This is a genomic window from Curtobacterium sp. VKM Ac-2922, from assembly GCF_022815645.1.
Classification (GTDB): Bacteria; Actinomycetota; Actinomycetes; order Actinomycetales; family Microbacteriaceae; genus Curtobacterium.
Window position 1 is genome coordinate 113,447 of the sequence record NZ_JALGRO010000006.1, and the last position, 109,209, is coordinate 222,655.

The 109,209-nt window shown below is 72.0% G+C and carries 106 protein-coding genes (1 of these 106 running past the window's edge); 59 read left to right on the top strand and 47 right to left on the bottom strand.

The features are described from left to right. On the bottom strand, positions 1-5 hold the start of the coding sequence (locus tag MT346_RS08870) for an alpha/beta fold hydrolase (protein WP_243562623.1). It extends 769 nt beyond the left edge of the window; 5 of the gene's 774 nt are visible here — the first part of the coding sequence; it begins with the start codon at positions 3-5; its stop codon lies off the left edge, out of view. Between the two features lie 87 nt (positions 6-92). Between MT346_RS08870 and MT346_RS08875 the strand changes: the two genes are divergently transcribed. The 3 genes from MT346_RS08875 to MT346_RS08885 all read left to right on the top strand — a co-directional run bounded on the left by MT346_RS08875 (position 93) and on the right by MT346_RS08885 (position 2,580). After that, the gene (locus MT346_RS08875) at positions 93-620 is read left to right on the top strand and encodes a hypothetical protein (RefSeq protein ID WP_243562625.1); all 528 of its coding nucleotides are present in this window, start codon (positions 93-95) and stop codon (positions 618-620) included. Between the two features lie 16 nt (positions 621-636). Next, entirely contained in the window at positions 637-1,185 is a 549-nt protein-coding gene (locus tag MT346_RS08880) for a dihydrofolate reductase family protein (protein ID WP_243562627.1), read from the top strand. 96 nt (positions 1,186-1,281) lie between these two features. Further along, positions 1,282-2,580 carry an NAD(P)/FAD-dependent oxidoreductase gene (locus tag MT346_RS08885; protein ID WP_243562628.1) on the top strand — a complete coding sequence of 433 codons (1,299 nt, stop codon included), beginning with the start codon at positions 1,282-1,284 and terminating at the stop codon, positions 2,578-2,580. 215 nt (positions 2,581-2,795) lie between these two features. Here the strand turns inward: MT346_RS08885 and MT346_RS08890 are convergent, their stop codons facing one another. Beyond that, positions 2,796-3,701: an SDR family oxidoreductase gene (locus MT346_RS08890; RefSeq protein ID WP_243562630.1), complete on the bottom strand. Its 906-nt coding sequence runs from the start codon at positions 3,699-3,701 to the stop codon at positions 2,796-2,798. A 101-nt stretch (positions 3,702-3,802) separates the two neighbouring features. On the opposite strand from MT346_RS08890, the gene MT346_RS08895 reads away from it, so the two are divergent. The 3 genes from MT346_RS08895 (at position 3,803) to MT346_RS08905 (ending at position 6,876) form a co-directional block, all read left to right on the top strand. Further along, positions 3,803-4,375, top strand: a complete 573-nt coding sequence (locus tag MT346_RS08895) for a TetR family transcriptional regulator (RefSeq protein WP_243562632.1) — start codon at positions 3,803-3,805, stop codon at positions 4,373-4,375. Positions 4,376-4,409: 34 nt separating this feature from the next. Continuing rightward, positions 4,410-5,621, top strand: a complete 1,212-nt coding sequence (locus MT346_RS08900) for an acyltransferase (protein ID WP_243562634.1) — start codon at positions 4,410-4,412, stop codon at positions 5,619-5,621. A gap of 91 nt (positions 5,622-5,712) precedes the next feature. Beyond that, positions 5,713-6,876: an NAD(P)/FAD-dependent oxidoreductase gene (locus MT346_RS08905; RefSeq protein ID WP_243562636.1), complete on the top strand. Its 1,164-nt coding sequence runs from the start codon at positions 5,713-5,715 to the stop codon at positions 6,874-6,876. Positions 6,877-6,967: 91 nt separating this feature from the next. Here the strand turns inward: MT346_RS08905 and MT346_RS08910 are convergent, their stop codons facing one another. Both MT346_RS08910 and MT346_RS08915 read right to left on the bottom strand, forming a co-directional pair. Further along, positions 6,968-7,822 carry a UbiA family prenyltransferase gene (locus tag MT346_RS08910; RefSeq protein ID WP_243562639.1) on the bottom strand — a complete coding sequence of 285 codons (855 nt, stop codon included), beginning with the start codon at positions 7,820-7,822 and terminating at the stop codon, positions 6,968-6,970. A gap of 34 nt (positions 7,823-7,856) precedes the next feature. Further along, positions 7,857-8,225 carry a VOC family protein gene (locus MT346_RS08915; protein ID WP_243562642.1) on the bottom strand — a complete coding sequence of 123 codons (369 nt, stop codon included), beginning with the start codon at positions 8,223-8,225 and terminating at the stop codon, positions 7,857-7,859. A 62-nt stretch (positions 8,226-8,287) separates the two neighbouring features. On the opposite strand from MT346_RS08915, the gene MT346_RS08920 reads away from it, so the two are divergent. Both MT346_RS08920 and MT346_RS08925 read left to right on the top strand, forming a co-directional pair. Further along, positions 8,288-8,788: a MarR family winged helix-turn-helix transcriptional regulator gene (locus MT346_RS08920; protein ID WP_243562646.1), complete on the top strand. Its 501-nt coding sequence runs from the start codon at positions 8,288-8,290 to the stop codon at positions 8,786-8,788. Positions 8,789-8,797: 9 nt separating this feature from the next. After that, positions 8,798-9,496: a CoA pyrophosphatase gene (locus tag MT346_RS08925; protein WP_374202520.1), complete on the top strand. Its 699-nt coding sequence runs from the start codon at positions 8,798-8,800 to the stop codon at positions 9,494-9,496. Here the strand turns inward: MT346_RS08925 and MT346_RS08930 are convergent. Further along, entirely contained in the window at positions 9,435-10,412 is a 978-nt protein-coding gene (locus MT346_RS08930) for a hypothetical protein (RefSeq protein WP_243562647.1), read from the bottom strand. The genes MT346_RS08925 and MT346_RS08930 overlap by 62 nt on opposite strands. A 66-nt stretch (positions 10,413-10,478) precedes the next feature. On the opposite strand from MT346_RS08930, the gene MT346_RS08935 reads away from it, so the two are divergent. Together MT346_RS08935 and MT346_RS08940 are read left to right on the top strand one after the other, a co-directional pair. Next, the gene (locus tag MT346_RS08935) at positions 10,479-11,027 is read left to right on the top strand and encodes a hypothetical protein (RefSeq protein ID WP_243562650.1); all 549 of its coding nucleotides are present in this window, start codon (positions 10,479-10,481) and stop codon (positions 11,025-11,027) included. A 23-nt stretch (positions 11,028-11,050) separates the two neighbouring features. Beyond that, positions 11,051-11,902 carry a zeta toxin family protein gene (locus MT346_RS08940; protein ID WP_243562653.1) on the top strand — a complete coding sequence of 284 codons (852 nt, stop codon included), beginning with the start codon at positions 11,051-11,053 and terminating at the stop codon, positions 11,900-11,902. Here the strand turns inward: MT346_RS08940 and MT346_RS08945 are convergent. Further along, positions 11,880-12,902: a DMT family transporter gene (locus tag MT346_RS08945; RefSeq protein WP_243562655.1), complete on the bottom strand. Its 1,023-nt coding sequence runs from the start codon at positions 12,900-12,902 to the stop codon at positions 11,880-11,882. The two genes, MT346_RS08940 and MT346_RS08945, sit on opposite strands and share 23 nt — an antisense overlap. 70 nt (positions 12,903-12,972) lie before the next feature. On the opposite strand from MT346_RS08945, the gene MT346_RS08950 reads away from it, so the two are divergent. From MT346_RS08950 to MT346_RS08985, 8 genes are all read left to right on the top strand, one after another. Further along, positions 12,973-13,821, top strand: a complete 849-nt coding sequence (locus tag MT346_RS08950; protein ID WP_243562657.1) for a LysR family transcriptional regulator — start codon at positions 12,973-12,975, stop codon at positions 13,819-13,821. A gap of 63 nt (positions 13,822-13,884) precedes the next feature. Then, positions 13,885-14,322 (top strand): excisionase family DNA-binding protein, encoded by a 438-nt coding sequence (locus tag MT346_RS08955; protein ID WP_243562659.1) that lies wholly within the window; start codon positions 13,885-13,887, stop codon positions 14,320-14,322. A 30-nt stretch (positions 14,323-14,352) separates the two neighbouring features. Beyond that, positions 14,353-14,934, top strand: a complete 582-nt coding sequence (locus MT346_RS08960) for a putative toxin-antitoxin system toxin component, PIN family (protein WP_243562800.1) — start codon at positions 14,353-14,355, stop codon at positions 14,932-14,934. A 34-nt stretch (positions 14,935-14,968) separates the two neighbouring features. Then, the gene (locus tag MT346_RS08965; protein WP_243562660.1) at positions 14,969-15,781 is read left to right on the top strand and encodes a fructosamine kinase family protein; all 813 of its coding nucleotides are present in this window, start codon (positions 14,969-14,971) and stop codon (positions 15,779-15,781) included. 201 nt (positions 15,782-15,982) lie between these two features. Continuing rightward, on the top strand, positions 15,983-18,154 hold the full coding sequence (locus MT346_RS08970; RefSeq protein ID WP_243562661.1) for a glycosyltransferase family 39 protein: 2,172 nt from the start codon (positions 15,983-15,985) through the stop codon (positions 18,152-18,154). 10 nt (positions 18,155-18,164) lie between these two features. Continuing rightward, a complete protein-coding gene (locus tag MT346_RS08975; protein ID WP_243562663.1) occupies positions 18,165-18,887 on the top strand; it encodes a response regulator transcription factor in 723 nt (240 codons plus the stop codon). Then, entirely contained in the window at positions 18,884-20,416 is a 1,533-nt protein-coding gene (locus tag MT346_RS18390; protein ID WP_243562664.1) for a cell wall metabolism sensor histidine kinase WalK, read from the top strand. Before MT346_RS08975 ends, MT346_RS18390 begins: the two co-directional genes overlap by 4 nt. Before the next feature lie 143 nt (positions 20,417-20,559). Then, positions 20,560-21,114: a hypothetical protein gene (locus MT346_RS08985; RefSeq protein WP_243562667.1), complete on the top strand. Its 555-nt coding sequence runs from the start codon at positions 20,560-20,562 to the stop codon at positions 21,112-21,114. Between the two features lie 39 nt (positions 21,115-21,153). Here MT346_RS08985 and MT346_RS18395 read toward each other — a convergent pair whose 3' ends face one another. Continuing rightward, positions 21,154-21,894 (bottom strand): helix-turn-helix transcriptional regulator, encoded by a 741-nt coding sequence (locus tag MT346_RS18395; RefSeq protein ID WP_243562669.1) that lies wholly within the window; start codon positions 21,892-21,894, stop codon positions 21,154-21,156. A gap of 127 nt (positions 21,895-22,021) precedes the next feature. On the opposite strand from MT346_RS18395, the gene MT346_RS08995 reads away from it, so the two are divergent. The 4 genes from MT346_RS08995 to MT346_RS09010 all read left to right on the top strand — a co-directional run bounded on the left by MT346_RS08995 (position 22,022) and on the right by MT346_RS09010 (position 31,767). Further along, positions 22,022-22,642, top strand: a complete 621-nt coding sequence (locus MT346_RS08995; RefSeq protein WP_243562671.1) for a hypothetical protein — start codon at positions 22,022-22,024, stop codon at positions 22,640-22,642. A gap of 75 nt (positions 22,643-22,717) precedes the next feature. Beyond that, positions 22,718-23,983, top strand: coding sequence for a bifunctional glycosyltransferase family 2/GtrA family protein (locus tag MT346_RS09000; RefSeq protein ID WP_243562672.1), 1,266 nt, complete (start codon positions 22,718-22,720; stop codon positions 23,981-23,983). A 390-nt stretch (positions 23,984-24,373) separates the two neighbouring features. Continuing rightward, entirely contained in the window at positions 24,374-29,959 is a 5,586-nt protein-coding gene (locus MT346_RS09005) for a glutamate synthase-related protein (RefSeq protein WP_243562673.1), read from the top strand. Further along, positions 29,956-31,767, top strand: a complete 1,812-nt coding sequence (locus tag MT346_RS09010) for a sulfite reductase subunit alpha (protein ID WP_243562674.1) — start codon at positions 29,956-29,958, stop codon at positions 31,765-31,767. Before MT346_RS09005 ends, MT346_RS09010 begins: the two co-directional genes overlap by 4 nt. A gap of 236 nt (positions 31,768-32,003) precedes the next feature. Here the strand turns inward: MT346_RS09010 and MT346_RS09015 are convergent, their stop codons facing one another. The 7 genes from MT346_RS09015 to MT346_RS09045 form a co-directional block, all read right to left on the bottom strand. Next, positions 32,004-32,402, bottom strand: a complete 399-nt coding sequence (locus tag MT346_RS09015; protein ID WP_243562675.1) for an ATP-dependent DNA ligase — start codon at positions 32,400-32,402, stop codon at positions 32,004-32,006. Between the two features lie 90 nt (positions 32,403-32,492). Continuing rightward, positions 32,493-33,656 carry a hydroxymethylglutaryl-CoA synthase gene (locus MT346_RS09020; RefSeq protein WP_243562676.1) on the bottom strand — a complete coding sequence of 388 codons (1,164 nt, stop codon included), beginning with the start codon at positions 33,654-33,656 and terminating at the stop codon, positions 32,493-32,495. Next, positions 33,653-34,738, bottom strand: coding sequence for a hydroxymethylglutaryl-CoA reductase (locus MT346_RS09025; RefSeq protein WP_243562679.1), 1,086 nt, complete (start codon positions 34,736-34,738; stop codon positions 33,653-33,655). Before MT346_RS09025 ends, MT346_RS09020 begins: the two co-directional genes overlap by 4 nt. Beyond that, positions 34,731-35,813 (bottom strand): phosphomevalonate kinase, encoded by a 1,083-nt coding sequence (locus MT346_RS09030; protein ID WP_243562680.1) that lies wholly within the window; start codon positions 35,811-35,813, stop codon positions 34,731-34,733. Before MT346_RS09030 ends, MT346_RS09025 begins: the two co-directional genes overlap by 8 nt. Then, positions 35,810-36,829: a diphosphomevalonate decarboxylase gene (mvaD, locus tag MT346_RS09035; RefSeq protein WP_243562683.1), complete on the bottom strand. Its 1,020-nt coding sequence runs from the start codon at positions 36,827-36,829 to the stop codon at positions 35,810-35,812. The genes MT346_RS09030 and mvaD overlap by 4 nt, the downstream gene beginning before the upstream one ends. Then, entirely contained in the window at positions 36,829-37,806 is a 978-nt protein-coding gene (gene mvk, locus MT346_RS09040; protein WP_243562686.1) for a mevalonate kinase, read from the bottom strand. The genes mvaD and mvk overlap by 1 nt, the downstream gene beginning before the upstream one ends. Positions 37,807-37,897: 91 nt before the next feature. Beyond that, positions 37,898-39,148: an MFS transporter gene (locus MT346_RS09045; protein ID WP_243562688.1), complete on the bottom strand. Its 1,251-nt coding sequence runs from the start codon at positions 39,146-39,148 to the stop codon at positions 37,898-37,900. Between the two features lie 47 nt (positions 39,149-39,195). On the opposite strand from MT346_RS09045, the gene MT346_RS09050 reads away from it, so the two are divergent. From MT346_RS09050 to MT346_RS09065, 4 genes are all read left to right on the top strand, one after another. Further along, positions 39,196-39,942: an alpha/beta fold hydrolase gene (locus MT346_RS09050; protein ID WP_243562690.1), complete on the top strand. Its 747-nt coding sequence runs from the start codon at positions 39,196-39,198 to the stop codon at positions 39,940-39,942. Between the two features lie 74 nt (positions 39,943-40,016). Continuing rightward, positions 40,017-40,472 carry a MarR family winged helix-turn-helix transcriptional regulator gene (locus MT346_RS09055; RefSeq protein WP_243562692.1) on the top strand — a complete coding sequence of 152 codons (456 nt, stop codon included), beginning with the start codon at positions 40,017-40,019 and terminating at the stop codon, positions 40,470-40,472. A gap of 22 nt (positions 40,473-40,494) precedes the next feature. After that, positions 40,495-40,917: an organic hydroperoxide resistance protein gene (locus MT346_RS09060; protein WP_243562693.1), complete on the top strand. Its 423-nt coding sequence runs from the start codon at positions 40,495-40,497 to the stop codon at positions 40,915-40,917. Between the two features lie 21 nt (positions 40,918-40,938). After that, positions 40,939-41,913, top strand: coding sequence for a zinc-binding dehydrogenase (locus MT346_RS09065; RefSeq protein ID WP_243562801.1), 975 nt, complete (start codon positions 40,939-40,941; stop codon positions 41,911-41,913). A gap of 58 nt (positions 41,914-41,971) precedes the next feature. Here the strand turns inward: MT346_RS09065 and MT346_RS09070 are convergent, their stop codons facing one another. From MT346_RS09070 to MT346_RS09105, 8 genes are all read right to left on the bottom strand, one after another. Continuing rightward, positions 41,972-43,744: a chloride channel protein gene (locus MT346_RS09070; RefSeq protein WP_243562694.1), complete on the bottom strand. Its 1,773-nt coding sequence runs from the start codon at positions 43,742-43,744 to the stop codon at positions 41,972-41,974. A 65-nt stretch (positions 43,745-43,809) separates the two neighbouring features. Then, positions 43,810-44,274 (bottom strand): MarR family winged helix-turn-helix transcriptional regulator, encoded by a 465-nt coding sequence (locus MT346_RS09075; RefSeq protein ID WP_243562695.1) that lies wholly within the window; start codon positions 44,272-44,274, stop codon positions 43,810-43,812. Positions 44,275-44,367: 93 nt separating this feature from the next. Beyond that, positions 44,368-45,825 (bottom strand): sugar porter family MFS transporter, encoded by a 1,458-nt coding sequence (locus MT346_RS09080; protein ID WP_243562696.1) that lies wholly within the window; start codon positions 45,823-45,825, stop codon positions 44,368-44,370. Between the two features lie 144 nt (positions 45,826-45,969). Next, positions 45,970-46,440, bottom strand: a complete 471-nt coding sequence (locus MT346_RS09085; RefSeq protein ID WP_243562697.1) for a hypothetical protein — start codon at positions 46,438-46,440, stop codon at positions 45,970-45,972. A gap of 50 nt (positions 46,441-46,490) precedes the next feature. Then, the gene (locus MT346_RS09090; protein ID WP_243562698.1) at positions 46,491-47,375 is read right to left on the bottom strand and encodes an NmrA family NAD(P)-binding protein; all 885 of its coding nucleotides are present in this window, start codon (positions 47,373-47,375) and stop codon (positions 46,491-46,493) included. Between the two features lie 148 nt (positions 47,376-47,523). Then, positions 47,524-48,504 carry an NAD-dependent epimerase/dehydratase family protein gene (locus MT346_RS09095; RefSeq protein ID WP_243562700.1) on the bottom strand — a complete coding sequence of 327 codons (981 nt, stop codon included), beginning with the start codon at positions 48,502-48,504 and terminating at the stop codon, positions 47,524-47,526. Next, a complete protein-coding gene (locus MT346_RS09100; protein ID WP_243562701.1) occupies positions 48,501-51,209 on the bottom strand; it encodes an alpha/beta fold hydrolase in 2,709 nt (902 codons plus the stop codon). Before MT346_RS09100 ends, MT346_RS09095 begins: the two co-directional genes overlap by 4 nt. After that, entirely contained in the window at positions 51,206-52,279 is a 1,074-nt protein-coding gene (locus tag MT346_RS09105; protein ID WP_243562802.1) for a 3-oxoacyl-ACP synthase III, read from the bottom strand. Before MT346_RS09105 ends, MT346_RS09100 begins: the two co-directional genes overlap by 4 nt. A gap of 178 nt (positions 52,280-52,457) precedes the next feature. On the opposite strand from MT346_RS09105, the gene MT346_RS09110 reads away from it, so the two are divergent. After that, positions 52,458-53,369 (top strand): LysM domain-containing protein, encoded by a 912-nt coding sequence (locus tag MT346_RS09110; protein ID WP_243562703.1) that lies wholly within the window; start codon positions 52,458-52,460, stop codon positions 53,367-53,369. Between the two features lie 84 nt (positions 53,370-53,453). On the opposite strand, the gene pgi is transcribed toward MT346_RS09110, so the two are convergent. From pgi to rimK, 3 genes are all read right to left on the bottom strand, one after another. Continuing rightward, complete coding sequence (gene pgi, locus MT346_RS09115) at positions 53,454-55,172, bottom strand: glucose-6-phosphate isomerase (protein WP_243562705.1); 1,719 nt, start codon at positions 55,170-55,172, stop codon at positions 53,454-53,456. A 143-nt stretch (positions 55,173-55,315) separates the two neighbouring features. Then, the gene (locus MT346_RS09120; RefSeq protein ID WP_243562707.1) at positions 55,316-56,308 is read right to left on the bottom strand and encodes a nitronate monooxygenase; all 993 of its coding nucleotides are present in this window, start codon (positions 56,306-56,308) and stop codon (positions 55,316-55,318) included. Positions 56,309-56,334: 26 nt separating this feature from the next. Then, positions 56,335-57,525, bottom strand: coding sequence for a 30S ribosomal protein S6--L-glutamate ligase (gene rimK, locus MT346_RS09125; RefSeq protein WP_243562709.1), 1,191 nt, complete (start codon positions 57,523-57,525; stop codon positions 56,335-56,337). Between the two features lie 95 nt (positions 57,526-57,620). On the opposite strand from rimK, the gene MT346_RS09130 reads away from it, so the two are divergent. The 5 genes from MT346_RS09130 (at position 57,621) to MT346_RS09150 (ending at position 60,623) form a co-directional block, all read left to right on the top strand. Next, complete coding sequence (locus MT346_RS09130; protein WP_243562710.1) at positions 57,621-58,103, top strand: RimK/LysX family protein; 483 nt, start codon at positions 57,621-57,623, stop codon at positions 58,101-58,103. Between the two features lie 88 nt (positions 58,104-58,191). After that, a complete protein-coding gene (locus MT346_RS09135; RefSeq protein WP_243562712.1) occupies positions 58,192-58,740 on the top strand; it encodes an RNA polymerase sigma factor in 549 nt (182 codons plus the stop codon). After that, complete coding sequence (locus MT346_RS09140; RefSeq protein WP_243562713.1) at positions 58,730-59,545, top strand: hypothetical protein; 816 nt, start codon at positions 58,730-58,732, stop codon at positions 59,543-59,545. Before MT346_RS09135 ends, MT346_RS09140 begins: the two co-directional genes overlap by 11 nt. Positions 59,546-59,717: 172 nt before the next feature. Further along, positions 59,718-60,065 (top strand): YciI family protein, encoded by a 348-nt coding sequence (locus tag MT346_RS09145; RefSeq protein ID WP_243562715.1) that lies wholly within the window; start codon positions 59,718-59,720, stop codon positions 60,063-60,065. 123 nt (positions 60,066-60,188) lie between these two features. After that, positions 60,189-60,623, top strand: coding sequence for a phage holin family protein (locus MT346_RS09150; protein WP_243562717.1), 435 nt, complete (start codon positions 60,189-60,191; stop codon positions 60,621-60,623). 72 nt (positions 60,624-60,695) lie between these two features. Here MT346_RS09150 and MT346_RS09155 read toward each other — a convergent pair whose 3' ends face one another. Together MT346_RS09155 and MT346_RS09160 are read right to left on the bottom strand one after the other, a co-directional pair. After that, a complete protein-coding gene (locus tag MT346_RS09155; protein WP_243562719.1) occupies positions 60,696-61,052 on the bottom strand; it encodes a hypothetical protein in 357 nt (118 codons plus the stop codon). 125 nt (positions 61,053-61,177) lie between these two features. After that, positions 61,178-62,017 (bottom strand): alpha/beta fold hydrolase, encoded by an 840-nt coding sequence (locus MT346_RS09160; protein WP_243562721.1) that lies wholly within the window; start codon positions 62,015-62,017, stop codon positions 61,178-61,180. A 157-nt stretch (positions 62,018-62,174) separates the two neighbouring features. Between MT346_RS09160 and MT346_RS09165 the strand changes: the two genes are divergently transcribed. From MT346_RS09165 to MT346_RS09190, 6 genes are all read left to right on the top strand, one after another. After that, complete coding sequence (locus MT346_RS09165) at positions 62,175-63,767, top strand: APC family permease (protein WP_243562722.1); 1,593 nt, start codon at positions 62,175-62,177, stop codon at positions 63,765-63,767. A gap of 72 nt (positions 63,768-63,839) precedes the next feature. Further along, positions 63,840-64,676, top strand: a complete 837-nt coding sequence (locus MT346_RS09170) for an urea amidolyase associated protein UAAP1 (RefSeq protein WP_243562723.1) — start codon at positions 63,840-63,842, stop codon at positions 64,674-64,676. A 3-nt stretch (positions 64,677-64,679) separates the two neighbouring features. Continuing rightward, a complete protein-coding gene (locus MT346_RS09175; protein WP_243562724.1) occupies positions 64,680-65,372 on the top strand; it encodes an urea amidolyase associated protein UAAP2 in 693 nt (230 codons plus the stop codon). Beyond that, positions 65,369-69,076, top strand: coding sequence for an urea carboxylase (gene uca, locus MT346_RS09180; protein ID WP_243562725.1), 3,708 nt, complete (start codon positions 65,369-65,371; stop codon positions 69,074-69,076). Before MT346_RS09175 ends, uca begins: the two co-directional genes overlap by 4 nt. Next, positions 69,073-70,785, top strand: coding sequence for an allophanate hydrolase (gene atzF, locus MT346_RS09185; RefSeq protein WP_243562727.1), 1,713 nt, complete (start codon positions 69,073-69,075; stop codon positions 70,783-70,785). The genes uca and atzF overlap by 4 nt, the downstream gene beginning before the upstream one ends. 52 nt (positions 70,786-70,837) lie before the next feature. Then, a complete protein-coding gene (locus tag MT346_RS09190) occupies positions 70,838-71,530 on the top strand; it encodes a TetR/AcrR family transcriptional regulator (RefSeq protein ID WP_243562729.1) in 693 nt (230 codons plus the stop codon). A gap of 43 nt (positions 71,531-71,573) precedes the next feature. Here the strand turns inward: MT346_RS09190 and MT346_RS09195 are convergent, their stop codons facing one another. Then, positions 71,574-71,801, bottom strand: coding sequence for a helix-turn-helix transcriptional regulator (locus MT346_RS09195; protein ID WP_243562731.1), 228 nt, complete (start codon positions 71,799-71,801; stop codon positions 71,574-71,576). After that, a complete protein-coding gene (locus MT346_RS09200) occupies positions 71,801-72,412 on the bottom strand; it encodes a hypothetical protein (RefSeq protein WP_243562732.1) in 612 nt (203 codons plus the stop codon). Before MT346_RS09200 ends, MT346_RS09195 begins: the two co-directional genes overlap by 1 nt. A gap of 132 nt (positions 72,413-72,544) precedes the next feature. On the opposite strand from MT346_RS09200, the gene MT346_RS09205 reads away from it, so the two are divergent. Further along, positions 72,545-73,198, top strand: coding sequence for a VOC family protein (locus MT346_RS09205; RefSeq protein WP_243562734.1), 654 nt, complete (start codon positions 72,545-72,547; stop codon positions 73,196-73,198). A gap of 9 nt (positions 73,199-73,207) precedes the next feature. Here MT346_RS09205 and MT346_RS09210 read toward each other — a convergent pair whose 3' ends face one another. The 3 genes from MT346_RS09210 to MT346_RS18400 form a co-directional block, all read right to left on the bottom strand. Next, positions 73,208-73,696, bottom strand: coding sequence for a hypothetical protein (locus MT346_RS09210; RefSeq protein WP_243562736.1), 489 nt, complete (start codon positions 73,694-73,696; stop codon positions 73,208-73,210). A 71-nt stretch (positions 73,697-73,767) separates the two neighbouring features. Next, the gene (locus MT346_RS09215) at positions 73,768-74,403 is read right to left on the bottom strand and encodes an MBL fold metallo-hydrolase (protein WP_243562738.1); all 636 of its coding nucleotides are present in this window, start codon (positions 74,401-74,403) and stop codon (positions 73,768-73,770) included. A 31-nt stretch (positions 74,404-74,434) separates the two neighbouring features. Continuing rightward, on the bottom strand, positions 74,435-75,406 hold the full coding sequence (locus tag MT346_RS18400) for a helix-turn-helix domain-containing protein (protein ID WP_243562739.1): 972 nt from the start codon (positions 75,404-75,406) through the stop codon (positions 74,435-74,437). Positions 75,407-75,580: 174 nt separating this feature from the next. Between MT346_RS18400 and MT346_RS09225 the strand changes: the two genes are divergently transcribed. The 6 genes from MT346_RS09225 to MT346_RS09250 all read left to right on the top strand — a co-directional run bounded on the left by MT346_RS09225 (position 75,581) and on the right by MT346_RS09250 (position 82,541). Continuing rightward, complete coding sequence (locus tag MT346_RS09225) at positions 75,581-77,518, top strand: glycoside hydrolase family 43 protein (protein WP_243562741.1); 1,938 nt, start codon at positions 75,581-75,583, stop codon at positions 77,516-77,518. A gap of 92 nt (positions 77,519-77,610) precedes the next feature. Then, positions 77,611-78,948, top strand: a complete 1,338-nt coding sequence (locus MT346_RS09230) for an NAD(P)/FAD-dependent oxidoreductase (protein WP_243562742.1) — start codon at positions 77,611-77,613, stop codon at positions 78,946-78,948. A gap of 52 nt (positions 78,949-79,000) precedes the next feature. After that, on the top strand, positions 79,001-79,768 hold the full coding sequence (locus MT346_RS09235; protein WP_243562743.1) for a LamB/YcsF family protein: 768 nt from the start codon (positions 79,001-79,003) through the stop codon (positions 79,766-79,768). Next, positions 79,768-80,400, top strand: a complete 633-nt coding sequence (locus tag MT346_RS09240) for an allophanate hydrolase subunit 1 (RefSeq protein WP_243562744.1) — start codon at positions 79,768-79,770, stop codon at positions 80,398-80,400. Before MT346_RS09235 ends, MT346_RS09240 begins: the two co-directional genes overlap by 1 nt. Beyond that, entirely contained in the window at positions 80,397-81,287 is an 891-nt protein-coding gene (locus tag MT346_RS09245; protein WP_243562746.1) for a biotin-dependent carboxyltransferase family protein, read from the top strand. The genes MT346_RS09240 and MT346_RS09245 overlap by 4 nt, the downstream gene beginning before the upstream one ends. A gap of 948 nt (positions 81,288-82,235) precedes the next feature. Continuing rightward, on the top strand, positions 82,236-82,541 hold the full coding sequence (locus MT346_RS09250; protein WP_243562748.1) for a putative quinol monooxygenase: 306 nt from the start codon (positions 82,236-82,238) through the stop codon (positions 82,539-82,541). A 13-nt stretch (positions 82,542-82,554) separates the two neighbouring features. On the opposite strand, the gene MT346_RS09255 is transcribed toward MT346_RS09250, so the two are convergent. The 6 genes from MT346_RS09255 to MT346_RS09280 all read right to left on the bottom strand — a co-directional run bounded on the left by MT346_RS09255 (position 82,555) and on the right by MT346_RS09280 (position 87,874). Then, positions 82,555-83,832, bottom strand: a complete 1,278-nt coding sequence (locus MT346_RS09255; RefSeq protein ID WP_243562750.1) for a type II toxin-antitoxin system HipA family toxin — start codon at positions 83,830-83,832, stop codon at positions 82,555-82,557. Then, entirely contained in the window at positions 83,829-84,401 is a 573-nt protein-coding gene (locus MT346_RS09260; RefSeq protein ID WP_243562751.1) for a helix-turn-helix transcriptional regulator, read from the bottom strand. The genes MT346_RS09255 and MT346_RS09260 overlap by 4 nt, the downstream gene beginning before the upstream one ends. A 162-nt stretch (positions 84,402-84,563) precedes the next feature. Then, positions 84,564-85,016: a hypothetical protein gene (locus MT346_RS09265; RefSeq protein ID WP_243562753.1), complete on the bottom strand. Its 453-nt coding sequence runs from the start codon at positions 85,014-85,016 to the stop codon at positions 84,564-84,566. A gap of 38 nt (positions 85,017-85,054) precedes the next feature. Continuing rightward, on the bottom strand, positions 85,055-86,110 hold the full coding sequence (locus MT346_RS09270; RefSeq protein WP_243562755.1) for a DUF2891 family protein: 1,056 nt from the start codon (positions 86,108-86,110) through the stop codon (positions 85,055-85,057). Continuing rightward, positions 86,097-87,170: a DUF979 domain-containing protein gene (locus MT346_RS09275; RefSeq protein WP_243562756.1), complete on the bottom strand. Its 1,074-nt coding sequence runs from the start codon at positions 87,168-87,170 to the stop codon at positions 86,097-86,099. The genes MT346_RS09270 and MT346_RS09275 overlap by 14 nt, the downstream gene beginning before the upstream one ends. Beyond that, entirely contained in the window at positions 87,167-87,874 is a 708-nt protein-coding gene (locus MT346_RS09280; RefSeq protein ID WP_243562758.1) for a DUF969 domain-containing protein, read from the bottom strand. Before MT346_RS09280 ends, MT346_RS09275 begins: the two co-directional genes overlap by 4 nt. A 119-nt stretch (positions 87,875-87,993) precedes the next feature. Here MT346_RS09280 and MT346_RS09285 point away from each other — a divergent pair, with 119 nt between their 5' ends. Together MT346_RS09285 and MT346_RS09290 are read left to right on the top strand one after the other, a co-directional pair. Then, a complete protein-coding gene (locus MT346_RS09285) occupies positions 87,994-88,638 on the top strand; it encodes a GntR family transcriptional regulator (protein ID WP_243562760.1) in 645 nt (214 codons plus the stop codon). A gap of 171 nt (positions 88,639-88,809) precedes the next feature. Beyond that, the gene (locus tag MT346_RS09290) at positions 88,810-90,135 is read left to right on the top strand and encodes a fibronectin type III domain-containing protein (protein WP_243562761.1); all 1,326 of its coding nucleotides are present in this window, start codon (positions 88,810-88,812) and stop codon (positions 90,133-90,135) included. Positions 90,136-90,220: 85 nt separating this feature from the next. Here MT346_RS09290 and MT346_RS09295 read toward each other — a convergent pair whose 3' ends face one another. Continuing rightward, complete coding sequence (locus tag MT346_RS09295) at positions 90,221-90,796, bottom strand: TetR family transcriptional regulator (protein WP_243562762.1); 576 nt, start codon at positions 90,794-90,796, stop codon at positions 90,221-90,223. Between the two features lie 120 nt (positions 90,797-90,916). Continuing rightward, positions 90,917-91,825: a glycoside hydrolase family 16 protein gene (locus MT346_RS09300; protein WP_243562764.1), complete on the bottom strand. Its 909-nt coding sequence runs from the start codon at positions 91,823-91,825 to the stop codon at positions 90,917-90,919. 620 nt (positions 91,826-92,445) lie between these two features. Between MT346_RS09300 and MT346_RS09305 the strand changes: the two genes are divergently transcribed. From MT346_RS09305 to MT346_RS09315, 3 genes are all read left to right on the top strand, one after another. After that, positions 92,446-93,396, top strand: a complete 951-nt coding sequence (locus tag MT346_RS09305; protein WP_243562766.1) for an NAD-dependent epimerase/dehydratase family protein — start codon at positions 92,446-92,448, stop codon at positions 93,394-93,396. 92 nt (positions 93,397-93,488) lie between these two features. Then, positions 93,489-93,878, top strand: coding sequence for a hypothetical protein (locus tag MT346_RS09310; protein WP_243562768.1), 390 nt, complete (start codon positions 93,489-93,491; stop codon positions 93,876-93,878). A 35-nt stretch (positions 93,879-93,913) separates the two neighbouring features. Continuing rightward, entirely contained in the window at positions 93,914-94,231 is a 318-nt protein-coding gene (locus tag MT346_RS09315) for a hypothetical protein (protein WP_243562769.1), read from the top strand. Between the two features lie 154 nt (positions 94,232-94,385). On the opposite strand, the gene MT346_RS09320 is transcribed toward MT346_RS09315, so the two are convergent. The 5 genes from MT346_RS09320 to MT346_RS09340 form a co-directional block, all read right to left on the bottom strand. Then, entirely contained in the window at positions 94,386-95,459 is a 1,074-nt protein-coding gene (locus MT346_RS09320; RefSeq protein ID WP_243562771.1) for a low specificity L-threonine aldolase, read from the bottom strand. A gap of 48 nt (positions 95,460-95,507) precedes the next feature. Then, the gene (locus MT346_RS09325) at positions 95,508-96,173 is read right to left on the bottom strand and encodes an SDR family oxidoreductase (RefSeq protein ID WP_243562773.1); all 666 of its coding nucleotides are present in this window, start codon (positions 96,171-96,173) and stop codon (positions 95,508-95,510) included. After that, on the bottom strand, positions 96,170-97,636 hold the full coding sequence (locus MT346_RS09330; RefSeq protein ID WP_243562775.1) for a DUF6421 family protein: 1,467 nt from the start codon (positions 97,634-97,636) through the stop codon (positions 96,170-96,172). The genes MT346_RS09325 and MT346_RS09330 overlap by 4 nt, the downstream gene beginning before the upstream one ends. Before the next feature lie 322 nt (positions 97,637-97,958). Further along, complete coding sequence (locus tag MT346_RS09335) at positions 97,959-98,540, bottom strand: hypothetical protein (RefSeq protein WP_243562776.1); 582 nt, start codon at positions 98,538-98,540, stop codon at positions 97,959-97,961. Then, a complete protein-coding gene (locus MT346_RS09340; RefSeq protein ID WP_243562777.1) occupies positions 98,533-99,045 on the bottom strand; it encodes a hypothetical protein in 513 nt (170 codons plus the stop codon). Before MT346_RS09340 ends, MT346_RS09335 begins: the two co-directional genes overlap by 8 nt. Before the next feature lie 242 nt (positions 99,046-99,287). Between MT346_RS09340 and MT346_RS09345 the strand changes: the two genes are divergently transcribed. Then, positions 99,288-100,298, top strand: coding sequence for a hypothetical protein (locus tag MT346_RS09345; RefSeq protein WP_243562778.1), 1,011 nt, complete (start codon positions 99,288-99,290; stop codon positions 100,296-100,298). 155 nt (positions 100,299-100,453) lie between these two features. On the opposite strand, the gene MT346_RS09350 is transcribed toward MT346_RS09345, so the two are convergent. Further along, complete coding sequence (locus tag MT346_RS09350) at positions 100,454-101,506, bottom strand: LacI family DNA-binding transcriptional regulator (protein WP_243562779.1); 1,053 nt, start codon at positions 101,504-101,506, stop codon at positions 100,454-100,456. Positions 101,507-101,701: 195 nt separating this feature from the next. On the opposite strand from MT346_RS09350, the gene MT346_RS09355 reads away from it, so the two are divergent. From MT346_RS09355 to MT346_RS09390, 8 genes are all read left to right on the top strand, one after another. After that, on the top strand, positions 101,702-102,604 hold the full coding sequence (locus MT346_RS09355) for a polysaccharide deacetylase (RefSeq protein WP_243562781.1): 903 nt from the start codon (positions 101,702-101,704) through the stop codon (positions 102,602-102,604). Beyond that, on the top strand, positions 102,604-102,978 hold the full coding sequence (locus MT346_RS09360; protein WP_243562783.1) for a hypothetical protein: 375 nt from the start codon (positions 102,604-102,606) through the stop codon (positions 102,976-102,978). Before MT346_RS09355 ends, MT346_RS09360 begins: the two co-directional genes overlap by 1 nt. Beyond that, entirely contained in the window at positions 102,975-104,006 is a 1,032-nt protein-coding gene (locus MT346_RS09365) for an asparaginase (RefSeq protein ID WP_243562784.1), read from the top strand. Before MT346_RS09360 ends, MT346_RS09365 begins: the two co-directional genes overlap by 4 nt. A 63-nt stretch (positions 104,007-104,069) precedes the next feature. Continuing rightward, the gene (locus MT346_RS09370) at positions 104,070-105,419 is read left to right on the top strand and encodes an MFS transporter (RefSeq protein WP_243562785.1); all 1,350 of its coding nucleotides are present in this window, start codon (positions 104,070-104,072) and stop codon (positions 105,417-105,419) included. Next, positions 105,416-106,213: an SDR family NAD(P)-dependent oxidoreductase gene (locus MT346_RS09375; protein ID WP_243562786.1), complete on the top strand. Its 798-nt coding sequence runs from the start codon at positions 105,416-105,418 to the stop codon at positions 106,211-106,213. Before MT346_RS09370 ends, MT346_RS09375 begins: the two co-directional genes overlap by 4 nt. Then, positions 106,213-106,965 carry an SDR family NAD(P)-dependent oxidoreductase gene (locus tag MT346_RS09380; RefSeq protein WP_243562787.1) on the top strand — a complete coding sequence of 251 codons (753 nt, stop codon included), beginning with the start codon at positions 106,213-106,215 and terminating at the stop codon, positions 106,963-106,965. The genes MT346_RS09375 and MT346_RS09380 overlap by 1 nt, the downstream gene beginning before the upstream one ends. 198 nt (positions 106,966-107,163) lie before the next feature. Beyond that, positions 107,164-108,099, top strand: coding sequence for a hypothetical protein (locus MT346_RS09385; protein ID WP_243562789.1), 936 nt, complete (start codon positions 107,164-107,166; stop codon positions 108,097-108,099). Beyond that, positions 108,096-108,476: a GntR family transcriptional regulator gene (locus tag MT346_RS09390; RefSeq protein WP_243562790.1), complete on the top strand. Its 381-nt coding sequence runs from the start codon at positions 108,096-108,098 to the stop codon at positions 108,474-108,476. The genes MT346_RS09385 and MT346_RS09390 overlap by 4 nt, the downstream gene beginning before the upstream one ends. A 7-nt stretch (positions 108,477-108,483) precedes the next feature. On the opposite strand, the gene MT346_RS09395 is transcribed toward MT346_RS09390, so the two are convergent. Further along, a complete protein-coding gene (locus tag MT346_RS09395) occupies positions 108,484-109,044 on the bottom strand; it encodes a hypothetical protein (RefSeq protein WP_243562792.1) in 561 nt (186 codons plus the stop codon). Positions 109,045-109,209: the final 165 nt, after the last annotated feature.

Here is a 109,209-nt window from a genome sequence, read left to right on the forward strand (position 1 = left end):
CGCACACCTCGAGCGTACGCAGGACGCACTCCCCAGGTGCTGGGCAGCCGCGTCATCGGGTCCTCTTGTGTTCGCGGCGTGGGATGTCGTCCATGAACGATCTCCCCCGCACGGACCCCGCGGTCCGCGACGACGACCAGGCTGCCCGTGCCGACGCGGGCTGGGCCAGCGCTCCGCCTGCCGGACCCGACCAGCAGTACGGCGCACCGAACCCGTTCGCTCCCACGAACCAGTACGGACAGGCCCCTGCCGGCCCCACGAACCAGTACGGACAGGCCCCGGCCGGCCCCACGAACCAGTACGGGCAGGCCCCCGCTGGCCCCACGCCCTGGTACGGCGCCGTGGCGACGACCGTGCCCGCCAAGCCCCGGCCGCCGTGGTTCTGGCCCGTGATCGCGGTCGCCGTGGGCCTGGCGGCACTGCTCGCGGGCGGTGGCGCGGGCTTCGCGATCGGCCACGCGATCGGGGCACACCAGTCGAGCTCGACCACGCAGTTCCCCGGGCAGGGCTCGAACGGGTTCCCCGGCCGGGGCGGCGGCACCGGCACGTTCCCGGGCCAGGGCAGCGGCACGGACTCCGGCATGGGTACGGGCACGAACGGTTCCGGTACGAACGGCTGAGCGCTACCCTCCGACCATGCGCAAGGTGACTACTGGACTGTTCGCGTCGGTCGACGGCGTCGTGCAGGACCCGTACAACTTCCAGTACGACAGCTTCGACGACGAGCTCGGGGCGGCGATGGGCACGTTCATGGGCCGCACGGACACCGTGCTGCTCGGTCGGAACAGCTACGCCGAGTGGTCGGAATGGTGGCCTGCCCACCCCGAGGACCCGTTCGGCCAGTGGATCAACCCGATCGAGAAGCACGTCGCCTCGACGACGCTCGGCCCCGACCTGTCGTGGCAGAACGCCTCGCTGATCCAGGGCGACGTGCACGCGTTCGTGCGCGACCTGAAGCAGCAGGACGGCGGCGAGATCGCGGTGTGCGGCAGCGTCACGCTCGTCCGCAGTCTGCTGTTCGCGGGGCTGCTCGACGAGCTCCAGCTCATGGTGCACCCGGCGATCGCCGGCACCGGGCGCAAGCTGTTCGAGCCGACCGACCCGCCCACGCGCCTGCGGCTGGTCAGCAGCACCGTGACCAGCAAGGGCAACGTCCTGAGCACCTACGGGCCGTTCGCCGACTGACGGCGGTGAGCCGGGCCTCCAGGCCGTGAACCGGGGAGACGCCCAGGCGGCGTACCCTCGGGGGTGCCGTTGACCGCATCACCCACGGAGCTCACCATGCCGCAGGACACCCGCCCGCACGTCGTCATCGTCGGCGGTGGATTCGCCGGCATCGCCGCGATGCGTGAGCTCGCCGACGCACCGGTCCGCATCACGCTCGTCGACCGCCACGTCTACAACATGTTCCAGCCGCTCATGTACCAGGTGGCGACGGGGGGCCTGAACGCGGGTGACGTGACATACTTCCTGCGCAGCCTGCGCGCACGCCAGGACAACGCCGAGTTCCGCCACGGGCTGCTGACGAACATCCGGCCCGACGAGAAGATCGCCGAGATGTCCGACGGCGAGGACCTGCACTACGACCACCTGATCCTGGCCAACGGCGTCAACACGAGCTACTTCGGCACCCCGGGCGCCTACGAGTACGCGTACTCGATGTACTCCCGCTCGCAGGCCCTGCGCATCCGCGACGAGCTGTTCACCCGGCTCGAGGAAGCGGCCGCCAACCAGGGCCCGGACGAGATCCGGATCGTCATCGTCGGCGGCGGCGCGACGGGTGTCGAGATGGCCGGAGCGCTGGCCGAGCTCCGCGACCAGGCTCTCGAGAGCGCGTACCCGGAGATCAGCCGCGGGAACATCACCATCACGCTCGTGCACCGGAGCGGCGAGCTGCTGAAGCCCTTCGCGCCCCGACTCCGGCGGTACGCGGCGAAGGTGCTGCGCAAGCGCGGTGTCGTGCTCCGCCTGAACACGGGCGTGTCCGAGGTGCGTCAGGACGGCGTGATGACGGCCTCGGGCGAGTTCATCCCGGCGTCGCAGGTCATCTGGGCGACCGGTGTGGCCGCGCACAAGGAGGTGTCGAACTGGGGCATGCCGCAGACCCACGGCGGTCGCATCCAGGTGAACGACGACCTGAGCGTGAAGGGCGTCGACGGCATCTGGGCCGCCGGGGACATCGCGGCGCAGGACGACGCGCTCGCCCAGCTCGCGCAGCCGGCGCTGCAGGGCGGCAAGCACATCGCCAAGCAGATCGTCCGCACCATGCACGGCAAGCCCACCGAGCCGCTGAAGTACTTCGACAAGGGCACGATGGCGACGATCGGCACGAACGCGGCGGTCGCACAGCTGCGCGGTGGCATCACGATGGTCGGGCCCGTGGCGTGGGCGGCCTGGGTCGCGGTGCACATCGCGTCGCTGCTCGGCAACGGCAACCGGCTGTCCACGCTGTCGCACTTCTTCGTCCGCTACCTGTGGTTCATGCGGAAGCGCTCGATCCCGATCGTCGGTGACGTCCGGCCGGTGCGGCCGAACGGGGACCGCGAGCCCGAACCCTGGCAGATGCAGAAGGCCGAGTAACGGCCCTGGCTCCTGGCCATGGCCATGGCCCTGGCCCTGGCCGCACGGTGCCGGGTCCGCCATCCGGTGCGAGCTCGTCCGCCCGTGCGAGGCTGGCCGCCCCGTGCGAGGCAACACGCCCGCACCAGGCGACCAGGCGCGCACCAGCGCGACCCCCGCACGACGGGAGGCGCGGGGTGCGGCCGCCACGAGCCTCCTGTCCGGCCGTGGCCGGCCTACGCCGCGCGCGCCCCGGAGTACGCGCCGGCCGCGATGTCCTCGGCGAGCGTGGGTCCGACGGGCTGCCACCCGAGCAGCGAACGCGTCGCCGTGGAGTCGCCCGACATCTCCATGCCGAAGAACTGCCCGATGAAGCCGAAGTGCGCGACGGCGTCGGCCGGGTCGACGGACGTGACCGGCAGCCCGAGTGCAGCGCCGATGGCCTCGGCGATGGCTCGCGTGGGTACCGAGGTCTCGGCCGTGGCGTGCAGGCGGGTGCCTGGCGGCGCCTGCTCGAGCCCGATCCGCACCAGACGTGCCGCATCCGAGCGGTGCACCGCGGACCAGCCGTTCGTGCCCTCGCCGACGTAGGCGGACACCCCGTGCCGCTGTGCTGCGGCGACGATCAGGGCGATGAAGCCGTGGTCACCGGTGCCGTGCACGGTCGGGGCGAACCGTGCGGCGATGGTGCGGACACCCCGCTCGACGAAGTCGAACGCCCGGTTCTCGCTGCCCCCGCGCATCGCGTCAGGTCCCGAGAACGGCGACGGGTCGGTCTCGAGCGCGGGTCGGTCGCCCGCCAGACCGGCGATCCCCGAGGCCACGACGAACGGACGGTCGGTGCCGACCAGGACCTCGCCCAGTGCCTCGACCGCGGCACGCTCCGACGCGTTCGTGGCCGCGGGGTCCGACCAGTCGTGCTTGTTGGCCAGGTGCACCACCGCGTCGGCGTCCGACGCACCGCGTCGCAGGGCGTCGAGGTCGTCGAGGTCGCCGCGCAGGGGTGTGGCGCCGGCGGCCGCGACCGCGCGAGCCGAGGCGTCGGAACGAGCGAGGCCGGTGACCTGGTGACCGGCGGCGACCAGGTCGTCGACGGTGGCGGAGCCGATCCAGCCGGAGGCTCCGGTGACGAACACGTGCATGGGTGGTCCTTCCAGACGCATCGGGTCGTGAGCAATCGATGTCACCCACTGACATCACCGTAGCACCCCATGTCAGCCGCTGTCATCAGTAGACTCTCCGTATGGCTCGATGGCAACCAGGGACCCGCGAACGCCTGATGTCCGTGGCGCTGCAGCTGTTCGCCGAGCGCGGGTTCGAGCAGACCACCGTCGCCGAGATCGCCGCCGCAGCCGAGGTCACCGAGCGCACCTTCTTCCGGCACTTCGCGGACAAGCGCGAGGTCCTGTTCTCCGGACAGGACGACTTCGTCGCGCTGTTCCTCGACCCCATCGCCCAGGCACCGGACGACACGGCACCGTTCGACCTGATCGCCCAGGCACTCGAGGCGACGGGCTCGTTCTTCCCGGACGACCGTCGTGCCTGGTCGCAGATGCGGCAACCGATCATCGAGGGCGAACCGTCCCTGAGGGAACGCGAACTCGGCAAACTGGCCACGCTCACCGTCCGCATCGGCCAGGCGCTGCGCGAGCGTGGCGTGACCGAACCGGCCGCCACCCTGGCCGCTGAGACCGGCGTGACGGTGTTCCACCTGTCGTTCCAGCAGTGGATCGCCCCCGACGAGGACCGCTCCCTGAGCGAGATCGTCCACGAGCGGATGCGGGCCCTGACGGAGTTGTTGCACCCCGGACACTGAGGTCGCTCATGGGGAGCCGGAGCATCCTCGATGGATGTCCACGAGCACGCTGACCCAGCGCCCCGCGGCCCCCGCGGCCACCGCTGCCCCGGCGAAGCCCGCGACCGGGCGACCCGCCGACCGATCCCCACTCGCCAGCCGGGCCACCGCGCTCGACGGCCTGCGTACCGTCGCGATCGTCATCGTGATGCTGTACCACCTGCACGTCGCCGGCTTCGAGGGCGGCTTCATCGGCGTGACGGTCTTCTTCGTGCTCTCCGGCTTCCTGATCACCACGCTGCTGCTCGGCGAGCACCGGCGCACCGGGCGGATCCGGCTCGGGTCGTTCTGGCTGAAGCGGCTGCTCCGGCTCTACCCGGCCTTGCTCGTGATGGTCGTCGTCGGCCTGGCCCTGTGGTCGTGGGTCGGCGACTACAAGGGCGCGTCGTTCGGCCCCGGCGAAGCGGCGTTCATCGCCCTGAGCTACACGGGCAACCTGTTCCGCTCGTTCTGGGACACCACGCAGGGCGTCTTCGCGCACACGTGGAGCCTGTCGATGGAGGAGCAGTTCTACCTGGTCTGGCCGCCGGTCCTGGTGCTGCTCTTCGCGCTCCGGGCTCGTCGCCGTGCACTCATGGCCGGGCTCGCGGTGGTCATCGTCGCCGCCTCGGTCGGGTCGTGGCTGAGCTACCGGACCCCCGGCAGCGGATCGACGCCGGACGTGTACTTCTCGCCCGTGCTCGGCCTGGTGCCGCTCGCGACGGGCTGCCTGCTCGCACTGCTGCTCGACGACGAGCGGGTCCGCGCCTGGGCCAGGGGCCTCGCGGGGCACCTCGGCACGTGGATCGGCATCGTGGTGCTGGCAGCCGTGCAGTTCTGGATCGACGACGACTGGACGCAGCACGCGTGGACCTTCGGCCTGCTGCTGCCCGCCACCGGGGTCGTCTCGGCACTGCTGATCGGCGGGCTGGTCTCGGTGCGCAGCCCGCTGTCGATCGCACTGTCGTGGACGCCGATGGCCTGGTTCGGCCGCCGGGTCTCGTACTCGGCGTACCTCTGGCACCCGCTCGTCATCGCACTGCTGGGCACGGTCGCATCGAGTGCCTTCGGGGCGTTCGACTGGGTGTGGCTGCTCGGTGCGGCGATCCTGGTGGCCGTCGGCGCGGCCTACGCGGTCGAGGTCCCGGTGGAGCAGCTCCGCCGACGGTTCCGGGAGGCCCGGCGCCTGTTGGCAGCGGAGCGTTCCGCCACGCAGACCGTTCGCTGAGGCGCGGGGCGCGACGGGGCGGCCCGGGCCGGTCCGTCGCGCGATCCGGCTCACGACCCCCGCCGGCCCGGCTGCTCCGTAGGCTCAGGGCGTGACCGTTGCGCGGACCGGAGTCCTGGTGGTCGGCGGTGGGCCCGTCGGGCTGTTCCTGGGCGCGCTGCTGGCCCATGCCGGCGTCGACGTGCAGGTCTGGGAGCGCCGAGACGCAGCGCCCACCGGGTCGAGGGCGATCGGCATCCACCCGCCGTCCCTCGACGCCTTCGCCGCGATCGGCGTCGCCGTGCCCGTGCTGGCCGAGGCTGCGCTGGTGCGTCGTGGCATCGCTCGCAGCCGCGGCCGGACACTCGGGACGCTGTCCTTCGACCAGGCCTCGGCGACACATCCCTACGTCGTCACGATCGACCAGCACCGCACCGAGCGGATCCTGCGCGCAGGCCTCGATGCGGCGGCACCCGGAGCGGTCAGCACGGGAACCGCACTCACCGCGTTGCACCGCCACCGGGACCACGTCGACGCGGTCGGCACCGGCCCCGACGGCAGCCCGGTCGCGCTGCGGGCGTCCTTCGTCGTCGGCGCTGACGGTGCCCGCAGCACCGTACGCGACCTGCTCGGCATCGGCACGACCGGGCGTGACTACCCGGACCGCTACGTGATGGGTGACTTCGCCGACCCCGAGCCCGTCGCTGCCCGCCGGGACGCCCTGGTCGACGTGGGACCGGACGGCGTCGTCGAGTCCTTCCCGCTGCCCGACGGACGTCGTCGGTACGTCGCACTCGTCGGTCGACGGACGCCAGCTGCGGACGAGGTCGACGCCGGCGCCCTGGCAGACACCGTCCATCGACGCACGGGGGCGACCCCGGACCCGGCCACGAACTCGATGCTGAGCGGCTTCCGGATCCGCCGACGGCAGGCCGGACGGGTGGGCGTGGGGCGGGTCGTGCTGATCGGGGACGCCGCGCACGAGATCAGCCCGATCGGCGGTCAGGGCATGAACCTCGGCTGGCTCGACGCCGCCGAGCTGGCGCCGCTGCTGGCCGAGGGCGTCCGGACCGGATCGGCCGGTCCGTGGCCCGCGTACGCCGCGCACCGGCAGGCGGTCGCTCGGCGGGCAGCGCGGCAGGCCGAGGCGAACATGCTGCTCGGTGGCCGGGCGGCCGGCCTCGGCATCCTGGGACGCGAGGTGCTGTTGCGGACGGTGCTGGGCCTGCCGTCGTCGGGCGTGCTGGCGCGGCAGTACGCGATGCGCTGGGCGTAGGCGTAGGCGTAGGCGTAGGCGTAGCCGTAGCCGTAGCCGTAGCCGTTGCTGTCGCCGTCGCCGTTGCCGCTGCCGTCCTGAGCCACGCTGCTCAGGCGACGAGCCGCGCCCCGGCCAGTCCGAGCTCGACGACCAGCACGAGCGACGACGCGATCACCAACCGGAACAGCGTGCGCGTCGGTGGCCCGGTCAGCACCAGACGCACGCCGACGACAGCCAGCACGACCACCACCACCGTGCCCACGACGGCGAGGACGACCCCGAGGCCGCGCACCGGGTCACCGCCGGACAGCTGCCCGAACAGGACCAGCCCGGCGGCGACGACCAGTGCCCCGAACGCGACGACCCCGGCGGCGTGCAGGCCGAGTCGGTGCGGGAACCCGCGGACGCCGGTCGCCGCGTCGTCCACCAGGTCCGGCAGCACGTTCGTGCAGTGGATCGCGATGCCGAAGACCGCCCCGGTGCCGATGGCCCATGGCGCCGGCAGCTGCGACGCGGGACCGGCGGAGACGGCGACCACCGGGAGCAGACCGAAGGCGACGACGAACGGCGCCACGGACCAGATCGACCGCTTCAGGCCCGCGTCGTAGGCCCACCCGGCGGCGACCAGCACCAGGTGCGCGACCGCGGCGACCGGCCCGAGGAACAGCGAGAGCACGACCGCGGCCGCCGCTGTGCCGAAGGCCGCGTTGCGGACGGTGCCAGCGGCGATGTGGCCCTGCGCGACGGGCTTGTCGGAGCGGCCGACTGCGCGATCGCGGTCGGCATCGATCCAGTCGTTCGCCAACCCGATCGACAGCTGCCCCGCGACCACGGTCAGCGCCACCAGGACGACCAGCCGGACGGGATGGCCGACCGCGGCGGCGATGACCGCAGCCAGCACGGTGACCGTGACCGTCGGGCCCGGGTGCGACGAGGCGAGGAGCAGTCGCACCGGTGACGTCATGCGCCGAGCCTACGGACCGCGGCCACGGTGGGCGTCAGGCGCGGTCGTGGAGGGTCACGTGGTAGCCGTCCGGGTCGGCGAACGTGAACGTGCGACCGAAGGGTCCGTCGATCGGGTCCGCGACGATGGTGTGTCCGTCGGCGACCAGCGCGTCGTGGATGGCCTGCACGTCGGTGGCGTGCAGCCAGATCGCGGCGCCGAGGCCCGGCTGCGCCTGACCCGCGATGTCGGTGCCGGGGACGACGTCGCGCAGGGCGAAGGCGACGGGGCTGGTCGTGAAGACGACCGCGTGCGGTGGCCCGGCCGGCGAGCGCTCCAGGCCCAGGTAGTGCTCGTAGAAGGCCTGCGAGGCGTCGAGGTCGGTGACCTGCAGCGAGATGAAGTCGGGTCCGGTGACCGGCATGGTGGGCTCCTTCGGTGTGTGTCAGTTGGCTGACACGAGTCAATCTATGTCAGAATGCTGACATGAGTCAAGTGGACGACGGGATCGATCTCGAGACCTCGCTCGGGTACCTGCTGAAGGAAGCCGCCAGTGCCCTGCGCACCGCGATGGAAGGTGCCCTCCGGCCGCTCGGCATGACCATCACGCACTACTCGTGCCTCGAGCTGCTCGCGCAGCGACCGGGGTCGAGCAACTCCGAGCTGGCGCGGGGCACGTTCGTGACCCGGCAGTCGATGAACGTCCTGCTGCAGGCGCTCGAGCGGAACGGCGAGGTCTCCCGTCCCGAAGCCGCGCCGGTCGGCAAGGTGCTACCCACCCGACTGACACCGAAGGGCCGCAGGCTGCTCGGCCAGGCGACCCTGGCGGTCCGCGCGGTCGAGGTCCGCATGCTCGACGGACTCGACGCCGATGCGCTGCAGGCAGCACGCACGACACTGCGGAGCATGGTCCGGTCCCTCCGGGCGACGACGCCGACGACGACCACGACGCCGACGACGACCGCGACGACGCCGGTCGAACCGTAGGCTCGGATGGTGACCGGATCCACCGAGCGGCCTGCAACGGCACACGCCCAGCTGGCCGCCGCCGTCCGCGGGGACCTCCGCCCCCTGGTGTCGGACGTCCCCGCAGCCGAGTCCCCCCGTCAGGCCGCAGTCCTCATGCTGTTCGGCGTGCTCGACGACGTCCCGAGCGACCACCGCGCTGCCGATGCCGCCGTCGCGCAGGACCTCGACGTGCTGCTCCTCGCGCGCGCCACGACGCTCCGAGCGCACCCGGGGCAGGTCGCCTTCCCCGGCGGACGGCTGGACCCGGGCGACGCTGACGCCACGGCGGCAGCGCTCCGCGAGGCGCACGAGGAGACCGGGCTCGACCCGACCGGTGTCGAGGTGCTCGGTGCGATGCCCGCTGTGCCGCTCGCGTTCTCACGGCACCTGGTCACACCCGTGCTCGGCTGGTGGCAGCACCCGTCGCCCGTGCGGGTCGTCGACGAGGGCGAGTCCGCCGCCGTGTTCCGCGCGCCCGTCGCCGATCTGCTCGACCCCACCCACCGGGGCGTCACCGTGCTGCGTCAGGACGGCCGTGAATGGCGCGGGCCGGCGTTCACGATCGACACCGACACCGGCCGACACGTGGTCTGGGGCTTCACGGCGTCACTGCTCGACGCGCTGTTCACCCGGCTGGGGTGGGAGGAACCATGGGACCGCCAGCACGAGGTGCCGCTCCCCGCGTGACGCGCTCGAGGCCCAGCCCGAGCACGCCGAACAGCGCGCCGGCCGCGGCCCAGACGAGCACCGTCACCGCGATCTCCCCCGGGAGCAGTGTCCCCGTCGACCATGCCAGCGAGACGATGGACGGGAACCGTGCGATCGGTGCTCCGAAGTCGATCGCCGGGAACGCCACACCCGTCACGGACGTGACGAACGCAGCCCCGGCAGCGGCGAGCGCGGCGATCGGCACGACCGACACCCGGCGGCCGGTCCAGGCCGCGCCGACCCCGACGAGTACGCCGAGCACCGCGCCGGTGACGACAGCCCAGACCCAGTCGGCGTCGAGGTCCACCTGGGCGAAGCCGGCGCCGATGAAGTCGCCGCTGGCCGGCAGGCCCGAGGCCCACGATGTGTTCCCGCGCCGCAGCCACCACCCGAGCAGTCCCGCAGCAGCGCCGAGCACCGTGGTCGCAGTGACGAGACGCACCACCGCTGCCGTCGGACGCCGGAGCGGGCGAACGGCCCCGACCAGCGACGCTGCAGTCCCGACGACGGCACCGACGGCGGTGACGATCAGCACCACCGTGTTGCCGGTCGCACCGTCGGCGGGCAGACGCAGCAGGAGGTTGGCCGGCACCACCTGGGCGACGAACCCCCAGCAGCAGAACGCGACGAGCGCGAAGACGGTCAGCACGGTGGACCGGAACGGTCCGCGGCGCGCCAGGACCGGTGCGACGAGGGCGGCGAGCACGGTGCCGACGGCCGTCGCGACGAGGACGAGTGCCGGGGCGAGCGCCGCGGCCGCCACGGCGAAGTCGGCGGCGCGGTCGCGGTCGGTGGTCGGGACGACGGCCACGACCGCGATCCAGAGCCCCGCGGCCCAGGCCACCCCCACCTGGAAGCCGGTCAGCGTCCCGCGGCCGATCAGTCGTGTGCGCACGACCCCATCCTGGCGGACCGCCCCGTCCGCAGCGGTACGATCGGCGTCAGCGGGAACGGAGTCAGCATGACGAACCTCGACCCCCGACGCGGAGCCGGGCGCCGGACACGACACGACGTGGAACACCTGGTCGACGCGCTGGCGGCACGGATGGGCGGCGACACCGCGGCCGTGCGGGCAGCGGTGTTGAGCGTGCTGCACTCCCGCGAGCAGCAGCACCTGGCCGAGATGGAACTGCGGCGCGGCATCTTCGACCTCGCCGACCTGGGCGTGTCCGAACGCGACATCGCCCGACTGGCCGGCATCTCGCAACCCGAGGTCTCGCGGCGGCTGACCCGACGCGGGCTGACGGCATCGCGTCCGTCGCCGCGCGAGGTGATCTCGCAGCGTCAGGCCGGCCTGATCGACTCGGACACCATGGTGCGGGAGCTCTCGACGATGGTGATGACCCACCGCATCCCGGCCCGCGACTCCGGCTACGACAGCGCCGCGGCGCAGACCGGCACGGCGAAGGAACTGGCGGCGGCGTTCCAGGACGGGCTGATCAGCGAGGGCGAGTACGAGACCGTGCGCAAGGCGATCGCCGGGCGGCTCGGCCGGACGCACACACGGTGAACACCGAGCCGGACGCACACACGGTGAACACCGAACCGGACGCACTCCGCACGAGCGCCGCCCCGGACGACCGAGCCCTGCGCGACCGCACCGCCGCAGACCTGGCGGCCTTCCTGCAGGCGGCGTGCCTGGACGACCCGTGGACCGAGGACCCCGCCGGCAGCACCCGCCTGCGCTACGCCCCGGACGGCTTCCTGTACACGGCCGAACGGCTGAAGCTGCACGAGACGTTGCTCGCCGCACACACCGCACAGACGCCGGCACCGTCCGACGACGGCACCCTCGCGGTGGTCGTGACCGCCGGGCCTCCCGGCTCGGGCAAGACGACGGCGCTGTCCCGGATGCCCGAGCTCGACGCCTACCGGCACATCGACGCGGACGACTTCAAGGACGCACTGCTCGAACGCGCCTCAGCCGACGGACTGCTCGACGCGTGGACGACGCGAGTGCTGGTCGACGGCGCCCCCGTCCGGCCGAGGGAGCTCGCCGCGTACGTGCACGCCGAGTCCACCGCCGTCGCCGACACCCTGCGCCGCCGGTCCTTGCGCGACGGCGAGAACGTCGTGGTGCACGGCACCCTGTCGAGCGTCGACTACCTGGACGACCTGCTGTCCGAACTCGACGACGCCGGGTACGACCGGCTGCGGATCGTCGACGTCGAGGTGCCGTTCGACGCGGCCCTCGAGCAGGCGACGGCCCGCTGGTGGCAGGTCCGGCGCACCGACGACCCGCTGGGCGGCCGGTTCGTACCGGCCGCGGCCATCCGTCGCTACTACCCGGGCGCCGGGCAGTCGTTGTGCCGGTCGAACGTGTCCGAGCTCGAACGACGGGCCGCCGACCTGGGCTGGGACGTCAGGGTCGAGCGGATCGGCTGACGGCCTGCGGCGTCTCCGGCGCGACCGAGGGCACATCGTCCGGAACACCAGCCGGAGCCGCTGCGGTGTCGGTCGCGACCACAGCCTGATCGACGGCGTCCCGCTCGACGACCCGACGCCGCCGGAGCAGCAGCACCCCGGAGGCCAGCGCGATCCCGACCAGGATCACCACACCGCCCACGGGTTCGTTCCACCGCACCCGCTCCCCCAGCACCAGCACGCCCAGCACCACGCCGACCACGGGCGTCAGGTACGTGACGGTCGAGGCGCGCGCCGCTCCCCAGGCCTGGACGAGTCCCGTGTTCCACATGTAGGCCAGCCCCGTGCCGACGCACCCGAGTCCCAGCATCGCGGCCACGATCCTCCAGTCCAGCTGCATCGGGGCGGTCGCCGTGACCGGCGCGACCAGCAGCATCAGCCCGGCGGCCAGCGTCAGCTGGACGGTGGTCAGGGTGACGGCGTCGTGGCCGCTGCCCGCGACGAACCGCCGCATGTAGGCCAGACCGAAGCCGTAGCAGGCGGTCATGCCGAGCAGCGCGAGCTGTGCCGGCACCGTCGCCAGGACCGACGGGTCACCGATCAGGTCCCACGGGCCGACCAGGACGAGCACGCCCACGATCCCGATCAGCACCCCGGCGAGCTGCCGGCCACGCAGCCGTTCGGCAGGCAGCAGCAGTGGCATCGCCAGCAGCACCATGATCGGGGTGGTCGCGTTGTAGATGCTCGCCAGACCGCTCGGCACGCTCTGCTCCGCCCACGCGACGAGCGAGGACGGCACGGCGTTCAGGAACACCGCCAGCACGAGCAGGTGCCCCCACAGCGCCTTCGAGCGTGGCCAGCGACGACGGGTCGCCAGCAGGATCACCAGCAGGGTCAGCGCGCCGAGCAGGACCCGTCCGAGCGCGACCTGCTGCGGCGACAGGCCCTCGAGCCCGATCTTCATGAAGAGGAAGCTCGAGCCCCAGGTCAGCGCCACCAGGACGAACAGGATGCCGTTCATGCCGCTAGTGTCGAGCCATCGACCGGCATGAGGCAAACGCATCGGCCTCATGCGCCCATGAGGAGTACGCATGTCCGTCACGATCGCACAGCTCCGGGCCCTGGTGACCACCGTCGACAGCGGCTCGTTCACCGCCGCCGCTCGGTCGCTCGGCGTCGGTCAGTCGGCCGTCTCGCACGCCGTCGCGGGGCTCGAGCGCGAGCTCGGCGGTCCCGTCCTGCAGCGCGGCACCGCCGCCGTCCCGACCCCGCTCGGCGACCGCCTGCTCGGTCACGCCCGCACCGCGATCGCCTCGGTCGACGCCCTGGAGGCCGTGGTCCGGCCCGGTACGGCGCGCGGCACCGTGCGTCTCGCCGCCGTCCCGACCGTGTGCCAGGGTCTGCTGCCGCGGCTGCGCGAGGTGTGGGCGGTGACCCTGCCCGACGTCGACGTGCAGGTCTACGAGGGCGACGACGACGAGATGCCCGACTGGCTCGAAGCCGGCACCGTGGACGCCGCCGTGCTCGTCGACCCCGCGACGATGCCGCCCGGCGGCGTGGTCGTCGCCACCGACGAGATGGCCGCCGTCGTGCGCCGAGACCACCCGCTCGCCGACGCCGCACCCCTGACACTCGACGACCTGCACGAGGACGGGCTGGTCGCCGGCGGTGGCGGGTGCGAGTACCAGATCCAGCGCATGCACGAGATCGCGGGGCAGCCGTTCCGGTACGCCCACCGGGTGCGGGAGATGAGCACGATGTTCGGCATGATCCAGCGGGGCGAGGGGGTGTCGATCGTGCCGACGCTCGGTCGGGTGATGCTGCCCGACGACCTGGTGATGGTGCCGACCGAGCCCCGGCTCGTGCGGACGCTGGTGCTGAGCGGGCCGTCCTCGCGGCCGTGGCACCCGCTGGCGAGGGCGCTCGTCGACGCGGTGTGAGGGGTTGCACTCACAAGTGCAACTGGCGTACCGTCGAGCCCAGCACACGAGAGCGGAGGCGCGATGGAGACTGTGACGACCGAGCGTCGGCGGATTGCCGTGGACCAGGCGGTGCAGTCGTCTGCACAGGAGTTCGTGACGGCGTCGACCTCGCGACACATCGCCTCGATGCACGCCGTGTTCGACGATGACCGGACCGTGCAGCTGCCGAGCGCGCTCGTCGACGTCGTCACACAGGCCATCGAGGCACTGAGCACGGGCGCTGCGGTCACCGCGATGGCCTTGCCGCGCGAACTCTCGACCACTGTTGCGGCCGACCTGCTCGGTGTCTCACGGCCGACACTGATGAAGATGATCGGTCGTGGGGAGATCTCCGCACACAAGGTCGGGTCGCACCACCGACTCGTCCGCGACGATGTCTTCGCGCTCCGTCGTGATCGCCAGATCGCACGGGCTGCCGCGACGCACGAGCTCTTGGTCGCCGGCGAGGCCTTCGACTGACCGGGGCGCGGACGGTACGCTCGATATGTGATGCATCAGCGTGTGTTCGTGGACGCGAACGTGCTGTGCAGCCGGACCCTCCGCGACTGGACCTGCCTGCTCCGAGCACGGGTCGACGGGCTCTTCCAGCTCCACACGACTGAAGACGTCCTCGCCGAGGTCCTGCACACGCTGCGTCGGCTCCACCCCGAACGCCCGGGTGGTGCGGTGACACGGCTGCGTGCAGCCGTCCTCGCGTCGATCGACGAACTGGTCGACGACTTCGACGCGACCGTGCCGTACGCGGGCAACGACCCCGATGACCGACACGTCCACGCGGCCGCCGTCGCCTGTCGCGCAGACGTCCTGCGCACACAGGACCGCGGCCTCGCTGCTGCCCCGCAGTCCCACTACCTGGTGTCCGGGTGCGACGCGTTCTTCACCCGCATCGACGACATGGCTCCAGCCGCCGTTCGAGACGTGTGCCTGCAGCAGGTCGAGTACTGGGCAACGCGGACATCGCATCCGGCCGAGGCGCTGGTGGCAGCGCTCCATGACGCCGGATGCCCGGTGTTCGCGAACCGCGTCCGCGCGCACCTCGCGGCGATCGGGAACGACGACCACCGGTGCTGACCCGGCGTGCAGGGGTCCTCGGCAGGATGGGGTGATGGCCGAGACCTACGTGAAGACCTTCACCGACCCGAACGAGGCAGCTGCCGAAGCCGCCGGCCTGGAGTGGCTCGCCGAGGCCGAACCGGACGGTGGCACCCGCATCGCCCGGGTGCTCGGACGACCGCGGCCGACCGTGCTCGAGCTGGAGTTCGTCTCCGACACCGCGCCGTCGACGGCCCAGGCGGAGCGCTTCGGCCGGTCCCTGGCGCACACCCACGCCGCCGGAGCCGCGCACTGGGGAGCCCCGTCGCCCGGGTTCCCGGCGGTCGGGTCGATGCGCGTCGGGCGGTCGCGGACGCCCTTCGTGCCCGCGGTCGACGCACCCGACACGTGGGGCGAGTTCTTCGCGGAGTACCGGATCCGCGACTTCGTGCAGCGCATCGTCGACGCGGGCGGGTACGACGGCTCCGAGGCCGCGGTGTTCGAACGTGTCGCCGACCGACTGGAGGACGGCACGCTCGGCTCCCCGCAGCCCGCACTGGTCGGTGACGGCCCCGCGCGGCTGCACGGCGACCTGTGGGCGGGGAACGTGCTGTGGCCGCGCGATGCGTCCGAGCCGACCGGGGCGGTGCTGATCGACGCGACACCGCACGGTGGGCACGCCGAGACGGACCTGGCACTGCTGGCGCTGTTCGGACTGCCCCGGCTCGAGACCGTGCTGGCGGCGTACGACGCCGAGTCCCGGCTGGCGGCGGGGTGGCAGGAGCGCGTCGAGCTGCACCAGCTGGCGCCGCTGCTGCTGCACGTGCTGCTGTTCGGCGGGTCGTACACGGACGCGGCACTCCGGGCAGCGCGCCGGTACGCCTGACGGTCGCACGGTGCGAGGTTCGCTGGGCTCGCGCCGTGCGCGGTTGATCCCCGGTGCGAGGTTGATCGCCTGGTGCGAGGGAACAACCGCGCACCAGGCGGCCAAGGTCGCACGAGACGGGTCGGGACCGCGCGCAGCTCCTTACCCGGCGCACAGGTGACGCATGGGGCCGTTCGGGGAACACCCCGGAGGCTCACTGCCATGACCACGTACCCGATCCCCGTGACCGACCGTCGCGACCGTGCGCACCCGGGAGCGCCCACGCGTCGCCGAGCTGTCCCCCGGCTCTTCCTCGGCGAGCGCACCGACGCCCGCTGGCTCCGCCCGGCGTTCTGGCTGCTGCTCGTCGTCACCGCCGTCGTGTACTGCTGGGACCTCAGCATGTCCGGGTACGCGAACAGCTTCTACGCCGCCGCCGTGCAGGCCGGCACGAAGTCGTGGGAGGCGTTCTTCTTCGGCTCGCTCGACTCGTCGAACTTCATCACGGTGGACAAGCCGCCCGCGTCGCTGTGGGTGATGGTGCTGTCCGCCCGGCTGTTCGGCTTCTCGAGCACCAGCCTGCTGCTGCCCCAGGCGCTGATGGCCGTCGGATCGGTCGCGCTGGTGTGGGGCACGGTCCGCCGCACCCTGGCCCGGCTCGGGTCGACGACCGCGAACGTCGGCGCCCTGCTCGCCGGGTTCGTCGTCGCAGCGACCCCGGCAGCGGCGCTGATGTTCCGCTTCGACAACCCGGACGCCCTGCTGGTCCTGCTGATGACCGCCGGCGCGTACTGCACGGTGCGGGCCCTCCCCCGCGGCAGCTGGCGGTGGATCGCCCTGGCCGGTGTCGCGCTCGGGTTCGCGTTCCTGACGAAGATGCTGCAGGGGCTGCTCGTCCTGCCGGCGTTCGGCCTGGTGTACCTCGTCGCCGCCCGCACCACCGTGCCGAAGCGCATCGTCGGGCTGCTGATCGCTGCCGGGTCGCTCGTCGTCGCAGCCGGCTGGTGGGTCGTCGCCGTGTGGCTGTGGCCCGCCGACGCCCGCCCGTACATCGGCGGTTCGACGAACAACACCGTGCTCGACCTGGTGTTCGGCTACAACGGCCTGGGCCGGATCTTCGGCGGCTCGGGCAACGGCGGCGGGGGCGGCGGCACGACCGGCGGCACCGCGGGTTCGTCCTTCGGCGGCAGCACCGGACTGAACCGCCTGTTCTCGTCCGAGATGGGCCTGGAGATCTCGTGGCTGCTGCCCGCGGCGTTGATCGCGCTCGTGCTCGGCCTGGTCGTCGTCGGACGTCGTCACGTGGCCGATCCGGCACGCGCGGGTCTGGTGCTGTGGGGCGGTTGGCTGCTGGTCACCGGGCTGGTGTTCTCGTACATGTCCGGCACGATCCACCCGTACTACACGGTCGCGCTCGTCCCGGCGATCGCCGGCCTGGTCGGCACCGGCGGCGCCCTGCTCTGGCGGGCCCGCACCCGGATGACCGGTCGCCTCGGTCTGGCCGCCATGGTGGGCAGCACGGCCTTCTGGGGCTGGTGCCTGCTCAACGAGAACCCGACGTGGCTGCCGTGGTTGCGCTGGGTGATGCTCGCCGGTGGCCTGCTGTCCGCCCTCGCGATCATCGTGGGGAGCATCCCGTCGCTCCGCAAGCTCGTGACCGTCGGCGTGCTGGCCGGAACGCTGTTCGGACTCACCGGCACCACCGCCTACGCGTTCGCCACCACCACGGTGGCGCACTCCGGCTCGATCCCGAGCGTCGGTCCGTCGGGGTCCTCCGGTGGCGGGATGGGCGGCGGCATGCCGGGAGGCTCGGGTGGCCCCGGCGGATCGGCCGCCGGCACCGAGAACGACGGCTCCGACAGCGGCACCCAGCAGGGTCCCGGCGGCACGCCGCCGGACGGTAGGACCCCGCCCAGCGGGACCTCCGGCGAGATGCCGGGTGGCACCGACGGCGAGGCGCCCGGCACCGGGACCTCCGGGACGGAGTCGGGGACGGGCCTCCCGTCCGGTGGTGGCGACCAGGCGACCGACGGTGGCGGCATGGGCGCTGGCAGCGCGACGACCTCGGCCGCGCTGACCAAGCTGCTCGCGCAGACCGACACGACCTGGGCCGCCGCGGTGGACGGATCGCAGTCCGCCGCGCAGCTGGAGCTCGACAGCAACACCCCGGTGATGGCGATCGGTGGCTGGTCGAGCGACCCGACCCCGACGCTGGCCGAGTTCAAGGCGTACGTGGCCGAGGACAAGATCGCGTACTACATCGCCTCGGGCAACGGCGGCGGGATGGGTGGCGGGTCCTCCACGGCGTCGGCGATCAAGGAGTGGGTGGCCGCGAACTACTCGTCGACGACCGTCGGCGGCCAGACCGTCTACGACCTGACCGTCGCGAAGTAGGCTCGGCGCGATGTCCGACCAGCCGCTCCAGCGCACCGACGGCTCGCCCGTCCGTGCCCTCGTCGTCGACGACGAGCACGCGCTCGCCGACGCCGTCCGCCAGGCGTTCGAGGCGGACGGCTGGTCGGTGCGTGCCGTGCACCGCGGTCGGGACGTGCTGTTCGCGGCGCGCGAGTTCCAGCCCGACGTCATCGTGCTCGACGTGATGCTGCCGGACCTGGACGGGTTCCAGGTGCTGGAGCGGCTGCGGGATGCCCGGGACGACGTCCGGGTGCTGTTCCTGACCGCCCGGGACTCGTCCGAGGACCGGTTGGCCGGCCTGACCCGGGGCGGCGACGACTACCTGACCAAGCCGTTCGGGGTCGCCGAGCTGCTGGTCCGGGCGCGGATCCTGGCCCGGACCTCGGCCCGCGTGGCGGCGACCGCATCCGTGGGGATCACCGTCGGCGACCTGGTGCTCGACGAGGACGCGCGGACGGTCACCCGGGGCGGCGAGGCCATCGAGCTGACCCCGACCGAGTTCGAGCTGCTGCGCCACCTGGCGCGGAACGCGAACCGGGTGCTGTCGCGGGAGCACCTGCTGGCGAACGTCTGGGGCATGGACTTCGGGTCGTCGTCCAACCTGGTGGACATGTACGTGTCGTACCTGCGGCGCAAGGTCGACGCGGGACGCTCGCCGCTCGTGCACACCGTCCGGGGCGCCGGGTACGTGCTGCGGCCGGCGACGCCGTGAGGGACCGCTCGGCGCGCGTGCCGTCGCTGCGGTGGCGGATCGTCGGGGCGGTGGCGCTGCTGCTGGTCCTGACGAACGTCGTGGTCGGGATCGTGACGGTGGTGGCCTACCGGGGGTACCTGGTCGGGCGGTTGGACGCCGAGCTCGCGACCGCTGCGAGCCGGACGATGGGGCCGGGTGACGGGCAGCCGCCGCCGGGGTCCGGGTCCTCGTCCGGGTCGGGGTCGTCGTCGGGCTCGGGGTCGTCGTCGGGCTCGGGGTCGTCGTCGGACCGTCCGGATCCGGGCAACGCGTTCATCGGTGCGCCCGGGCAGTCTGCCGACACCGTCGTGGCGATCTTCCGCGGCAGCAGCACCGTGCTCGCCGGGTACACCGACGCGAAGGGACAGCAGCACGGCCTGAGCGCGGCGCAGGAGCGGACCCTGGCGACCGTCGCCACCGACGGCGAGCCGGTCACGGTGACGCTCGGGTCGCTCGGGACCTACCGCGCCGAGGCCGTCGGTTCGGACGGCGACGTGTTCGTCACCGCCCTGCCCCTCGGTGACCTGCGGGCCTCGATCGTGCGGCTCGTGGTCGTCATCGGGAGCGTCACGCTCGTCGGGCTGCTCGTCGCCGTGTGGGCGGGCGCGATGCTCGTGCGGCGGTCGCTCCGTCCCCTGGAGCACGTCGCGGCGGTGGCGTCGAGCGTGACCTCGCTCGACCTCGAGCGCGGCGACACCGACATCACCGTGCGCGTCGCCACGGCCGACCTCAGCAGCAACCGCGAGGTCGGCGCCGTCGGGACGGCCCTGAACCGGCTGCTCGGGCACGTCGGCCGCGCGCTCACCGTCCGTCGCGACGCCGAGTCGGGCATGCGCACCTTCGTCGCCGATGCCTCGCACGAACTCCGGACGCCGATCGCCACCGTGCGCGCCTACGCCGAGCTGTCGTCGAGCACGAGCGACCTCGACGCCGTCCACCGCAACGTCGACCGCATCGGGCACGAGGCCGTCCGGATGGGCGCCCTGGTCGAGGAACTGCTGCTGCTGGCCCGGCTGGACTCGGCAGCGCTCGCCGCCGGTCCGGCACCCGCCGCGACGGACCCGGTCGACCTGACGTCCGTGGTCGTCGAAGCGACGATGGACGCTCGCGCCACCGCTCCGGACCACCGGTGGGAGCTGCAGGTCGACGACGAGCCGGTCGTGGTGCCGGGCGACGCGGCGCAGCTGCGGCGGGTCGTGACGAACCTGCTCGCGAACGCCCGGACGCACACACCACCCGAGACCACCGTGGTCGTGTCCCTGCGGCGCACCACGGCCTCCGGTGCGGTGTTCGTCGTGACCAACGACGGACCGGTGATCCCGGACGTCGCCCTGCCGACGCTGTTCGACCGGTTCACCCGGGGCGAGGCGTCGCGATCCCGCGAGCACGGCACCAGCGGGCTCGGGCTGGCGATCGTCCGCGCGGTCGTCGAGTCGCACGGTGGGACCGTCCGGGTGTCGTCCGAGCCCGGGCGCACGGCGTTCACGGTGTCCCTGCCCGCGTCCTGACCGGCGCGGGGACGGGGCGGCAGGGTGCCACTCGGCGGGTGGGAACGGGCGGCGAACCGGGAGGTCCGGCCCGGGTTTCAGACGATCGTCCAACGTCCGGGCCGATCGCGTGCGTCCGGCCCCCAGCGCTCGCAGGATGGGTCATGTCCGAGCACGACGGCCACACCGGCCACCACTGCAGAGATGGGATCAAGATCATGAACTCGTTCAAGACCAAGACCGTGAAGACACTCGCCGGCACCGCACTCGGCGGCGCGATGATCGCCGGAGCGCTCGTCGCAGCCCCGGCGCAGGCCGCTGAGCCCGCACCGACCGCGTCCGCCTCGAGCAGCGTCGGCGGCAGCGGGAACGTCAACGTCAACCTCGACCCGGTCGCGATCGTCAACGCGATCAAGGACGCCGTGAACGACCAGAGCGACCGGGGCGGCGCCGTGCAGGCTGCGCTCGACGTCGGCTACTGGAACGCCGGCAACCCGGACCGCCTGACGGTCGCCGTGGTGAACAAGAACCAGGACATCACGGTCGAGGGTGACGTCGCGGACGCCCAGTCGATCGACATCAAGGGCGGCAACTACGTCATCTACTGGTTCAAGGGCCCCGGCAAGATCACCAACAACGGTGACGGCGGCTGGCTGAACTGGGGCGCGTTCGGCAACATCGTCCGGACCGACAACGTCATCAGCGTCAACGGCGGCTGACCACACCGCACGACCGACACCCCCTGGGGCCCGCGGGTCTCAGGGGGTGTCGCCGTGTCGACCGGACCGTGAGCGGAGCCAGCCCCGGACGAAGGCGACGGAGACGAGTGCCGTCCGGTTCGGCGCACCGCACGCGCGCATGAGCCGCCCGAGGTGCCAGGCGACGGCCTGCCGGCTGTAGGCGGTCTCCTTCGCGATCGCGTCGTTCGACAAGCCCTGCGCGGCGAGCGCCAGCATCTGCTCCTCGGTCTCGTCGAGTCCGGGCACGGCTGCCACGAGCTCGACGTCCGTGTCGGTGTCGTCGATGCCCGGCGTCCGCCGTCGCTGCTGCGCCCAGGCCTCGAACCAGCACGTCCCGAGTTCGTGTGCGACGAGCGAGGCACGCCCCATCGCGAGCATCGCGCGTCCCGGGTGCTCCTGCGTGGCGGTCCGCATCACCAGCGTGAAGACGCGCAGCGCCGGCACGGCCCCACGCAACGCGACGGCGACGTCGACCCGCGGATCGGTCGCCCGGTCGGCGGCGAGGGCGCGGAGTGCCGACAGGGCCTCGGAGTCGACCGGTGTGCCGTGTTCGACGGCGTGCAGCGCAGCGGGCAGGACCACGGGGACGATCTCGGCGTAGCGCTCACGCAGCCAGTCGTGACCTGCGGGCCGGATGCCGTCGAGCGGCGGTGCCAGGAGCATTCGGGCGAACTCGTCCGAGCGGTCGTCGAGGCCGAGACCCAGTCGTTCGCCGGGCAGCAGCGTCGATGAACGATGGACGTCGTCCGGTCCGGCCACGGTGCCCCCTCGTCAGCACCCGTCGTCCTGTCCGACGAGTGTCGCGCTTCGCAGTGTACCGATCGGTCCACCCGGCCGTCCGCGACGCGGGTGAACACGAGGGGAAGTCGTCTGCCAGGCTCGGGGTGTGCCGTACGAACGCGAACCCTGGGTCCAGCAGCTGCGCAGCGGGGCGTTCCCCCGCCTGGGGAAGGCCGCGGTGGGCACGTCGCTGCTCGGGGTTGCCGGGCTGGTCGGGGGGATCCTGCTGCTCCCGCGGTTCGCACCCCTGCCGTGGTTCTGCGTCGTCCTGGCGCTCGGGCTCGCCGTCGGCGGGTGGGTCCTGCGCCGTGCGGATCGTGCCGCCGTCGCCCGTGCCCGCGCGTGGACCGAGCAGCCGAGCCTGTTCGTGCCGGTGAGCCGGGCCTACCGGGGTGAACTGCCGACGTTCGGGGTGCCCGTCGAGCGCGGCGACCAACCGCGCCTGTGGACGGCCGACGCGATCGGGCTGCACGCGTGGGACGGTGCACGCGCCGACCCCGTGGCCGAGATCACGTGGGAGCAGATCGACGACTTCGAGCCGGAGGAGCGGAAGACCTTCACCGGCCAGAGCGCCTGGGCGCTGGGGATCCGAGGAGCCGGCGGCGCCCGGCTCGGGCTCTCCTGCCGGCGGGCACTCGGCTCGCCGGTCGGGGCGAGTGCCACTCGGACCGACATCCTGATGCGGGTGCTGCGGTCCGAGGCCGGCCGGCGCCGACAGGGGTCCTGACCACCGAGGACGTTCTTACCGCCACCACAGGGGCGTGCTCCGGTCCGCATGGCCGCGCTGCCGAGCATCAGCAGCATGACGGAGACGAACCCCACCCTCGACATCGACATCGTCGTCCCCTGCTACAACGAACAGGACACGCTGGCGGCACACGTCCGGCGACTGCACACGTTCTGCCGGGCGACGTTCCCACAGCGCTGGCGCATCACGATCGCCGACAACGCCTCGACGGACGACACCGCGCGCATCGCCGACGACCTCGCCGCGATGCTCCCCGAGGTGCACGCCGTCCACCTGCCCGAGAAGGGCCGCGGCCGAGCGCTGAAGGCCGTGTGGGGTGCGTCCCCGGCCCGGGTGCTCGTCTACGTGGACGAGGACCTGTCGACGGACCTCGCCGCGCTGGAGCCCCTCGTCGCCCCGCTGCTGTCCGGGCACTCGGACCTGGCGATCGGCACGCGCCTGGCCGGCTCGTCGCGGGTGGTCCGCGGCGGCAAGCGGGAGTTCATCTCGCGCTCGTACAACCTGCTGCTGCGGACCACGATGGGGGTGTCGTTCTCCGACGCACAGTGCGGCTTCAAGGCGATCACCCGGCAGGCGGCGGAGCACGTCCTGCCGCTGTGCGAGGACGACGCGTGGTTCTTCGACACCGAGATGCTCGTGCTGGCGGAGCACGCGGGGCTGCGCGTGCACGAGGTCCCCGTGGACTGGATCGACGACGTGAACTCCTCGGTCGACATCGCCTCGACCGCCACCGAGGACCTGCGCGGGATGTGGCGGGTGTCCCGTGGACTGGCGACCGGCCGGATCCCGGTCGCCCCGGTGTACCAGGCGATCGGCCGCCAGCCGTTCACGACGCCACACATTGGGATCCTCGGGCAGGTCCTGCGGTTCGGCGCGATCGGCATCGCGTCCACCATCGCCTTCGCGGTGCTGTACGCGCTGTTCCGCCCCGCCATCGGCGCACAGACGGCAGACTTCCTCGCGCTGCTCGTCACCGCGGTCGGGAACACCGCGCTGAACCGTCGCTTCACCTTCGGGGTCCGCGGTCGGGCGGGAGCAGGCATGCACCAGGTGCAGGGCCTGGTGGTGTTCGGCATTGCGTGGGCCATCACGTCGGGAGCGCTGGTCGTGTTGCACGCCACCACGCCGGGCGCCTCGCACGGTGCGGAGATCGCCGTGCTCACCGGCGCGAACCTGCTCGCGACGCTCGTGCGGTTCGTGTTGTTCAAGGCGTGGGTGTTCCGGGCTCGTCGTCGGCCGGAGCTCATCCGCCCCGGCACGACCCCCGCCGCCGAGGCGACGACCGAGGTGCTGCCCGTGCACGACGACGCTGCGCAGTGACCGTTCGCACGTGCGCGTGAGCACGGTGCGAGCTTCGCGGCCCGTGCGAGGTCGACGGCCCCGTGCGCGGAAACACCCTCGCACCGGGCCGCGAACGGCGCACGGCCGACGAACCGAGCACCGTGCGCAACCACCCCGGCACCGCCCCAGCAACACCCCGACGGCACCCCGTCCCGACCCCCGACACGACCGGCGCCGGTCCGTCTCGCGAACTGCGGAGCACGGACCGGCGCCGCGGTGTTGCGGCGGCGGTATACCAACCCGTAGCATCGCCTCACCGCACCACCACCCCACAGGGCCCGACTGTCACCACCGGTCCGCCCGCGGCGAGCGCTCCACCGTTGCAGCCTCCGTCGTCCGCTGCCGGCACACGCTCCACTGGACACGCTCGTGAACCCCTCCCCCTTCGGTCTCTACGACCCTGCCCGCGAATCCTCCGACTGCGGGGTCGGCTTCATCACGCGCCTGGACGGCACCGCGAGCCACGACGTCATCGTCAAGGGCGACGAGGCGCTGTGCTCGATCCCGCACCGCGGCGGCAAGTCGGCCGAGGGCGTCGGTGACGGCGCGGGGGTCAGCATCGACCTGTCGGTGGCGTTCTTCAGCGCCCTGACCGGCGAGACCCTGCGCGCGGGCCACTTCGGCGTCGCGAACTGCTTCGTGCCGAGCACGGACCAGGCGAGCACGGACCAGGCGAGCACCGACCGTGCAACCGCGATCCAGACGGTCACCGAAGCCATCACCGATCAGGGCTTCGAGGTCCTGCTCGTCCGCGACGTCCCGGTCGACCACACCGTCGCGCGCCCCGAGGCCGAGCAGTACCAGCTGCCGATCGTGCAGTGGGTCTTCCGCGCTCCCCAGGACTGGACCCGCGCCCAGGTCGACGCCGCCGCCAACCGTGCTCTGCTGGCGGTGGAGTCGGTCGCGTACGCCCAGGCCGCCGCCGAGCACGCCGAGCACGCCGCCCTGTACCCGCTGTCGCTCAGCGCCCGCACGCAGGTCCTCAAGGGACGGCTGAACTCCGGCGAGGTCATCGGGTACTTCACCGACCTCGGTGACCCGCGGCACGCGATCCGCACGCTCTACTTCCACACGCGCTTCTCGACGAACACCGAGCCGCACCCGACGATGGCGCAGCCGTTCCGCCTGATGGCCCACAACGGCGAGCTCAACACCGACCGGAAGAACCGGCTGTCGGACGAGGCGCTCGCGCAGGCCCGCACCCGCAGCATCGTGCGCCCGCCCGGGCAGTCCGACTCCAGCCGCCTCGACCAGACCCTGCAGAGCCGCGTGTTCGACGACGAGCTCGAGATCGTCGAGGCCGTGGTCTCCCTGATGCCGCCGGCGTGGGAGAACGACCACACCCTGTCGGACGACGTCCGCGCGATGCTGGAGTACTTCTCGCTGTACGAGGAGAAGAACGACGGTCCCGCTGCCGTCATCTTCAGCGACGGCGACGTGGTGGGCGCCCGGCTCGACCGCCTGGGGCTGCGTCCGCTGCGCACCGTGCAGACGGACGAGTACCTGATGGTGTCGTCCGAGGCCGGCCAGGTCACGTTCGCGGACGACCAGGTCGTGCACCGCGGCCGCATCGAGGCAGGCGGCATGCTGGTCGTCGACCACCGCACGGGCACGCTCATGCGCACCGACGACGTGCTGGCGATGCTCGCCGCCCGTCGCGACTACGGCGCGCTGCTCGACGCCGCGCGCGTGCACCTGGACGACCTGCCCGCGCCCGACTACGACCGCACGACGAACACGCTCGGCTACGACGGCGACCTGTCGCTGCAGGGCCGCTACGTGGCGTACTCGCTGAACCAGGAGAGCTTCCGGTTCATGCTCGACCCGATGCTGCGGAACGGCTCGGAGCGGATCTCGGCGATGGGCTACGGCAACGCCATCAACGCGCTCAGCGACACCGAGGGCGGCATGGCGAAGTACTTCTCGCAGCGGTTCGCCCAGGTGACGAACCCGCCGCTGGACTCCATCCGCGAGGCCGACGGCATGAGCATGCGGGTCGCGCTCGGCGCCAAGCCGGACGGCACGGGGTCCACCACCCGCCAGCTCGTCGTCGACTCCCCGATCCTGGGGCACCTGGACATGGTCCGGCTGCGCGACCAGACGATCGTGCCGCTGGAACGCTTCGACATGCTCTACGTCCCGGTGCTCGGTGACGAGCAGGCCAACGCCGACGCGATGCGCGCCGCCGTGACCGCGCTCAGCGACGCCGTCGAACGTCTCGCCCGGACCACCGGCGGCATCGCGGTGCTGTCCGACCGCGAGGTGTCGTCGACGCACGCGGCACTGCCGGTGATCCTGGCCGTCGCCGCGGTCAACCAGCGCCTGATCCAGACCGGTCTGCGCCTACGGGTGTCGGTCGTCGCCGAGAGCGGTCAGCTGCCGTCCTCGCACCACGTCGCGACGGCGCTCGGCTTCGGCGCCGCGGCCGTCTACAGCCTGTCCGCGCGACTGCGCGCCGAAGAGCAGTACCCGGCCGCCGCCGCACCGGCGGGCGAGCTGACCGAGACCGACGCGGCGCTCAAGCGCTTCCGCAAGGCAGCCGAGAAGGCCCTCGCGAAGACGATGGGCCGGGTCGGCCTGTGCACTGCCGAGAGCTACATCGGCGGCGAGTTCTTCGAGCCGAACTACCTCGACACCCGCGACGACCTGTTCGCGACGGTGTTCCCGCACATGGACGCCCCGGTCGGCGGCGTCGGCTTCGCCCGCATCGCGCAGGCGGCGACGGAGTGGCACGAGCGGGCGCGGAGCGTGCAGAACGACGCCCAGGTCCCGCTGCTCGGCCTGTTCAAGGAGCGCTCGGACGGCGCCGGGCACTCGTTCGGTGTCGCGAGCGTCCGCGGGTTCGGCGGGATGACCGAGGAGCGTCCGACCTTCGAGCGCTCCGGCGACCCGGAGGCGCTGCGGCTGCTCACGCTCGGGCAGCTCGACGACGCGTTCGGCATCACCGACGCCGCGTACCGGAACACCGGCTACGACCGGCTCAGCGACGCCGAGATCGACGACTTCCGCATCACCCCGGGCTACCGGACGTTCCTGCAGACCACGCACGACGAGCGGTCCCGCCGTCCGAGTGCGCTCCGCGACGTGCTCGCCCTGCCCGCAGACGTCACGGGCATCGACGAGCCCGCGGACTTCGCCCGCGAGCTCGGCCGGTTCTCGCTGACCGGCAACACCAGCGTGACGGTGCGGGGGCTGCTCGGCTCGCGCCCGGCGGGCCACCCTGACGACGCACGGACGGGAGGCCCGGCTCGCTTCCGCCTGCAGCTCACGTCCACGGGGACGCTGGGTCTCGAGCGCCACCGGGCGCTGGCGGACGGGCTCGCCCTGCTGCACCCCGGCCAGGTGGACGTCGACAGCGTCGACTCCGACCAGGTGACGCTCCGCGCCACGGGCGCGGCCGCCGACCTGCTCGCACTGCTGCAGAGCGCGCCGGCGAGCGTCGACCTCGACCAGGTCCAGCCGGCGCACCAGATCACCCGGACCCTGGCGTCCGGTGCGATGAGCCACGGCGCGCTCGTCGCCACCGCGCACGAGGCCGTCGCGCACGGCACGAACATGGTCGGCGGCATGTCGAACAGCGGCGAGGGCGGCGAGCACCACTCGCGGTACGGCACGATCCGCGGCTCGCGCATCAAGCAGTTCGCCTCGGGCCGGTTCGGCATCTGGGCGGGCTACCTCGCCGACCCGATGCTGCAGGAGCTCGAGATCAAGATCGGCCAGGGTGCGAAGCCCGGCGAGGGCGGTCAGCTGCCCGCGCCGAAGGTCACGGTCGACATCGCCGCTGCCCGCGGTGGCACGCCCGGCGTCGAGCTCATCTCGCCGCCCCCGCACCACGACACGTACTCGATCGAGGACCTGGCGCAGCTCATCCACGACTGCAAGGCCGCCCGGGTCCGGGTGATCGTCAAGCTGGTGTCGTCCGAGGGCATCGGCACCATCGCGGTCGGTGTGGCGAAGGCCGGCGCCGACGTCATCAACGTCGCCGGCAACACCGGCGGCACCGGGGCCGCGGCCGTCACGAGCCTGAAGTACGCGGGGCGGTCGGCCGAGATCGGGGTGGCCGAGGTGCACCAGGCCCTGGTGGCGAACGGCCTGCGGCAGAAGGTCACCCTGCGCTGCTCGGGCGCGCACCAGACCGGGTCGGACGTCGTCACGAGCGCGCTGCTCGGCGGCGACTCGTTCGAGTTCGGCACGACCGCGCTGATGATGCTCGGCTGCGTGATGGCGAAGAACTGCAACGTGAAGTGCCCGGCGGGCCTGACCACGAACGCCGAGGCGTTCGAGGGCGACCCCCGTGCGCTCGCGCAGTACCTGCTGAACATCGCGCACGACGTCCGGCAGATCCTGGCCCGGCTGGGGCTGCGGTCCCTGCGCGAGGCACGGGGCCGCACGGACCTGCTGCAGCTGCTCGACCACCCGGCGAGCGTGGGACGGCTCGACGTCCGGAACCTGCTCGCGCAGGTGCCCGAGAAGGTCGTGGTGGACCCGGAGTACCTCGAGAAGGACTACGCCACCGACGACGCCCTGATCGAGCAGGTCCGTGCGGCGCTGCTGGTACGGCACGAGCACAGCGTGACGATCGACGGCGTGCTGCTCGGCAACGCGGACAAGTCCGTCGGGGGCCAGCTCGGCATCGACCTCGAGCGGGTCCTGAACCACGAGCTCGGGGCCGCGGCCCTGGCCGACGCCCCCGCAGTGTCGACCGACGACCGCGGACGTCGGCGGCTCGTCGACGGTGCCGTGACGATCCGCACGAGCGGGTCCGCTGGGCAGTCCTACGGCGTCTTCACCAACGACGGCGTGACGCTCGAGCACACCGGCACCGCGAACGACGGCGTCGGCAAGAGCCAGAGCGGCGGCCGCATCGTCGTCCGCGCACCCGGTGGCGGCAGCACCGAGCGCGGCGGCAACGTCCTGGTCGGCAACTTCGCGCTGTTCGGCGCGACGGGCGGCCGCACGTTCGTGCAGGGCGAGGCCGGCGACCGGTTCGCCGTCCGGAACTCCGGCGCCACGGCGGTCGTCGAGGGCATCGGCGACTTCGGCTGCGAGTACATGACCGGCGGTGCGGTGTTCAACCTGGGCGGCTTCGGCAAGGGCCTCGGCAACGGCATGTCCGGCGGCTTCCTGTACCAGTACGACCCGAGCGGCCAGGTCACCGACCGCGCCAGCACCGACTCGCTGCTGGTCTTCCCGGTCACCGACACCACCCTCGGTGCCTTCCACGAGGACGCGGCCCGGCTGCTCCTCGCGTGGCACCTCGAGGCGACCGGTTCACCCCTGGCCGAGCAGCTGCTGGCCGACTGGGCGACGACCCGCACGCACGTCTACGTCGGCATGCCCCGGGCGCTCCTGCTCACCCAGGACGCCGAGGCGATCACGGCGGCGAGCACACGCACCGAGCTGCTCGACGAGCTGGCGACCTCGACCGCGACGGACAAGCTCCGGGCGTTCAAGCTCGACTACCGCGACCGCCGCACCGTGCTGGGCGGCCGGGCCCCGGCACTCGGCAACCAGGGCGGGGACATGTTCTCGCTGCTGTCGTCGTACACGGTGCTCGGCGTCGCTCAGGACCTGGCGCTCGAGCGGGTACCCGGTGCGACGGACCCGGCCGACCCGCGCGTGGCCGAGGCCGTCAAGAACCTGGTGCTCACCGAGGACTTCTTCGTCAAGCAGCGCGTGGTGAAGTACCTGCGCGGCACCCTCGAGCGGTTCAGCGACGACGAGCTGGCGACCCTGATCGCCGTCAAGCGACTCGACGACCACAAGCGTGCGCTCACGCAGCGGAACAACCGCAGCATGGACGCGCCCGGCACCACCGGCTGGATCATGCACCAGAACGCGAAGAACGACGGGCGCCTGCGCGCGGCCCGGTTCGACGAGCTGCTGGCGACCGCGGCCCTCGAGGACATCGCCCGGCGTGCCCCGCAGCCGCCGGTCGAGGCGGTGACCGCATGAGCGTCCTGCCCCCGACCGGGTCGCTGATCCCGGTCGACGCTCCGTTCTCCGCAGCGCAGGAGTCCTGGCTCGCCGGGTTCATCGCGGGCATCGCCGCCGCCGGCACGAAGACCGCCGCGCCCGCGCCGACCACGACGATCGACGTGCTGTTCGGCACCCAGACCGGCACCGCCGAGTCCCTGGCCGACCAGCTCGTCGCCGGGGCGGTCGCACGCGGTCTGGGCGGCCGCGCCACCGCGCTCGACGACGTCTCCCCCGACCAGCTGGAGACGATGTCGCACGTGCTCGTCGTCACCTCGACGTACGGCGAGGGCGAGATGCCCGACAACGCCGGCCTGTTCTGGGACGCGATCCAGGCCAGCACGGTGCCGCGGCTCGAGGGCCTGCAGTACGCGGTGCTCGGTCTCGGCGACACCAGCTACGACGAGTTCTGCCAGGCCGGCAAGCTCCTCGACACCCGCTTCGAGCAGCTCGGCGCCACGCGGGTGCACGAACGGGTCGACTGCGACGTCGACTTCGAGGACCCGGCCGCGCTCTGGACGGCCGCGGTGCTCGACCGCATCGCCGCGGAGACCGGCGCGACCGCACCAGCCGGCGCGACCGCACCGGCCGGTGATGGCGCCCCCGGCGGCACCGCGACCACGCGAGCGACCGCAGCCGGCGGGGCGGGGACGACCCGGGCCTCCCGTCCGGGTTCGGAGTGGACCAAGCGCAACCCGTACCCGGCGCGACTGGTCGAGAACCGGCTGCTCTCCGACCCGCGCAGCGCGAAGGAGATCCGGCACTACGAGTTCGACCTGGGCGACAGCGGCATCACCTACGCCGCCGGGGACGCCCTGGCCGTGGTGCCGCGGAACGACGACGCACTGGTCGGCGAACTCCTGACGCACCTCGGCGCGACCGGCGACGAGGTGTTCGACGGCCGGACGGTCCGCGACCTGCTGCGTGACGACCGCGAGGTCCGCACGCCGTCGAAGGACCTGATCGCCGACCTGGTGCAGCGTGCGCCGTCGAGCGAGCTGGCCGCCGTCGTCGCGCACGGCGACAAGCACGAGCTCGACCGGTGGCTGTGGGGGCGGGACGTCCTGGACCTGCTGCGCGACGCCGGGCCGAACGCACCGGGACTCGACGCGCTGCTGCCGTTCCTGCGTCCGCTGCAGGCCCGGCAGTACTCGATCTCGTCCAGCCCGCTCGCGCACCCTGGCCGCGTGCACCTGACCATCGCGTCGGTGCGGTACGGCGACGTCGCCCGGCGGCACTCCGGCGTCGCCTCAACGCACCTGGCTGACCGGGTGGCGGTCGGCGACCAGGTGGGCGTGTACCTGCAGCCGAACGCCGCGTTCAGCGTCCCCGCGGACGACGACGCCCCGCTGGTGATGGTCGGTCCGGGCACGGGCATCGCCCCGTTCCGCGGGTTCCTGCACGAGCGCGCGGCACGTGGCGCGACCGGGCGCAACTGGCTGTTCTTCGGCGACCAGCACCGCGACACCGACTTCGTCTACCGCGACGAGCTCACGGCGCTGCAGGAGTCCGGCGTGCTGTCGCGACTGGACCTGGCGTTCTCACGCGACCAGGCCGAGAAGGTCTACGTGCAGACGCGGATGCGCGAGCAGTCCCGCGAGCTCTACGCGTGGCTGGAGGACGGTGCGACGTTCACCGTGTGCGGCGACGCGTCGCGGATGGCGAAGGACGTCGAGGCGACCCTGCTGCAGGTGATCGCCGAGCAGCGCGGCAACGGGGACGACGACGCGGCGGAGTACCTGGCCGACCTGCGCCGCGCGAAACGGTACGTGCGCGACGTCTACTGACGACGGCGGCGGCCAGCGAACGAGTGGGGTGGTCGCCGCCCCACCGTGTGGAACCCGAATCCTCGGGCGGGGCGGCGACCTGACCACTCGAGTCCGTGAGAATCCCCTGATCCGGGATTCCCGTGTCCGTGCGGCGCCCTGAGCCGGGAACGGAGCCGTACTTCGGAGTGGTCCTCACGAATGTACGCGATGTGCGTCGATGATGACCACCCGTTGACGCGGGATGGATCGCAGTGCTAAGCGTCGTGGTGCCGGGCGTCGTCGCCCTCGTGCAGGTCGTCGGTGCTGCCCGGCGCCACGGCCCGCGACCACGGGGAGTCCTCGCCCACGCTCGTGTCCGACGGTTCGGCGGTCAGCACCAGGCCCGATCCGGACGCTGCCGAGGCGTAGAGCTCCTCGAGCCAGGACCGGTTGATCGACGGCGTGCGGCTGCCGGCGAACTTGAAGTGCAGGCTGACGTCCGGGTGCAGCCAGATGGTCGACCGGCCGTCGCCGTGCAGGGCGTCGTCCTTCCACGAGAACACGAACCGGTGGTCGCGGCGCAGCATGTTCACGATCACGATCTGCAGGTGCGTGAGCGCACGGTCGTCGATGTGCAGGTCGAGCGGTCGTCCGGCGTAGATGAGCTGACCCATGGGTCTGTCTACTCCCTCAGGACGGACGCGGGCGGGGCCGCGTCCGCGTCCGCATCTGACTGGAGGCCCGACCTGCGTCCGTCCCGCGCGTCACGCCTGGTGCGCGGTCGCCTCGTAGTGCCGGGCGCCGCCCAGCACACCGGAGAACCGGAACGGGGCCGCCGTCACGCGCGGACGCTCGGTGTCCTCGCTCGTCGCCGCACCCGCGGCGTGCAGCGCGCGGTACTCGGCCACGGACAGCCGCACCCGGGCGTCGAGGTCGGCACGCACCGCGCCGACACGACGGTGCCGCTGGTACTCCGGCCGGACGACCCCGGTGACCAGCTCACCGACGCTGCCCGAGCCGTAGCTGAACATGCCGATCCGCTTGCCGGCCAGGTCGTCGTCCAGGTCGAGCACCGCGGCGAGCGCGATCCAGAGCGAGGCCGTGTACGTGTTGCCGAACTGCCGGTTGTAGGTGAAGCCCGTGCGCAGCTCGGACTCGTCGAACTCCGCGCCGACGTGCTGCGTGAGCTTCCGGTGGGCCTTGAGCGCCATCTTCGTGAAGGGCTGGTGGTGCACGAAGCGGTCGATCGTGTCGAACGCCGGGCCGCCCTGCGACGCCAGGTCGTCCCACGCGCCGATGAACGCGTCGACGTACGCGCTGACCGACAGCCGGCCGTCGACCAGTGCGGTGGAGCGGTCGTTCGGCCGCCAGAAGTCGTCGACGTCCGCCGTGAACAGTCCGGCGACGGGCTCGATCTCGATCAGGTCGGGGTCGGCGCTCACCAGGATGGCCACCGCGCCGGCGCCCTGCGTGGGCTCGGCCGCGGTGTCCACGTCGTACCGGGCGACGTCGGCCGCGATGACGAGCACCCGCTCGCGGGGGTCGCGCGCGACGATGCCGAGTGCGAGCTGCAGTGCCGCGGTGCCGCCGTAGCAGGCCTGCTTCAGCTCGACCGTGCGGACGTTCTGCGGCAGGCCGAGCAGCCCGTGGACGAACACACCGGCGGCCTTGGACTGGTCGATGCCGGACTCGGTCGCGAACAGGATCGTGCGGATCCCCTGGGCCCCGTGGCGGTCGATGACCTGCTTGGCCGCGGCGGCGCCCATCGTGACGATGTCCTCGTCCGGCGCGGGCACGCTGAACGCGTCCTGTCCGATGCCGATGTGGTACTTCGCGGGGTCGACCCCGAGCTGCACCGCCAGGTCGTCGAGCTCGAGCACGTGGTGCCCGGTCGCGATCGCGATGTCGTGGATGCCGATGGTGGTCATGCTGTGTCGCCGTCCTTCTTCCCGCCGCGTTCCATCGCGACGTGTGCCGCCATGAGTTCGCCGGGGTTCGTCTGCGCGGCGAGCAGGGAGAGCTCACCGCAGAGCACCGTCGCCGCGCAGAGTCCTGCGAGTCGACGGGCGTTCTGTCCGGGTTCACGCTCCTGTCGGCAGCCCAGGCGCGTCAGTGCGTCTTCGACCACGGGCAGGTCGTTGCCCTTGCCGTTGCCGACCGTCCCCACGATCAGGTGTGGGAGCGAGCACGAGAAGTACAGGTCGTCACCGCGGGCCTCGGCGAACGTGATGCCCTGGGAGCCCTCGACGATGTTCGCTGCGTCCTGCCCGGTCGCCAGGTAGAAGCCCAGCAGCATGTTGGCGTAGTGCGCGTTCGCGGAGCGCAGGGCCCCCGCGATGGTCGACCCGACCAGGTTCTTGGCGGTGTTCAGGTCGACGATGCGCTGGGTCGAGGACTTCAGGAACCGCTCGACGACCGCCCCGGGCAGGACGATCTCGGCGATGGTGTTCCGGCCGCGCCCGCGGATCCCGTTGACCGCCGTGGCCTTCTTGTCGGAGCAGAAGTTGCCCGAGATCGACACGTAGGACAGCTCGGGGTGCCAGCCCAGGATCGTCGGCAGCAGCGTGTCCGCAGCCTGCGTGACCATGTTGTGGCCCGAGGCGTCGCCCGTGGTGAACGCGAACCGCAGGAACAGCAGGTCCCCGACGATCTCCGGGTGCACCTCGATGAGCTTCGCGAAGCGGCTCTGTCCCACGACGACCGCTTCGAGCTCGGCCTGGCGTGCCAGGATCTGCCCGGCGGCGATGTGGGCTGCGGCGGCGCTGTCGGCACGGACCACGACCGAACGGGTCATGCGCTCGTCGACGACGGTCGCGACGATGCCTCCCTCGACCATGCGGGAGATCCGGGCGCCGCGGCCGACGGACGGCCACAGCGGCGACTCGTACGTCGCCAGCGGTACGGCGTGCTCGCCCTGCACCGCGTTGCCGCTGACCCGAAGCGGACCGACCCAGCGTGTGGGGATGGGCGTCTGGGTGATCGTCTTGTCGACGGTCGTCGTGTCAGTCATCGAGCGGCCCTTCCGGGGGTTGGACGGCGACCGAGAGGTGCCGGATGTCGTGCGCCTCCCACTCGCGGAAGATGCCGGCCGGGTCGAGGTCGGCCGGCACGAGGGCGATGCCGCAGTCGCCGCCGCCGGCGCCGGACGGCTTGGCCGCCCCGCCGGAGCGCTCGACGACGTCGCACAGGGTGGTCAGGCGGTCGGTCTCGATCCGCGAGCCGACGGAGTCGCCGAGTCGCTGCATGAGCACGCGGGCACGGCGGAGCGCGTCGAGCGTCTGCTCGGCGTCGCCGGTCTGCAAACCCGTGGTCAGGTCGTCGACACAGGCACGGCTGTCGTCGAGGAACGTCCCGTACCCGCCGTTGCGGTTCCGACGCACGGCACCGACCAGCTTGGTGGTCGACGCCGGCGAACCGGTCCACCCGACCAGCAGCCGCAGGTCGGTCGGCGCGGGCAGGCGCTCGACGTCGAAGCCGGTCCAGACATCGGTGTCGTGCAGGACCTCCGACACCGGGCGGTCGCCGAGTTCACGGACGAGTCGTTCGCGGTCCGGGGCGCTGTAGCGCAGCCAGCCGCCGAACGTACTCGCCGCCAGGTCACCGCCGGACGCCCGGGGGTCGACCCGCACGGTGGCCAGCAGGGCGACCTGGAAGCGCTGCCGCTGCGTCAGGCCGAGCCCGTAGAAGCGGTCGAGGGCGCCGACGGTGGCGACCGTGACGGCCGCCGATGACCCCAGGCCGAACTTCCGGCCGCTGGCGTCGTCGAGCTGGCTCGCGATCCGCAGGTCGTGGAAGCGCGGCTCGATCCCCAGCTCGGCGCGGAGTTTCTCGACCAGGTCGATGGTCGCCATGACGTAGTCGTACGGGTGACGCTCGCGGTCGAGCGCCAGGCCGTCCACGGCGCGGGTCCAGGTCAGCGGCAGGTGGCCGTACTCCTCCGAGTGCACGCTGCCGGCACCGTGACCCTCGGAGACGCGGGCCGTGATGGCGCGGTCGAGGGCGATGAGCACCGACGGCTGGCCGGGTTCGACGACGGCGTACTCCCCGGCGACGAACAGCTTGCCGTGGGCGCGGAACTCGATCACTCGGCGGACTCCTTCGGGACGGGGGGCTGATGCTCCTCCGTTCCTTCGGAGCCGACCAGACGGGCGGCAGGCCCGGTGCCGGACTCGATGACGGCGCCCAGGTCGGCGAGCGCTGCGGCGACCGTGGCCCGGTCGGACGGCTGCACGAGCACGACCACGTTGGGGCCGGCATCGGCGGTGGCGTAGGCCTCGGTGCCCCCGGCACGCAGGGCGGCGACCGCGTCGAACACGGCGACACTGCGGGCGTTGAGGTAGCGGATCGGCGGGAACGCGCCCTCGATCGTGGCGTGCATGCGCAGGGCGTTGCTCTCGGTCAGCTCGCCGATCCGGGTGAAGTCGCCCGCGGCGCACGCGGCCAGCATGTCGCCGACGGTCTCGGTGGTCGACGACACCCAGGCCGGGTAGAACGGCGAGGTCGCGATCGTGCGGCGCATGGCCTCGCGCGAGCCGATCGCCTTGGGGCCGTCGTCGATCGTCACCACGACCATGGCCATCGGCGGCGCCGGGATGGTCTCGGCGTACGAGCCCTGGTCGTCGCCCGCGTGCCACACCGACACCCCGCCGGGGATCGACCGCGTGGCCGACCCCGAACCGCGGCGTGCCAGGCGGCTCAGGTCGCGCTGGGACAGGTCGAGGCCGTACGCGGCCGACGCGGCGGTGGCCAGCGCCGCGAACCCGGACGCGCTCGATGCCAGCCCCGCACCGGTCGGCACCGTGTTCGTCGAGTCGACGTGGGCGCGGGCGTCGGAGCCCGCCAGCTGCCGGACCAGGTCGAGGAAGGCGGTGACGCGGGTGAGCGCACCGTCGTCGACGACGCGACCGTTCAGGGTGAACGTGTCCCGCGCCTCCTGGCCGTCGGTGAGCGAGCCGTCTGCGAGCGTGACCGACGTGGTGGTCGGGAAGACGTCGAGGCCCATCGAGACGCTGCCCGTCGCGGGCAGGGCGAGGTCGGCGTCCGCCTTGCCCCAGTACTTGACGAGGGCGATGTTGGGGTGCGCGACGGCGGTGGCGGTCATCAGGCGCGGTCTCCGATCCGAGTGGTCCAGGTGGCGGCGGCGCCGGCGTCACCGAGTGCGGTGGCGATCCGGTCGGCGTGGTCGCCGTCGGTGGCGAGGGCGAGCAGGCATCCGCCGCGTCCGCCACCGGTGAGCTTCGCGCCGAGGGCCCCGGCGTTCCGGGCGGCACCGACCAGGCGGTCGAGGTCCGGACTCGACACGTCAAGCGTCCTGAGCAGCCCGTGTGCGGCGTCCATCGTGGCACCGAGCGCCTGGGCGTCGCCATCCACGAGCGTCCCCCGGGCCTGCCGCGCCAGGTCGCCGATGTCGGCCAGCACGGCACCGACGGCCCGCGGGTCGCGGGTGTGGTGCTCGCGGACGGCGGCCACGGCCTGACGGGTGTGGCCGGGGACGCCGGTGTCGGCGACGACGAAGACGAACTCGCCGGTCAGCGCGACGGGCTCGATGCTGCCGCCCTCGAACCAGACGGGCACGTCGGACACGACACCGCGGGCGTCGAGCCCCGACGGCCGGCCGTGGGCGATCCGCTCGCACTCCTGGATGAGCTCGTGGTGCGTCTCCGCATCCAGGCACACCCCGAAGGCGTCGGCGACGGCGGCGGTGACGGCAGCGGCGACCGCGGCGCTCGACCCCATGCCGCGGGCGGTCGGCACGGCGCTGTCGACCCGGACGTGCACGTGCTGGTCCTCGACACCGAGGTACCGCAACGTGGCCGTGACGGCGGTGACCGTCGGCATCACGGCCGCGGGCGCCAGGTCGAGCGGACCGGTGTGCACGGCCGAGGTCAGTCCGTGACCGGAGCGCTCGGGCGTGGGCGTGACCGTCGCCGTGACCCGGACGTCGTTCACCGGCAGCACGAGTGCGGGTTCGCCGTACACCACGGCGTGCTCGCCGATCAGGATCGTCTTGCCGTGGGACGACGACGATCCGACTCGGGGGGTCGCTGTTCGTGCTTCGGCTGGGTGGTTGCTGGTCATCAGTGGTCAGACCAGCCTAACCGGCTCGCTGCGGGACCGCTCAGCCGTGCCGGTTCCGGCTGTCCGCCATCACGCCCGACGCTGCCGCCGGTCAGGCTCGACGTGCTCGCCGACGGTCGGCCCTGGCGATCACGAGCGCGACGGCCAGCGCCCCGACGACCAGGGCTGCGCCACCGATCCAGACCGCGGTGCCGACCCCGAGCGCCGCGCCGAGGAGCGCCAGCGTCACACCGTTGCCCGTCCGCAGCCCGCTGCCGAACATGTTGTAGACGCCGACGACCCGTCCGCGCTGCTCGACCGGCGCGCGCAGCTGCACGACCGCCTGCCCGATGGACGTGCTCGCCATGTTCGCGACACCGCCCACGAACAGCACGACGACCGCCACCGCGAAGCTGCCGGTCAGGGCCACCGCCGCCGTGGTCGCGCCGAACAGCACGGTCGTCACGACGACCACGCGGGTGTTCGGCTTCAGGGCGCCGGTGGCCTCGAGCAGGAAGCCGCCGAGCACGCCGCCCGCGCCGTTGGCGAAGAGGAGCACCCCGTAGCCGAGCCCGACGCTGCCGGCTCCGAGGGCATCCGCGAACGACGGGATCGACACCTGCAGCGATCCGCCGACGCACAGCGCCACCAGGCCCGCCAGCACGATCATCGCGACGAGCACCCGGTCCGAGCCGACGTCGCGGAGGGTCCGGAACCCGTCGACGACGGTCAGCCGCGCACGGTGCACGTACCCACTGCGCGTGTGACCCGTGTACGGCGTCCGGAGCATCAGCAGCGTCATCGGCAGGTAGAACACCACGTTAGCGAAGACGCCCCAGGTCGGCCCGAGCCCGAGCAGCAGCACCGAACCGACGACCGGGCCCGCCAGGATCCCGAGGCTGCGGAAGGTCGCGTTCATGCGCACGGCGCCGGGCAGGTCGGCGGGTTCGGCGAAGTCGTGCAGGAGCAGCTGTTCGGCCGGCGCCCAGAGTGCACCCGCGCACCCGTGCAACACGAGCAGCACGCACGCCTGCCAGACCTGCAGCGACCCGGTCAGGAACAGCACGCCCCAGCAGACCGACACCAGCATGAACGTGCCCTGCGCGATCTGGATCAGGCGGCGGCAGTCGTACTTCTCGGCGAGCCCGCCGAACCACACCGACAGCAGCAGGAACGGCAACCAGTGGCTGATGACCTCGAAGCCGACCAGGGCCGGCGAGTGGAACTCCTGCCACAGCACCCAGTAGGTGATGACGTGCTCGATGTTGTCGCCCATCATCGCCAGGCCGGCGGTGAACAGGTACGGGCGCGAGTACCGGTCGCGGAGCGCGGCGAACCGACGCGGCGCAGCGGCAGAGGTCATTCCGGCACGGTACCGGTCCGCGACCCCCCGCTCCTAGGCTGGGGGGCGTGTTCTCGCACGGAGTGTCCGACGTCGACGGCCGTCCGGTGGCCTGGCGTCACCGTCCGGGACCGGGCGCTCCGGTGCTGCTGCTGCACGGCGGGCTGGCGGACGGACGCACCTTCGACCCGATGGCGACGCACCTGTCGCCGGAACTGGAGCTGTGGACGTTCGACCGCCGCGGGCACGGCCGCACCCCGGACTCCCCCGCGCCGTTCTCGTACACCGACATGCTCGCCGAGACCGTGACGGTCCTCGGGCGCGCCGTCGACGCACCCGTGCACCTGGTCGGCCACAGTGACGGTGCCGACCTGGCCCTGCTGCTGGCGGTCACCCACCCGGAGCTCGTGCTGTCGGTGTCGGCGTTCTCGGCGAACCTCGACCCGTCCGGGTACCGGGCCGGCTCGGTGACGGTCGACCAGATGGTGGCGGCGGTCGGGTCGTCGCGGGCCGAGGTGTCCCCCGACGCGCCGGAGCACCTGCCCGTGGTCGTGGCGAAGGTCCTGCACCTCTGGGCCACCGAGCCGACCATGACCGCGGACGACGTCGGACGGATCACGTGCCCGGTGGTCGTCGCGGCGGGCTCGGACGACGTCGTCCTGCCGGAGCACACCGCGGCGATCGCGGCGTCGGTCCCCGGAGCGCAGCTGTCGATCATCCCGGAGACGTCGCACATGGCGATCACCGAGGACCCCGCTGCCTGCGCCTCCCTGGTGACCGCCTGCATCGCACGCGCGGACCGCACCACGGGATAGCACCAGCCCGTGCACCGGCTGGGAAACACGTCAACAAGGTTGTGCACAACTTGGTTGCGTGCAACACTCAAGGCATGCCGGTGACCGACGAGATGGTGTGCTTCTCCCTCTACGCGGCGACCCGTGCCACCACCCAGGCGTACCGCACGATGCTCGAACCCTGGGGCCTGACGTACCCGCAGTACCTGGTCCTGGTGACCCTGTGGGTCGAGGGCGACCAGACCGTGACCAGCCTCGGCGAACACCTGCAGCTCGACTCGGGCACGCTGTCACCCCTGCTCCGCCGCATGGAGCAGGCCGACCTGGTGCAGCGCGAACGTCGCAGCACCGACGAGCGCGTCGTCACCGTGACCACCGGCGAGCGAGGGCGCGCACTGCGTGCCGAACTCGCCGACATCCCCGGTCGGATCGCCGCCGGCACCGGGCTGCCCGACGCCACCGCGGCCTCCGACCTCATCCGCACCCTGCAACGCCTCACCGAGACGATGCACGCCGCCGCCCACCCGGCAGCGGCCGGCGCGGACCACTGACCTCACGAAGGAAAGGAACCACATGGACGTCCTCTACACCGCAGAGGCCCTCGCCACCGGCGAAGGCCGCAACGGCCACGTGACCACCAGCGACGGCACGGTCGACTTCGACCTCGCCATCCCCAAGGAGATGGGCGGCTCCGGCAACGGCGCCAACCCCGAGCAGCTGTTCGCCGCCGGCTACAGCGCCTGCTTCCACTCCGCGCTGCAGGGCGTCGCCCGCGCGCAGAAGGTCAAGATCACCGACTCCTCCGTCGGCGGCCGCGTGCAGATCGGCCCGAACGGCGACGGTGGCTACCAGCTCGCCGTCATGCTCGAGGTCGTCATCCCCGGCATGGACCACGACCAGGCACAGGCCCTGGCGGACGCGGCACACCAGGTGTGCCCGTACTCGAACGCGACGCGCGGCAACATCGACGTCACGATCACCGTCTCGGAGGACTAGTCCATGAGCACCCCCACCACCATGCGCGCCGTCGTCCACCCGGAGTTCGGCGAGCCCGCCGACGTCCTGACCGTCGAGCAGCGCCCCGTCCCCACGCCCGGCCCCGGCCAGGTGCTGGTCCGCACGGTCCTGTCGCCGATCCACAACCACGACCTGTGGACGATCCGCGGCACCTACGGCTTCAAGCCCGAGCTGCCCGCCGCCAGCGGCACCGAGGCACTCGGCGTCGTCGAGGCCCTGGGTGACGGCGTCGACCGCCTGCAGGTCGGCCAGCGCGTCGCCGGTGGCACGTTCGGCGTCTGGGCCGAGTACTACGTCGCCGACGCCGCGGGCCTGGTCCCGGTGCCCGACGCGATGCCCGACGAAGCCGCGTCGCAGCTCGTGTCGATGCCGTTCAGCGCCATCAGCTTGCTGCACTCGCTCGACCTGCACGAGGGCGACTGGATCATCCAGAACGCCGCCAACGGCGCGGTCGGCCGCATGGTCGCGCAGCTCGGCAAGGCCCGCGGCATCAACGTCGTCGGGCTCGTCCGTCGCGCCGAGGGTGTCGAGGAACTGCGCGCCCAGGGCATCGAGCGCATCGTCGCCACCGACGCCCCCGACTGGCAGGACCAGGTCACCGCGATCACCGGTGGCGCCCCGATCATCGCGGGCGTCGAGTCCGTCGGTGGCAAGGCCGCCGGCGACATCGCCTCGGTGATGGGCGAGAACGGCACGCTCGTCGTGTTCGGCGCGATGGCGTCGCCGACGCTCGAGATCCCGTCCGGCAAGGTCATCTTCGGCCAGCTGACCGTCAAGGGCTTCTGGGGCGCCGTGGTCAGCCGCACGATGTCCGCTGAGCTCAAGGGCCAGCTGTTCGGTGAGCTCATCACCCGCGTGCTCGACGGCTCGCTGACGCTCCCCGTGTCGGAGACCTTCGTCTTCGAGGACGCTCGCGACGCCGCTCGCGCCAGCGACACCGCCGGCCGTGTCGGCAAGGTGCTCCTGCGCCCGTAGCGCGACCAGGAGACGGACGGAAGGCCCGGTGCCAGCTGGCACCGGGCCTCCTGTCCGTCTAGGTCGTGACCGGCACCAGGGCGCGCAGCGCGTCGGCCGGTCCGAGCCAGCCGACCGGCCTGCCGGTCGCGTCGACCACGGGCAGGCCGCCGGTCTCGGTGGCCCCCACCACCTCGGTGACGACGTCCTGCACCACCGTGGTCGCCGGGACCGCCCACACGTCGGCCACCACCTCGGTGGCCGGGCGCCGGGCGAAGTCCTGGTCGCCGAGGACCGCGTCGCCGATCGACCGCGCCGACACGACGCCCGCGAACCCGCCGTCGGCATCCACCAGCACGACCGGGTCGCCGTCGTGGTCCTCGAGCACCTCGAGCGCCTGCGCCGCCGTCGCCGTGGACGGCAGCACCGGGCCGAGCGGCCGTGCCGCTGCACCTGCTGTGGCTCCGGTCCGCGACGGCGCAGGCGCGGCAGAATCCGTCAGGTCGACCCCGCGCCGGCTGAGCTTGAGCGTGTAGATGGTGTCCCGCGACAGGACCTTCGACACGGCCGTCGCGATGACGACCGCGACGACGATCGGCAGCAGCAGCGCGGTGGCACCGGTCAGCTCGAACAGCATGATCCCCGCGGTGATCGGCGCCCGGGTCGACCCGGCGAACACCGCGGCCATGCCGACCACGGCGAAGGCACCGACCTGGCCGCGCATCGCCGGGTCGATCGCCGCGGCGACCTCACCGAAGCCCGCCCCGGTCATGGCACCGACGAACAGCGACGGCGCGAACACCCCGCCGGAGCCGCCGATGCCGAGCGTCAGCGACGTCGCGAGCACCTTCCCCACGACCAGCACCGCCAGGAACCCGATCGCGTACTGCCCCGCGACGCCCCGTTCGAGCACGGGGTAGCCGACGCCGTACAGCTGCGGCAGGACGAGCAGCAGCGCGCCGAGCACCACGCCGCCGACGACGGGACGCAGCCACTCCGGACCGCGTGTCGCCGTCCACAACAGGTCGCACGCGTCCTCGACCAGGTACAGCACCCGGGTGAAGCCGATGCCGATCATGCCGGCCACCAGCCCGAGCAGCGCGAACAGCAGGTACTCCGGCGGCGTGACGCCTCCGATGGACGGCAGGTGCAGGAACGCCGTGTCGCCGAACGCCGCACGCCCGATGAGCGCCGCCGTCACGCTCGCGATCGCCACTGCGCCGAAGGACGTGGGCGTGAAGTCGCGGAGCAGGAGTTCGAGCGCGAAGAACACCCCGGCGACGGGTGCGTTGAACGTCGCGGAGATGCCGCCGGCCGCACCGCACGCCACCAGCGTGCGCAGCCGGACCTCGGGCATCCGCATCCACCGGCCGATCGTCGATCCGAGCGCGGAACCGATCTGGATGATGGGGCCCTCGCGCCCGACCGATCCCCCGGCGCCGATGCAGATCGCACTCGCCAGGGCCTTCACCACGGCGACGCTCCCCCGGATACGGCCGCCGTTCCGCGCGATCGCGAACATCACCTCGGGGACGCCGTGGCCCCGCGCCTCACGGGCGAAGCGCTGGATGAGTGGCCCGTACAGCAGCCCACCGACCGCGGGTGCGAGCACGACGAACCCGGCACCGAGCCACGGCACCCACGGGTTCGCGGGGTGTCCGGTCACGGCGGAGTAGTCGGCGTGTCCGCTGAACAGCCAGGTCGCGTGCTCGATCAGCCAGCGGAACGCGACGGCGGCGAGCCCCGCCCCGGCGCCGATCACCAGGGCGGGCAGGGCGAGCCGCACGGCGGCACCGCCGAACCGGGTGCTCGCGATGTGCAGGTGCCGATGGGTTGCGGTGCGCGTGGACACGGTCCTCCAGAGTCGGTTGCATGAACACAATGATTGTACTCATGCAACCGATGCTGTCGGTGTGGTCAGCCCCCGAACGCCGAGATCTCCTCGGGCAGCGGCTCGTTCATGGCGCGCCGCAGGGCAGCCATGCCCACGACCACGGCGGCACGCTCGTCGGTGGGGACGCGTGCCAGCACGGTCGCGAGTTCCCGACGCCGCCGGACGGTGACCTCGTCGACCAGCGCCCGACCCCGCTCGGTGGCCGCTATGAGGACTTCGCGACGGCTCTCCTCGCCGGGACGCCGCTCCACCCAGCCACCGGACACCAGCCGGTCGACGTTGCGGGTGAGCGTCGAGGGCCCGACGGCCAGGCGTTCGGCCAGGTCGCCGGACCGCGTCGGGCCGAGGGTCGACACCAGGACGATGAGGCGGAACTGCGGCACGGTGACGTCCTCGAGCGCGGGTGCCAACGACCGCGCCACGACGCCGAGCAGGCCGCGTGACGCGGCGAGCAGCTCGTCGGTGCCGTCGGGTGCAGAGTCTTCCATGACTCCATCCTGTCGGACGCGCCCCCGCCCGGTGCCAGGGGCAACGGACAAGGGCGCGTCAGGGGGTCGGGATCCGGCCGGCGGCCACCGGCGTCAGGCGCGGCGCCCGTGCTTGTCGACCGTGAAGATGTTGCCCGTGGTGACGCCTTCCTCGACCTGTTCGAGCGTGCGACCGCGGCTCTCGGGCACGAACTTCCAGATGAAGAACAGGGCCAGCAGTCCGACGATGCCGAACCCGAAGAACGTGCCGGTGATGCCCGTCGCGGCGACGATCGTGGGGAAGTACAGCCCCAGGAAGGCGTTCGCGATCCACAGGCAGAACACCGCGATGCCCATGCCGAGCGCACGGATCTGCGTCGGGAAGATCTCGGACAGCACGACCCAGACCGCGATGTTCAGGAACGTCTGCATCGACCCGACGAACGCGACGACCAGGAACAGGATCACCCACGGACGTGCCGCGTTGCCCTCGGGCAGCGCGACCGAGGCGATGCCGATCAGGAAGTGGCAGATCGTCGTCAGGGTGAACCCGATGATGAGCGTCGTGCGGCGGTTGATCCGCTCCATGTTGGCGATGGCGATCACGCCACCGATGACCGCGATGACACCGGGCGCGATGTTGGCGATGAGCGCCGCCGAGGCCTGGAACCCGGACTCGATCAGCACGGTCTGGCCGTAGTACATGATCGAGTTGATGCCGGTCAGCTGCTGTGCGACCCCCAGTCCCGCGCCGATGAGCACGATCCGGATGAGCCACTTGTTGCCCAGCAGGACCCGCCAGCCGCGCTCGCGCTGCACCGTGGCCTCGAACGCGGTGGTGCGCTTGATGTCGTCGAGCTCGGCGACGGCACGCTCGTCCGTCCGGATCTGCCGGAGGATCGCGAGCGCCTCGTCGTTGCGGCCCTTCGACGCCAGCCAGCGCGGCGACTCCGGCACCCGGAGCATGCCGACGAACAGGGCGACGGCGGGCAGGGCACACACGGCGAGCATGATGCGCCAGACGCCGTTGCCCTCGCCCCACAGGTTGCCGATGACGGCGTTGACCAGGAACGCGGCGAGCTGACCGATGACGATCATCAGTTCGTTGCGGCCGGACAGCGACCCGCGGATCTCGTAGGGCGCCAGTTCGGCCAGGAACACGGGCACCACCGTCGATGCACCGCCCACCGCCAGCCCGAGCAGCACGCGGCCGACGACGATCACGGCGAACGTCGGCGAGAAGACGCAGATGAGCGTGCCCACGAAGAACGTCACGGCGAGCGCGATGATCGTCCTGCGGCGACCCCACCCATCGGCGATGCGGCCACCGAGCATGGCGCCGATCGCCGCACCGAACAGCAGCGAGCTGGTGACGACCCCCTCGGTCAGGTTGGTCAGGCCGAGCTCCTGCTTCATCGGCAGGAGTGCGCCGTTGATCACCCCGGTGTCGTACCCGAAGAGCAGACCGCCGAAGGTGGCCACCAGCGCGAGGACGCCCAGGCGGCGGCGGTGGGCTCCCGTGCCGAGCGGCGGCAGTGCGGCACTCGTCGTTGCCGGCTTGATGTCGACCATGTGCGGTGACTCCTTCGTCCGTGATCACGCGTCGGTGCGTGCTGCCGATGGTAGTCGGAAACTTTGTCCTGTCAATCGGTCATGGTCATCGCAGGCGTGATGGAGCGATCCACGAAAGCCCTGATCATCCAGGGGTCGATCCGGTCAGTCCCCGTCGGCCTGCTCGCCGAGCACATCGCCCAGCCGCGTCATGTCGGCGCCGTGGTCGGTGTACCGCCGGACGGTGCGCCGCGCTGCCGTGCTGGCGGCGCCGCTCAGGTTCGCGTTCCGCCGCGCGGCGTCGGCGACCCGTCCCGCGTGACTCGCGGTGGAGAGCACGACGTTCGCCAGCGCTCGTCCGGCACCCGGATCGGGGACCCCTGCGACGGACCACGCGGCACGGACCTGCTCGTCCGGGCTGACGCCGCGGCGGGTGCCCATCCGGTGCCAGTCGGAGGCCATGGCGCCCTCGGTCCGGTCGGCGGCGCGTGCGGACTCGTCGACACGGCTGTGGTCCTGGGGCGCCGATGCGGCTGCGTCGGCGCGGTCGCGGGCGGCGGAGTCGTCACCGCCGGCAGCGGCGATGCGGGCGGCGTGGGCGGCGGCCGCCGCGGCGAGGATCTCGGACCTGTCCATGGGTCGACCGTACCGCTCGCGTCCGACGCCACCGCGCGCCTCCTGGCGGCTCAGCTGGCCAGGTGGGCGGTCAGGACGTCCTCGACGCTCGTCCACGCGTGCGGCCCGTAGCGGTCGTTCTGCACGTGGTGCAGCTCGGCCTCGCCGCTGAACATGCTGACGAAGTACTGCATCCCCTGCCACGCGGGGAAGGGCTCGTCCGTGGGCTTCGACAGGCGCCGGCCCACCCGTGCCATGGCGGAGAGGGTGCCCGCGGTACCGGCCCACTGCAGGCGGAAGGGCGTCCCCGTCAGTCGGGACATCGTCTCGGCGATGCTGCGCGAGGTGACCCGGTCCCCGGCGACCTCGACGACCCTGGGGGCATCGGCATCCAGGGCGACCTGCGCCGTCAGCCACGCCACGTCGTCCTTCGTCGTGAAGTCGAGCACCTGGTCCGCCGACGACCAGAACAGCACGCGCTGGCGGTCGAACAGGATCAGCGGCGCCTGCCCGGTCAGCATGTCCGCGAACGCCCCGTTGAGCACCGACGTCGCCCGGAGCGGCGCAGCGTCGACGTCGGCGGCGAACTCGCGGCGCAGCTCGAAGTTGCGGTTCGACCCGGGCGTGATCGAGCGGTAGTCGGCGGCGTAGTCGGACGGGACGAACCGGGGCACCCCCGCGTCGACCGCGGCGGCCAGCAGGGCCCGTTGCGCATCGACGATCACCGGGCGGGTCCCACTGACCGCGGAGACGACGACGTCGGCCCCCTGGACCGCTCGCCGCAGCGCCGCCGGGTCGTCGTAGGCGGCGGTGACGGACTCGACCCGGTCGTCGACCGAGGGGCTGCTCCCCCGGCTCAGCGCGCGGAGGTGGACGTCGTCGTGGTCGAGCAGGGCGTGGACGATGCGGCTCCCGAGGTCTCCGGTGGCGCCGGCGACGAGGACGGTGGTGGTCATGTCCTCGACACTACGGACGCCCGGCCCGCGGGGGTTCAGCGCGCGGCTGTTCCCACACCGCTCGCCACGAGAAGCGGGATCGCGCATGGTGGGTCGGAAGGAACGACCACCAACTCGCGGTTCGACCTGCTCTGCACGGATCGGCCGCTTACCCGTGGGCAGCGGCCAGGCGGCGCAGACCCTCGTCGATCGACACCGACGGCGCCCACCCCAGGTCCTGCCGGGTCCGGCGCTGGTCGAACCAGTGCGACGTGGACAGCTGCTCGGCCAGGAACCGTGTCATCGGCGGCTCGTCCGCTCCGGGTCGCACCCGCCAGACGGCCTCGACGAGCGACCCGGCAGCGCGCGCGACCCCGGCCGGCACGTGCCACCGCGGCGACGGCACGCCCGATGCCCGGCAGATGCCGTCGAGCAGGTCGGCGACGGGCCGCGGCTCGCCGTTCGTGACGACGTAGGCGTTGCCGTGCACGCCGTCCGAGGCGGCCCGTGCCAGCGCGGCGACCATGGCCGAGGCGGCGTTGTCGACGTAGCAGGAGTCGATCAGCGCGGCGCCGGAGTCGAGCAGCGGCAGGCGACCACGTCGGGCCCGGTCGACGATCCGACCGACCAGCTGCGTGTCGCCAGGCCCCCACACCAGGTGCGGCCGGACGGCGACGACGGCGAACCCCGGGGCGTCGGCGGCCAGTGCGAGCAGCTCGGCCTCGGCCTTGGTACGGGCGTAGTCCCCGCGGGCGTGTGCCGGATCGGCCGGTGTGGCCGCGGCACCCGCGATCGAGGAGCCGGTGTGGGCGACCGACGGCGAGGACACGAACGCGACGCGCTCGACCCCGGCGGCACGGGCGGCGGCGAGCAGGGTGCGCGTGCCGTCGACGTTCACCCGGACGAAGTCGGCGGGATCGCCCGCGAGCGAGACCTTCGCGGCGAGGTGCACGACCGCCTGCACCCCCTCGACGGCCCGGGCGACCGCGGCGGCGTCCGTCATCGTCCCCAGCACGTCGGTCACGCCCGCGACGCCGGACGGACGCCGCTGGAACGTCCGGACGTCGTGCCCGGCGTCGCGAACCGCCGCAGCAACGGCCCGTCCGAGGAACCCACTGGCACCTGTGACCAGCACGCGCTGTCCGATCACGGGCGGGTCATCCGGCCGCCACCCAGCACGCTCGACGCCCAGCGGGACAGGCGTGCACGGTCGACCTTGGAGTTGTGGCGGATGTCGGTCGGCAGCACCGGGACGACCAGCACGGCGGCGACGGGCACTCCGGCAGCCGCACGGACGGCGGCAGCGAGTGCAGCGGGTGCGAGCGCCGGACGGCGGACGGGTGGCACGGCCTCGACGACCGCGACGACCTGCTGCGTGCCGGCGGGACCGATCCCGGCGACACCGACGCGGCCGACCGCGGCGACCTGCTCGATGCGTTGCTCGGGCCCGACCGGCGTGACGACACCCGCGGGTGTGGTGACGACGTGCTGCAGGCGGCCCTCGACCCAGAGCTGGCCCGAGGCGTCCAGGTGCCCGACGTCGCCCGTGCGGTGCGCGCGGGGGTCGTCGAGACCCCGACGCGACGCCCGGTTCGTGCGCCACAGCCGGTCGTAGCGGTCGCGCACGTGCGGTGCGGCGACGACGATCTCGCCCGTGACTCCTGGCTCGGTGGTCAGCTCGTCCGACGGCACTCCCGACGCGGACAACGGCGCGATGCGGACGTCGACCCCGCGCGCGGGCCGTCCCACGCAGACCCCGCCGACGCGCGACACCGCGGACGCAGCAGCCTGCACGGCGTCCAGGTCGACGTCGGTCATCAGCAGGCCCTCGGTCATGCCGTACGGCGTGTGGGCGGAGGCGTTCGGCATGAGCTCGGTCGCGGCGGCCAGCAGCGTCGCGGACACCGGTGCCCCCGCGGACAGGAACAGGCGGACCCGCGACAGCGCGGCACGGTCGGCGTCGGTCAGCGCGTCAGCTGTCGCCACGACGTTCGCCAGTGCCGCCGGCGACAGGAACACCACGGTGGCATCGGCTGCCGCGACCGACGCGGCGACCGCGCGGGCCGTCAGCGTACGCGGTGCGGTGACGTCCATGTCCGGTGCGACCGAGCGGGCGCCGAGCGCGGGACCGAGCAGCGCGAACGGGGCGAACCCGGCGACGAGTCCGGTGCCGACGCCGACGTCGTACTGGCCGGCCAAGACGTCGCGGACGGCACCGAGCTGGCCGTGCGTGTAGACGACCCCCTTGGCCGGTCCGGTCGATCCGCTCGTGAACAGGACGGCGGCCGGGGTGCTCGACGCCGGCGCATCGGGCAGCGCGGTTCCGGCCGCCAGGCGACGCGCACCACGACGGGCGACGGACGCGAGCGTGTGCTCGACCCGCAGGGCGGCACGCACGGGTGCGGGCAGCGCGAGGGTCGCGATGCGTCGCCCCGGCCAGCCGAGCGCACGGGCTGCGGCCAGGCCGGGCAGCGCCCCGATGACCCAGTCCGGCCGAGCGCCCTTGACGGCGCGCGTGAGTCCGCGCAGGCCGAGCCCGGCGTCCGCCACGACGACGGTCGCGCCGATCCGGATGCTGGCGTACAGCGCAGCGGTCAGGTCGGCGCCGGGCGTCACCAGCAGCGAGACCCGGTCCCCCGGGCCGACGCCGACGTCCAGGAGCCCGGCAGCGACCTCGTCGATCCGTCGGGCCAGCAGGCGCCAGCTGATCGTGCGGGTGCCGCCCGGGGCGGCCATCTCGACCAGCGCCGGCTCGTCCGAGTCCCGCAGGTCCTCGAGCGCGGCCCAGAGCGGGCGGCTCGCGTCGGCGGGTGCTGATCCGGCAGCCGGGAGGCCCGGCTCGACTCTGGCAGGCACGTGGCCGTCCGGCAGGCGGTCGCCCAGCCAGTCGAGGACCGTGCCGGCGACGTCGGCGTCCTCGGGCAGCAGGTGGCCGGCGCCCTCGAAGCGGTGGACGTCGGCGTGCGGCAGCCGCGCGGCCAGGTCGTCCAGGTAGCGCTCGAGGAACACGGGGTCGCGCGGACCCCACAGCAGCAGCGCGGGGACGTCGAGCCGGGCGACCCCGGCCGAGATCCGGTCGAGCTCGGGAGCGCTGGCATGGGCGGCATCGACGGGGATGTCCGCGACGAACCCGCCGATCCCCCCACGACGCGCCGCCCCGCGGTACGGCGCGCGGAAGCCGCCAGCCACGGCCCGGTCGAGCTTCGGGTGCGCGATGGCCAGCGTCGTCTCGAGGAACGCCGGCGTGACCACCGTCGCGCGGCCGAGCAGCTGGGGTCGGAGCGCGAGCCGGAGCGGCGCCGGGATCGGTGCGTCGGACGGCTGGTGCACGGCGGTGTTGCACGTCGCGACGCCCACCACCAGGTCGGGGTGGTCGACGGCCCAGCCGAGCGACACGACACCGCCCCAGTCGTGCCCGAGGGTGACGACGGCTCCGGTGAGCCCGAGTTCGTCGGTCAGGGCGCCCAGGTCGGCGACGCGCTGGGGCAGCCCCCGGGCGACCCCGGTGCGCTCCGAGAAGCCCATGTCGAGCTGGTCGACGGCGATCACGCGCCAGGCGGGCCCACCGGCCGCTGCCACCGCGAGCGAGGTGCGGAGCACCGACCGCCACAGGTACGACCAGGTCGGGTTGCCGTGCACGCACAGCAGCGTGCCGACCGGTTCCACGCCGATCGCGGCCAGGGAGCCGGCCGTGTCGAGGAGGTGCCAGGTGCGCGCGGCGTGATCCGCGCCTCCTGGCTGTTCGCCTGCCGGCACCGTGACCAGGCGCGACCATGCCGGGTCGAGTCCGGGCAGCGAGGACGGCAGCGTGGCCGGAGCGGTGCTCGCGGCGACGCGGGGCAGCCCAGAGGTCACCAGCGGAGTTCCATCATCGCCGTGTTGATGCCGGAGCCCACGCCGCCCAGGAACACGCGGTCGCCGGGACGGATGCGGCCGGCGGCGGCCTCGTCGGCCAGGGTGATCGGGATCGACGCGGGGCCGACGTTGCCGAAGCGCTCGTACGTCGTGGGGACCTTGTCGCGCGGCACACCGATGGCCTCGACGAAGGCGTTCGTGTGCACGTCGGAGACCTGGTGCAGGACGTAGCGGTCCATGTCGGCCCAGTCGAAGTGCGAGCGCGCTTCGTTCCAGGCGGCGACCACCAGTTCCATGCCGCCCTTCAGCAGCATCTTGGCGTCGGTGAACATGCCGTCCACGCTGCCGACGCACAGGTCGTACCACTGGGTCGCCGCGCGGGTGACGCCGCCGACGATCCGGTGTCCGCCCGGGTGCATGTCCGCCGGGCCGAGCACGGCCGCGGCAGCGCCGGAGCCGAGCGTCAGGCTGGCGAACTCGCTCATGAAGTCCTTGCGGTTGCGGCCGCCCTGGTTCAGCCGCTCGATGGTGTTGAGCTGCACCTGGTCGGCGTCCTCGCCGTCGACGACGAGCGCGTACTTGATCTGCCCGGAGTCGATCATGCCCGCGGCCACGCTCATCGCGTTGACGAAGCCCAGGCAGGCGTTCGCGATGTCGAAGTTGATCGCGGACGACGGCAGGCCCAGGCCGTGGTGCAGGCGCACGGCCACCGAGGGCTCGAGGTGCGGACGCGTGACGGACGTGTTGATGAGCAGGCCGACGTCCTCGGGGCGGATGCCGGCTTCGGCCATCGCGCGGCGCCCGGCATCGATGGCGGCGTCCTGGAAGGACTGCCCCTCGCCCCAGTTGCGACGCTCCTTCACCCCGGCCACGCGTTCGAGCAGCCCCATCGGCAGGCGCAGGCGACGGAGCACACCGCGGAGCTTCTCCTCGATGTCCGCAGAGGTCGTCACACGCTCAGCCACGGTGGTCGCGACCGAGAGCAGGGCGACGTTGTCGTGCTTGGCCGTCGCGTTGCCCGGGCGCTCGGTTTCGCTGCTCGTCGCCTGGTCGACCGGCCGTTCCGTCATGATCGTCACCGATACATACTTCCGCATCCGGGCTGGATGCGCGATCCGGATGCGCTGTGCGACGCTCCACGACGGCGCTCGAGCGGGCGTCCCGCGTCCGCGTGGGCCGTTGGACACAGTCCGATCACGCCGCTCCAGCCGCGAGGATCCGTCCGTTACGCTGCCGATCCGAGGGGGCATGACCGTGCACAGAGGACTCGCGATCGGACTGGTCGTCGTGGCAGCAGTGGGGCTGTCGGGGTGTTCGTTGCTCCGCGGCGACTCGGGTGGGCTGCCCGCGCCGTCGCGCTCGGCCTCGGCCACGCCGACAGCGTCCCCGTCGGCCCCGGCGACGTCGGATGCCGACAGCGAGGCGGAACGGCTGCGCGAGTCCGCCTCACCGCGGCCGCCCACCGCCGCACCCTCGCAGGCGTCGATGCCCGCACCGACGATCTCGACGATCCCGGACGGCACCGTGCTGGCCGAGGCGGACGTCACCTCGCCGAAGGGCAGCGTGCACTTCCACTACCGCGTCGTCGCTGCCGGGGACTCGTACGCGATCGAGTACTCCGGGTTCACCTCGACCCTGCCGGTCCCCGTCGGCGTGATGCTCATCGACAAGGCGCCCGCGGTCGGGGACGGCATCACCGCGCACGGCGTCGGCGACCACCAGCTCGGCGGCCCGACCACCACGCCCGCGCCCACCGCGTCGACCCCGCTGACCGGCTCGTCGTACGACCCGTCGTGGCTCGGCACGATCGTGACGTACTCCGACGCATCGAGCGACCCGTCGATCCCGGTCGAGATCGGCCCGGGCAAGGTGCTGTCGGTCAACAGCGTGCGGTGGTCCGTACCGGCACGCACGACGAACGTGCACCCGGTCGACGGTGGCGCCCGGTCCGGGGCGAACGGGACGGTGTCCGCGACGACCGCCTCGGGTGCACCGGCGTCCTACGTGATCGCGCCCGACGACCTGATCGCGAACGTCGCCGACCGCTTCGGGATCTCCGTCGAAGCACTGATCTGGCTCGACCCGGACCTGCGGGTGTACGGCGACCAGCAGTGGCTCTACGAGGGCACGACGATCAACCTGGACCCGGTCCGGCGCTGACGCGCAGCCCCGACCGGCGCTGACCGGCGCTGACACGCGGCACCGACCGGCGCTGACGATCGTCAGCGCCGGTCGGTGCAGGTGCTACTTCCGCAGCTCGAGGTACTTCGCGATGAGCGCCCTGGTGGACGAGTCCTGCGTCTCGAGCACCGACTGGTCGCCGTCGACCGCGGGGGCGATCTGCAGCGCCAGCTGCTTGCCGAGCTCGACGCCCCACTGGTCGAACGAGTCGATGCCCCAGATGGTGCCCTCGGTGAACACGATGTGCTCGTACAGCGCGATGAGCTGCCCCACGACGCTCGGCGTGAGCTCGGGCGCCAGGATCGACGTCGACGGCTTGTTGCCCGTGAAGGTGCGGGCCGCGACGATCGCGTCGTCCGTGGTGCCCTCGGCGCGGACCTCGTCGGCGGTCTTGCCGAACGCCAGCGCCTTGGTCTGCGCGAAGAAGTTCGCCAGGAACAGGTTGTGGACGTCCTGCCCGGGCTCGACCGCCCCGCCGTCGCCGGTCTCGTCCTTGAGCGGACGGGCCGGGTTGGCGACCGTGATGAAGTCGGCGGGGATCAGGCGCGTGCCCTGGTGGATGAGCTGGTAGAACGCGTGCTGGCCGTTCGTGCCGGGCTCGCCCCAGAAGACCTCGCCGGTGTCCGTCGTGACGGGTGAGCCGTCCCAGCGGACGCGCTTGCCGTTCGACTCCATGGTGAGCTGCTGCAGGTACGCAGCGAAGCGGTGCAGGTACTGCGTGTACGGCAGGACCGCGTGGCTCTGGGCCCCCAGGAAGTTCGAGTACCAGACGTTGAGCAGGCCCATCAGCACGGGGACGTTCTGCGCGAGCGGGGTGGTGCGCATGTGCTCGTCGATGGTGTGGAACCCGGCCAGGAACTGCTTCCAGTTGTCCGGGCCGATCGCGATGACGACGCTCGTGCCGATCGCGGAGTCGACCGAGTAGCGGCCGCCCACCCAGTCCCAGAACCCGAAGGCGTTCTCGGGGTCGATGCCGAACGCGGCGACCTTGTCGAGCGCGGTCGAGACGGCGACGAAGTGCTTGGCGACGGCGTCGTTCTTGGCGTCGTCCGTGGCGTCGGTGAGCGACAGCCCCTCCCACAGCCACTGGCGCGCCAGCCGGGCGTTCGTCAGGGTCTCGAGCGTGCCGAAGGTCTTCGACGCGACGATGAACAGCGTGGTCTCGGGGTCGAGGTCGACGGTCTTCTCGTAGATGTCCGACGGGTCGATGTTCGACACGAACCGGGCCTCGATGCCGGCCTGCACGTACGGCTTCAGTGCTTCGTAGACCATGACCGGGCCGAGGTCCGAGCCACCGATGCCGATGTTGACGACGGTCTCGATGCGCTTGCCGGTGACGCCGGTCCACGCGCCCGAGCGGACCTTGTCCGCGAAGGCGTAGACCTTGTCGAGCGTGGCGTGCACGTCGGCGTCGACGTCCTGCCCGTCCACGACGAAGCCCTTCGCCGGTACGAGGTCGCCCTCGGCCGGACGACGCAGCGCGGTGTGCAGCACGGCGCGGTCCTCGGTGGCGTTGATGTGCTCGCCCGAGATCATCGCCTGGTAGCGCTCGGCGACACCGGCGTCCTGGGCGAGCTGCAGCAGCGCGTCGAGGATCTCCTTCGTGACCAGGCCCTTCGACAGGTCGACGGTCAGGTCACCGGCCTGGAAGGTGTACTGCTCGGCGCGGCCCGGGTCGCTGTCGAACCATCCGCGCAGGTCTGGGGAGAAGCCGTCGGCGATGCCGGCGAGGGTCTTCCACGCTTCGGTCGATGTGGGGTCGACGGGTGCGGTTTCGGTCACTTCGGTCCTCCTGAACGCTGAGTGCGACTGGTCCGCGGACCTCCGCAACGCTGCGACGCGGGCCGCATCCGAGCGTAGTGCTGTTCCGGTCAGCGCGTTGCCGGGCAGCAGCCTGGAGGCGCGGCGCACGTGACCGGCACAGGTCACGTCAGCAGGGCCTCCAGGACGTCCGCCAGGGGTGCGTCTGCCGCAGCCCGCCAGGAGCGGCCGGCCCACAGGTGGAGCGACTGCGCGTCGCCCGCCGCCGCGGCCGCGGTCCGGATCGGCCGGGTCAGGTGGTGCAGCGCCGGGTAGCCGAGCGGTGCGTCCTCGTGTTCGCGCACGAAGCGGTTCACGAGCGCGCGCGCCGGGCGCCCCGTGAAGGCGCGGGTCAGCGCGGTCCGGTCGAACACGGGATCGACCAGCGCATCCCGGTGGGTCTGTCCGGTGCCGGCCTCGTGCGTGCGGAGCACCAGCGTGCCCACCATGGCCGCGTCGGCACCCGCCATCCGGACGGCCTCGACGTCGGCGGCGCTGCCGATGCCCCCGGCGGCGATGACGGGCAGCTCGACCGCGTGCCGGATGGCCCGGACCAGGTCGGGCAGTGGCTCCCAGACAGGTGCGGACGCCGGATCGAGCACGGCGGAGTGTCCGCCGGCGGCCTCGCCCTGCACGACCAGCACGTCCACGCCGCGTTCGGCTGCCGCGAGCGCCTCGGCCCGGTTCGTGACCGACTGCATCGTGATCGTCTCGCGCTTCCGGAACTCCCACACCAGGTCGGCGTCGGGCAGCCCGAACGTGAACGACACGACCGGCACCGGGTCGTCCAGCAGCAGCGCGACCTTGTCGGTCCAGGCGTCGTCGTCCTCGCGCTGGTCGGGCAGCCCCTCGACGCCGAGCGACGCCCGGTACCGCTCGTAGTCGGCGGGGTCGATCGGCACCGGGTTCGGGGCGAACAGGTTCACGCCGAAGCGGTCCGTCCCCGTCCGGACCTCGGCGATCTGCGCGGCGAGGTCGTCCGGCGTGCGGTAGCCCGCCGCCAGCTGGGCGAAGTGGCCCGCGCGGGCGGCGGCCACGACGAGCGCGGGGGTGCTCGGTCCACCCGCCATCGGGGCGACGTGGACGGGACTGCGGAGCGGCTCGGGGAGGTCGGTCACCCCTCGATCCTGCACCGGCGCAGGTCTCACTGCTCCGGCAGGTGCTCCTTCGGCAGCTTCCTGAGCTTGGCGCGGCGCTTGCGACGCTCGGGGATCATCGAGCGCATCTCCTCGAGCTTGCCGAAGCACAGCAGGCGGTCCCCTGGTTCGAGCGCGACACCGCTGCGCGGGTTCGGGATGACGCTCGACCCGCGGTGCAACGTGAGCACGGTGATGTCCCGGTCCCAGAGCCCGGACTCCTTGATGGTCTTGCCCACCAGGTCGGCGTTCGTGTGCACCAGGAGCTCGGCGACGCCGTAGCCCGTCGACACCGACAGGCGCTGCCGGACGTCGATCTCGGGGAAGGCGACCTGGTTGGCGATGAAGTCGATGATCGCACCGGCGATGTCGAGGCCCGTCGCGCGCTCGATGCCCTCGAGGCCCGGTGACGAGTTGACCTCCATCACGAGCGGACCGTCGTTGCCCTCGAGCATGTCCACCCCGGCCACGCGCAGCCCCATGATCTGCGCCGACCGCACCGCTGCCTCTTCGTACTCGGGCGTGAGCGTCACGGCTTCGACGGTGCCGCCGCGGTGCACGTTCGACCGGAACTCGTCGCCCGAGGCGCTGCGGCGCATCGCGGCCACCACCCGGTCGCCGACGACGAGCGCGCGGATGTCCTTGCCGCGGCTCTCGGAGATGAAGCTCTGGATGAGCACGTTCTGCTTGGTGGAGTGCAGGGTCTCGACGATGGACTCGGCGACCTTGGCCTCGGGCGCCAGGATCACGCCGATGCCCTGCGTGCCCTCGAGCAGCTTGATGACGACCGGCGCTCCACCGACCCGCTCGATCGCCCCGCGGACGTCCGCCCGGCCCGCGACGAAGGTGGTGGCGGGCATGCCGATGTCGTGCCGCGACAGGATCTGGTTCGCGCGGAGCTTGTCGCGGGAGTTCGTGATGCCGTTGGCGGTGTTGGGCGTGTACACGTCCATCTGCTCGAACTGCCGCACCACCGCGGTGCCGTAGTACGTGATCGAGTTGCCGATGCGCGGCAGGATCGCGTCGTAGTCCGAGATGAGCTTGCCGCGGTACTGCAGGTCCGGCGCATCGCCCGTCAGGTCGATGGCGAAGCGCAGCGTGTTGAGGACCTTCACCTCGTGGCCACGGTCGAGCGCGGCGGCACGGAGCCGCTCGGTCGAGTACGCCTGCGGGGCACGCGACAGGATGGCGAGTTTCATCGGGGAGGCTCCGCTGATCGAGGGCTGGCGACGGCGACGCTCCATGCTGGCAGACGGACGGCGCACCACGCGCGCCGTCCTGCCAGGATGGGCACATGTCCGACGATCCGAAGCGCCCCGCGCGCACCCCGATCGTCGCCGGGTGGCGGGAGTGGGCCGGACTGCCCGACCTCGGCATCCCGTGGATCAAGGTCAAGCTCGACACCGGTGCGCGGACCTCGGCGCTGCACGCGTTCGACCTCGAGGAGCTGCCCGGCGACCGGGTGCGGTTCTCGGTGCACCCCTGGCAGGAGTCCGACGCCGACCCGACGACGGTCGAGTGCGGCGTGCACGACCGCCGGGTGGTCCGCAGCTCGTCGGGCCACACACAGGAACGCATCGTCGTGCTGACGGCCATCGAACTCGCCGGCCGGACCGTGCAGGCCGAGGTGACACTGAGCAACCGCGACCAGATGGGCTTCCGGATGCTCATCGGCCGCGAGGCGCTGCGCCAGGGGTTCGTCGTGGACCCGGCCCGGTCGTTCCAGGCCGGCCGCGCGCCGAAGGAGATCCGACGCCGCAACCGGGGTCGGATCTGACCGCTCGACGACACGCGGTGGTCACGGATCGGTCACGACGTGTCAGGACCGGTGCTTCCTCGACACTTCTGGGGTGAGAGGGGGCACCGTGGAACCGACCGACACCGATGCCGACGCCGACGCCGCACTCACGCGGCGCATGGCATCCGGCGACACCGGGGCGTTGGCTGACGCCTTCGACCGCTTCGCACCGACGCTCACCCGCTACGCGTGGGCACTGGCTGGCAGCAAGCAGGACGTCGAGGAGCTCGTCCAGGACTCGTTCCTGACGCTCTGGCAGAAGGCCGCCGACATCGACCTGCCGACCGGCACGCTGCTGCCGTGGCTGCTGGTCGTCTGCCGCAACCACGCCCGCAACCAGGCCCGACGCACCGCGAAGAACGCCGGCGACGAGCTCCCCGCCGAACTCGCAGCACCCACCGACGCCGACGAGGCCCGCGAACGACTCCGCTGGGTCCGCGACGAGATCGCAGCACTGCCGGAGACCGACCGCCGGATCTGCGAACTCTGCCTGCTCGAAGGGCACTCCTACTCCGAAGCCGCCACGATGCTCGGCCTGAGCGTCGGCGCGGTCACCCAGCGCGTCTCACGCTCCCGCGCGCGACTGAAGAAGGCGGTGACGCACGATGAACACTGAACCTCCCACCGGAGACGACCTGCAACAGATGCTCGTCTCGATGAAGCGCGAAGTCCTGACGCGTGCCGACCAGCAGCGCCCCGCCCCCAGGCGCCGTGCACGTCGCGCCGGACTCGTCATCGGCGTCATCGCGGTCCTGGGCATCGGCGCCACCAGCGGTGGCGTCGCGCTCGGCATGATCCCGCAGCCCTTCGCCGCAGCACCCGCACCGACCCCGGAGTCGACCACCGTCGAACCGTCGGAGACACCGAGCGAGTCGTCGGCCCCGGTCGTCGAGCAGCCGACCAGCACCCCCACGCCGACACCGACCCGCAGGCCCTTCTCGGCGAACGACCCGACCACCTGGACGATCAGCTTCGACGAGGTCGGCCCGGTCGCGCTCGGAGGGGCGGTTGCCAGCGAACTCGACGACCTCGAGCCGGCGTTCACGGTGGATCCGAACTCCCTGTGCCCGAACCCCGACGTGTACTTCTACGACAACGGCGCGCAGCAGTCCCTCATCGTCTCCGCGGTCGACGGGAAGGTGTTCGGGATCACCGTGGGCGGGAACGAGCAACCCGGACAACCCCTCGGGACCGGGCCCACCACAGCCCAGGGGCTGGGCGTCGGCAGCACGCTCCCGCAGCTCCAGGCCGCGTACCCGGACCTGGAACGCATGCCCACCACGCTGGCGTACGGCCTGCCGGAGTGGACGGTCTCCGACGGCAGCCGCCACATCACCTTCGTGCTGTCGAGCGAGGACGGCCCCGTGAAGACGGTCTGGGTGAGCACCAACCCGAACCCGCCGTACGAGTACTGCGGCTGAGATCCACGCGCTCGCGTGAACTGACCGGCTGTGGGGGGCGGCCAGTGCACACGGGTGCGTCGGGACGCCAGGCGCGGTGCTGGCCCGCACCGCGCCTGGCGTCCGGTGGGTCTGGACACCACCACACGGCGCGAGCAGGATGGGCCGAACCGACTCAGGGAGATGGTGCCTCGTGCAGTTCCTCGTCAACGTCATCGACACCGGCCAGGCCGCCGCCGCCGGCCGGACCGACTCGGCGACCGCGGCCGAGCACGACGCGGTCGACGCCCTCAACCAGCGGCTGCAGGCCGAGGGTCGCATCCTGTTCGCCGGCGGGCTGACCGCTCCCGGTGACGCCGTCGTGATCGATGCGCGGGGCGACTCCGCCGCGGTCAGCGAGGGATCGTTGTTCGGCGACGACCAGTACGTCGCGGGGTTCTGGGTGCTCGACCTGCCCGACGTCGCAACGGCACGCCGCATCGCGGGCGAGGCCTCGGTGGCCTGCAACCGCACGATCGAGCTGCGCGCGCTGCAGGGCTGAACCTGCGAAGTGGCCGGGCACGTCGCGGCAGCGCGTGACGATCATCGATCCAGGTGCGTCCCGTTGGTGGGCGCACCGCTCGTGCCCGCGAGCACACTGCTCGCGCCCCCGACAGGAGTGACCATGACGAACACCGACCACGACGACCAGGCGACCGGCAGGTCCTCGTTCCGCGACACCATGACCGCCGGGCTGGTGCAGAAGGCCCTGGAGCCCGTGCTGCGCGCCGTCCGCGACGAGGTGGCGTCAGCGCGACGCGAGGTCAGCGAGCGCGCCAGCGGCGCCAAGAACGGCCTGGTGCTCACGGGTGTCGCCGCGGCCTTCGCGCTCACGACGCTCATCGCCCTGGCTGGCTTCGTCGTCGCGCTGCTGGCCCTGGCCCTGCCCGTGTGGGCGGCGGCGGGCATCACGTTCGCTGGCTTCGCGGTCATCACCGCGATCCTGCTGGCCGTCGGCATCCGCGGCATCCGTCGGGGCATCCCGCCGGTACCGAAGGACACCATGCGCTCGGCCCGCGACCGGGTCACGCACCGGGACGGCGAGCGCACCGGGAGCTGACGCAGCAGATGGTCGGCTCGCGCGGAGCGTGGTCGGCTGACGCAGGGCGTGGTCGGCTCGCGTGGAGCGTCCTCAGCGAGCGGTGGCGCCGAACAGAGCGCTGAGGAACCCGAAGCGTCCGCGCGGTCGGATCGTCTGCACGGTGCGGGTGGGTGCCGGGAACGCGACGTCGTGCAGGTTGTTGCGCTTCGAGCCGTCCCAGTTCGCGAACAGGTAGGCGCTGCCGAGCACCGACAGGCTGCGGACGGGCGCCCGGCGCCAGTCGCCGGCGCGGACGAAGTACCCGGAGTGGCCGGAGTGGATGTTCCGGATCACGGTGTCGACGTCGATGACGCCCGTCTCGGTGATGACGGCGGTGATGCCCGTGCGGTCTCGGGCGACGTACTCGATGATGTGTTCGGGCATGCTGCGTTCACGGTCGGGTGCCATGTCCGGACGCCTGGTGGTGGGGCCTGGCGGGGGACTCTGCCGGAACCGTCGTTGCTTCCTCGATCAGGATACGACGACGACGTGGATCCAGCACCAGGATGGCCAGAGAGAGCAGTGCGCCCTGTTCACCGACCGCTCAGCGCGCCCCGCACCAGGTCGGCGACCAGAGCGGGCCGTTCGAGTCCGGGCAGGTGGGCCACGCCGGGCAGCACCCGCCCCGGGCCCTGGCCGAGCCGACGGGCGGTCTCCTCGTAGAAGGGCAGGTCGGCCGGGATGTCCAGGTCGCCCCAGGTCGTCAGGACCGGCACCGTGACCTCGCCCAGGCGTGTCCACGCGCCGACACCCGCCGCCCCGGCACTGTCGGCCGCGGCGACGTCGAGGATGCGCTGGTTCATCGCGACGAACAGCTCGCGCGCCGGGCCGCTGACACGACCTTCGGGCGCCGTGGGGCCGTCGAGCCACAGGTGCGCCAGGGCGGCGATGCGGTCCTCGGTCGGCGCACCGTCGTCCTCCGCGACCTCGAGCAGGGGCTCGGTGGCCGCGTCGAGCACCCAGTCGAAGGGGGTGTCCTCGTCGGTCATCCCGGATGCGCCCGCGCCGATGAGCACGGCGCCGGAGACCCGCTCGGGGTGCAGCAGTGCCGTGTCGAGCGCGAGTCCGCCGCCCATCGAGTTGCCGACCAGCAGCGCTTGCTGCACGCCCAGGTCGTCGAGCACCACGAGCAGGTCGTCGACGTGGGTGAACGACGCCGGGTCGGCCGCTGCCGGGGTGTCCCCGTAGCCGCGCCGGTCGTACGCGACCAGGTCGAGACCGTCGTCGGCGAGTTCGGCTGCGACGGAGTCCCACGCGCGCCGGTCGGCGACGCCCGCGTGCAGGAAGACCACGGCGCGGTCGCCGCCGTGGTGTCGGGTGACGGCGATCGGGGTGCCGTCGGGGGCCGTGATGCTGCGCTGCTCCGCGTCCATGACACCGAACCTAGCCCGCCGCCGACTCGCAGTGTTCACACGATCGTGCGCTCTGTCACGAGCACGAAACAGCCGGGCAACGGGGGCGACACAGCACCGCAGCACACTGGTCGCACTACCTGTCGCCCGACAGGTACTCCGCGAAAGGTCTGCAGCCATGCGCTCCTCCGAAGCTCCGCTCCACGCACCGCGCGCCACCGTCTCCCCCACCACGCAGGACCTCGCCCGCATCGGCTACGAGCAGGAGCTGCACCGCGGCGTCGGGTCGTTCTCGTCGTTCGCCGCCGGGTTCTCGTTCGTGTCCATCCTGACCACGGTGTTCCAGCTCTTCGGCCTGGGCTTCGGACTGGGCGGTGCCGCCTTCTTCTGGGCCTGGCCGCTCGTCTTCGGCGGCCAACTGCTCGTCGCGCTGAACTTCGCCCAGTTGGCAGCCCGCTGGCCGATCTCGGGCGCGATCTTCCAGTGGTCGAGCCGTCTGGCCGGTGCGCGCTTCGGCTGGTTCACCGGCTGGACGATGATCATCGGGCAGATCCTGACGGTCGCGGTCGCCGCGATCGCCGTCCAGGCCGTGCTCCCCGCCATCTGGAGCGGGTTCCAGGTCGTCGGCGGTCCGGGCGCCGACCCCTCGTTGGCGTCGTCGACGGGTGCCGCCAACGCGGTGGTCCTCGGCCTGGTGATGCTCGTCGTCACGACCCTGGTGAACATCACGAGCGTGCGGCTCATGGCGCGGGTGACGAGCTTCGGCGTGCTCATCGAGATCATCGGCGTCGTGGTGCTCATCGCCGCGCTGTTCCTGCTGCCGCACCGCACCCCGGCGGTGCTCTTCACGACCACGGGGTCGACGAGCACCGAGCCGTACGTGTGGGCGTTCCTGGCGTCGTCACTGATGGCGGCGTACGTGATGGTCGGGTTCGACTCGGCTGGCGAGCTGGCCGAGGAGACGCACAACCCCCGCCGCACCACCCCGAAGACGATCGTCCGCGCGCTGACGGTGTCCGGTCTCGGCGGCGGACTGCTCATCATCGGGGCACTCGTCGCGGCCCCGAGCCTGACCGACGGCAAGCTCGCCACCCAGGGACTGGCGTGGGTCATCACCTCGACGCTCGGCGACGTGTTCGGCCGCCTGCTGCTGTGCACCGTCGCCGTCGCCGTCTTCGCGTGCACCCTGGCGGTGCAGACCGCGGGTGCCCGGATGGTCTACTCGATGGCGCGCGAGAAGGCCCTGCCGTTCCACCGCACCCTGGCGAAGGTCTCGCCGCGCACCGGGACCCCGATCGCGGCGTCGATCGTCGTCGGGGTCGGTGCCGGGCTCGCCCTGGCGGTGAACATCGGGCAGTCGGCGATCTTCACGGCGCTGTCCAGCCTGTGCATCGCGATGCTCTACCTGGCCTACCTCGGCGTGACCGGACCCCTGCTGGTGCAGCGCATCCGGCTGCGGCGCGAGGGCTTCCCGGCCGGGGTGGACGAGGACGGCAAGCCGCTCTTCACGCTCGGCCGGTGGGGCATCCCGCTCAACGCGCTGGCCGTGGCGTTCCAGATCGGCATGGCGGTCAACCTGATCTGGCCCCGTCCCGAGATCTACGACCTGACGGGCCACTCGTGGTGGCTGCAGTACAGCGCACTGCTGTTCATCGGCGGAGTCCTGCTGGTCGGCTGGGCGTGGTCGGCGTGGCGGCACCGCGCGCAGGGTCCGATCACCCTGGCCGACGTCCCCACGACCGCCGCGACACCCGTGACCGCGGACGCCTGAACGCGCGGACACGACACCGCAGTCACCACCACCACCAGCACCAGCACCAGCACCAGCACGGAGGAACCACCCATGCGTGACCTGCACCAGACCGACAGTGTCCTCGCCTCGCGGGACGACGCCCGCGCCCAGGCCGGAATCCGGTCCGAGCACATGCCGTACCTGCCGGCATCGACGTCCCCGTACACCCCGGACGCCGTCGATCCCGCGCAGCTCGTCTGGGCCGAGACCGTCGCCCCGGGCGGGTACACGCACAAGGTCCTGGCTCGGGGTTCCCGGCTGCGGTTCGACGACCCCACGGGCGACGCCTGCGCGAGCATCGTCGTGTACAACGCGCTCGAGCCGTGCGAGCGCCTGAACGTCGCCGACACACAGAAGATCCCGTGGCAGGCCTACCTGGGCGCCGGATCCCCGCTGCTGAGCGGCGACGGCCGGGTGCTCGCGAGCATCGTCGAGGACACCTCCGGGCGCCACGACGCGTTCTGCGGGACCTCGACCGACGCCTGGAACACCGCCAAGTACGGCGACGCCGCACCCGAGGGGCCGTCACCGAGCGGTCGGTCCCTGCTGGCGAAGGCGGCGGCGAAGCACGGCCTGACCAAGCGCGACCTGCCGCCGAGCGTGTCGTTCTTCCAGGGCGTGCGGGTCGAGCCCGACGGCGCACTCGAGCCCGTCGGGTCGGCCGGCCCGGGGCACCACGTCACCCTGGTCGCCGAGCTGCCGCTGCTGGTGCTGGTCGCGAACGTCGCGCACCCGCTGGACCCCCGCACCGACTACGTGGTCGGTCCGTTGCGCGTGCACGCCTGGCGCGGGGAGCCGACGAGCCCCGCGGACGACCGCTTCGGCGCCACACCGGAGCTGACGCGCGCCTACCTGAACACGATCGACCACGCGGAAGCACGAGGCTGAACGATGTCCGACACCCTGACCTCCACCGTCCCCGTCGGCGCCGTCCACGCGCCCGACGTCGCCCTGGACTGGAGCGAGTCGCTGGTCCCCGGCACCGTCGTGCGCGACGACCGGGTCGCGCCGCTCGCCCCGTGGTCGACGGTCGTCCGCGCCGGGCAGGTCCTGACGATCGTCGACGTCGGCGGCAACCAGAGCGCCGACTGCCTGGTGTACGACGCCGTCGACCCCGACGAGCGGTACAGCGTGCCCGACACCCTCGTCGCGCAGGGGAACGCGTACGTCCGGACCGGCACCGTGCTGATGTCGAACGAGGGCCGCCCGCTGATGACCGTCGTCGGCAACGAGATCGACCGGCAGGACACGATCGGCGGGGCGTGCTCGAAGGAGTCGAACACGCTGCGGTACGGCCACCACACGGCGTACCAGCACGGCTGCCGCGAGAACTTCATCGCCGAGGCCGCGCGCCACGGACTGGGCGTGCGGGACCTGGTGTCGAACCTGAACTGGTTCATGAACGTGCCGGTCGAGGCGGACGGCGCGCTCGGGATCGTCGACGGCATGAGCGCCCCCGGCAAGCGCGTGGCCGTCCGGGCCGAACGGGACGTGCTGGTGATCGTGTCGAACTGCCCGCAGATGAACAACCCCTGCAACGACTTCTCCTGCACGCCCCTGCGCATGATCGTGGTCCAGCCGTGACCGCCGCGCCCGACCGCACCGGGAGCCCCGCCGTGCCGCTCGACCTGGACACCGTGCTCGTCGCCAACCGCGGGGAGATCGCCCGTCGCGTGATCCGCTCCGCCAGGGCGATGGGCATGCGCACCGTCGCCGTGTTCTCCGACGCCGACCGTGCCGCCCCGCACGTGCGCGAGGCCGACGTCGCCGTCCGCCTGGGACCGGCCCCCGCTCGCGAGTCCTACCTGCGCATCGACGCTGTCGTGCAGGCGGCGCTCGACACCGGCGCCGGCCTGGTCCACCCCGGCTACGGGTTCCTGTCCGAGAACACCGACTTCGCGAGCGCCTGCGAGGCCGCCGGTATCCGCTTCGTCGGACCGACGGCCGAGCAGATCGTCGCGTTCGGCGCGAAGCACACCGCCCGCGAGCTCGCCGCCGCCGCCGGGGTCCCGATGCTGGCCGGCACCGGGCTGCTGGCCTCGGCCGACGACGCGGTCGCCGCGGCGGAGCGGATCGGTCTGCCCGTCATGCTCAAGGCCACGGGCGGTGGCGGCGGCATCGGCATGCAGGCCTGCGCGACCCTGGACGAGGTGCGCGAGGCCTACGCCAGCGTCGAGCGCACCGCGGCTGCCGCCTTCGGCGCCGCCGGCATCTTCCTCGAGCGCCTGGTCCGACCGGCCCGGCACGTCGAGGTCCAGCTGTTCGGCGACGGCCAGGGCCGGGTCGCCGTGATCGGTGACCGCGACTGCTCGCTCCAGCGCCGCAACCAGAAGGTCATCGAAGAGGCCCCGGCGCCGGCACTGCCGGAGCACGTCCGGGAGGCCCTGCACAGTTCCGCACGTCGGCTCGCGGCGAGCATCGGGTACCGCAGCGCCGGCACGGTCGAGTTCGTCTACGACCCGGTGCGCGAAGAGGCGTCGTTCCTCGAGGTGAACACCCGGCTGCAGGTGGAACACCCCGTCACCGAGCAGGTCTACGGCGTCGACCTGGTGGCGCTGATGCTGCGACTGGCCCGCGACGGCGCGTCCGGCATCGACCCGGACGTGTTCGCGCGCACCTGGACCCCGACCGGCCACGCCGTCGAGGCCCGCGTCTACGCCGAGGACCCGGCCAAGGGCTCGCTGCCGTCGAGCGGTCTGGTGACGCAGGCCGTGTTCCCCGCGACCACGACCGACGACGGTGCCCCGACCGGCATCCGCGTGGACGGCTGGGTCGAGACCGGCTCCGAGGTGTCCGCGTTCTACGACCCGATGCTCGCCAAGGTGATTGCCACCGGGGAGACCCGCGACGACGCCCTCGACCTGCTGCGTGCGGGGCTGACCGGCACCCGGATCGACGGCATCGTCACGAACACCGGACTGCTGCGCGCCCTGACCGACGACCTGGAACTCCGGACGGCGACGCACTCGACGTCGACGCTCGACGAGACCGCCGACCCGGACCCGCGCATCGACGTGGTCGCACCCGGCACGATGACGACCGTGCAGGACCTGCCCGGCCGCCTGGGCCACTGGCAGGTCGGTGTTCCGCCGAGCGGCCCGTTCGACGCGGCGTCCTTCGCCGAGGCGAACCGCGCGGTCGGCAACCCCGAAGGCGCTCCGGCGCTCGAGGTCACCGCGACCGGACCCACGCTGCGGTTCTCGGCCCCGGCCCTGGTCGCCGTGACCGGAGCGGCGGCCCCGGTCACCGTCGACGACGAGCCCGTGCCGCTGTGGGAGCCCGTCGAGGTGCAGGCCGGACAGACCCTGACGATCGGCACCGCCGCAGGCCCCGGACTCCGGACGTACCTGGCGGTGCGCGGCGGCATCGACGTGCCGACCTACCTCGGCTCCGCGGCCACGTTCACGCTCGGCGGCTTCGGTGGCCATGCGGGCCGTGCTCTGCTGGCCGGCGACGTCCTGCGCCCGGGCTCCCCCGACGCCGACGTCCCGCACCCCGCGTTCCCCGCCGGCGCCCGGCTCGGCCTGGTCGGCGGGCCCACGCCGGACGACCGTCGCACGGCGCTGACCAGCACGTGGGAGATCGCCGTCACCGAGGGCCCGCACGCGGCACCGGACTTCTTCACGCGAGCCGACCTCGACGTGTTCTACGCCACCGACTACGGCGTGCACCACAACTCCGCCCGCACCGGGGTCCGGCTGATCGGACCCCGGCCGGGCTGGGCGCGCACCGACGGCGGCGAGGCCGGCCTGCACCCCTCGAACATCCACGACACCCCGTACGCGGTCGGGGCGATCGACTTCACCGGCGACACCCCGATCATCCTCGGACCGGACGGACCGTCCCTGGGCGGGTTCGTCTGCCCCGCCGTGGTGGCCAGCGGTGACCTGTGGAAGGTGGGCCAGTTGCGCCCGGGTGACACGGTGCGGTTCGTGCCGGTCCGCGAAGCCGACGCTGCCGCGCTCGACGCACAACGGGCCTCCAGGACGGTGCCGCGCACCGGAGCCGACGGACGCACCGGCGGGGACGGGGACGACGGCGTGCTCGCACGCCTGGACGCCACCGAGTCCCGGCCGAGCGTGGCGTACCGGCGGGACGGCGACGACAACGTCCTGGTGGAGTACGGCGACATGACGCTCGACATCGCGCTGCGGATGCGCGTGCACGCGCTCATGACGACGCTGCAGGCCGAGGCACCGGAGGGCATCCTCGACATCACGCCGGGCATCCGCTCGCTGCAGGTGCACACCGATGCCAGCGTGACGAAGGCGAGCACCATGGCCGGCCTGCTGCGTGAGCTCGAGGACGAGATCCCACCGACCGACCAGCTCGTCGTGCCCTCGCGGACGGTCAAGCTGCCGCTGTCCTGGGACGACCCGGCGACCCGGCTGGCGATCGAGCGCTACATGAACGGTGTCCGGAACGACGCTCCGTGGACCCCCTGGAACATCGAGTTCATCCGGCGGATCAACGGGCTCGACTCGGTGGACGACGTGTTCCGCACGGTGTTCGACGCGAGCTACCTGGTGCTCGGTCTGGGCGACGTCTACCTCGGCGCACCGGTCGCCACGCCCCTCGACCCGCGGCACCGACTCGTGACCACGAAGTACAACCCGGCCCGCACCTGGACGGCCGAGAACTCGGTCGGCATCGGCGGCGCGTACCTGTGCATCTACGGCATGGAGGGCCCCGGCGGCTACCAGTTCGTCGGCCGCACCGTGCAGATCTGGAACCGGTTCCGCCGCGGCGGCCTGTTCCAGCAGGACCCGTGGGCGCTGCGGTTCTTCGACCGGATCGAGTGGTACCCGGTCGGCGCGGACGAGCTGCTCGAGCTGCGCGCCGAGACGGACGCGGGGCGCGGGGAGTTCGAGACGGTCGACGGCGAGTTCTCGATCGCGTCGTACAACCGGTTCCTCAGCGACAACGCGACCTCGATCGACGCGTTCCGTGCGCAGCAGGCGCGGGCGTTCGATCAGGAGAAGGACCGCTGGCGTGCCTCGGGCGAGTTCGACGTGCGCGACGAGCCGGCGCCCGTGGTGGCCGACGCCGTGACGGTGCCCGAGGGCTCGACCGCGGTGGTCGCACCGTTCACCTCGACCGTGTGGCAGGTCGACGTCCGGCCGGGTGACCGGGTCGACGCCGGGCAGAAGCTGCTGGCGGTCGAGGCGATGAAGATGGAGTCGATGGTGCACGCTCCCGTCGGCGGGCAGGTGCTCGAGGTGTACATCACGCCGGGCGAGCAGGTGGCACCGGGGCAGGTCCTCGCCGCGATCGGAGGAGGAGCATGAGCACCAGCACCAGCACCAGGACCGGCATCACGGCCGCCGCCCGCGTGCACGACGCGTACGACCGGATCCAGGCCGTCGACCGGCCCGAGGTCTGGATCAGCCTGCGCGACCGGTCCGACGTGCTGGCCGAGGCGACGGCGATCGACCCGTCGCTCCCCCTGGCCGGTCTGCTGGTCGCGGTCAAGGACAACATCGACGTCGCGGGACTCCCCACGACTGCTGCGTCGCGGTCGTTCGCGTACGAACCGACGGCCGACGCCACCGCCGTCGCCCGACTGCGGGCCGCCGGAGCCGTGGTGGTCGGCAAGACCAACCTCGACCAGTTCGCCACCGGCCTGGTCGGCACCCGGTCGCCCTTCGGGGCCGTCCGGAACGCCTGGGACCCCAGACGCATCTCCGGCGGCTCGTCGAGCGGCTCGGCGACCGCGGTCGCGCTCGGGATCGTCGACCTGGCGCTCGGCACCGACACCGCCGGGTCCGGTCGGGTGCCGGCAGCGCTCGGCAACCTGGTCGGGGTGAAGCCCACGAAGGGCCTGGTCCCGAACACCGGCGTCGTGCCGGCCTGCCGGTCGCAGGACTGCGTCACGGTGTTCGCCCGGTCGCTCGACCTGGCCCGGACCGCGACCGAGCTGATGACCGGCCCCGACGGCGTCGACCCGCTCGCCCGCGAGGACACCGCGCACGCCGCCCTGCCCACCACGCCGCGGATCGCCGTGCCGCTGCCGTCGCAGCTCGAGGGGCTTGCCCCGGGCTGGGCCGAGGCGTTCGCGGCGGCCGTCGACCGGTTCCGTGTGCTCGGCCACCAGGTCGTCGAGGTCGACATCGCACCGCTCCTGGACGCCGCAGCGCTGCTGTACGACGGCGCGTTCGTCGCCGAGCGGTACGCCGCCGTCGGCGCACACATCGACGCGCACCGGGACCTGATCGGGGACGACCTCGACCCGTCCGTGGCGACGATCGTGCTCGGTGGTGCGACACCCACCGCCGCCGAGCTGTTCGCCGACCAGGAACGCCTCGACCGGCTCGGGGCTGCCGGCCGCGCAGTGCTGGCCGGCACGACCGCGCTGCTCACCCCCACCACCACCTGGCACCCGACGCTGGCCGAGGTCGCCGCCGACCCGATCGGGGCGAACAGCCGGATGGGGCGCTACACGAACTTCGCGAACCTGCTCGACATGGCCTCGCTCGCCGTGCCGGCCGGGTTCGTCGACGGCCTGCCGTTCGGCGTGATGCTGACCGGGCCTGCGTTCACCGACCGACGGCTCGCGGCGCTCGCCCGCGCCTTCACCGCGCCGACGGTCGACCTGCTGGTCGTCGGCGCACACCTGCGGGGCCAGCCGCTGAACGGCCAGCTGGTCGCGGCCGGCGGGTCGTTCGTCATGGAGGCCCACACCGCGTCCGACTACCGGCTGTACGCCCTGGACACGGTGCCGCCCAAGCCGGGGCTGGTCCGGGCGGGCCCGGTCACGCCCGGTGACGGCCGGAGTCCGGCGTCAGGTTCGGGTTCGATCGTCGGAGAGGTCTGGCGGCTGCCCGCCGCCGGGTTCGCCACGTTCGTCGCCGCGCTGCCCGCACCGATGGCGATCGGCACCGTCGCACTCGACGACGGCACCGACGTCACCGGGTTCCTGGTCGAGCCGTGGGCCGTCGACGGCGCGCAGGACATCACCCAGCACGGCGGGTGGCGCGCGTACCGGAAGCAGGCATGACGGCGCCGACCCGGGAGCAGGCATGACGGCGCGGGCCTGGGAGGATGGGGGCATGCCCGCCGACGACCGCCCCACCCGTGTCGGCCGTCCCCGGGCTGCCGGCACGACCGACTCGGAGCTGTCGCCGCGGGAGCAGATCCTCGACGCCGCCGCGGCCCTGTTCGTCGAGAACGGGTTGAGCGCCACGTCCACCCGGGCGATCGCGGACCGGGTCGGCATCCGGCAGGCCTCGCTGTACTACCACTTCGCCGGCAAGGACGACATGCTCGTCGAGCTGCTGACCACCTCGGTGCGCCCGAGCCTGGACGTGGTGCGCGGCCTCGAGCAGCGGGTCCCGGACACGGCGAGCGCCGCCGGTGCCCTGGCGGCGCTGGTGCTCATCGACGTCGACACCCTCGTGCGCACGCCACACAACATCGGCACGCTCTACCTGCTGCCCGAGGTGCAGGGCGAGCGGTACGACGGGTTCCGGGTCGAGCGTCGCGAGCTGCAGGACACCTACGGCCGGCTGGGGTCGCTCGCCGCGACGCCCGACGTCACCGCGTCCCTGACCCCGACACAGCTCGGCGGTCTGCTCATCCAGCTCGCCGAGACCGTGATCCAGCTGCGACGCGCCGGCAGCGTCCGCGACACCGACCGGGACGCCATCGTCGCAACCTGCCTGCGGGCCTGCGGGCTCGACACGGCGGCGATCGCCGTCGCACGCCGTGATGCCGAGGCCCTGCTGGCCGCAGCGGTCGTCTGAACCCGACCGCGGCCTCCCGTCCGCCGTCCGCGGGCTGGTGCCGTCAGCGCCGGACGGAGAACACGTCGCCGGGCTGGCAGCCGAGCACCTCGCACAGCCGTGTCAGCGTCGAGAACCGGATCGCCCTGGCGCGGTTGTTCTTCAGCACGGACAGGTTGACGACGGTGACGCCCACCCGGTCCGCCAGCTCGGTCAGGGTCATCCCCCTGGCGGCGAGCAGGTCGTCCAGGTGACAGACGACCGCGTGGCCGTCGTCGGTCTCGGGCGGCATCAGACCAGGCCGGCCTGGTCGCGCACCATCCGCTGCGAGGCGGTCAGCGCGAACCGGAAGCAGATCACGAGCAGCAGCCCGAGGTAGACCGGCACGTACGGCGGGTCCAGGACGGGGTCGGGCAGGCGGCCGTCCCATCCCAGTGCGGACACCACCCAGTTCCAGCCCATCCGGCGGACGAACGCCGGCACGAACCCGGCGACGACCACCGCGACCGCCAGCACGTCCAGGACCTTCGCCGTGGCGGTGTCGAACAGACCGCCCCGTGCGATCCGCCACGCGACGGTGGCGACCAGGCCGATGAGTGCCGCGACGAACACGAGTTCCAGGGCGTCGCCGACGCGGATGTACCCGATCGCGCCGGCCGGCACGTCGGCGGTCCGGACCAGCAGGGCGAGCTGCTCGGTGCGGACGGTCGCTCCGCCCGGGGGTTGCGGCACGGCGCTGGTCGCAGCGACGTGCACCGGGACGGTGACGGTGCCGGTGCGGATCGACTCGGCCAGGTCGGCGACGTACCGCCAGACCAGCAGTCCGATGCCGATCACGCAGGCGGCGACGTACCCCAGGTAGGAGTTCCTGCCACGAGGCGGGTCGTAGACGGGTGTGCTCATCGTTCCCTCTCCTGTCGGTCAGCGGCACCATCGATCATCGGTACCATCGAATGTCGATACAACGATGATCGATATGTAGCCGCGTGTCAAGGGTCTTGATCTCAACCGATGTCGAGGTGATGGGATCGCGGTATGCGCATCACCCAGGTCACGCTCCCCGTCCGCTCCCTCGACACCGTCGCAGCGTGGTGGCGCCCGCTCGGGTTCCCGACGATCCAGGGACCCGACCGCGTGTCCGTCGACGTCGGCCACACGCGGGTCCACCACGAGCCCGACCCCGCACTGATCGGCACGCACCACCTGGCGATGACGATCCCCACCGGCACGTTCGACGCCGCCGTGGCGTGGATCGCCGACCGCGCGCCGGTGCTGTCCCGCGACGGGATCACGGTGTTCGAGGGCCCCGACGGGTGGGACTCCCGCTCCGTCTACTTCGACGGACCCGACGGCCAGGTGCTCGAGTTCATCGAACGTCGCGTGCTGCCAGCCGAGCACGTCGGACCGTTCACCGCGGACAGCGTGGTCGGTGTCAGCGAGGTGGGCGTGGTGGTCGAGGACGTCGTCGCGACCGCACAGCGACTCGCAGACGTCGGCGTCGCTCCCTACGCGGCGCCCCCGACCGCCGGCTTCGGCGCGGTCGGGGACGTCGACGGGCTGCTGGTCCTGGTGGCGCCGGGCCGGCCGTGGCTGCCGACGACCGACCGCATCGCCGCGGACAGCAGCGTCACGATCGACGTCGGTCTGCCGCAGCCCGTCGCGTTCGGGGCTGACAAGGTCCTGCGCTGAACCAGTCCGTCAGCGCTCGGTGTCCTCGGTGATGCGCTCGCCGGTCTCCGGGTCCCACCCGAGGGTCTTCGGCTCGACGCGGCGCGGACGGCGCTCGGCCTTCGGGAACCACCCGCGCGCCGAGGGCAGGTAGCTCAGCACGGCGGCGACGGCCAGCGCGATCGGTTCGAGGACGGCCCAGTCCGGCGGAGTGGTCACCAACCCGATGAGCGTCGACACCAGGCCCAGTCCGGCGATGATCGCCAACCACAGCCGCGCGGTCCCCGAGCCGCGCCACATCCGCAGCGCCAGCCACCCGAAGAACAGCGTCAGAGCCAGGAACAGGACACCACCCACGACGGTGGCGACGAGCAGGCCCGTGTCCTCGGTGCCCAGGCTGACGAGCAGCCGTGGCACACCGACGGCCAGGCGGACGACCGTCTCAACCCACCAGATCGCCGCCGCGATCGTGACGACCGTCGGGCGTGCCGTCGTTGTCGGTGCTGCCTGCGTGCTCATGACTGCACCATGGCACCAGCGGAGGCCCGTTGCCAAGCGACACCGGGCCTCCAGTCCTGGGGACGGCCGCGTCAGAGTGCGATGGTCTCGCCGTCCGCCAGCGTCACCAGCTCGGTCCCCGTGAGCTGCTGCGCGAACTGGGCGAACGAGCCCTTGCCCGCATCGCTGAGCATCAGGTCGTGGATCTGCACCGCGCGGGACGGGTGGACGGCGCGGACGAAGTCGACGAGCTCGCCGAGTTTCGCCCACGGGCCCGACGTGGGGACCAGCAGGGTCTCGACCGCGACCTCGGGGACGAAGTACGCGTCGCCCGGGTGGTACACGGCGCCGTCGACCACGAAGCCGACGTTGCTCATGAGCGGGATGTCCGCGTGGATGACCGCGTGGTCGCCGCCGACGACCTGCACCGAGAAGCCGGCCGCGTCGAACGTGTCGCCCGGGGCGACGGTCGTGACCCGGCCGTCGTGGTCGCCGAGCGCCTGGGTGACGCTCGCCGGTGCCCAGACGCGCAGCTCGGGCTGGGCGTCGAGCGCGGCGGTCAGCACGTCGGCATCCAGGTGGTCCGGGTGGTCGTGGGTGACCAGGACCGCGGTGGTGCCGGCGACCAGGTCCGCGGAGTTCGGCGTGTAGGCGCCCGGGTCGATCACGAGGGTGGTGTCGTCCTTGGTGAGCACGACGGTGGCGTGGGTGTACTTCGTGAGGTCCATGCAGACGATTCTGCGCCTCCGTCCTCGGAACTCAGGACGAGCGGCGCAGGGTGTGCCGTGGGTACTCGCCGAAGCGGCTGGCGTACTCGGCCGAGAACCGCCCCATGTGCGTGAACCCCCAGCGGCGCGCGACCTCGGCCACCGAGGACTCGCCCGGATCGAGCAGCAGCAGGTCCTCCTGCGCCCGGCGCAGCCGCATCTCGCGCAGGTAGGCCATCGGGCTCTGGTCGAGCGTCCGTTGGAACGAGTCCTGCAACCCGCGCACGCTCAGCCCAGCGGCGTCGGCGATCGCCGTGACCGTCACGGCTTCGTGGGCATGCGCCTCGAGGTACTCGATGGCGGTCCGGAGGCGGGCTCCCGCGCGTTGCGCCGGGTCGGCACCGAGCGGCTCGGACTGCAGCGGGTACAGCCGGAGCAGGGCACGGGCGACCTCGCGCTGCGCCTCGTGCCAGGCGAGCGAACCCACTCCGCCGGTGTGCAGCGCGCGCATCGCCCCCGCGACGGCCGTGCGCCACACAGCGATGCTCGTCGGATCCGGGGTGACGCGGTGGTCGAACGCCAGCGGGCCGCCGGCGAGCAGCCCGGACTCCTCGGCCACCTGGCGCACCAGGTCCTGCCCGAGGTGCACGAGCCGCTGGTCCCAGTCCTGGTACTCCATCCGGAAGCGTCGTTCGACGGGGAACAGCGTGGGGACGCCCGGTTCCATCCGGACCTCGTCGCGTCCGACGTCGACCCGGGCGGTCCCACGGTCGAGCCACTGCACGACGACCTCGCCCTCGGTCGCCACGTCGCCGCGCAGGTAGCCGTGCATCTGCGACCGACGGACGCTGAGCTGGTCGTCCCCGACCGCCACGTACTTGTACCAGTACTGCTGGTCGAGGGCAGACGAGTACCAGGTCCGGCCGGCGTACATGCCGGCGAGTGACGTGATCGCCGAGTCCGTGTCCTGCCCGGAGACGGCGACCAGCGCCGTCGTCGGGGGTCGGGAGGTCGTCTCGTTCACCCCTCCACCATCCTCGGCAACCCGGGATCCCGCGACGGGTCCGCGTTTCGTGGATCGACTCCGCCGCGCGTCAGACGGGGGTCCAGTTGCCGCACCACCTTGCATCCACCTGAGGACCGTCGCAGGATGTTGACGTTGCCAACGGGGGCAGCACGAGCCGAGGAGGCCGGATCGATGGGGATTCGACGAACACGACGATGGACGATCGCCGCGGGGGCGGTCGCAGCAGCACTGCTGGTCGCCGGACTGGGTACCGCACCGGTACACGCTGCCGACACCGGGACCTTCCACCCGGGCCAGCAGTGGAACGACGACAACGGAGCGCCCGTCCAGGGGCACGGCGGCCAGGTCGTCACCGCCCAGGACAGCGCCGGCAGGACGATCTACTACTGGTACGGCGAGGACCGTGTGAACGGGTACGCGAACACGCGCGGCGTGCACGTGTACTCGTCGTACGACCTGACGAGCTGGAGGGACCAGGGCCTGGCGCTCCGGACGATGACCAGCCGGGCGGACTTCGACGACCCGTACTTCTCGACGCTCTACGGCGGGTACGACAGCACCCGGCAGGACGCGGTGTACCGGGACCTCGGGGTGACCGCTCCGAGCGCCACCCGCCCGGGAGCGATCCTGGAGCGCCCCAAGGTGATCCACAACGCGGCGACCGGGCAGTGGGTGATGTGGGTGCACGCCGACGGACCGACCGCGGACTCCGATGCGCAGTACGCCAAGGCCACCGCCGGCGTCGCCGTGTCGGACTCCCCGACGGGGCCGTTCCGGTACATCGACTCGTACCGGCTCGACCGTGTGTCCGCCGACGACCCGACGAACCAGAAGCCGGACTCCCCCGGCATGGCCCGGGACATGAACCTGTTCGTCGACGACGACGGGACGGCCTACATCGTCTACGCGTCCGAAGAGAACCTGACCCTGTACATCTCGAAGCTCGACGCGGACTACACGGGCTTGGCGACCGATCCGACGAAGGCCGTCGAGGGCGTCGACTTCCGACGACCACAGCCCTGGATCGGTGGCCAGCGCGAGGCACCGGCGCTCACCAAGGTGGACGGCACCTACTACCTGGTGACCTCGGGCGCGACCGGGTGGGCACCGAACGCCGCCGCCTACGCCACCGCGACCGACCCGATGGGGACCTGGACCGCGCACGGCAACCCGGCGACCGGCGCCGGCGCCGACACCACGTGCAACTCGCAGAGCACCTCGTTGCTGAACCTCGGAGACGGCCGCGTCGTGTACATCGGCGACCGCTGGAACAACGCCGAGGACCTGCGGACCGCGCCGTCGATCTGGCTGCCCGTGACGTTCGGCGAGGGCGGCGCCATGTCGTTCTCGTGCGACACCACGTCGTGGTCGCTCGACGACCTGCGGCCGTCGCCGATCTGGACGGTGACGACGACGATCCCCGGACAGGCCACCCTCGGCGACACCCGGGCACTACCGACGAAGGTCACCGTGCGCGAGGACGGTCGGCAGCGCTCCCACCGCGTCCGCTGGGCGGCGGACGCCCTGTCGACGCCGGGCGAGCGGGTCGTGACGGGCACGCTGGACGACGGCCGGACCTTCACCCGCACCGTGACGGTGATGCCGAAGCGGCTGGCGTACTTCGTCGACGCCGGTGGCCAGGGCACGAGCGACCTGGCGGCCGACCTGCGGTTCGCGAAGCAGCGCGGTGACCGGATCATCAACACCGTGCCGGACCAGCGCTTCGGCGTCGACCCGGGCAGCCGCGCGCACTGGGGGTACTTCGGCACCACCGGCGGCACCTCGGGCACGAGCGGCGGCACCGTGACCAGCACCGTCCGCTGGCAGGCCGACAAGACCGACCTGGAGTACGCGCTCGGTGGCCTGTCGAAGGGGAAGTACCGCGTCGACATGGGCTTCTGGGACCCGTGGACGAAGAGCGCGCCGGGTCGTGCCGCCGCCGTGGCCGTCGACGGCACGACGGTCGCGACCGCCCAACCGATCGACGGGACGTACCGCACCCTTTCCACGTCGACGAAGGTCGGTTCCGACGGTCTCGTCGACCTGCGCATCTCGCCCGCGACCGGGTACGGGATCCAGGTGAGCTGGATCATGGTCTCCCGGGCCTGAGCCGCGACCGTCTGGAGGCCCGGTGTCGGTCCGGCGGACCGGTGCCGGGCCTCCAGGCGGTCACCGTCAGTGCGGTCGTGTTGACTGCGGCCATGGAACGGTTCGACACCATCGTGGTCGGCGCCGGCATCGCCGGGCTCACCACCGCACGGCTGCTGACGGCAGCCGGTCAGCACGCCGTCGTGCTCGAGGCCCGCGACCGCGTCGGGGGCCGCGTGTGGACGGACCGGTCGGACGGCCGGGTCACGGACCTGGGCGCGTCGTGGATCCACGGCGTCGACGGCAGTCCGGTCGCGGCCGCGGCGCACGCGTTCGGCATGCCGACGGTCGAGTTCACCGTCGGCGGGTACCAGGCCGACAGCCGACCGATCGCCTACGCGGGACCGGACGGCCAGCTGCTCGACCCCGAGGCGACTCGGCGCTTCGTCGAGGACGTGCGTGCCGTCGACGCCGCACTCGCGCCGGTGATCGCAGCCTCGGCGCCGGACGCCACCTACCGCGACGTGACCGAGGCCGCGCTGGCCCAGCAGCACTGGTCGGCGGACCGCGTCGAGCGGGTCCGCGAGCACCTGGCCCACCGCAGCGAGGAGCAGTACGGGGTCACGATCGCGGGGCTCGCCGCGCACGGGCTGGACGACGACGCGATCGACGGCGACGAGGTCGTGTTCCCCCAGGGCTACGACGCGCTCGCGACGCACCTGGCCGAGGGGCTCGACGTGCGGCTCGGGTCCGTGGTCCAGCGGGTGGTGTGGTCGGCGTCCGGCAACGTCGTGTCGGTCGGGGAGACGACGTTCGCGGCCGACGCCGTCGTCGTGACGGTCCCCGTCGGAGTGCTGCAGTCCGACGCCTTCGTCATCGAGCCGGACCTGCCCGCTGCCCACCGGGCCGCACTCGGCCGCCTCCGGATGAACGCCTTCGAGAAGGTGGTGCTGCGCTTCCCGACGCGGTTCTGGGCCCCGGCGGACGGCTCCGACGTCTACGGCATCCGACAGCTCGGGCCCGAAGGGCGCTGGTGGCACTCCTGGTACGACCTGACCCGGCTCGACGGCGAGCCCACGCTGCTGACCTTCGCGGCCGGACCCGCGGCGCACGGCATCCGCGGGTGGAGCGTCGAGCAGGTGACCGCGTCGGTGCTCGAGCAACTGCGGCGGCTGTACGGCGACGTCCCCGAACCCACGAGCGTGCACGTCACGGCGTGGCAGGACGACCCGTTCGCGCGCGGGTCGTACGCGTACATGACCCCCGGCTCGCGGACGAGCGACCACGACGACCTGGCCGTCCCGGTCGGCGGCGTGCTGCACCTGGCCGGTGAGGCGACCTGGACCGAGGACCCGGCGACCGTCACCGCGGCGATGTGCTCCGGCGAGCGCGCTGCCGGTGCTGTGCTCGGTCGCCCGGTTGCACTGGAGTTCCCGGAACTGTCTCGGTAGATTGGAGCCGCCTCGGTGGATTGTTGAACAACCTCGGCGACAGGGAGCCCTCGTGACGACGATCGACCTCAACAGCGACCTCGGCGAGGGGTACGGCGCCTGGCCGATGGGCGACGACACCGCGATGCTCGACGTGGTCTCGAGCGCGAACATCGCGTGCGGGGCGCACGCCGGCGACCCCGTGATCATGCTCGCGACCGCGCGGGCAGCCGCCGCCCGTGGCGTTGCCGTCGGTGCACACGTCGCCTACCGCGACCTGGCGGGCTTCGGACGACGCCCGGTCCACGTCACGCCCGACGAGTTGCACGCCGACGTCGTCCACCAGCTCGGCGCGATGACCGCGGCGGCACACGTCGCCGGCACGGCCGTCACGTACGTCAAGCCGCACGGCGCGCTCTACAACACGGCGTGCGCCGACCCCGTGCAGGCGGACGCGGTGGTGCGTGCGGTTGCCGACGTCGACCCGACCCTCGCGATCCTGGCCCTGCCCGACTCCGAGCTGCTGCGCGCGGCCGATCGCCGGGGGCTGCGTGCCGTCGCTGAGTCCTTCGCCGACCGCGCCTACGAACCCGACGGCTCGCTCGTGTCGCGGAGCACCCCGGGGGCGGTGCTGCACGACCCGGACCAGGTCGCTGTGCGGGTGCTCCGGATGGTGACCGAGGGCGTCGCCACCGCGATCGACGGCTCCGAGATCCGGGTGCGGGCCGACTCGGTGTGCGTGCACGGGGACTCCCCGTCGGCGGTCGCGATGGCGCGGGCGATCCGGACGCTGCTGACCGCGCAGGGCGTGGAGATCGCGCCCTTCGCGCCCACGCTGTGATGCTCGATCTGCGTCCCGCCGGTGGTTCGGCGCTGCTCGCCACGTTCGATTCCTTGGCGGCGGTCATCGCGTTCCGGGCCGGGCTGTCCGCGTCCGGTCTGCCGGGCGTGACCGAGGTGGTGTCCGGCGCCCGGACCCTGCTGTTCCGCTTCGACCCGACGGTCACCGATGCCGGTCGTGTGCGCGCGGCACTCGCGGCACTCGTGGCGGTCGAGCCCGCGGTCGACGCCGTGGACGACGCCGAGGCCGAGCCCGTCGTGGTCCCGGTGACGTACGACGGCGAGGACCTCGACGACGTCGCCCGGCTTGCCGGCCTGTCCACCACCGAGCTCGTCGCCTGGCACACCGGGCAGGTCTGGACGAGCGCGTTCTGCGGGTTCGCCCCGGGCTTCAGCTACCTGACCGGCACGTCGCCGTCGCTCGACCTGCCCCGCCGTGCGAGCGCGCGCACGGCCGTGCCGAGCGGCGCCGTGGCACTGGCGGGCGAGTTCAGCGCCGTGTACCCGCGCACGTCGCCCGGCGGCTGGCAGCTCATCGGGCGCACCGATGCGCCGATGTGGTCGCTCGACCGCGACCCGCCGGCGCTCGCGCCCTCCGGCACTCGCGTGCGGTTCGTGGCGGTCGACCGGTGACCCGGCTGACGGTCCTGCACGTCGGGTACGGCGCCGCGACGCAGGACCGCGGCCGGCCCGGGTTCAGCGACATGGGCCTCGGGTCGGCCGGCGCCGCCGACCGGGGGTCCGCAGCGCTGGCCAACCGTATGGTCGGCAACCGGCCCGACGCGGCCGTCCTGGAGGCCCTGCTCGGCTCCGTCTCGCTGCGGTCCGACGCGCACGTGGTCGCCACGGTCACCGGCGCACCCTGCCCCGTCGACGTCGAGCATCTCGACGGCACGATCCGGGGTGCCGCGGCGTACGAGGTGCTGCTACTCGGTCCCGGCGACGTCCTGCACATCGGGGTGCCGGCGACCGGGCTGCGCGCGTACGTCGCCGTCCGGGGCGGGTTCGCCGTCGAGCCCGTCCTGGGCAGCCGCTCGTGGGACTCGCTGGCACGACTCGGGCCGGCGCCGCTGTCGGTCGGGGACGTCCTGCCGATCGGATCCGCAGCGGAGGCCGGATCGTGGCCGGTCGTCGACGCCGTCGCTCCACCACGCGAGCCGATGCCCGGCGAGCCGGTCGTGCTCGACGTGGTGCCCGGGCCGCGCGACGACTGGTTCACCCCCGCGTGGCGCTCGACCCTGACCGAGCAGGAGTACGCCGTCAGCGCCGACAGCGACCGGGTCGGCGTCCGGACCACCGCCGCGGTCCCCCTCGTCCGCGCCGTCACGCACGAGCTGCCGAGCGAGGGGGTCGAGACCGGGTCGTTGCAGGTGCCGCCCGAGGGGCACCCCGTGCTGTTCCTGGCGGACCACCCGGTGACCGGGGGCTACCCGGTCGTGGCGGTCCTGACGCCCGGGTCCGTCGACCGGGCAGCGCAGCTGCGCCCGGGTGACGTGGTGCGCTTCCGCATCGCGCGGTGACGGCGGTGGGATGTCGGCGAGCAAACCGGCTCATGACGACGCGCACACGACGCCGATCTCCGCCCTGCTCCCCGGGACTGATTGCTCAGGCGCGGTCGCTGGCCGGGGACACCCCCTGCAGACGGATCGGTCAGAATGAGTCAAGGACTCAGGTGGAAGGGGCGGCAGTCATCGGTGATGGTTGTGCGGATAGTTGGCCGCGCTCACTCTCGGGGGGATGCATGGTGAGATGCGCGTGTTCGATGATGCACGCTGCCCGCGCCGACACCGACCCCGACTGCTCGTGGCCGACCGACATCGGCGCGGGATCGACAGCCCACCGCTGATGAGGATCCTTCTGGCAGTAGCGAGTGTCTTCGTGGTCCTCCTGGTCGCCGGATGCACGGGCGAAGCGGCAACAGATGTCCTCCCGCTCCCACCATCCACCGTGGACCTCTCCGGGCAGCGACTCGACCTTCGGCTCCATCGTGCATCCGACGCGCTGCCCTCGAACCTGGGCCCTGCGTTCTCTGCGAAGGAGGATGGCGTCGGTCGGTACTCACTGACGTGGCTTGACACGCCGTATGCGTCCTGCGGAAGAGCCTCGGCGGTCACGTACCTGCCATCGGCACACACCATCACGATCGCGTTGATCCGGGGTGTTCGGTCGCAACGGAACTGCCCCCTTGCGGCGAAGCGGTTCACCGCTGCGGTGGACCTGTCGAAGGTGGCATCCGGCAAGACGGTTCTGATGGCGAGTTCGAAGTCGAGGTGACGATCGTTGCGGAGGACGTCGCACACCACCCGTCGGGGGAGATGTGGCCGGTCCGTCGGCCGGGCAGCGCAGTTGCGCCCGAGTGACCCGGTGCGCTTCCGCATCGTGCGGTGAGGAACAACTCGGGCGCGCTCCGAGTTGGCTCGGAGTGCGCGACCGGATCGGGCTGCGCTTCACGACGGAAAGGTGTTCTCATGTCGATGACGGTGTTCCTCGAGGTCCGACTGCGTGACGACCTGCCGGCCGAGACGATCGAGTCCGCGATCCGCGAGACCCTGGCGCAGACCGCGGCGTTCGACGGCAACGAGTCGCTCGAGGTGCTGGTCGACGATGCCGACGCAACCCGCGTCGTCGTGCTCGAACGGTGGACGACCACGGCCGCCCACGATGCCTACGTCGCGTGGCGTGCCACGCCCGAGGGCAAGGCCGAGGCACTCGCCGCGATCCTGGCTGAGCCGCCCGTCACCAGGACGTTCGACCGGAGCATCACGCTCTCGTAGCGCCAGGCGGCCTTCAGGACTGCAAGGCCCATTCGAGCTGTGGTGTGACGAACGCCACTCGGAGCAGTTCGCGTTGCGCGGTTGCGATACCGAGAGCGGCCGCGACCGACTCCCAGTTGACCACGGACGCCGCGACGCGCGCGATGATCGAGCGGGCCTCGGCGTCGCGCAGACGGAACGCTCCGGCGATGTCGACGAGGTGTTGTAGGTGGCGATCCGCCGGGTCGTCGCCAGCGTTGATCTGACGCGAGTCGATGACGCCTCGATGGCGGCTGGGGTTCACATCGAACAGCGGTGAGAGGTTCCAGCCACGGTCGGTGTGGATGAACCCGTGGTTGCGCCAGTGATCGTCGACGTTGTTGACGAGCACGGTCAACGCGATGCGTCCGAACATCTCTCTGAGATCTGCGGCCGGCGTGACGCTCCATTGATCGATCACGTCGGCGAAGTCCTCGTAGGTCTCGCGCGCACCGTCGTCGTGTGCTCCGAGTCCGAACGCCGTCCGGGCGGACATGTACCCGAAGCGCTCCCCTGCTGCCCCTCGATCGAAGCGTTCCGAGACCAGCACGGCGCGCCCGGCGTCGGCGCTCGCCAACGTCCATCGCGGCGTGGACAGACCAGCGTCCGCGGCGAGCGCCAGCGCGACGGCTTCCCAGCGCTCGACGTCGACGTTCCCGTCCTTCGAGTGTGGGAGCTTCGCGATCGCGAGGCTGCCGGAGTCCGTCCGGACGTTCGCCTTCGGTCGCGCTCCCCCAGGCGATGTCGCCACGTCGTTGAGGTACGCGATGTCATCATCGGTCGCCTGTTCGAGCTCGTACCGTCGCGCTGCTTCGACGATCCGGTCGAGATCGTGGAAGTTCGCGACGCCTGCTTCACTCGACAGCCAGGTCTCACCGACGCGGAGTCGGAGGGCACCCATCCGCGTGTGGTCAGCAACACCGAGCAGGTAGTCGAACTCACCCAAGCGCGCAGGCAACGCTGAGTCGACACGTCGCCGGCGTGCATGGTCTGCGCGGATGAGCTTCTGGCCCCAGTCGTCGGGGGCCGCGTCACTGAACGCACCGGGCAGCGTCGAGTTCTCGGCGACGTAGATGCGCCGCTGGCCGAGCGGGAGATCTGGTGAGATCTGCCAGCCGTCGCGCACCCACGCAGCGTCGTACTCGAACGACGACGAGGCGAGGTTCCGCCCGCCCATGAACGACGGTCGCAGGACTCCGACGCGACGAGTGCCGGTGCCGGTGCCGGTGCCGGTGCCGGTGCCCACCCAGACCTCGACCTCGCCCGGAGTCACAGGGTCTTCCCGAGGCGGAGCATGTCGTCGATCCGAGCTCGAGCTGCTTCGTTGTTGTACGGATCGATCCCGGCAACAGCAGCGTCCGCGATGCCGAGAGCGCCCAGCACAGCGAAGAGGGAATCGATGCGTCCACCTTCGCCCGCCTCGATCGCGCGGAGCGTCTGACGGGAGACTGCTGCCCGATCAGCGAGCTCAGCGGCGGACATGCCGTTGATCGCCCTCCAGCGTCGGACGTTCTCGCCGAGCGCCGCCAGCTGTCGCCGTCGCCGGGCGGATGTGCGTTGAACCACAGGGGCCTCCTGATACGAAATCATACCAGGACGGATCACTTCTGACATGAATTCATGCACATCTGACGGTGACTCTCTCCTGCGTTCGGATGGACGGCCCGGCCCGACGACGTGATCCGGCATGATCGAGCCGTGGACTGCTTGCCCCCAACCTCGCGCGCGCTCCGCCGTCGACTCCGCGACGCGCACTGCCCCGAATGCCGACATGCGTGGGCAGAGCACCCTGGCGCAGCCGGCGAGGTGTTCTGCAGCGAGTGCGAGTTCGAGCGCGAGCATGAGGCTGCACTCCGGGACCAACCACTCTGCGCACGCGGTGTTCCTGCCGAGATCCTGCGAGGGTCGACTGCCGCCGAGCTCGAGCGCACGGCACCGTTCGTGCGGAAAGTCAGCCTCTGGGTGCTCGCCGCGCTCGGCCGGATGCCCTGACGCGCCTGACCATCAGCTCGCCGGGCGGACGTTCCCGTCGGCGTCGAGGGGGTCGGCGGCGCCCGGCACGATCAGGCGCCACAGGCCGGGTCGCTCCGCCGTCAGGTACAGCCGGTAGCGGCCGGGCTCGGCGAGCACGTCGTCCAGGTACTCGACGGGCTTCCCGCTCGACGTGCACTGGTCCGACGGCGAGAACAGTTCGAGCGACCGGGACGGCGCCGTCCCCTTGACCACCTCGGTGACGGTGGCCTCGAGCAGGCGGTAGTCGCCCTCGACGTCGACGGTCCGGTCGGTCGCGCGGACATGGGCATCCACGACCAGCGGAGCCGCGTCCATGCGGTCCTGCGCGGTGTCGAGCTGGATGCCGTCTCTGCACGAGACCGTGCCGGCGAAGCTGCACCCGCTCAGCGTGAGGACCAGCAGCGTCACTGCTGCTGCGACGGCTCCGACTCTCCCCCTCGGCATGCGCTCATCCTGCACGACGGGCGCGACGGGCGCCAGGGTCAGCGGGCGGCGTGCTCGCGGGCCTCCATCGCGTCCCAGGCGAAGCTCGCCAGCCAGTGTGTCGACCAGTACTCCTCGCCGACGCTCGCCTGCAGCCCCGACGCCAGCAGCCGATCGGCCGCATCGCCGAGCAGGTCCGCCAGCGCGGTGTCGTCCGGATCGGCAGCACGCAGGACGTCCGCGATCCGACGGGCGGCTCCGGCACGCGACTGGTCGAGCCCGAACAGGTGCACCTGCTGCGGGTCGTGCTCGTCGCGGACCACGGTCGGGGTCAGGACCGCGTCGCCGGCACGGACCTCGGCGAAGAACGCCCGGGCCCACGGCGCGAACTCGGCCGCGGGCAGGACCGCCCGCATCAGGTCGGCCTCGGCGAACCCGGCGGACAGGAAGTCGTGCCCGCTGCGCTCCCAGGCGAAGGGCCAGCCAGCGTCGTCGCCGAACCAGTCACGCGCGGCCTGGGACACCGTCGCGACGAGCTCGTCGCGACCCAGAGCGCGTGCCGCATCGAGCACGAGCAGCAGCCCGAACGCGGAGTTGCTGTGCACGCCGTGCCGGACGGGGTGTGCTGCGCCGGCAACCCAGCGCGTGACCAGGTCGTCGAGCACGTCGACGACCGGAGCGAACCCCGGCGCCAGTGATCGGACGGCGGGGACGTCGGAGGCCTGGACCTCGGCGGCCAGCTTCATCAGCCAGGCCCAGCCGTAGGGCCGTTCGTAGTGGGGCGTCTCGCGCAGGTACGCGGCCTCGGTCGCCAGGTGTTCCGCGCGCAGGTGGTCCTGCAGCACCGCGGTGATCTGGTCCTGTGGACCGGCGGGCAGGCCGAACGCGACCAGACGGGCGGCCAACCAGTGCATGTGCACCGAGGAGTGCCAGTCGTACGAGGTCGCGAAGGCCGGGTGGAGCTCGACCGGCAGTGCCCGGTCGTCGGGCCCCGACGTGGTGTGGTGCGCGGCGTACGGGTACTCGCGGGTGGTGTTCTGCAGGGCGACGGCTGCGAACTGCTCGGCCCAGGCAGCGCGGTCGAGGTCGATCCGGGCGCGATCAGAATGCGACAAGGTACATGACTCCCATGTTGACGACGAGCAGGATGGCGGCGGTGGGGATCTGCGCCTTGATCGGGCCGTACTTGTCCCGCATCTCGAGCAGCGCCGCCGGCACCAGGTTGAAGTTGGCGGCCATCGGTGTGACCAGCGTGCCGCAGAACCCGGCGAGCATGCCGATCGCGAAGATCGCCGCGGGGTTGCCGTCGAAGCCCTGCACGAGCACCGGCCAGCCGATCGCGGCGGTCATGATCGGGAACGCCGCGAACGCGTTGCCCATGATCACCGTGAACAGCGCCATGCCCAGGCAGTAGACGACGACCGCGGCGAGCAGCGACCCGCTCGGCAGGATCGACTTGATGATGGTTCCGACCGCGTCGCCGACCCCGGCCTGGGTGAACACGATGCCGAGCGTCGAGAGCATCTGCGGCAGCAGCGCGGCCCAGCCGATCGCCTGCAGCAGGCGGCCGCCCTCGCGCACCGGGGTCGCGAGCGACGGTGGCCGCAGGACGAACACCGCGACGACGACGGCGAGCACCGATCCGATGCCGAGCCCGGTCAGCGTGGCACTGCCCTCGGCGAGCAGGGGCTTGCCGCCGAACGACACGAGTGGGCCGAGGGTCGCGACCAACACGGCCACGACCGGCACGACCAGCGCCGGGACGAACAGCCGGTTGCCGAAGCGCAGAGCGGAGGCCGCGCGTTCGTCCGGCGTCGTGGTGGCGAGCACGCTCCTGCTGCTGCCGTCGGCCCTCGGGGTGACGCCGGTCGGTTCGGCAGGTCCGGTCTCGGCGCCGGTGCCGGCACCGGGGATGCTCGCCACCCGGGTCCGGCTGGTCGTGCCGGTGAAGCCGAGTCCCGCCAGCGCGACCATCACCAGCACGGCGACACCGAGTGCCCACGCCGGCGCGGTCTTCGCGGCGACGAACGTGCCGTAGAAGAACGACAGACCGAGGATGCCCCAGAACGCGGCGTTGCCCAGGCGCTTGGCATGCGTGCTGTCGGTGACGATCAGGACCGCGACGGCGATGAAGAACGCGCCGATGAGCCAGTAGAGCCATTCGCTGGTGATCATGCCGCGACCCCCGCCTGGGCCGTCGCGCCGCGCGCGTCCGCAGCCATCCGGTCGAGCTTGCGGTCGAACAGCAGCAGGCGGGTGCCGTGCACGAGCAGCGCCGCGATGCCCGTCGGGATGGCCCAGAGCGCCAGGTCGATGGGTTCGAGTGCCAGGTCGTAGGTGGCGTCGACGAACGTCGTGATGAGCAGGATCGAGCCGACGGCGACGAAGACGTCCTCGCCGAAGAACACCCCGACGGTGTCCGACGACGCCGAGTACCCCTTGATCTTCTCGCGCATCGTCTCGTCCACCCGGCCGTACTTCTTGATGGCAGCGCCTTCGGCCATCGGGTACACGAGCGGTCGCACGGTCTGGGCCGGCCCGCCGATGCTGGTGAGCCCGACCGCCGCGGTGACCTGCCGGATGACCAGGTACCCCGCCAGCAGCCGGCCGGTCGTGAGCCGGTCGAGCTTGGCGATGAGCCGCTTGGCCTGGTCCTGCAACCCGTAGCGCTCGACGAGCCCGATGACCGGCAGCACGAGCGCGAAGGTGGTGACGGAACGGCTCGACGCGAAGCCGTTGCCGAACGCGTCGAGGATGCCGACGGGCCCGATGCCGCCGATGGCCGCGGTGACGATGCCGGCAACCGTGACGACGAGCAGCGCGTTGACCCGCAGTGCGAACCCGACGATGACGACGGCAACCCCGATGAGCACGAACATGCGGGACAGTCTGGACCGCATTGTTCAACAATCACAAGCACATCGCGTGATCTGTAACACGCCGGTCACACGCGACGCCGGGTGATGGGACGCCCACCACTCCGTGCCAGGATCGCCCCATGACCCGAACCGTCAGCGGCGCAGCGTCGACGGCCGACCGGCTGCGCGCGATGATCGCCGCGGGCGACTTCTCCCCCGGCGCACAGCTCTCCGAGGAGCGCCTCAGCGAGCAGCTCGGCGTCTCACGGAACACCCTGCGCGAGGCATTCCGCCTGCTCGCCCGCGACCGGCTGGTCGAGCACGTCTTCAACCGTGGGGTCTTCGTCCGCCGCCTCACCGCCGAGGACGTCACCGACCTGTACGCCGCTCGCCAGGTGCTCGAGGGCGCCGCGGTCCGCGCCATCGCCCCCGACTCCGCCGCGATGCGGGACGTCGCCGCAGCCGTCGATGACGCGCGGGTCGCCGCCGCAGCGGGCGACTGGCAGGCGGTCGGCACGGCGGACATCAGGTTCCACGCCGCGCTCGTCCGGGCCCTGCCGAGCGAACGGCTCTGGGGGCTCATGGACGGGCTGCTCGCCGAGATGCGGCTGGCCTTCCTGACGACCGACGACCCCGCCGCCTTCCACGCCGGCTTCGTCGACCGCAACCAGGCGATCGTCGCCGCACTGCGCGCCGGCGACCCGGAAGCCGCGTCGACCCTGCTGACCGACTACCTGGACGACGCTGCGCGCACGCTCCGATCCGCGGCGGCAGCCGCCGACTGACGGACGGGAGGCCCGTGGCGGCACCGCCACGGGCCTCCCGTCCGCACCGCCACGGCAACCATGCGGTGCGGGGAACCGCACATCGCACGTCCAGCCGTTCCCGAGCGGGAACAGCGGGTGCCAGCATGAGCCGTCCGCCGCATCTGCGCCCCGGACAGAGGGGATCCCATCGTGAAGAAACTCGTGATCGTCGCCGTCGCTGCGGCGGCACTCGTCCTCGGAGCAGCCGCACCAGCGGCTGCCGCTCCTGTCCGGTCCGCCCCGGCCACCCCGATCCGCGTCACCGTCCGTGGGGAGGACGACACCGCGACCGTGCACTGGCGTGCGGCACGTCAGGGCGCGCCGGTCGCGGGGTGGACCGTCGCCGTCAAGCCGGTCGAGCAGCGGCCGGGTCACGGCGTCGTGACCCTGCCCGTGAACGCGCGGTCGCACTGCTTCGAGTCGTTGACACCGGGGACGACCTACACGTTCTCGGTCCGCGCCACGAACAAGCGCGGCAGCAGCCCGGCGGCCTCGGTGCGGTACACGGTGCCGAAGGTCGCTGCACCGACCGTCTCCGCGCTGTTCGGACTCGACACCGCGGGCAACGTCGTCCGCTTCGCCACCGACGGCAGCACGGCGAGCACCGTCGTCGCACCGAACGGTGACGGCTACACCGCCGACCAGCAGGGCGACGTCTTCGTGCCTGCCGCTGACGGCACCACCATCGTCGAGTACCCGCACGACGGCTCCGCGTCCCACTCGGTCGCGACCGGACTGCACGCCTCGCCGGACCTGCGCACCGACGACGCGGGCGACCTGTTCTGGGCGGACTCCGTCTCCGGCGCAGTGAACCGACTGCCCGTCGGCAGCAGCACCCCGGCCGCCGTGCCGGGACTCGGCACACCCGGCTCGCTGTGGGCCGTCTCCTCGACCGGCATCGTGGCGACCTTCCGCCACGCGTCGTCGGGTGACGTGCTGACCGTGCGCACCGCAGCGGGAGCCGTCACGACCCGCACGCTGACCGGTTCGGGACCGTTCCCCTCGGGTCGTGCGGACGCCATGTCCGTCGAGGCCGACGGTGACGTCTACATCCACTCGTGGACGGTCGGCGCCAGTGGCTACAACACGTGGTACCTGCTGCCCGTGGGGAGCTCGACCTCGACGAAGCTGTCGGACCGCACGGCGTTCGAGATCGGCGCGGTGAGCAAGGACGGCTTCGTGCTGGTCGAGTCGAAGCAGTGGTGCGCGGCCCCGGCCGAGTACCCGACCCCGTGCGCCATCGACCGGTCGTTCTCCGACGAGCTCGTCCGATCCGGCACCACGACGACGAAGTACCCGGTGACGGGCATCACCGCCGTCGACCGCTCGCCGGTGTTCGGCGTGACCGACGACGCCGGCGACCTGTTCGGCGACATCCCCGCCGGTCCGACGCCGGGTCTCTGGCGCCTGCCGGCCGGTGGTGGAGCCGCACAGCAGCTGTCCGCCGACCAGTTCACCCGCCTCGTCGCAGCCTGACACGACGCAGCACCGAGAACGCCCCGCCGTCATCCGACGGCGGGGCGTTCCTCGTCCCCCGAGCAGTCGGGCGGGACGACGTCGGTCAGTGCCCGAGCAGCGCAGCGACCGCGTCGACGACGACCTGGCGTCGCCGCGGTGCTGTCACGGACTGCACCAGGGGCGCGTACTCGGACGTGGTCGAGCTCCAGAAGGCGGCCAGGTGCACGACCAGCCCGAGCAGGACGGCGGGTCGGTGGGACCGTGGGAGGACCCCGGCGCGCTGGGCGTGCTCGATCGCGGCGGTCAGCTCTGTGGCGCGCTCGACGATCGCCGGCAGTGGGTGCTGATCGGCACGCTCGAGCCGGTGCCACGTCAGCAGGCGCGGCATCCACGGACGATCGACCGCGGCGTCGTGCAGGTTCCCGGCCCACTCCGGCAGGTGCTCGGCGTCGAACGGGACCGCAGCGAGCAGGTCGTCGACGGTCTGGGTGACCAGGGCGTCGAACAGTCCTTCCTTGCTACCGAAGTAGTGGAAGGCCTGCGCCTTGTTGCTCGAGGCGGCGGCACCGATGCGTTCGATGCGCGCCGACGCCAGGCCGACGGCGGCGAACTCGTCGCGTGCCGCGAGCAGCAGTCGGGCGCGCATCGCGTCGGCGGCGGGCGGCGTGAAGGTGGCCATGGCCACCACGGTACCGAGCGGGCGGGGCAGGCGGCAGCAGGCGCGGTGGCCGGGCCGCAGACGGAAGGCCCGCTGCCAGCTGGCATCGGGCCTCCCGTCCGTCTCCGGTTCAGACCACGATCACTCGGTGGTCGCGACCCAGTCGATCTGCAGGTTGCCGGAGGCACCCCAGTTGCCGGTCTGGAACATGAAACGGTGCGGCGTGGTGGGCACGTCGTGCGTCACGGTCTGCAGGACCTTGCCGTCGACGCTGTACGTCACCGACTGACCGGGGATCCACTGGACCGTGTAGGTGTGCCAGTCGCGCCACGAGACCCCGCTGGGGATCTGGGTGCGGTTCGCCTCTTGACCCGGGGTCATCGAGTGCTGGAACGCGGAGGGGCTTGCCTCGAAGTTGCCCTCCGGGAAGTCGATCTCGCCGTCGGACCAGACGTTCGACGTCGGCCACAGCATGAACGCCGCGCCGTTGCCGTCGCCACCGTCCGCACGAGCGCGGACGGAGAAGGTCCCACCGACGTGGTCCCAGGCGCCGGCCGAGGTACCGAAGGTGCCGGCAGCGCCGTCACCACCGAGCGCGACGTTCATGACGCCGTTCGCCACGGAGACGGTCTTGCTCGGCGCGTAGATGCCCGACGTGCCGTCCGGGTAGGGCTGCCACGCCTGCTTGTACAGCGACGCGACCTTGCCGAGCAGGGCCGGCGTGTTGAAGTCCTCGACGAACGACGCGTCCGGCGCGGTCGCAGCGGAGTCCTGCTGCGCGGCGGGGGCGGCCTCGGCCGTCACGTCGTCGGTCGGGGTGGGCTCCGGCGTCGTGTCCTCGACCGGTGCCGACTCTTCGGTCGGCGCAGGCGTGGGGTCCTCGGTCGGGGTCGGCGTCGGGTCCTCGGTGGGGGTCGGCGACGGCGCGGGGCGGGAGTGGTGGGAGCCACCGTCCCAGCCCCACCAGGAGCAGGCCTGTGCGGCGGTGGGGGCCCCGATCAGCATCAGGCTCGCGGTGGCCACCGCGATCATCTTGGCGCGGCGGTTCATCGGGCGTTCCGTTCGGTGGGGGTCGTGGGGGTCTTCAGGCGCATGGGCGTGCGCGTGCTTCGAGTGGAGATGTCGGGCTCCTCTAGGGGCTCGGGCGCGGGAAGCGGCGGGATGGGATGCGTCCGGACGGCAGGATGCCGAAGGTGGTTCGGTGACGCGTCCCCCAGACATGATGCATCATCTGTGCCTCGTTCGGGGGACACTGCACAAATCGGTGCCTGAACATCCAGGGTCCACACCGTGGACTCGTCGGCTCGCGAGCCGACCGGACGGTGCAGTCCGCGCACGCCTGGGAACCCGCCAGCGCCCCGGGTCGTACCGTCGCTGGTGCTCCTCCGCGGTCCCGAGCCGCGGATGCCCGACCCCGGTACCGGGCGGACATCGTCTGACGAGAGCGTCGCACCCGACGGCGTCGTAGCGCGCGGGCGTCCCCCCGGGCCCGAACCCGCCGTGGACACCCTCGCACCTCTGCGCGCGGGCGCTGGCGGCGGCGGGGGTCTGCGCGCATCGCACCCTCTCAGCCCCATCGCGCCCCCGTGGCACGGGCGCGATGTCCACGCCGGGGTGCGACCCAGGCACCCCGGAGCGCCCCTGCCCGCGCGAGCGGGTTGACTGGTCCCATGGCAGACGTGCTGATCCTCGGTGGCACCGGTTGGCTCGGTCGACACATCGCCGCACAGTCCCTGGCGGACGGCGATGACGTCACCTGCCTGGCGCGAGGCACGTCCGGCGCCGTGCCCCACGGAGCACGGCTCGTGCGCGCAGACCGACGCGATCCCGACGCGTACGACCCGGTCCGCCGCCCGTGGGACCGCGTCGTCGAGGTCGCGTCCGACCCGGGCCTGGTGGCCGGAGCGCTCGACGCGCTCGCCGACCACGCCGGGCACTGGACGCTCGTCTCGACGGTCTCCGTCTCCGCGGACGACGACCGACCCGGCGCCGACGAGTCCGCTCCCCTGGTCGAGCCGACGGACCTGTCGCAGTACGCCGACGCCAAGGTCGCCGCCGAACGTGCGACGGCCGAGCGACTCGGCGACCGGCTGCTGATCGCCCGACCCGGGTTGATCGTCGGCCCCGGCGACCCGAGCGACCGGTTCGGGTACTGGCCAGCTCGGCTGAGCCAGCCCGGCCCGGTGCTGATCCCGACGCCGACGGACCGGTTCGTGCAGACGGTCGACGTCCGCGACCTGGCCGCGTGGATCGCCCGCACCGATGCCACCGGCCCGGTGAACGTCGTCGGCGATGCCGTCCCGATGGACGCCTTCTTCCGCGAGGCCGTCGCGGTGGCCGGCTTCGCAGGCGAGCTCCTCCCGCTCGAGGACGAGGCCCTGCTTGAACACGACGTCCGCTACTGGGCCGGTCCCCGATCGCTGCCGCTCTGGCTGCCACGCTCGGCGTCGGGCTTCGCCCGTCGGTCGAACAGCGCGTTCCGGCAGTCGGGCGGGACCACCCGGCCGCTCAGGACGACCCTGCGGGACGTCCTGACGGACGAGCAGGCTCGAGGCGTCACCCGCCCACGACGCTCCGGCCTGACGCTGGCAGAGGAGGCCGCGGTCCTCGCAGCCCGGTGACCGCGGACGGGAGGCCCGGTACCAGCTGGCACCGACCCTCCTGTCCGGCGATGGGTCGCGTCAACGACCCGTGCCGTCCGTAGGCTCGTTGCATGTCCACCAGGTCGAAGCCGTTCGCGCAGTACGCCACGGTGCTGTCGGACGGCCGCACCGCCGTCGAGGTGGCGGTCTTCGATCCGTTCCTCGTCACGGTCGTGCTCGTCGCGTCGAGCAAGCGGGACGCGCTCGATCGAGTCCGGTCACTCGGCGGCCGGAACGTGCACGTCGCGAAGGGCTTCCGGCCCGGCCACCGGACGGTCGACGAGTTCCTGACCCGCGGCGTCGACGGCGTGTTCGCGCCGGAGCCGTTCGACGGCACGTGGCTGCCGCTGCCGGACCTGCCCGCGTTCCTCGACGGCACGAGCCGCCACCTGGCGCGCTACGACCAGACCCGCTTCGACCGCAGGTGGGTACGAGGAACGGGCGAGTCCACCGCGCAGTGACCGCCGCTCCCGCGAGCACGCTCTACGATCACTCCGTGCCCGAACGCATCATGTACGTCCAGCTCAAGACCGGCCACGACCTGGACGCCGGCCCCGCATGGATCACCCGTGTGCGGTTCACGAAGTCGTGGAAGACCGCGATCTTCCACGGACGGACGCTCGCACGCTCGGCTGCCTTCGACGCGAACTTCGTGGACGTCGAGTCCCGGGAACGGTACTGGGTGTCGGGGCCGAAGCGGGACCAGACTGACGCGCGGTACCGCCACGGGGCGCCGATCGTCGAGGACGACGTGCGCGACGAGTACGACGCGTTCCTCGGGGGCGCAGCCCTGCCCGGCCGCGAACACGGCTGACGACGCCGCGCGTGCATCGCACCCCCTGAGCGACATCGCGCCCCGGTGCGACGGGGCGCGATGTCCGCACCGGGGTGCGAAGCGCGCGGACCGGCCGGTGCGCGGGCGCGCCGGCCGGTAGGCGCGCGGGCGGGCCAGCCGACGCCGACGCGCCTCAGGCCGCGTCGAGCTCCCGCGTCAGCGCTGCCACGAAGTCGTCGATGTCCTGCTCCGAGGTGTCGAACGAACACATCCACCGCACCTCGTTCCGGCTGGCGTCCCAGTCGTAGAACCGGAAGTGCTTGCGCAGCCGATCGGCCACGCCGGCGGGCAGCGTCGCGAACACCCCGTTCGCCTGGGTCTGCTGGCTGAATCCGACGCCCTGGATGCTGCCGTCCGCGATCCCCTGCTCGAGGGCCGACCGGAGTCGAGCGGCCATGGCGTTGGCGTGCCCGGCCGAGCGCAGGTACAGGTCGTCGGACAGCAGCGCGATGAGCTGGGCCGACACGAACCGCATCTTCGACGACAGCTGCATGTTCATCTTGCGCAGGTAGTGCAGGCCCTCGGATGCCGACGGGTTCAGCACGATGATCGCTTCGCCGTAGAGCATGCCGTTCTTGGTGCCGCCGAAGCTCAGCACGTCGACACCGGCGTCCGTGGTGAACTCGCGCAGCGGGATCCCGAGGGACGCCGCGGCGTTCGAGATGCGGGCACCGTCCATGTGCAGCTTCATGCCGAGCGGGTGGATGTGGTCGGCGATCGCGCGGACCTCGTCGACCGTGTACGCGGTGCCGAGCTCGGTCGTCTGGGTGATCGACACGACGAGCGGCTGGGGCCGGTGCTCGTCACCCCAACCCCAGGCTTCCTTGTCGATGAGCTCCGGGGTGAGCTTGCCGTCGGGGGCGTCGACGGTCAGCAGCTTGATGCCGGCGACCCGCTCCGGAGCCCCGGCTTCGTCGGTGTGGATGTGCGCGGTCGAGGTGCACACGACGGCACCCCAGCGCGGCAGCATCGACTGCAGACCGACGACGTTCGCGCCCGTGCCGTTGAACACCGGGAAGGCCTCGGCCTGCTCGCCGAAGTGCTGGCGGACGACGTCGTTGAGCCGTGCCGTGTAGACGTCCTCGCCGTAGGCGATCTGGTGTCCGGCGTTGGCGGCGGCGATCGCGTCGAGGATCTCGGGGTGCACCCCGGCGTAGTTGTCCGAGGCGAAGCCCCGCAGGTCCAGGTCGTGCAGTTGCAGGGTCACTTCTTCATCCTAGGTTCGAGGAGTGCGGGAGCTGGGTCGGGACGCTGTTCACGCCGGCTGGAGCGGGATGCGGGCGCCGTTGACGTCGGCCGGGTCGGCATCCCAGAGCCGGACGACCTCGTCGCCCAGACGATCCTCGAGCCCGGCGAGCGCGCCGACGACGAACACCGTCGCGGCAGCGGGCGACCCGGCCTTGCGGAAGCCCTGCGCCACGGCACGGACCCACGCGTCCGACGCGGCCTTGGCGGCGGCGTAGTTCGCGGCACCGGCCGTCGGCGCGTCGACAGCGGTCGAGGACACGAACGCCATCCGGCCGGCGGGCGAGGCCAGCAGGTCGTCGTTGAACACCCGCGTGGTGTTGCGGAGCGTGCGGAAGGCCCGGTCGAAGAAGTCCCAGTCCTCGTCCGACTGGCCGATGAGCCCGCCGCCGCCGCGCCACCCTCCGACCAGGTGGACGAGGCCGTCCACCCGACCGGAGGATGCGCGGACGTCGGAAGCCAGTGCGGTGACCGCGCCGAGGTCGGCGAGGTCGCACGTCCGGGTGGCGACGCCCGGGACGGACGCGGCCAGGGCCTCCAGGGCGTCCGCGCGTGTCCCGACCGCGATCACCGATGCGCCCGCGGCGACCAGTGCGCGCGCCACGGCCTGGCCGCTGGTGCTGGTCGCACCCGCGACCAGCACCAGTCGGCCGGTGAGCGGCCCGGCGTCGCTCACGCGGCCACGTCCGGCACCGCGGTGACGTCCGAGTGCCCCGTGATGCCCGCCGTCGACGCGATGACGGTGGCCATCTTCTTGTTGAGCGCCTCGTAGAACATCGACAGCGGGAACTCGTCGTCCATCACCGCGTCCGTGTAGCCCTTCGGCGGCCCGGCGAGCGTCTCACTGGGCAGCCCGACGGCCCACCGCGAGGCCGGGTGCGGCGTCAGCGTCTGCCGCACCATCTCGTACGCGGCGAGCCAGTGCGCCCCCTTGGGCCGGTCGATCGACCGCCAGTACAGCTCGTTGATCTGGTCACTGAGCGCGATGATGACGTCGGGCATCGCGTCCCAGTCGATCGTCAGGCGGGTGTCGGTCCAGTGCAGCACCCCGTGCTGGTGCATCCACGCGAAGAGCAGCTGACCGCCGAGCCCGTCGTAGTTGCGGACACGGCTGCCGGTGATCGCGAAGCGGAAGATGCGGTCGAACACGACCGCGTACTGCACCAGGCGTGCGTGGTCACGGATCTCGCGCTGCGCCGGGCTGAGCTCGTCGTCCGGCATCGCCGACAGCGTCCGTTCCAGTCGCACCGACTCACGGAACGCCGTCAGGTCGCACCGCAGTTCCTCGAGCGAGTACAGGAAGAACGGCATCCGCTGCTTGATCATGAACGGGTCGAACGGCAGGTCACCGCGCATGTGGGAGCGGTCGTGGATGATGTCCCACATCACGAAGACCCGCTCGGTGAGCTCTTGGTCGTCGAGCATCGCGGCAGCGTCGTCGGGCAGCTCGAGCTTCGTGATCGCCGCAGCCGCACGGACGACCTTGCGGTAGCGGGCGGCCTCGCGGTCCTGGAAGATCGCGCCCCACGTGAACGCGGGGATCTCGCGCATCGCGACCGTCTCGGGGAACAGCACGGCCGAGTTCGTGTCGTAGCCCGGGGTGAAGTCGACGAAGCGCAGTGCGACGAACAGCGCGTTGCCGTAGTCGCCGGACTCGAGCTCGGCGATGAACTCCGGCCAGATGGTCTCGACCAGGACGGCCTCGACCAGGCGGCTCGAGCTGCCGTTCTGCGTCACCATCGGGAACACGACCAGGTGGCCGAGCCCGTCGATGCGGTGCTGCTGCGGCTGGAACGCGTTCAGCGAATCGAGGAAGTCCGGCACTCCGAAGCCCTCGTCACGCCAGCGGGTGAAGTCGCCCTGCAGCGCGTCGAGGTACGCGGCGTCGTGCGGGAAGAACGGGGCCAGTTCGGCGACGGCCGGGAGGATCGTGGCCAGGTGCTCAGCGGCCGTTGCGTGGTGCGCGGGGTCCGGTACCGAGCCGTCGGTCGTCTGCAGCGCACGGAAGGCCTGGACGGCGGCCTTCAGCCGCAGCCACGCCGGGTGCGCGGCGACCTGGCGCACGGTCGGGCGGTCCTCGACGACCTCGGGTTCACCGACGATGGCGTCCTGCGAGTGGGTCTGGACGAACTGCGACATGTCGAACCTCCCGTCGTTGGGGTACCGCGGATGCGGACGGATCGGCACCGGGGCCGACCCTGCCGAAAGCCTATTGAGCAACGCGCGACGCATTCCTCCCACTTTCTGGCGGAAACGTGCGCCGCGGAGCGCTCCACGCAGCGGATCGACCGACCGGCGCAACGTTCCGGTCGTCTGGCTCGAGCGACGGCCCGAGCACCGGTCCGGCCACCCGGTCCGGGCGACGGCAAGGACCTCGCGGTGGGCCGATCACGGACACCTGACCGCAAGACGGACCGGAGGCCCGGCGTCTGGCGGCACCGAGCCTCCGGTCCGTCAGTGGCTACTGTTCACCGGCCGCACTCACGAACAGTGTCGTCCCCGCCGCGGCGGGGAGCGTCATGACCGTACCGGTCGTGGCGGAGGTCGTCTTCGTTCCGAGCGCCACCACTGCTCCGTGGATCCCGCACCAGAGCGTGACAGGAACGGTGGAGGACGACGCCGCGACGCTCGTGGACGGGCCTATCGCCCGTTTCGCGGCGGCGGAGTCCGGCGCGGCGAGCGGGTCATCCGAGGAACGCGGGGCGGTCGCTGTGACGGCATCCGTCCCGTGGCCGTCACTGATTGCGACCCCGCATCGACCCCGTGAGAGCGCGATGGCGAAGCTCGCGCCCTCGGTCTTCCCGGTTGCGACGACATGCGAGCGGACGGCCGCCGGCAACGCAGCGGTGAGCGCGCCGTCCGCCGAGACGACCGGCAGCCGATCGACGGCGGGGTCGATCCGGTACTGCGTCGGGTGCGCGGTCGAGCACCCCGTCAGCACGAGCGCTGCGATCGTCGTGACCCACACCGCGAGCGCACGGCGACCCGCGGTCCCGCGCATCGAGCGCAGCACCGCGGGCCACTGGTGTCCGGATTCAGGCACGGTACGAACGGTACTGGAGCCGCTCGAACTTGTATGCCTTCCCGTTGCCCGACTTGCTGAAGCCGCCACCGGGCACATTGCAGGTCTGGGTCTGCGTCCAGTGGAACGTCGTGACCGAGTAGACGGCATCGGCACGGAGCACCCAGGTCTGCCCGGCGGGGATCGCGACGGAGTACCCCGTCGACGTCGTGTACGTCGACGTGACGTTGAACCCGACGGAACCGCTGACGGTCTCGGCGGAGACGCCGGCGTTCCCCGTGACCGAGTTGCTCACCGCCACTGACTTGGTCAGCGACAACGTCCCCGGACCGACGCCCGACACGCTCCAGTTGGGTCCGGACGGCGACGTCTTCGTCGTGCCCGCGCTTGTGACGTCGCTGAGCTTGGTCACGACCGGACCACAGCCGACGCCGCCTTGGTCAGGGTGGGCGGTGGCCGCCGTGGCCGCCTGCGCTCCGGCGAGCGACATGCTCGCGACCAGCAATCCCGTGGCGAGCAGTGACATCCGTGTTCTCATGGTTCCCCTCGATCCTCCAAGGGAGCGGGAGCGCCCCCATGTGGAGGATCGCCCCACGCGCCCGGCGTGCCAAGCGTCTGGCGGATGACCTGCAACAGCCGACCGGCCACCCACACCCAGCCGGCCGACGGGTCGGGATGACGCCGCGGTTGCGCGGAACCGCACGAAGTGAGCCAGCGGTGCCGATCCCGAGCACGATCGAGGTGTCCTCATTCCCCGAAGGAGCACCGATGCGCGTCTTCCTGTACCTCGCGATGATCGTCGTCGCCACGGCGTCGACGCTCGGCGTCGCGCTGCTGGTCGCGCTGCAGCTCCACGACGCTGCGCGGTGGCTCGTGGTCGCCACCGCGTCGTCGTCACCGTTCCTGGTCATGGGACCGGTCGTGGTCGGGTCACTCGCGGCGTACTGGGACCACCGGTCCTCCACGGACGGCCGCCGGTACCTCGGCTGGTGGTTCCTGGGCGTCGTCCTGGTCGACGTCGTCGCGGCGGTGTTCATCGTGCTCGCGACCATCTCGGCACGGGGCCCGGTGTGGGTGCCGGTGGTCGTCATCGGCGGCGCAGCGGTGCTCCTCGCCGTCGCGCGACCACTCGGCGCAGTGTTCCGCCGGACGGAGCCACCGATCGCCGACCACGGCGACACTGTCCCCGGCGCCGATGCCGTCCGACGGAAGGTCCGCAGGATCACCGTGACGTTCGTCATCGCCGTCGTGGTGTCGACGATCGGGGTCACGCTGCTCGCGATCCTCGGCGGCGACCGGGGCGGCGACCTGCTGCAGGACGTGTTGTCAGCCGGGCAACTGACGTTCACCGCGACAGCAGTCGCGACGGTGTACGCCGCGCTTCCCCTCAACCGGGCGCTCCGGGACACGGGCGGGCGCGACGTCGGTCGACTGCGGCGCTTCGCGAAGGTGGTGTTGCGGGGCAAGGAACTCCCCCTCGACCCTGCCGAGGAGCGAGGCGCTGTGCAGTACGCGCGCCTGGTCCCGCTGGCGATGCGGTTCCAGATGGCGTTCATCGGCCTGCTGTACCTGGCCCTGACGTTCCAGTTCGTCTCGGCGTCACTCCGAGGCATCCTCGGGTGGCTCCCCGACGTCTACCTGGCGTTCCTGGTGCTCGTGGTGGTGTGGCTCGTCCCGGTCACGATCCGCCGGATGCGTCGAGCACGGGCGTACGTCGCGCAGCACGCCGATGCGGCGCTGTGGACGCTGGACGACGGGGCGCCGGCGCAGCCCCACTGACGGACCGGCGCGCACCGCTCAGCGGCAACGCGAAGCGTTGCGCGGGGCGCGCCGACCGAGCCTGCGAGGGAGGGGTGCCAGCTGGCACCGGCCCTCCAGTCCGTCACGGAGCACCGATTGCCGGGCGTCGCGCGGCGCCCGGCCACGGAGCCGGGTCAGCGCGACAGGCTCGCGGTCGACGACCGCACCACCAAGGAAACCGGAAGGGTCTCCCCCAGCAGCGGATCGCCACCGATGGCGGCGAGCAGCCGCTCGACTGCCAACGCGCCCATCATCGCCGTCGGCGAGTGCACGGTCGTCAGGGGCGTGGGCAGCTGGGCGACGACCGGGATGTCGTTGTATCCGACGATCGACAGGTCGTCGGGGACACGCATGCCGCGTTGTCGGGCGGCCCCCATCACGCCGATCGCCGCCGTGTCGTTGACCGCGAAGATCGCCGTGGGCGGGTCGGCCAGCGCGAGCAGGGTGTGCGCGCCGACGACCCCACCCTCGACCTCGAAGTCGCTGTGCACGACGAGCGCCTCGTCGACCACCAGGTCGCGCTGCTGGTGCGCGAGCCGGAAGCCCTCCACCCGTTCCACACCCGTGCTGGCGTGGCGTGGACCCGCGACGACGCCGATACGCCGGTGCCCCAGCGCGAGCAGGTGCTCGGTGGCCGTGCGACCGCCGTCGACGTCGTCGCCGACCACGGCGGGCATCCACGATCCCGGGTGCCGGTTGGTGGCGATGACCGGCACGGGCAGGTCCGTCAGGCGCGCGTTCGGTCCCGACAGGTGCAGGGAGCTCACGATGAGACCGTCGACCTGCCGCGAGAGCAGGAAGTCGACGGCTTCGAGCTGGGCGCCCATCTCGTCCGGAGGCGTCGTGAGCAGCAGCTGGTACCCGGCAGACCGCGCGGCGGACTCCACGGACTGGCAGATGGTCGCGATGACGGTGTCGGCCAGGCGTGGCATCACCACACCGATGGTGTTGGACCGACGCGTCCGCAGTGACGACGCGATCCGGTTGGGCCGGTAGCCGAGCTCGGCCGCGGCGGCGAGCACCCGCTGCGCCGACGCACTCCACCCCCTGGCCGGCTCGGTCTGCCGGAGCACACGCGATGCGGTCGAGATGTGGACGCCGGCGCGGCCGGCGATGGCCTGGAGGCTCGCCTCACCACGACGGCCCGGGTGCCGGTCCCCAGCCGGGTCGGTGTCCGTGGTGCCCATCCACGCAGTCTAGGTGACGGATCGTCGCTCCCTCGGAAACGCGAACGGTTGCGAACAGGCGCGTCACGATCACTTCCGCCTCAGCCGAAACAGGTTCGTTACACAGACATCGGGCGCCTGAAACACACGACTGGCACGCTTCCAGGACATGCAATCGATTGCACCAGTTGCAACAATGACGAGAGACGGTGTCCCATGGTGAAAGAGATCTTCGTGTCGTTCGGCGTCGACATCGACGCCGTCGCGGGGTGGCTCGGTTCCTACGGCGGGGCGGACTCGCCCTCCGACATCCAGCGCGGGATCTTCGCGGGCCGCACCGGTGTGCCGCGGCTGCAGCGGGTGTTCGACCGGGCGGGCATCACGGCGACCTGGTTCATCCCCGGGCACTCGCTCGAGACGTTCCCCGAGCAGTGCAAGGCCCTGTTCGACGCCGGACACGAGATCGGCGCGCACGGCTACAGCCACGAGAACCCCGTCGCGATGACCGAGGCGCAAGAGGACGCCGTGATGGAGCGCTCGGTGGAGCTCATCACGAAGCTCACCGGCACGCAGCCGGCCGGGTACGTCGCGCCGTGGTGGGAGCTGAGCACGTACACGCCGACCCTGTTGCAGAAGTTCGGGTTCAGCTACGACCACAGCCAGCAGCACAAGGACTTCGTGCCGTACTACTCGATCGTCGGCGACTCGTGGACCCCGATCGACTACGCGCAGGACCCCCAGACCTGGATGACGCCGCTCGTGCACGGGCAGGAGATCGATCTGGTCGAGATCGCGGCGAACTGGTACGTCGACGACCTGCCGCCGATGATGTTCATCAAGTCCAGCCCGAACAGCCACGGCTTCGTCAACCCCCGCGACGTCGAGCAGATGTGGAAGGACCAGTTCGACTGGGTCTACCGCGAGCTCGACTACGCGGTGTTCCCGATCACGATCCACCCCGACGTGTCCGGGCGGCCGCAGGTCCTGCTCATGATCGAACGGCTCATCGAGTACATCGGCGGACACGAGGGGGTGCGGTTCCTGCCGATGAACGCGATCGCGGACGACTTCCGCACCCGGTTCCCCTTCGGCCGGCCCGAGCGCCCGCGCGAGTACTGATGTGCGGCGTATGCGGCAGCGCCGGCGGGACGCGTGATGCGGACGCCGACGGCGTCGAGGACACCCCCGCGGCACGCAAGCGGGCGCAGCTCGGCCTGGTCGCCTGGGCGTCACGCCTGTTCGGCCCCGAGCACGTCCGGATCCACGAGGCCCCCGGGACCGTGCGCGTCGTGGTCGTCGGACCGACGGGCCGGAGCGTCGTCGCGCAGGGCGTGAACGGGGTCCTCGAGGCCGTCGAACTGGTCAGCGCCGGACGTCCTGACTGGCCCGCGGTGGATCGTCGCCTCCGGGCCGCCGACCCCCGCGACGACACCGACCGGACGTACCGGGTCCTCGCGTCCGCGGTCGCCCGACGTACGGAGGTCCGGACGTGACCGGCACGCCGCTCCCCTCGATCGCCTACCTGGCCCTGGGCGGGACCATCGCGAGCGTCACCTCGGGCGACGCGGCCAACCGGTCCGGCGCCGTGCCACGCCTCGACGCGCAGCACCTGGTCTCCGCCGTGCCCGAGATCGCCGAGGTCGCACGTGTCGACGCGCGACAGTTGGCCCTCGTCCCCTCTCCCTCGCTCGGGTTCCACGACGTGCAGGTCGCACTCCAAGCGGCGCACGCCGCCGTTCGCGACGGGGCTTCGGGTGTCGTGCTCTCGCAGGGCACCGACACGATCGAGGAGACGGCGTACCTGCTCGACCTGGCCTGGGACCGTCCCGAGCCGCTCGTGCTCACCGGTGCCATGCGACACGCGTCGGCCCCCGGTGCGGACGGCCCGGCCAACCTGCTGGCGGCGGTGTGCGTCGCCGCGCACCCGAGCGCTCGCGAACGCGGTGTGCTCGTCGTGCTCGACGACCAGGTCCACGCCGCCAGCACGGTCCGCAAGACGCACACGTTCTCGACCGGGGCGTTCGCCTCGCCCGGAGCAGGGCCGCTCGGCTGGGTCGCGGAAGGGGTCCCGGTCTTCCGGTCGCCGGCGCACCAGATGCCCGCCGTCACCGAACGCGTGGCACCGCTGCCCCCGATGGCCCTGCACCGGGTCAGCCTCGACGACGACGGACGCGTCCTCGATGCGCTCGGCGACCTCGGCTACCGCGGCGCGGTCGTCGAGGGCTTCGGCGGCGGGCACGTGGCAGAACGCACCCTCGACGCCGTCCGCGCGCTGGCCCGGAAGATGCCGGTGGTCATGGCGTCACGGACCGGCGCCGGAACGACACTCGCGACGACCTACGGCTTCCCCGGCAGCGAGATCGACCTGCTCGACGCGGGACTCGTCCCGGCAGGGCAGCTCGACGGCCTCAAGGCACGCCTGCTGCTCGCCGTGCTGCTCTCCGTCGACGCACCGCGCGACCGGGTGCACGCCGAGTTCCTCGCACGCGGTGGGGGCTCCGTCCCGCCGCAGCGTCGCTGAACCACCGACGCTCCCCGCACGACCCACCCGATCCGCCAGCACCGCAGCATCGAGAGGAAGACCATGTCCACCACGACCATCCGCGAGCCCGAGGACGTCCAGCTCGCCACCGGGAGGTTCCCGGCCATCGGCGCCAAGGAGACCAAGCGCGGCGCCACCCTGGCGTTCTTCGCCTGGACCCTCGCCGTCTACGACTTCATCATGTTCGGCACCCTCCTGCCCCGCATCGCCGAGGACTTCGGCTGGAACGAACAGACGGCGCTGCTGGCGAACACGCTCGTGAGCGTCGGCGTCTTCGTCGTCGTGATCCTGGTCGGCCTGTTCGTCGACCGCATGGGACGACGTCGCGGCATGATGATCACGATCGGCGGTGCGGCGCTCTCGTCGGCACTGACGGCAGCGTCGTCCGGGGTCGCGTCGCTGGTGGGCTTCCGGGCGCTCAGCGGGTTCGGCATGGCGGAGCAGTCGGTCAACTCCACGTACCTGAACGAGGTCTTCGCCCTGACCGAGGTCGAGGGCATCCGGAAGCGCCGCGGCTTCTTCTACAGCCTGGTCCAGACCGGGTGGCCCATCGGTGCGCTGCTGGCCGCCGCGTTCATCGCCGGCATCAACGGCCTGTTCGGCCCGGACTCGTGGCGGCTCGCGTTCCTCATCGCCACCGTGCCGGCGCTGTTCGTCCTGTTCCTGCGCAAGGGCATCAAGGAGACCCCGCAGCACCGGCTCAACACCTACCTGCGTGAGCTGCGGAAGTCCGGCCGCACCGACGAGGCCGCTGCGATCGCGACACGCTTCGGCATCGTCGACGGTGAACGGCCCTCGCTCAAGGCGATCTTCGGACGTCGCTACGCACGCAACACCATCGTGCTCTCGATCGCGTGGATCGTGAACTACTTCGGCATCACCACCACGAGCGTCCTCGGCACCACGATGCTCGAGGGCGTCAAGGGCATCGACACCAGCATGTCCCTGCTGATCATCGTGCTCTCCAACGTCGTCGGCGCCGCCGGGTACCTGTTCCACGGGTGGCTCGGCGACATCATCGGCCGCAAGGTCACCATCGTGGGCGGCTGGCTGCTCGCCGGGGTGTGCTGGACCCTGTTCGTGCTCGGCCCGAACGACTTCGGCTACGTGCTGATCACGTACATGCTGACGCTGTTCTTCCTGCTCGGCCCGTACGCCTCCCTGCTGTTCCTGCAGGCCGAGTGCTTCGACTCGAGCTGCCGTGCGACCGGCTCGGCGTTCGTCACCGCGATGGGCCAGCCCGGCTCGATCATCGGGTCCGCTGTGCTCACGGCACTCGTCGCCGGAAGCGTCGGTCTCGGCCCGGCAGCCATCATCGTGGGGGCCGGCGGCATGGTCCTGTCCGGGCTGATCATGCTCGCGACCAAGCGCGTGGCGGTGATCGAGCATTGAGCACGTCGACGCAGCAGACCGTGTACTCGGAGTTCGCCGACAGTGTCGCCGTCGTCACCGGTGCCGCGAGCGGGATCGGCGCGGCCCTCGCCGTGCAGCTCGCCGAACACGGGGCGAACATCGTCATCCCGGTGTTCGCCGGTGACCCGCACGACCCGTCGACCGTCGTCGCGGCCGTCGAAGCTGCTGGCGGCCACGCACTCACCGTGACGGCGGACGTCCGACGCACCGAGGACGTCGATGCCGTGTTCCGGGCAGCACTCGACCGGTGGGGGCGCGTCGACCACGTCGTCGCCGGCGCCGGGGTGCTCCGACGGCAGCCGCTGGACACCATGACCGACGACGACTGGAACGACCTGCTGCAGGTCGACCTGCACGGCGTGATGCGAACCCTGCGTGCCGGCGCACGACACCTCGGCGCCGGGGGCTCGATGGTGGCGGTGTCGTCGATCGCAGGCGGTGTGTACGGCTGGGCCGCGCACAGCCACTACGCCGCGTGCAAGGCCGCCGTCATCGGGCTCGTCCGGAGCGCCGCAGCCGAGCTGGCACCCCGTGGGATCCGGGTCAACACGATCATCCCCGGACTCATCGAGACGCCGCAGTCGATGGACGCGCAGAACTCGCTCGGCCCGGCCGGCCTCGACGCCGCCGGCGAACGGATCCCGTGGGGCCGAGTCGGTCAGGCCGACGAAGCCGCTGCGGTGATCCGGTTCCTGCTCAGCCGCGAAGCCCGCTACGTCACCGGGCACGAGCTCGTCGTCGACGGCGGCCTGACCATCTTCATGGCCGACTGATGCCCGGGGACAACACCGTGTTCGACCTCACCGGGTCCACGGCGCTCGTCACCGGCGGCGCCAGCGGCATCGGACTCGCGATCGTCGAGACCTTCGTCGCCGCCGGAGCACAGGTCGTCGCCGCGGACCGCGACGTCGAGGGCCTGCGGGCGCTCGCACACCGGCTCGACGTCCGGACCGTCGTCCTCGACGTCACCGACGAGGACCAGGTCGAGGCCGTCGTCGCCGCGATCGACGACGAGTTCGGCGGCATCCAGGTGCTCGTCAACGCGGCCGGCGTCCTGTCGCAGTCACCGCTCGAAGCGCTGACGGTGGCGGACTGGAACCGCATCATCGCGATCGACCTGACGGGTGTGTTCCTGATGATGCGTGCCGTCGGCCGGCGCATGCTCCGCGACGGCGACGGGCGCATCGTCAACCTCGCCTCGCAGCTGGCGATCAAGGGTGGTTCCGAGATCGCCCACTACGCCGCCGCGAAGGCCGGTGTCATCGCGCTGACCAAGAGCGCCGCGATCGAGTGGAGCGGACGCGGCGTGCTGGTCAACGCGATCGCGCCCGGCCCGATCGTCTCGCCCATGACGGACGCGATGACCGCGCAGTGGCGGACCGACAAGGCGGCCGAGCTGCCGATCGGGCGCTTCGGCGTCCCGGCCGAGGTGGCCCCCACCGCACTGCTGCTCGCGTCGTCGCCCGCGGGTGACCTGTACACCGGGCAGACGCTCGGCCCGAACTCCGGTGACGTCATGCCGTGAGGAACGCCGGCATCTCGGGCCCCGGCCTGGAGGCTCGGGTACAGCAGGCAGCACGGAGCCCTCGAGCAGCTGCGACCTGCGTGGTTGCGCGCGCACCCACGCCAGCAGCTCGATCGCCTCGTACCGACCGGCCGGTAGGGTGCAAGCCCTTCCCAACTGTGTCACGACCGTGGTACACCTTGGTCCAGGGGGTACTCGATGTTCATGCTCGTCACGTCCGGTCTGCCGATCGCCGTCGGCATCGGTCTGACCGTGGGCGGTGTCCTCGCGCACGCCGATGCCCGTCGTGATGCCGTGACAGACGCGCACGCCGGCGCTCCGGACCGATCCACCCCCCGGCGTGGTCGGGTCGCAGCGGCGATCACCGCGGCCGGGTGGCTGGTCGCGGCGCTCCTGTCGCTCCTGTCGATCGGTACGTTCCAGTGGTGGCCGACCGTGCTGCCGATCGCCGCGGGGATCGTGGCGTGCGTCGCCGCAGCGCACCTCCCGGTCACCCGCCCGTCCGACACCCGGCCGGTGCTCGACCTGCGGCACCGTGGCGCGCTGACCTTCACGTCGCGCAGCGAGGTCCTCGTGGCCGCCGTGGCGTCCGCCGTCCTCGCCGTCACGGTGATCGCCGCCGGAGCCATGTCGTCGGACGACGGCGAGGGGCGCTGGGCGTTCATCACCATCCCCGTGGGCGACGACGGCACCGCGTCCACGGAGTTCTTCGGCTGGTACTACGGCGTCCCGGTCCTGACGGCAGCGCTCGTGCTCGCCGTCGTCGCACTGACCGGACTGCAGCGCATCGCGCGGGTCCCCCGCTTCCACGACGACCGCGTCGCCGACGACCTGATCCGCCGAGGCCTGTCCACGGCGGTGCTCCGGAGCGCGACGGCAGCACTGCTGATCACGATCGGAACCGCCTGGGAACTCGTCGCGCGAGCGTCGCAGCTGCGGACCTCGATCCCGCGCACGCACATCGGGACGATCGAGTTCGGCACGTCGTTCGCCGCTGCGGGACCCGTCCTCGACGTCGCGGCACACTGCTCGGTCGGGTTGGGTCTCGCGCTGCTCGTCGCGCAGCTCCTGCGCGGGCGTCGGCGACGCACGTCCGCCGCCGTCGCACACGACCCCCGTCGGGCCCGCGTGTGAGCGGATCCGGCTCCCCGCCGTCGGGGCTCCCGTCCAGCGCCGAGGCGATCGCCGACCTCATCCGCGGCCAGATCTCCGTGGGGCTGCTGGCCCCCGGAACACGCCTGCCGTCCGTCCGGCAGCTGGCGCGCGACATGTCGGTCGCCCCCGGCACGGTCGCGAAGGCGTTCCAGCGCCTGGATGCCGAGGGCTTCGTCGCGACGCGGCTGGGATCCGGTACGCGGGTCGCGGAACGGAGCGGCGCGCTGCCTGCTGCGGTGCTCGACTCGTTGCGGCGGGCCGTCGATGACGCCGATCGGCACGACGTCGGGATCGAGCAGCTGCAGGCCGCGCTCGACGCGATGTGGGCGGCGGAACACCCGCCGCCGGATCCCTGACACCGAGTCAGTCGAGGTCGCCGTGGCGGGCCACGAACCGATCGGCCCCGGCGATGCGGCGGACCTGGAGCGGCACCAACACGACACCCGCGCACAGCACCAGCGCGAACTCCAGGACGAGGAGGACCGCCACGAACCCGCCGTCCCAGGTGCGCAGTTGCGCGAGGGCCTCGAGGAACAAACCGAGCATCAGCGCGATGTACGGTGCAGTCCAGCGCGGCAGCCAGTCCCGGTACGCCCTCGCGAACGCCACCGCGTGCGGTTCCTCCGACTCCGACAGGCGGACGTCCTCTCCCTGGATCACGGCGCGGCCGACGTCGCGACGACGTGCGGTGTCCAGACCGTCCAGGACCGACCCCGGTTTCGGCATGCCACTCACACGGAGGAAGAGCACGGCTGCAGCGGCCATGCTGCCGAATGCGCAGCTCAGCAGCACCGCGCTGACCAATCGCGCACCTTCGTGCACCCGCGGCGCGAAGAGCAGCAGCGCCCCCAGGGTGAGCAACGCCACGACGATCGCGACGAGCACCACACGACGGCTCCGGAACGGTGCGAGGATCTCGGCCATCTCCCGAGTCTGCTCCGGAACGGTCTGAACCTTCCGATCACGCGGGGCGGTGGTCGCCACCACCGCCGGACGGGAGGCGCGGTGCCAGTGAACTGGTCCCCGAAGGTTGGACTGTGAAGTCAGGTTAGGCCGCGAGGGCGTGGGCTCGGTAGTTGACCGGGCTCA

Coding starts and splice junctions, on each gene's coding strand:
- MT346_RS09055 (WP_243562692.1), top strand. CDS start 40,017: ATGCCGGTGACCGACGAGATGGTGTGCTTCTCCCTCTACGCGGCGACC.
- MT346_RS09340 (WP_243562777.1), bottom strand. CDS start 99,045: ATGTCACTGCTCGCCACGGGATTGCTGGTCGCGAGCATGTCGCTCGCC.
- MT346_RS09075 (WP_243562695.1), bottom strand. CDS start 44,274: ATGGAAGACTCTGCACCCGACGGCACCGACGAGCTGCTCGCCGCGTCA.
- MT346_RS09370 (WP_243562785.1), top strand. CDS start 104,070: ATGTCCACCACGACCATCCGCGAGCCCGAGGACGTCCAGCTCGCCACC.
- MT346_RS09280 (WP_243562758.1), bottom strand. CDS start 87,874: ATGTTCGTGCTCATCGGGGTTGCCGTCGTCATCGTCGGGTTCGCACTG.
- MT346_RS09265 (WP_243562753.1), bottom strand. CDS start 85,016: ATGCCGAGGGGGAGAGTCGGAGCCGTCGCAGCAGCAGTGACGCTGCTG.
- MT346_RS08920 (WP_243562646.1), top strand. CDS start 8,288: ATGAGTCAAGTGGACGACGGGATCGATCTCGAGACCTCGCTCGGGTAC.
- MT346_RS09240 (WP_243562744.1), top strand. CDS start 79,768: ATGCTCGATCTGCGTCCCGCCGGTGGTTCGGCGCTGCTCGCCACGTTC.
- mvk (WP_243562686.1), bottom strand. CDS start 37,806: ATGACCAGCAACCACCCAGCCGAAGCACGAACAGCGACCCCCCGAGTC.
- MT346_RS09385 (WP_243562789.1), top strand. CDS start 107,164: ATGTTCATGCTCGTCACGTCCGGTCTGCCGATCGCCGTCGGCATCGGT.
- MT346_RS09215 (WP_243562738.1), bottom strand. CDS start 74,403: ATGGACCTCACGAAGTACACCCACGCCACCGTCGTGCTCACCAAGGAC.
- MT346_RS09355 (WP_243562781.1), top strand. CDS start 101,702: ATGGTGAAAGAGATCTTCGTGTCGTTCGGCGTCGACATCGACGCCGTC.
- MT346_RS08915 (WP_243562642.1), bottom strand. CDS start 8,225: ATGCCGGTCACCGGACCCGACTTCATCTCGCTGCAGGTCACCGACCTC.
- MT346_RS09000 (WP_243562672.1), top strand. CDS start 22,718: ATGACGGAGACGAACCCCACCCTCGACATCGACATCGTCGTCCCCTGC.
- MT346_RS09260 (WP_243562751.1), bottom strand. CDS start 84,401: ATGCTCGCGCTCGAACTCGCACTCGCTGCAGAACACCTCGCCGGCTGC.
- MT346_RS08890 (WP_243562630.1), bottom strand. CDS start 3,701: ATGCACGTGTTCGTCACCGGAGCCTCCGGCTGGATCGGCTCCGCCACC.
- MT346_RS08935 (WP_243562650.1), top strand. CDS start 10,479: ATGACGAACCTCGACCCCCGACGCGGAGCCGGGCGCCGGACACGACAC.
- MT346_RS09165 (WP_243562722.1), top strand. CDS start 62,175: ATGCGCTCCTCCGAAGCTCCGCTCCACGCACCGCGCGCCACCGTCTCC.
- MT346_RS08875 (WP_243562625.1), top strand. CDS start 93: ATGAACGATCTCCCCCGCACGGACCCCGCGGTCCGCGACGACGACCAG.
- MT346_RS09295 (WP_243562762.1), bottom strand. CDS start 90,796: ATGGCCACCTTCACGCCGCCCGCCGCCGACGCGATGCGCGCCCGACTG.
- MT346_RS09090 (WP_243562698.1), bottom strand. CDS start 47,375: ATGACCACCACCGTCCTCGTCGCCGGCGCCACCGGAGACCTCGGGAGC.
- MT346_RS08960 (WP_243562800.1), top strand. CDS start 14,353: ATGCATCAGCGTGTGTTCGTGGACGCGAACGTGCTGTGCAGCCGGACC.
- MT346_RS09150 (WP_243562717.1), top strand. CDS start 60,189: ATGACGAACACCGACCACGACGACCAGGCGACCGGCAGGTCCTCGTTC.
- MT346_RS08945 (WP_243562655.1), bottom strand. CDS start 12,902: ATGAACGGCATCCTGTTCGTCCTGGTGGCGCTGACCTGGGGCTCGAGC.
- MT346_RS09195 (WP_243562731.1), bottom strand. CDS start 71,801: ATGCCGCCCGAGACCGACGACGGCCACGCGGTCGTCTGTCACCTGGAC.
- MT346_RS08950 (WP_243562657.1), top strand. CDS start 12,973: ATGTCCGTCACGATCGCACAGCTCCGGGCCCTGGTGACCACCGTCGAC.
- MT346_RS08965 (WP_243562660.1), top strand. CDS start 14,969: ATGGCCGAGACCTACGTGAAGACCTTCACCGACCCGAACGAGGCAGCT.
- MT346_RS09230 (WP_243562742.1), top strand. CDS start 77,611: ATGGAACGGTTCGACACCATCGTGGTCGGCGCCGGCATCGCCGGGCTC.
- MT346_RS09175 (WP_243562724.1), top strand. CDS start 64,680: ATGTCCGACACCCTGACCTCCACCGTCCCCGTCGGCGCCGTCCACGCG.
- MT346_RS09360 (WP_243562783.1), top strand. CDS start 102,604: ATGTGCGGCGTATGCGGCAGCGCCGGCGGGACGCGTGATGCGGACGCC.
- MT346_RS09020 (WP_243562676.1), bottom strand. CDS start 33,656: ATGACCACCATCGGCATCCACGACATCGCGATCGCGACCGGGCACCAC.
- MT346_RS09155 (WP_243562719.1), bottom strand. CDS start 61,052: ATGGCACCCGACCGTGAACGCAGCATGCCCGAACACATCATCGAGTAC.
- MT346_RS09395 (WP_243562792.1), bottom strand. CDS start 109,044: ATGGCCGAGATCCTCGCACCGTTCCGGAGCCGTCGTGTGGTGCTCGTC.
- MT346_RS09250 (WP_243562748.1), top strand. CDS start 82,236: ATGTCGATGACGGTGTTCCTCGAGGTCCGACTGCGTGACGACCTGCCG.
- atzF (WP_243562727.1), top strand. CDS start 69,073: ATGAGCACCAGCACCAGCACCAGGACCGGCATCACGGCCGCCGCCCGC.
- MT346_RS09300 (WP_243562764.1), bottom strand. CDS start 91,825: ATGAACCGCCGCGCCAAGATGATCGCGGTGGCCACCGCGAGCCTGATG.
- MT346_RS09140 (WP_243562713.1), top strand. CDS start 58,730: ATGAACACTGAACCTCCCACCGGAGACGACCTGCAACAGATGCTCGTC.
- MT346_RS09225 (WP_243562741.1), top strand. CDS start 75,581: ATGGGGATTCGACGAACACGACGATGGACGATCGCCGCGGGGGCGGTC.
- MT346_RS09025 (WP_243562679.1), bottom strand. CDS start 34,738: ATGACTGACACGACGACCGTCGACAAGACGATCACCCAGACGCCCATC.
- MT346_RS09330 (WP_243562775.1), bottom strand. CDS start 97,636: ATGTCGCAGTTCGTCCAGACCCACTCGCAGGACGCCATCGTCGGTGAA.
- MT346_RS09045 (WP_243562688.1), bottom strand. CDS start 39,148: ATGACCTCTGCCGCTGCGCCGCGTCGGTTCGCCGCGCTCCGCGACCGG.
- MT346_RS09285 (WP_243562760.1), top strand. CDS start 87,994: ATGACCCGAACCGTCAGCGGCGCAGCGTCGACGGCCGACCGGCTGCGC.
- MT346_RS09010 (WP_243562674.1), top strand. CDS start 29,956: ATGAGCGTCCTGCCCCCGACCGGGTCGCTGATCCCGGTCGACGCTCCG.
- MT346_RS08970 (WP_243562661.1), top strand. CDS start 15,983: ATGACCACGTACCCGATCCCCGTGACCGACCGTCGCGACCGTGCGCAC.
- MT346_RS08880 (WP_243562627.1), top strand. CDS start 637: ATGCGCAAGGTGACTACTGGACTGTTCGCGTCGGTCGACGGCGTCGTG.
- MT346_RS09190 (WP_243562729.1), top strand. CDS start 70,838: ATGCCCGCCGACGACCGCCCCACCCGTGTCGGCCGTCCCCGGGCTGCC.
- MT346_RS09310 (WP_243562768.1), top strand. CDS start 93,489: ATGTCCACCAGGTCGAAGCCGTTCGCGCAGTACGCCACGGTGCTGTCG.
- MT346_RS09345 (WP_243562778.1), top strand. CDS start 99,288: ATGCGCGTCTTCCTGTACCTCGCGATGATCGTCGTCGCCACGGCGTCG.
- MT346_RS09110 (WP_243562703.1), top strand. CDS start 52,458: ATGACCGTGCACAGAGGACTCGCGATCGGACTGGTCGTCGTGGCAGCA.
- MT346_RS09105 (WP_243562802.1), bottom strand. CDS start 52,279: ATGACGGAACGGCCGGTCGACCAGGCGACGAGCAGCGAAACCGAGCGC.
- MT346_RS09350 (WP_243562779.1), bottom strand. CDS start 101,506: ATGGGCACCACGGACACCGACCCGGCTGGGGACCGGCACCCGGGCCGT.
- MT346_RS08885 (WP_243562628.1), top strand. CDS start 1,282: ATGCCGCAGGACACCCGCCCGCACGTCGTCATCGTCGGCGGTGGATTC.
- MT346_RS09085 (WP_243562697.1), bottom strand. CDS start 46,440: ATGGACAGGTCCGAGATCCTCGCCGCGGCGGCCGCCGCCCACGCCGCC.
- MT346_RS09205 (WP_243562734.1), top strand. CDS start 72,545: ATGCGCATCACCCAGGTCACGCTCCCCGTCCGCTCCCTCGACACCGTC.
- MT346_RS09210 (WP_243562736.1), bottom strand. CDS start 73,696: ATGAGCACGCAGGCAGCACCGACAACGACGGCACGCCCGACGGTCGTC.
- MT346_RS08900 (WP_243562634.1), top strand. CDS start 4,410: ATGTCCACGAGCACGCTGACCCAGCGCCCCGCGGCCCCCGCGGCCACC.
- MT346_RS09305 (WP_243562766.1), top strand. CDS start 92,446: ATGGCAGACGTGCTGATCCTCGGTGGCACCGGTTGGCTCGGTCGACAC.
- MT346_RS09080 (WP_243562696.1), bottom strand. CDS start 45,825: ATGGTCGACATCAAGCCGGCAACGACGAGTGCCGCACTGCCGCCGCTC.
- MT346_RS09170 (WP_243562723.1), top strand. CDS start 63,840: ATGCGTGACCTGCACCAGACCGACAGTGTCCTCGCCTCGCGGGACGAC.
- MT346_RS09200 (WP_243562732.1), bottom strand. CDS start 72,412: ATGAGCACACCCGTCTACGACCCGCCTCGTGGCAGGAACTCCTACCTG.
- mvaD (WP_243562683.1), bottom strand. CDS start 36,829: ATGACCGCCACCGCCGTCGCGCACCCCAACATCGCCCTCGTCAAGTAC.
- MT346_RS09130 (WP_243562710.1), top strand. CDS start 57,621: ATGTCCGACGATCCGAAGCGCCCCGCGCGCACCCCGATCGTCGCCGGG.
- MT346_RS09275 (WP_243562756.1), bottom strand. CDS start 87,170: ATGATCACCAGCGAATGGCTCTACTGGCTCATCGGCGCGTTCTTCATC.
- MT346_RS08975 (WP_243562663.1), top strand. CDS start 18,165: ATGTCCGACCAGCCGCTCCAGCGCACCGACGGCTCGCCCGTCCGTGCC.
- MT346_RS09065 (WP_243562801.1), top strand. CDS start 40,939: ATGCGCGCCGTCGTCCACCCGGAGTTCGGCGAGCCCGCCGACGTCCTG.
- MT346_RS09380 (WP_243562787.1), top strand. CDS start 106,213: ATGCCCGGGGACAACACCGTGTTCGACCTCACCGGGTCCACGGCGCTC.
- MT346_RS08985 (WP_243562667.1), top strand. CDS start 20,560: ATGTCCGAGCACGACGGCCACACCGGCCACCACTGCAGAGATGGGATC.
- MT346_RS09160 (WP_243562721.1), bottom strand. CDS start 62,017: ATGGACGCGGAGCAGCGCAGCATCACGGCCCCCGACGGCACCCCGATC.
- MT346_RS08895 (WP_243562632.1), top strand. CDS start 3,803: ATGGCTCGATGGCAACCAGGGACCCGCGAACGCCTGATGTCCGTGGCG.
- MT346_RS08910 (WP_243562639.1), bottom strand. CDS start 7,822: ATGACGTCACCGGTGCGACTGCTCCTCGCCTCGTCGCACCCGGGCCCG.
- MT346_RS08955 (WP_243562659.1), top strand. CDS start 13,885: ATGGAGACTGTGACGACCGAGCGTCGGCGGATTGCCGTGGACCAGGCG.
- rimK (WP_243562709.1), bottom strand. CDS start 57,525: ATGAAACTCGCCATCCTGTCGCGTGCCCCGCAGGCGTACTCGACCGAG.
- MT346_RS09060 (WP_243562693.1), top strand. CDS start 40,495: ATGGACGTCCTCTACACCGCAGAGGCCCTCGCCACCGGCGAAGGCCGC.
- MT346_RS09015 (WP_243562675.1), bottom strand. CDS start 32,402: ATGGGTCAGCTCATCTACGCCGGACGACCGCTCGACCTGCACATCGAC.